This window comes from Rufibacter immobilis (genome assembly GCF_003721565.1).
Taxonomy (GTDB): Bacteria; Bacteroidota; Bacteroidia; order Cytophagales; family Hymenobacteraceae; genus Nibribacter; species Nibribacter immobilis.
On the sequence record NZ_RJJE01000017.1, the window covers coordinates 1,356,544 to 1,471,886 of the forward strand.

At 50.6% G+C, this 115,343-nt stretch carries 87 protein-coding genes and 2 tRNA genes (2 of these 89 only partly in view); 39 read left to right on the forward strand and 50 right to left on the reverse strand.

The features are described 5' to 3' along the window. The 4 genes from EFA69_RS18690 to EFA69_RS18705 form a co-directional block, all read left to right on the forward strand. Positions 1 to 283: the 3' portion of an ATP-dependent helicase gene (locus EFA69_RS18690; RefSeq protein ID WP_123134574.1), read on the forward strand. It extends 1,955 nt beyond the left edge of the window; only the last 283 of its 2,238 coding nucleotides appear in the window; its start codon lies off the left edge, out of view; its stop codon occupies positions 281 to 283. Positions 284 to 467: 184 nt separating this feature from the next. Further along, entirely contained in the window at positions 468 to 1,121 is a 654-nt protein-coding gene (locus EFA69_RS18695) for a DUF4290 domain-containing protein (RefSeq protein ID WP_123134575.1), read from the forward strand. A gap of 6 nt (positions 1,122 to 1,127) precedes the next feature. After that, positions 1,128 to 2,432 (forward strand): UDP-N-acetylglucosamine 1-carboxyvinyltransferase, encoded by a 1,305-nt coding sequence (gene murA, locus EFA69_RS18700; protein WP_123134576.1) that lies wholly within the window; start codon positions 1,128 to 1,130, stop codon positions 2,430 to 2,432. 207 nt (positions 2,433 to 2,639) lie between these two features. Next, a complete protein-coding gene (locus tag EFA69_RS18705) occupies positions 2,640 to 3,452 on the forward strand; it encodes a DUF4349 domain-containing protein (RefSeq protein WP_123134577.1) in 813 nt (270 codons plus the stop codon). A gap of 65 nt (positions 3,453 to 3,517) precedes the next feature. On the opposite strand, the gene EFA69_RS18710 is transcribed toward EFA69_RS18705, so the two are convergent. Continuing rightward, on the reverse strand, positions 3,518 to 4,690 hold the full coding sequence (locus EFA69_RS18710; RefSeq protein WP_123134578.1) for a THUMP domain-containing class I SAM-dependent RNA methyltransferase: 1,173 nt from the start codon (positions 4,688 to 4,690) through the stop codon (positions 3,518 to 3,520). Between the two features lie 239 nt (positions 4,691 to 4,929). On the opposite strand from EFA69_RS18710, the gene EFA69_RS18715 reads away from it, so the two are divergent. Both EFA69_RS18715 and murB read left to right on the forward strand, forming a co-directional pair. After that, complete coding sequence (locus tag EFA69_RS18715; RefSeq protein WP_123134579.1) at positions 4,930 to 6,222, forward strand: sugar MFS transporter; 1,293 nt, start codon at positions 4,930 to 4,932, stop codon at positions 6,220 to 6,222. 158 nt (positions 6,223 to 6,380) lie between these two features. After that, positions 6,381 to 7,400, forward strand: coding sequence for a UDP-N-acetylmuramate dehydrogenase (gene murB, locus EFA69_RS18720; protein WP_123134580.1), 1,020 nt, complete (start codon positions 6,381 to 6,383; stop codon positions 7,398 to 7,400). A gap of 105 nt (positions 7,401 to 7,505) precedes the next feature. On the opposite strand, the gene EFA69_RS18725 is transcribed toward murB, so the two are convergent. From EFA69_RS18725 to EFA69_RS18740, 4 genes are all read right to left on the reverse strand, one after another. Next, complete coding sequence (locus EFA69_RS18725; protein WP_123134581.1) at positions 7,506 to 9,914, reverse strand: endonuclease MutS2; 2,409 nt, start codon at positions 9,912 to 9,914, stop codon at positions 7,506 to 7,508. A 185-nt stretch (positions 9,915 to 10,099) separates the two neighbouring features. Further along, positions 10,100 to 10,879, reverse strand: coding sequence for a TIGR02757 family protein (locus EFA69_RS18730; protein ID WP_123134582.1), 780 nt, complete (start codon positions 10,877 to 10,879; stop codon positions 10,100 to 10,102). Between the two features lie 110 nt (positions 10,880 to 10,989). Continuing rightward, positions 10,990 to 11,982, reverse strand: coding sequence for a LysM peptidoglycan-binding domain-containing protein (locus tag EFA69_RS18735; RefSeq protein WP_123134583.1), 993 nt, complete (start codon positions 11,980 to 11,982; stop codon positions 10,990 to 10,992). A gap of 317 nt (positions 11,983 to 12,299) precedes the next feature. Then, positions 12,300 to 14,768: a type IA DNA topoisomerase gene (locus tag EFA69_RS18740; protein WP_123134916.1), complete on the reverse strand. Its 2,469-nt coding sequence runs from the start codon at positions 14,766 to 14,768 to the stop codon at positions 12,300 to 12,302. Positions 14,769 to 15,081: 313 nt separating this feature from the next. On the opposite strand from EFA69_RS18740, the gene EFA69_RS18745 reads away from it, so the two are divergent. Continuing rightward, positions 15,082 to 16,455, forward strand: coding sequence for a hypothetical protein (locus tag EFA69_RS18745; RefSeq protein WP_148041416.1), 1,374 nt, complete (start codon positions 15,082 to 15,084; stop codon positions 16,453 to 16,455). 81 nt (positions 16,456 to 16,536) lie between these two features. Here the strand turns inward: EFA69_RS18745 and EFA69_RS18750 are convergent, their stop codons facing one another. The 7 genes from EFA69_RS18750 to EFA69_RS18780 all read right to left on the reverse strand — a co-directional run bounded on the left by EFA69_RS18750 (position 16,537) and on the right by EFA69_RS18780 (position 25,559). Then, positions 16,537 to 17,199: a carbonic anhydrase gene (locus tag EFA69_RS18750; RefSeq protein ID WP_245964633.1), complete on the reverse strand. Its 663-nt coding sequence runs from the start codon at positions 17,197 to 17,199 to the stop codon at positions 16,537 to 16,539. A 19-nt stretch (positions 17,200 to 17,218) separates the two neighbouring features. Next, entirely contained in the window at positions 17,219 to 18,781 is a 1,563-nt protein-coding gene (locus tag EFA69_RS18755) for a SulP family inorganic anion transporter (RefSeq protein WP_123134586.1), read from the reverse strand. A gap of 375 nt (positions 18,782 to 19,156) precedes the next feature. Continuing rightward, positions 19,157 to 20,542 carry a sensor histidine kinase gene (locus EFA69_RS18760; protein ID WP_123134587.1) on the reverse strand — a complete coding sequence of 462 codons (1,386 nt, stop codon included), beginning with the start codon at positions 20,540 to 20,542 and terminating at the stop codon, positions 19,157 to 19,159. Further along, positions 20,539 to 21,222 (reverse strand): response regulator transcription factor, encoded by a 684-nt coding sequence (locus tag EFA69_RS18765; protein ID WP_123134588.1) that lies wholly within the window; start codon positions 21,220 to 21,222, stop codon positions 20,539 to 20,541. Before EFA69_RS18765 ends, EFA69_RS18760 begins: the two co-directional genes overlap by 4 nt. 183 nt (positions 21,223 to 21,405) lie before the next feature. Next, a complete protein-coding gene (locus tag EFA69_RS18770) occupies positions 21,406 to 22,626 on the reverse strand; it encodes a Bcr/CflA family multidrug efflux MFS transporter (protein ID WP_123134589.1) in 1,221 nt (406 codons plus the stop codon). A gap of 299 nt (positions 22,627 to 22,925) precedes the next feature. Further along, the gene (gene glgP / locus EFA69_RS18775) at positions 22,926 to 24,584 is read right to left on the reverse strand and encodes an alpha-glucan family phosphorylase (protein WP_123134590.1); all 1,659 of its coding nucleotides are present in this window, start codon (positions 24,582 to 24,584) and stop codon (positions 22,926 to 22,928) included. Between the two features lie 471 nt (positions 24,585 to 25,055). Beyond that, positions 25,056 to 25,559 (reverse strand): cupin domain-containing protein, encoded by a 504-nt coding sequence (locus tag EFA69_RS18780; RefSeq protein ID WP_123134591.1) that lies wholly within the window; start codon positions 25,557 to 25,559, stop codon positions 25,056 to 25,058. 533 nt (positions 25,560 to 26,092) lie between these two features. On the opposite strand from EFA69_RS18780, the gene EFA69_RS18785 reads away from it, so the two are divergent. From EFA69_RS18785 to EFA69_RS18810, 6 genes are all read left to right on the forward strand, one after another. Then, positions 26,093 to 26,443, forward strand: a complete 351-nt coding sequence (locus EFA69_RS18785) for a hypothetical protein (protein ID WP_148041417.1) — start codon at positions 26,093 to 26,095, stop codon at positions 26,441 to 26,443. Positions 26,444 to 26,724: 281 nt separating this feature from the next. Beyond that, positions 26,725 to 27,618: a cysteine synthase CysM gene (cysM, locus tag EFA69_RS18790; protein WP_123134593.1), complete on the forward strand. Its 894-nt coding sequence runs from the start codon at positions 26,725 to 26,727 to the stop codon at positions 27,616 to 27,618. An 88-nt stretch (positions 27,619 to 27,706) separates the two neighbouring features. Next, positions 27,707 to 28,354 (forward strand): Crp/Fnr family transcriptional regulator, encoded by a 648-nt coding sequence (locus EFA69_RS18795; protein ID WP_123134594.1) that lies wholly within the window; start codon positions 27,707 to 27,709, stop codon positions 28,352 to 28,354. Between the two features lie 249 nt (positions 28,355 to 28,603). Beyond that, positions 28,604 to 29,161 carry a YeeE/YedE family protein gene (locus tag EFA69_RS18800; RefSeq protein ID WP_123134595.1) on the forward strand — a complete coding sequence of 186 codons (558 nt, stop codon included), beginning with the start codon at positions 28,604 to 28,606 and terminating at the stop codon, positions 29,159 to 29,161. Positions 29,162 to 29,194: 33 nt separating this feature from the next. Further along, positions 29,195 to 29,608 (forward strand): YeeE/YedE family protein, encoded by a 414-nt coding sequence (locus EFA69_RS18805; RefSeq protein WP_123134596.1) that lies wholly within the window; start codon positions 29,195 to 29,197, stop codon positions 29,606 to 29,608. A 106-nt stretch (positions 29,609 to 29,714) separates the two neighbouring features. After that, positions 29,715 to 30,341, forward strand: coding sequence for a TlpA disulfide reductase family protein (locus EFA69_RS18810; protein WP_123134597.1), 627 nt, complete (start codon positions 29,715 to 29,717; stop codon positions 30,339 to 30,341). Positions 30,342 to 30,508: 167 nt separating this feature from the next. Here the strand turns inward: EFA69_RS18810 and EFA69_RS18815 are convergent, their stop codons facing one another. Continuing rightward, on the reverse strand, positions 30,509 to 32,467 hold the full coding sequence (locus tag EFA69_RS18815) for a sialate O-acetylesterase (protein ID WP_123134598.1): 1,959 nt from the start codon (positions 32,465 to 32,467) through the stop codon (positions 30,509 to 30,511). A gap of 353 nt (positions 32,468 to 32,820) precedes the next feature. Here EFA69_RS18815 and EFA69_RS18820 point away from each other — a divergent pair, with 353 nt between their 5' ends. After that, positions 32,821 to 35,577 (forward strand): glucuronyl esterase domain-containing protein, encoded by a 2,757-nt coding sequence (locus EFA69_RS18820; RefSeq protein WP_123134599.1) that lies wholly within the window; start codon positions 32,821 to 32,823, stop codon positions 35,575 to 35,577. A 520-nt stretch (positions 35,578 to 36,097) separates the two neighbouring features. Next, positions 36,098 to 38,392, forward strand: coding sequence for a GH92 family glycosyl hydrolase (locus EFA69_RS18825; protein ID WP_245964634.1), 2,295 nt, complete (start codon positions 36,098 to 36,100; stop codon positions 38,390 to 38,392). A 198-nt stretch (positions 38,393 to 38,590) separates the two neighbouring features. Here the strand turns inward: EFA69_RS18825 and EFA69_RS18830 are convergent, their stop codons facing one another. The 4 genes from EFA69_RS18830 to EFA69_RS18845 form a co-directional block, all read right to left on the reverse strand. After that, on the reverse strand, positions 38,591 to 39,376 hold the full coding sequence (locus EFA69_RS18830; protein WP_123134601.1) for a copper homeostasis protein CutC: 786 nt from the start codon (positions 39,374 to 39,376) through the stop codon (positions 38,591 to 38,593). Then, positions 39,357 to 40,334 (reverse strand): isoaspartyl peptidase/L-asparaginase family protein, encoded by a 978-nt coding sequence (locus tag EFA69_RS18835; RefSeq protein WP_123134602.1) that lies wholly within the window; start codon positions 40,332 to 40,334, stop codon positions 39,357 to 39,359. Before EFA69_RS18835 ends, EFA69_RS18830 begins: the two co-directional genes overlap by 20 nt. A 159-nt stretch (positions 40,335 to 40,493) precedes the next feature. Then, on the reverse strand, positions 40,494 to 41,924 hold the full coding sequence (locus EFA69_RS18840; protein ID WP_123134603.1) for a glycoside hydrolase family 125 protein: 1,431 nt from the start codon (positions 41,922 to 41,924) through the stop codon (positions 40,494 to 40,496). Positions 41,925 to 42,256: 332 nt separating this feature from the next. Next, a tRNA-Ile gene (locus EFA69_RS18845) sits at positions 42,257 to 42,330 on the reverse strand. Between the two features lie 81 nt (positions 42,331 to 42,411). On the opposite strand from EFA69_RS18845, the gene EFA69_RS18850 reads away from it, so the two are divergent. Together EFA69_RS18850 and EFA69_RS18855 are read left to right on the forward strand one after the other, a co-directional pair. After that, complete coding sequence (locus EFA69_RS18850) at positions 42,412 to 43,056, forward strand: HAD family hydrolase (protein WP_123134604.1); 645 nt, start codon at positions 42,412 to 42,414, stop codon at positions 43,054 to 43,056. Beyond that, entirely contained in the window at positions 43,046 to 44,170 is a 1,125-nt protein-coding gene (locus tag EFA69_RS18855) for a site-2 protease family protein (RefSeq protein ID WP_245964635.1), read from the forward strand. Before EFA69_RS18850 ends, EFA69_RS18855 begins: the two co-directional genes overlap by 11 nt. Positions 44,171 to 44,492: 322 nt before the next feature. Here EFA69_RS18855 and EFA69_RS18860 read toward each other — a convergent pair whose 3' ends face one another. Genes EFA69_RS18860 through EFA69_RS18875 form a run of 4 tightly spaced genes read right to left on the reverse strand, consistent with a single transcriptional unit; the run spans position 44,493 to position 50,126 of the window. Next, positions 44,493 to 44,798, reverse strand: a complete 306-nt coding sequence (locus tag EFA69_RS18860; protein ID WP_123134605.1) for a rhodanese-like domain-containing protein — start codon at positions 44,796 to 44,798, stop codon at positions 44,493 to 44,495. Then, complete coding sequence (locus EFA69_RS18865; RefSeq protein ID WP_123134606.1) at positions 44,795 to 46,627, reverse strand: T9SS type A sorting domain-containing protein; 1,833 nt, start codon at positions 46,625 to 46,627, stop codon at positions 44,795 to 44,797. The genes EFA69_RS18860 and EFA69_RS18865 overlap by 4 nt, the downstream gene beginning before the upstream one ends. Positions 46,628 to 46,633: 6 nt before the next feature. Then, positions 46,634 to 47,422, reverse strand: a complete 789-nt coding sequence (locus EFA69_RS18870; protein ID WP_123134607.1) for a PASTA domain-containing protein — start codon at positions 47,420 to 47,422, stop codon at positions 46,634 to 46,636. A gap of 4 nt (positions 47,423 to 47,426) precedes the next feature. Beyond that, positions 47,427 to 50,126 (reverse strand): D-alanine--D-alanine ligase family protein, encoded by a 2,700-nt coding sequence (locus EFA69_RS18875; RefSeq protein WP_123134608.1) that lies wholly within the window; start codon positions 50,124 to 50,126, stop codon positions 47,427 to 47,429. A 404-nt stretch (positions 50,127 to 50,530) separates the two neighbouring features. Here EFA69_RS18875 and EFA69_RS18880 point away from each other — a divergent pair, with 404 nt between their 5' ends. Next, positions 50,531 to 51,739, forward strand: a complete 1,209-nt coding sequence (locus EFA69_RS18880) for a phosphoglycerate kinase (RefSeq protein ID WP_123134609.1) — start codon at positions 50,531 to 50,533, stop codon at positions 51,737 to 51,739. Between the two features lie 145 nt (positions 51,740 to 51,884). Here the strand turns inward: EFA69_RS18880 and EFA69_RS18885 are convergent, their stop codons facing one another. Together EFA69_RS18885 and EFA69_RS18890 are read right to left on the reverse strand one after the other, a co-directional pair. Continuing rightward, positions 51,885 to 53,798, reverse strand: coding sequence for a RecQ family ATP-dependent DNA helicase (locus tag EFA69_RS18885; RefSeq protein ID WP_123134610.1), 1,914 nt, complete (start codon positions 53,796 to 53,798; stop codon positions 51,885 to 51,887). A gap of 196 nt (positions 53,799 to 53,994) precedes the next feature. Further along, entirely contained in the window at positions 53,995 to 54,804 is an 810-nt protein-coding gene (locus EFA69_RS18890) for a hypothetical protein (RefSeq protein ID WP_123134918.1), read from the reverse strand. Between the two features lie 516 nt (positions 54,805 to 55,320). On the opposite strand from EFA69_RS18890, the gene EFA69_RS18895 reads away from it, so the two are divergent. Continuing rightward, entirely contained in the window at positions 55,321 to 55,659 is a 339-nt protein-coding gene (locus EFA69_RS18895; protein WP_123134611.1) for a hypothetical protein, read from the forward strand. Positions 55,660 to 55,766: 107 nt separating this feature from the next. Next, positions 55,767 to 57,095, forward strand: coding sequence for a sigma-54-dependent transcriptional regulator (locus EFA69_RS18900; protein ID WP_123134612.1), 1,329 nt, complete (start codon positions 55,767 to 55,769; stop codon positions 57,093 to 57,095). 146 nt (positions 57,096 to 57,241) lie between these two features. On the opposite strand, the gene EFA69_RS18905 is transcribed toward EFA69_RS18900, so the two are convergent. From EFA69_RS18905 to EFA69_RS18920, 4 genes are all read right to left on the reverse strand, one after another. After that, on the reverse strand, positions 57,242 to 59,797 hold the full coding sequence (locus tag EFA69_RS18905) for a hybrid sensor histidine kinase/response regulator (protein WP_123134613.1): 2,556 nt from the start codon (positions 59,795 to 59,797) through the stop codon (positions 57,242 to 57,244). A gap of 86 nt (positions 59,798 to 59,883) precedes the next feature. Next, on the reverse strand, positions 59,884 to 62,010 hold the full coding sequence (locus EFA69_RS18910) for a ComEC/Rec2 family competence protein (RefSeq protein ID WP_123134614.1): 2,127 nt from the start codon (positions 62,008 to 62,010) through the stop codon (positions 59,884 to 59,886). Continuing rightward, the gene (locus EFA69_RS18915; RefSeq protein WP_123134615.1) at positions 62,003 to 62,437 is read right to left on the reverse strand and encodes a GNAT family N-acetyltransferase; all 435 of its coding nucleotides are present in this window, start codon (positions 62,435 to 62,437) and stop codon (positions 62,003 to 62,005) included. The genes EFA69_RS18910 and EFA69_RS18915 overlap by 8 nt, the downstream gene beginning before the upstream one ends. 227 nt (positions 62,438 to 62,664) lie before the next feature. Next, a complete protein-coding gene (locus EFA69_RS18920) occupies positions 62,665 to 63,708 on the reverse strand; it encodes a PhoH family protein (RefSeq protein ID WP_123134616.1) in 1,044 nt (347 codons plus the stop codon). Between the two features lie 110 nt (positions 63,709 to 63,818). Between EFA69_RS18920 and EFA69_RS18925 the strand changes: the two genes are divergently transcribed. The 5 genes from EFA69_RS18925 (at position 63,819) to EFA69_RS18945 (ending at position 70,967) form a co-directional block, all read left to right on the forward strand. Further along, positions 63,819 to 64,595, forward strand: a complete 777-nt coding sequence (locus EFA69_RS18925; protein ID WP_123134617.1) for an SAM hydrolase/SAM-dependent halogenase family protein — start codon at positions 63,819 to 63,821, stop codon at positions 64,593 to 64,595. A gap of 185 nt (positions 64,596 to 64,780) precedes the next feature. Then, on the forward strand, positions 64,781 to 65,071 hold the full coding sequence (locus EFA69_RS18930) for a putative quinol monooxygenase (RefSeq protein ID WP_123134618.1): 291 nt from the start codon (positions 64,781 to 64,783) through the stop codon (positions 65,069 to 65,071). 150 nt (positions 65,072 to 65,221) lie between these two features. After that, the gene (locus tag EFA69_RS18935; protein WP_123134619.1) at positions 65,222 to 66,532 is read left to right on the forward strand and encodes a TolC family protein; all 1,311 of its coding nucleotides are present in this window, start codon (positions 65,222 to 65,224) and stop codon (positions 66,530 to 66,532) included. A 21-nt stretch (positions 66,533 to 66,553) separates the two neighbouring features. After that, positions 66,554 to 67,663, forward strand: coding sequence for an efflux RND transporter periplasmic adaptor subunit (locus EFA69_RS18940; protein ID WP_245964636.1), 1,110 nt, complete (start codon positions 66,554 to 66,556; stop codon positions 67,661 to 67,663). 160 nt (positions 67,664 to 67,823) lie between these two features. Further along, positions 67,824 to 70,967: an efflux RND transporter permease subunit gene (locus EFA69_RS18945; protein ID WP_123134621.1), complete on the forward strand. Its 3,144-nt coding sequence runs from the start codon at positions 67,824 to 67,826 to the stop codon at positions 70,965 to 70,967. A 225-nt stretch (positions 70,968 to 71,192) separates the two neighbouring features. On the opposite strand, the gene EFA69_RS18950 is transcribed toward EFA69_RS18945, so the two are convergent. Continuing rightward, on the reverse strand, positions 71,193 to 72,563 hold the full coding sequence (locus tag EFA69_RS18950; protein WP_123134622.1) for a sensor histidine kinase: 1,371 nt from the start codon (positions 72,561 to 72,563) through the stop codon (positions 71,193 to 71,195). After that, entirely contained in the window at positions 72,560 to 73,243 is a 684-nt protein-coding gene (locus EFA69_RS18955; protein ID WP_123134623.1) for a response regulator transcription factor, read from the reverse strand. The genes EFA69_RS18950 and EFA69_RS18955 overlap by 4 nt, the downstream gene beginning before the upstream one ends. 672 nt (positions 73,244 to 73,915) lie before the next feature. On the opposite strand from EFA69_RS18955, the gene EFA69_RS18960 reads away from it, so the two are divergent. The 6 genes from EFA69_RS18960 to EFA69_RS18985 all read left to right on the forward strand — a co-directional run bounded on the left by EFA69_RS18960 (position 73,916) and on the right by EFA69_RS18985 (position 79,280). Continuing rightward, complete coding sequence (locus EFA69_RS18960) at positions 73,916 to 75,436, forward strand: catalase (RefSeq protein ID WP_123134919.1); 1,521 nt, start codon at positions 73,916 to 73,918, stop codon at positions 75,434 to 75,436. A 77-nt stretch (positions 75,437 to 75,513) separates the two neighbouring features. Beyond that, positions 75,514 to 76,752, forward strand: a complete 1,239-nt coding sequence (gene hemA / locus EFA69_RS18965; protein WP_123134624.1) for a glutamyl-tRNA reductase — start codon at positions 75,514 to 75,516, stop codon at positions 76,750 to 76,752. A 13-nt stretch (positions 76,753 to 76,765) separates the two neighbouring features. After that, positions 76,766 to 77,818: a ferrochelatase gene (hemH, locus tag EFA69_RS18970; protein ID WP_123134625.1), complete on the forward strand. Its 1,053-nt coding sequence runs from the start codon at positions 76,766 to 76,768 to the stop codon at positions 77,816 to 77,818. 57 nt (positions 77,819 to 77,875) lie between these two features. Continuing rightward, entirely contained in the window at positions 77,876 to 78,397 is a 522-nt protein-coding gene (locus tag EFA69_RS18975; protein WP_123134626.1) for an ankyrin repeat domain-containing protein, read from the forward strand. A gap of 213 nt (positions 78,398 to 78,610) precedes the next feature. Beyond that, positions 78,611 to 79,150 carry an iron-sulfur cluster co-chaperone HscB C-terminal domain-containing protein gene (locus EFA69_RS18980; protein ID WP_123134627.1) on the forward strand — a complete coding sequence of 180 codons (540 nt, stop codon included), beginning with the start codon at positions 78,611 to 78,613 and terminating at the stop codon, positions 79,148 to 79,150. Between the two features lie 46 nt (positions 79,151 to 79,196). After that, positions 79,197 to 79,280: transfer RNA gene (locus EFA69_RS18985), tRNA-Leu, on the forward strand. Positions 79,281 to 79,577: 297 nt separating this feature from the next. Here EFA69_RS18985 and EFA69_RS18990 read toward each other — a convergent pair. The 7 genes from EFA69_RS18990 to EFA69_RS19020 all read right to left on the reverse strand — a co-directional run bounded on the left by EFA69_RS18990 (position 79,578) and on the right by EFA69_RS19020 (position 89,709). Beyond that, positions 79,578 to 82,874, reverse strand: a complete 3,297-nt coding sequence (locus EFA69_RS18990) for a type ISP restriction/modification enzyme (RefSeq protein WP_123134628.1) — start codon at positions 82,872 to 82,874, stop codon at positions 79,578 to 79,580. Between the two features lie 606 nt (positions 82,875 to 83,480). Beyond that, the gene (locus EFA69_RS18995; protein ID WP_148041418.1) at positions 83,481 to 84,788 is read right to left on the reverse strand and encodes a primase-helicase family protein; all 1,308 of its coding nucleotides are present in this window, start codon (positions 84,786 to 84,788) and stop codon (positions 83,481 to 83,483) included. 59 nt (positions 84,789 to 84,847) lie between these two features. Then, a complete protein-coding gene (locus tag EFA69_RS19000) occupies positions 84,848 to 85,312 on the reverse strand; it encodes a PH domain-containing protein (protein WP_123134630.1) in 465 nt (154 codons plus the stop codon). A 73-nt stretch (positions 85,313 to 85,385) separates the two neighbouring features. Continuing rightward, the gene (locus EFA69_RS19005; protein ID WP_123134631.1) at positions 85,386 to 85,670 is read right to left on the reverse strand and encodes a helix-turn-helix domain-containing protein; all 285 of its coding nucleotides are present in this window, start codon (positions 85,668 to 85,670) and stop codon (positions 85,386 to 85,388) included. 57 nt (positions 85,671 to 85,727) lie between these two features. Then, entirely contained in the window at positions 85,728 to 86,501 is a 774-nt protein-coding gene (locus EFA69_RS19010; protein ID WP_123134632.1) for a hypothetical protein, read from the reverse strand. Next, on the reverse strand, positions 86,494 to 87,777 hold the full coding sequence (locus tag EFA69_RS19015) for a site-specific integrase (RefSeq protein ID WP_123134633.1): 1,284 nt from the start codon (positions 87,775 to 87,777) through the stop codon (positions 86,494 to 86,496). Before EFA69_RS19015 ends, EFA69_RS19010 begins: the two co-directional genes overlap by 8 nt. 1,446 nt (positions 87,778 to 89,223) lie before the next feature. Beyond that, the gene (locus EFA69_RS19020; RefSeq protein WP_123134634.1) at positions 89,224 to 89,709 is read right to left on the reverse strand and encodes a hypothetical protein; all 486 of its coding nucleotides are present in this window, start codon (positions 89,707 to 89,709) and stop codon (positions 89,224 to 89,226) included. Between the two features lie 236 nt (positions 89,710 to 89,945). Between EFA69_RS19020 and EFA69_RS19025 the strand changes: the two genes are divergently transcribed. Further along, complete coding sequence (locus EFA69_RS19025) at positions 89,946 to 90,185, forward strand: copper chaperone (RefSeq protein WP_123134635.1); 240 nt, start codon at positions 89,946 to 89,948, stop codon at positions 90,183 to 90,185. 323 nt (positions 90,186 to 90,508) lie between these two features. Here EFA69_RS19025 and EFA69_RS19030 read toward each other — a convergent pair whose 3' ends face one another. Continuing rightward, the gene (locus EFA69_RS19030) at positions 90,509 to 91,519 is read right to left on the reverse strand and encodes an SMP-30/gluconolactonase/LRE family protein (protein ID WP_123134636.1); all 1,011 of its coding nucleotides are present in this window, start codon (positions 91,517 to 91,519) and stop codon (positions 90,509 to 90,511) included. Between the two features lie 541 nt (positions 91,520 to 92,060). Between EFA69_RS19030 and EFA69_RS19035 the strand changes: the two genes are divergently transcribed. Continuing rightward, entirely contained in the window at positions 92,061 to 92,363 is a 303-nt protein-coding gene (locus tag EFA69_RS19035) for a hypothetical protein (RefSeq protein ID WP_123134637.1), read from the forward strand. Between the two features lie 153 nt (positions 92,364 to 92,516). Here EFA69_RS19035 and EFA69_RS19040 read toward each other — a convergent pair whose 3' ends face one another. Next, positions 92,517 to 93,380, reverse strand: a complete 864-nt coding sequence (locus tag EFA69_RS19040; RefSeq protein WP_123134638.1) for an SDR family NAD(P)-dependent oxidoreductase — start codon at positions 93,378 to 93,380, stop codon at positions 92,517 to 92,519. Positions 93,381 to 93,670: 290 nt separating this feature from the next. After that, complete coding sequence (locus tag EFA69_RS19045; protein WP_123134639.1) at positions 93,671 to 94,663, reverse strand: alpha/beta hydrolase; 993 nt, start codon at positions 94,661 to 94,663, stop codon at positions 93,671 to 93,673. Between the two features lie 526 nt (positions 94,664 to 95,189). On the opposite strand from EFA69_RS19045, the gene EFA69_RS19050 reads away from it, so the two are divergent. Continuing rightward, on the forward strand, positions 95,190 to 96,278 hold the full coding sequence (locus EFA69_RS19050) for a PAS domain-containing sensor histidine kinase (protein WP_183906868.1): 1,089 nt from the start codon (positions 95,190 to 95,192) through the stop codon (positions 96,276 to 96,278). 131 nt (positions 96,279 to 96,409) lie between these two features. On the opposite strand, the gene EFA69_RS19055 is transcribed toward EFA69_RS19050, so the two are convergent. After that, complete coding sequence (locus tag EFA69_RS19055) at positions 96,410 to 96,715, reverse strand: BLUF domain-containing protein (RefSeq protein ID WP_123134641.1); 306 nt, start codon at positions 96,713 to 96,715, stop codon at positions 96,410 to 96,412. Positions 96,716 to 97,150: 435 nt separating this feature from the next. Here EFA69_RS19055 and EFA69_RS19060 point away from each other — a divergent pair, with 435 nt between their 5' ends. After that, positions 97,151 to 98,371, forward strand: coding sequence for a PQQ-dependent sugar dehydrogenase (locus EFA69_RS19060; RefSeq protein WP_123134642.1), 1,221 nt, complete (start codon positions 97,151 to 97,153; stop codon positions 98,369 to 98,371). Between the two features lie 668 nt (positions 98,372 to 99,039). Further along, a complete protein-coding gene (locus EFA69_RS19065) occupies positions 99,040 to 100,134 on the forward strand; it encodes an AI-2E family transporter (RefSeq protein WP_123134643.1) in 1,095 nt (364 codons plus the stop codon). Between the two features lie 78 nt (positions 100,135 to 100,212). Here the strand turns inward: EFA69_RS19065 and EFA69_RS19070 are convergent, their stop codons facing one another. Then, on the reverse strand, positions 100,213 to 100,662 hold the full coding sequence (locus EFA69_RS19070; RefSeq protein ID WP_123134644.1) for a hypothetical protein: 450 nt from the start codon (positions 100,660 to 100,662) through the stop codon (positions 100,213 to 100,215). A 557-nt stretch (positions 100,663 to 101,219) separates the two neighbouring features. Here EFA69_RS19070 and EFA69_RS19080 point away from each other — a divergent pair. Both EFA69_RS19080 and EFA69_RS19085 read left to right on the forward strand, forming a co-directional pair. Then, entirely contained in the window at positions 101,220 to 101,855 is a 636-nt protein-coding gene (locus EFA69_RS19080) for a protein-L-isoaspartate(D-aspartate) O-methyltransferase (RefSeq protein ID WP_123134646.1), read from the forward strand. A 62-nt stretch (positions 101,856 to 101,917) separates the two neighbouring features. Further along, positions 101,918 to 102,811: a cyanophycinase gene (locus EFA69_RS19085; protein WP_123134647.1), complete on the forward strand. Its 894-nt coding sequence runs from the start codon at positions 101,918 to 101,920 to the stop codon at positions 102,809 to 102,811. A 99-nt stretch (positions 102,812 to 102,910) separates the two neighbouring features. Here the strand turns inward: EFA69_RS19085 and EFA69_RS19090 are convergent, their stop codons facing one another. Together EFA69_RS19090 and EFA69_RS19095 are read right to left on the reverse strand one after the other, a co-directional pair. Further along, the gene (locus EFA69_RS19090) at positions 102,911 to 103,918 is read right to left on the reverse strand and encodes an SDR family oxidoreductase (RefSeq protein ID WP_123134648.1); all 1,008 of its coding nucleotides are present in this window, start codon (positions 103,916 to 103,918) and stop codon (positions 102,911 to 102,913) included. Between the two features lie 538 nt (positions 103,919 to 104,456). After that, entirely contained in the window at positions 104,457 to 105,029 is a 573-nt protein-coding gene (locus EFA69_RS19095) for a transposase (RefSeq protein ID WP_123134649.1), read from the reverse strand. A 323-nt stretch (positions 105,030 to 105,352) separates the two neighbouring features. Here EFA69_RS19095 and EFA69_RS19100 point away from each other — a divergent pair, with 323 nt between their 5' ends. After that, positions 105,353 to 105,781, forward strand: coding sequence for a DUF1810 domain-containing protein (locus EFA69_RS19100; RefSeq protein ID WP_123134650.1), 429 nt, complete (start codon positions 105,353 to 105,355; stop codon positions 105,779 to 105,781). Between the two features lie 179 nt (positions 105,782 to 105,960). On the opposite strand, the gene EFA69_RS19105 is transcribed toward EFA69_RS19100, so the two are convergent. The 7 genes from EFA69_RS19105 to kdpA form a co-directional block, all read right to left on the reverse strand. Beyond that, a complete protein-coding gene (locus tag EFA69_RS19105; RefSeq protein WP_123134651.1) occupies positions 105,961 to 107,781 on the reverse strand; it encodes a sensor histidine kinase in 1,821 nt (606 codons plus the stop codon). A 318-nt stretch (positions 107,782 to 108,099) separates the two neighbouring features. Next, the gene (locus EFA69_RS19110; RefSeq protein WP_123134652.1) at positions 108,100 to 108,546 is read right to left on the reverse strand and encodes a hypothetical protein; all 447 of its coding nucleotides are present in this window, start codon (positions 108,544 to 108,546) and stop codon (positions 108,100 to 108,102) included. A gap of 144 nt (positions 108,547 to 108,690) precedes the next feature. Next, positions 108,691 to 109,827: a sensor protein KdpD gene (locus EFA69_RS19115; protein WP_123134653.1), complete on the reverse strand. Its 1,137-nt coding sequence runs from the start codon at positions 109,825 to 109,827 to the stop codon at positions 108,691 to 108,693. Positions 109,828 to 109,999: 172 nt separating this feature from the next. Beyond that, positions 110,000 to 111,148 (reverse strand): porin, encoded by a 1,149-nt coding sequence (locus EFA69_RS19120; RefSeq protein WP_245964637.1) that lies wholly within the window; start codon positions 111,146 to 111,148, stop codon positions 110,000 to 110,002. Positions 111,149 to 111,530: 382 nt separating this feature from the next. Further along, positions 111,531 to 112,094, reverse strand: a complete 564-nt coding sequence (locus EFA69_RS19125; RefSeq protein WP_123134654.1) for a K(+)-transporting ATPase subunit C — start codon at positions 112,092 to 112,094, stop codon at positions 111,531 to 111,533. 23 nt (positions 112,095 to 112,117) lie between these two features. After that, on the reverse strand, positions 112,118 to 114,175 hold the full coding sequence (kdpB, locus tag EFA69_RS19130) for a potassium-transporting ATPase subunit KdpB (protein ID WP_221175771.1): 2,058 nt from the start codon (positions 114,173 to 114,175) through the stop codon (positions 112,118 to 112,120). A gap of 112 nt (positions 114,176 to 114,287) precedes the next feature. After that, positions 114,288 to 115,343: the 3' portion of a potassium-transporting ATPase subunit KdpA gene (gene kdpA, locus EFA69_RS19135; protein ID WP_123134656.1), read on the reverse strand. 660 nt of this gene lie beyond the right edge of the window; 1,056 of the gene's 1,716 nt are visible here — the last part of the coding sequence; its start codon lies beyond the right edge, outside the window — the gene reads right to left on this strand; the stop codon is at positions 114,288 to 114,290.

The following is a 115,343-nucleotide window of genomic DNA, read 5'->3' on the forward strand; positions in this document are numbered from 1 at the left end:
GCCGTTAGAGAAAGTCCTACAGCGCAAAACCCCGGCCGCGCAGTTGATCACCCCCGCCCGCAAGCCTACTGCCGCACCGTCTTACACCCCGCCCGCTGACTTTACCCCCAGTGACACGTCTAACCTACAGGCAGGCATGCGCGTAGAGCACCCTAAGTTCGGGTTTGGCGTGGTGGCTAAAATGGACACCCAGGGCAACTCTACCAAAGCCATCATCAACTTTGAGGGTGTGGGAGAGAAAACCCTGCTCCTGAGCTTCGCCAAGCTACGTATACATGCGTAAAGCGTATCAGGTAGCACATATCAAGTAGCAAGACACAGGTTGCTTTAGAAGTCATTTCGCGTTTAGGGGCTGTTTTTCCAAAAAGAGCCCCTAAACGCGAAATCTTTTATCCTGATACTTGATACTTGCTACGTGATACCCCTAAAATTTTTCTAATTTTGACTCAGCAACACAATCCATCTATATGGTAGCCAGTTCCACTTTTAAACAAGAGCTTCTGCTGCGGGAGTACGGCCGCAACGTCCAGAACATAGTGCAGTACATCCTTACGGTGGAGGACAGAACCAAACGCACCCAATTGGCGCAATTGCTGGTGAACCTCATGGGCCGGCTTAACCCCAACGTGAAAGACATTCAGGATGCCCAACAGACGCTCTGGAACCACTTGTACGTGATGTCAGACGGGCAGCTGGACGTTGATGCGCCTTTCCAGCTCAGCGCAATGGAATACCTCAATGATAAACCGCAGCGCGTGGATTATCCAACCCAGAACCCCAAGTACAAGCACTACGGCACCAATCTGGAGCGTCTGCTGGACAAAGCCAAACAAATCAACGATCCGCAGGAGCGCGAGGGAGCTATCATCTCCATTGGCAAGCTCATGAAAGTGCTGTACCGCACCTACAACAAAGACAGCGTGACAGATGAGGTGATCCTGGAGAACCTGCGCGAGTTATCTGGCGGGGAATTAGACCTGGACCCCAAGCTTCTGGAAAAAGGCAACCTGTTTGAGAGCACCATCAAAGCGCCTCAGAACCAAGGCAACAACTATCAGAACAACAACCAGAAGTACAAGAACAACCAGAACAAGAATCAGAACCGAGGCAAGAATAAATAAGAACACATGGCTTCTTTTGAAGTAATAGGTGGCCGTCCTTTACACGGTGAAATTATCCCGCAGGGAGCAAAGAACGAGGCGCTGCAAATCCTTTGTGCCGTTCTCCTCACGCCAGAGCCAGTAACCATTTCCAATATCCCCAACATCCGGGACGTGAACAAACTCATTGAGCTGTTGCGTGACATGGGTGTGCAGGTAGAACAGACCGCGCCGGAAACTTACGTGTTCCAGGCCCAGGAGGTGAATTTGGACTATCTCACTACTGACAAATTTATTGAGCAGGCCCGTGCCATCAGAGGTTCTGTCATGATCTTAGGGCCAATGCTGGCCCGTTTTGGCGTGGCGAAACTGCCGAAACCCGGCGGAGACAAAATTGGCCGCAGACGGCTAGACACGCACTTCATCGGGTTTGAGAAACTAGGTGCCAAGTTCACCTATGATGCCAATGACAGCTTTTACCACCTGGAAGGCAAAAATCTGAAAGGCACGTACATGCTCCTGGACGAAGCGTCCGTGACCGGAACCGCCAACATTGTAATGGCTGCCGTTCTAGCCGAAGGCATTACCACCATCTACAACGCCGCCTGTGAGCCTTACCTACAACAGCTCTGCAAAATGCTGGTAAGAATGGGCGCCAAAATAACGGGCATAGGATCTAACCTGCTCATTATTGAAGGCGTGGAGAAACTGGGCGGAACTGAGCACCGCATGCTGCCAGACATGATTGAGATTGGCTCTTTCATTGGTTTGGCGGGGATGACCGGTTCTGAGATCACCATCAAAGATGCGCAGATACGGGAATTGGGTCTGATTCCAGACACGTTCCAGCGGTTAGGAATCAAAATGGAGTTCCGGGGCGATGACATCTTCATTCCAGCCCAGGACCAATACGAGATTGACACTTACATTGACGGCAGTATCTTAACTGTTTCTGACCATACCTGGCCAGGCTTTACCCCAGACTTGCTGAGCATCGCGCTGGTGGTGGCTACCCAGGCCAAAGGAACCGTACTCATTCACCAGAAGATGTTTGAGAGCCGCCTGTTCTTCGTGGACAAACTCATTGACATGGGTGCCCAGATCATCCTCTGCGATCCGCACCGCGCCACCGTGATCGGTCAGAACAAACAAGTACCACTGCGTGGTATTTCCATGACTTCGCCAGACATTAGAGCGGGGGTTGCCCTGTTGATTGCCGCGCTTTCGGCCGAGGGCCGCAGCGTGATCCACAACATTGAGCAGATTGACCGCGGTTACCAGAACATTGACGGCCGCCTCAATGCCTTAGGTGCGCAGATTACGCGTCTCTAAACCACATTTATTTTTGAGCAGAAAAGGAGCCCCAACAAGGCTCCTTTTCTCGTTTTAAACGCATAACAGACAGATTTCCTCCTGCCTCTGGTTTGGGTTAATTTCTGGAAAAACAGCCCCTAAACGTAATTCTCTAACTCAATATTGTTCTTTCTTTTTGGGTTACCAACCTGATGCTGAACGCATTAAAAGGAAAATAAGACGGCTATGAGAACAAACTATCAGACTTTCCTTTTCGGCGGCTTATTGCTGCTTGTGTTCTTTTTCGGGGGCTGCTCGGGCAAACAGGAAACGCCTTCTGCCAATGAGGTAGCAGCCGTTGCTCAAGCCAGCGATGCCGCCGCTCCAGACGGTGCCAACAATGAAGCTACTCCAGCAAAGCAGATGCTCATCAAAGACGCCCAAGTCAAGTTTCAGGTAAAAGATCTGGCAAACAGCACACAACGCATTGAGAACGCCGTGAAAAAGCATAATGCCATCCTGGCTAACACCTCGCAACAACAGGCGCAAGATGAGCAGGTCATGAACTTTGAGATACGGGTGAAGCCAGAGCAGTTTACGACTCTACTGGAGGAACTGGAAAAAGAAAGCGTAAAGCTGGAGTACCGGAATCTGGCATCTGAAGACGTAGCGGTGGAATACGTAGACGTGCAGGCACGCCTGAAAGCAAAGAGAGCAGTAGAACAGCGGTACCTGTCACTCCTGAACCAAGCCAAAAACATCAATGAAATACTAGAGGTAGAGCAGTACTTGCTGAAGGTGCGGGAAGAGATAGAAAGCGCCGATGCCCGTTTGCACTACCTGAAAAACCAAACCGCCTACAGCACCATTAAACTGGAGATATACCAGCTGGTACCCTTGAGTTTTACGGAGCGCATTGGCTTAGGCACCAGATTCTACAACGCCTTTGGCACCGGGTGGCAGATGTTCCTTTCTCTATTAGTGGGCTTGTGTTACCTCTGGCCCCTGCTTTTGCTGGGCGGCGGGTTGTACCTGCTGCGCCGCCGCAGATTAATCTGACTTTCTGTTTAGGGGCTGTTTTTCCAAAAACAGCCCCTAAACAGAAAGTCAGCTATAAACACTGGTTACTCCTTTTCTCTCCTGCTGCCCCGGTAGAGCTCATACTTAAACAGGCGGCACTCAATGGGTCCATTGTAAAGCGGAATCCGGCGCGAGGGCTTCAATCCAATGTGTTTGGCGGCTTCCAGGTTACCGGTGAAAATGAAAGCGTCCCACTCCTGGAAACCACTTTTCAGGGTATCCCCAATCATTTTGTAGAGGTCGTTGATTTCGTTCTCGTCACCAATGCGCTCTCCGTACGGCGGATTCATGACCAGAATACCTTTGTCTACGGGTTTGGTGGCTTCTTTGAAATTGAGCTCCTTCACCCGTACGTATTGGTCCAGTTCGGCAAATTCCAGGTTCTGGAAAGTGGCTTCCACAAAATCGGGATCAATGTCTGAACCGAAGATTTCCACCTCGGCGTCTGCATCTTCCTGGGCAAGCGCATCTTGGTACACCCGCTGGTAAAGGGCGGCATCATAATCTGGCCAACGCATAAACCCGAAGTCGCGGCGGTACACGCCCGGGGCAATGTTGTGCGCCAGCATGGCCGCCTCCGTCAGAAAGGTCCCTGATCCACACATGGGGTCATAGAGCGGCGATTTCCGGTCCCAACCGCTTAACAGCAAGATGCCGGCGGCCAGCACCTCGTTCAGCGGCGCCACGTTCGTCTGCTGGCGGTACCCCCGGCGGTGCAGAGAATCTCCTGATGAGTCCAAGGCCAACGTGACAATGTTCTCGTGCATGTGCAGGTTTATTCTTACGTCTGGCGTGGCGACATCTACGCTGGGGCGTTGCCCGGTTTTGTCTCTGAACTGGTCTACAATGGCATCTTTGGTCAACTGCGATACAAAAAGCGAATGTTCAAACGTAGAGCGGGACACCACCGCGTTGATCGCGAACGTATCATTCACACCCATGAACCGGCTCCAGTCCTGCTCCCGCACCTTTAGGTACAGCTCCTTCTCATCTCTGGCTTTGAACTGCGCAAACGGCTTCAGAATCCGGATGGCGGTACGGCACCAGAGATTGGCCTGGTACAACAGGTACTGGTTTCCGCTGAAGGTCACCGCCCGCACGCCCGGTTTCACATACTGGGCCCCTAAATCACGGAGTTCCTGAGCCAAGACTTCCTCCAGGCCTGCCAGGGTGGTTGCCGTCATGTTGAAATTAGCAGATGATTTAGATTTGGCCATAAATGCGTACGGTTGTGCGGGTGCGGGATGAATTGTGGCGCAATTTCGGAAAAAAAAGATGGAGAAATTGTAGTTTTTAATTCCTTTCGAATTCCCTTTCGAAATATTTAAACAATTTATTTTAATGTTTAAGCGGCAGATAGAATAAAAATTTAGAAAGTTTGGGGCTAAATAGTTAACAAAAAAAAAATGTTTCCTAATATTGGAAAACATGCCTAAACCTATCTGCATTACCTCTTATGTCTAAAACCGTTTCCTCCCCTTCGGCGGGTATTGCCCCCCCACCCCAGAATAACTATGCCCGCTCCATGGCCATCATTGGGGCTTTGTTCTTTGTGTTCGGGTTTGTGACCTGGCTTAACTCAGTTCTAATTCCCTATCTCAAAATTGCCTGTGAGTTAAATAACTTTGAGTCTTACCTGGTTGCGTTCGCTTTTTACATCGCGTATCTGGTGATGGGCATTCCGGCGGGTTGGCTGCTTAGAAAAACCGGCTACAAAAAAGGAATGTCGGCGGGTCTGCTCATTATTGCGGCTGGAGCCCTGCTCTTCGTTCCCGCGGCCATGTCGCGTACGTATGGGCTGTTTCTCTTGGGCCTTTTTGTGCAGGGAACCGGTTTAACGGTGCTTCAGGCAGCCGTGAACCCCTACGTTTCCATCATTGGTCCGGCCGAGAGTGCCGCCAAGCGCATCAGCATCATGGGTATCTGCAATAAGATTGCCGGTTCTGCCGCTCCTTATGTATTGGGTTCCATTCTTTTGGCTGGCGCCGATGACCTGGTGACCAATCTGGAGACCATGGATCTGGCCCAACGCACCCAGGGCTTGGATGAACTTGCTTCCCGTGTGATTACTCCTTATTTGGTGATTATGGCTTCCTTGGTGGCCTTAGCCGTGTTCACGTATTTCTCTGGTTTACCTGAGGTAGACACTGAGCAGGAAGACGAAACTGTGGCCGCCGCCAACACCGGTAAAACCAGTGTGTTCCAGTTCCCGCACCTGGTGCTGGGCGCGTTGAGCTTGTTCCTGTACGTGGGTGTGGAAGTAATGGCCGGCGATACGGTTATCAGCTATGCCTCCAGCCAGGGCATTCCATTGGACGAAGCCACCCGTTTCACCTCCTTCACCCTTTGGGCCATGATTGCCGGTTACATCATTGGTATCATCGCTATTCCTAAGTACCTGAGCCAGCAGAAAGCCCTGCAAATCTGCGCGATAGTAGGCGTAATTTTCACCTTGTCTGCCATTTTCACCGATGGGTACGTTTCGGTGCTGAGCATTTCGCTGCTTGGCCTGGCCAACTCCCTCATGTGGCCCGCTATCTTCCCGCTGGCCATCGCTGATCTGGGTCGCTTCACTAAAATGGGCTCTTCCCTGTTAATTATGGGTATTGCCGGTGGTGCCTTGCTGCCCCTGCTGTATGGTTTCCTGGCCGATATTGTGAACCCGCAGCAAGCCTACTGGATGATGGCTCCTTGCTACTTGTTCATCCTGTACTTTGCCACCAGCGGATATAAAATCAGAACTAGATAATATTCCAGTTTAGGCCTGTTTTTAGAAAAACGGCCGCTAAACAGAAAGCCGCCCCTGTTGCAGGGGCGGCTTTCTGTTTTAACTTCGTCCCGGAAAAACTGTTACGCTTTCAGCACCTGTTTGCGTACTTTTGCGCACCATTGTACCACGCACACATTATGGAAATTCAAAGAGAGGCATCGCTTCAGGCTTATAACACCTTCGGAATTGAAGCAAAGGCATCAGTACTGGCTACGTTCACGTCGGTGGAGGAACTGCGGGCACTGCTGCAGCACCCCGAGGTGCAACACCTTCCCCTGCTGGTGTTGGGCGGAGGCAGCAACGTGCTCTTCACGCAGGATATACAGGCAGCCGTTCTTCTTAACCGCATTAAAGGCATTCGCCAAACCCCAGCCCCGGACGGAGCCCATGTACTGGTGACCTCGGGGAGCGGTGAAACCTGGCATGAACTGGTGTTGTACTCGCTGGAGCATGATTTAGGGGGCATTGAAAACCTTTCCCTTATTCCGGGCACGGTGGGGGCCGCCCCTTTGCAGAACATAGGTGCCTACGGCGTGGAGTTAAAAGACACCTTCCACTCTCTGGAGGCGCTGGAGATTGCCACTGGCCAGTTGGTAACCTTTAACCGGGAACAGTGCGGTTTTGGCTACCGCGAGAGCGTGTTCAAAAAAGAAGCCAAGGGCCAGTTCATTGTCACTTCCGTCACTCTCCAACTCACCCGGGAGCACCAGTTCAATACGTCTTACGGAGCCATTCAGGACACGCTGGCGCAACAGCAGGTGAGTGAGTTGAGCATCAGAGCTATTAGTGATGCGGTGTGCCATATCAGGAGAAGCAAGTTGCCAGATCCGGCGCAGATTGGAAACGCGGGCTCTTTCTTCAAGAACCCAGAGATACCGGCGGCTCAGTTTGCCCAGCTGAAAGCAGAATACACTTCTATGCCCGGTTATGCCATTGATGAGGAAACGGTCAAAGTACCAGCGGGCTGGCTCATTGAGCAGTGCGGCTGGAAAGGCAAAGTACTAGGCAAACATGGCGTGCACAAAGACCAAGCCCTGGTTCTGGTGAATTACGGCGGTGCATCTGGTAATGAGGTAAAAGCTCTGGCCTACGAGATCATTGCCTCTGTGCAGGAGAAATTTGGGATTACGCTTACGCCTGAGGTAAACATCATCTAAAGTGAGTTAAACTCCATAGAAAAGGGGAACCGGCAATTACCGGTTCCCCTTTTCTATGGAGTTACGTTTAGGGGCTATTTTTGGAAAAAGAGCCTCTAAACAGGTTTATTTCAAAACGATGACAGAGACGCCGTCTCCGCCGCGCTCAATGTGCTCATCACTCACGCTGGCCACTTCTCTGAGCGTACGCACGTAATCCCGGATGATCTGCTTCAGGATGCCGTTGCCGCGCCCGTGGATGATCTTCACTTCGGGCATGCCCAACATGATGGCATCGTCCATAAAATTCATCACGGTGGTCAAGGCTTCTTCGGCGCGCTGGCCGCGCACATCCAGGGTGTACTGGAAATCGGCCATGCGCTGGGTCACATCCAGGCCTTTGGAAGGAACGGTAGCGGTGGCTGCCTCTTTCTCCTTTTTGGCTTTTTCACGCACCACGTTCGGGTCTGGGCGCTCCAGTTTCTCCAGCTTCACAATGGTCTTGAGGCCGCCAAAGCTGACTTCAGCGGTTTTGCCTTTGATGGCGAGCAGCTCACCTACGGAATCCTGTCCTATCAAAGCCACGCGCTCACCGGGCTGCAACGGGCCGATAGGCACCGAGCCGCTCCGCCGGAAGACCGGTTTGGGTTCTGGCGTAAGTTTCTCCTTGAACGCGTCTAATTGCTGCCGGGCCGCCTTGGTCTGCTCCTTATCTGCTTGGCTGCGCTTGATCTGCTCAATGGTGCTCTCAATCTGCTGGTTGGCATCTTTCAGGAGCAGTTTGGCCTGTCCTTTGGCCGTCCGGATGATGTCCTGCTTGCTTTCCTCCAGGTGCTGCTTCAGGGCCGAGTATTCCTCTACCGCTTTCTGCAGTTTGCGTTCCTGCTTGGCGATGGCTGCATTTTGGCGCTCAAAATCCGTTTTCTCCTGCTCCAGTTGCTCCAGCAGCTTGTCATACCTGATCTTCTCCTTCCCTACCAGCGTACCCGCCTTCTCAATGATGTTCTTCGGCAAGCCGATTTTACGGGCGATTTCCAGCGCGAAGGAAGAACCAGGTTTGCCAATCTCCAGCTGGTACAGCGGCTGCAGCTCCGCCGGATTGTACCGCATGGCGCCGTTCACGATGCCTTCGTTTTTCTCCGCGAAGTTCTTGAGGTTGGTGTAGTGGGTGGTGATCACGCCAAATACTTTTTGCTGGTGCAACTGCCCCAGCACCGCCTCGGCTATGGCTCCACCCAGCACAGGCTCCGTACCCGTCCCGAACTCGTCAATGAGCACCAATGATTTTTTATCGGCTAGCAGCACAAACTGCTTCATGTTCTGCAGGTGCGAGCTGTACGTACTCAGATCATTTTCAATGGATTGCTCATCGCCCATATCCAGGAAAATGTCATGGAATAAACCGGCCTCAGAACCTTCGGCCACCGGAATGAGCAAGCCGCACTGCAGCATATATTGCAAAAGCCCCGCCGTTTTCATGGCCACCGATTTACCCCCGGCGTTGGGTCCTGAGATTAACAGAATGCGTTGGTCCTGCTCCAGTTCCAAGGAAAGGGGCACTGCTTGCTTACCCTGGGCCTGCAAAGTTAGGTGCAGGATAGGGTGCCGGGCATTCTTCCACTTCATGAGAGGGCGCTTGTGCAGCTCCGGCATGATAGCTCCTAGTCTGTTGGCCACCACCGCCTTGGCTCTGATGAAATCCAGCAGGGACAAAAACTGATACGCTCTCTTTAAGGCCGGCAGATGGTGCCGGATCTGATTGGTAACCGCCGTAAGCAAACGGATAAGCTCCCGGTGATACGCGTTCTCCAGGTCTTTGATGTCATTGTTCAGCTCAAAAACGCTCTCAGGCTCCAGATAAACCGTTTGGCCGGTTGCCGATTCATCATGGATCAGGCCTTTGATGCGGCGCTTATATTCTGCAATTACTGGTATCACTAACCGACCGCCGCGTACGGTAGGCTCCGCATCGGCGGGAGTCCAGCCTTCGTTCTTGGCATGGCGCATGATGCTGCTGATCTGCTTGCGCAACTGCGTCTGCTGACCAATAAGGTCGCGCTTCACGCGCTGGAGCTCCGGCGAGGCATCATCTTTCACGTTGCCGCTGTCGTCTACCAGTTTCTCCAGGGCTGCCACCAGCTGACGGTCTACCTCCACGCCTTCGGTCAAAGCTTTCAGGGCCGAGTACTCACCTTCCTCAGCCTCCACAAAGAAGCCCAGCGCCTGCCGGATGGCTCGCAAAGACATTTTCACCTCATACACGCCCCGCACCTCCAGAAAAGCTCCTTCCAGAGCGGCCCGGTTCAGGTGCTCGGTTACGTCAAAATAGTATTGGGAAGGGAAGTCTTCGCCGGCGCGCAAAATGTTGGCAAACTCATGCGTTTGCTGCAACAGCCGCTGCACCAGATCAAACCGATCCAGAAACGACACGCGCTCCACGAATTTACGTCCCAACGGACTCAAACAGGCCTCAGCCAACATCTCTCTGATCTGACTGAACCCTATCTTCTGTTCAAAATTTGATGGATATATCAAGTCTATTGTTTTTTTCTTAGTTCTATTCCTCTGGTTTTAAGCCCGATTTCGCAAAAGTAGCTTAAATACGGCATTGACCAGCATTGTAGAACATGGTTCAGGTGCGGGATGTTCCTTATTCAGGGAAAAATTTACCGTCTTCTTTATGTTACTACTTAACATATATAAACCACTAAAGACACAAATCAGAACTTCTCCTCTATTCCTAAACCAAACAAGGCGTAGTCATACTTCACGGGATCTGTGGGATCAAACTGCCGGAGGTTCTGGGTAAGTTCCTCGGCCATGGCCCAATCTGATTGGGTTCGCTGGATCAAACCCAAACGCCGGGCCACCCGCTGCACGTGCACATCGCAGGGACAAACCAGATCAGCGGGCGACATCTGCTGCCAAATCCCGAAGTCTACTCCCCTACTATCTTGCCGCACCATCCAGCGCAGGTACATATTGATGCGCTTGCACGCCGACTTTTTGGCTGGGGTGGAGATATGCTTGCGGGTGCGGTGCGGTGCCTCAGGCAAAGAGAATATCAAGTTATAGAAGTATTCTAACCGCGCTTTCTGGTCTTTCAGTGGATGGGCAGGATCTCCCAGAAAAGCTTCTTCCAAACTTTGGTGCCGCTCATAGAACCACCGGAAGAAGTAGACCAGGTACAGTAGATCAGTGTCATTGAACGTGCGGTGCTTGAACCCTAGCAGTTGCTTCAGATCATCGTCCTGGTGCTGCGTGATGTATTGGAAAGGCGCGTTGTCCATGCGCTGGAGCAGTTCACGGCATTTATTGATGATGGTTTTGCGCTGCCCCCACGCCAGAATGGCCGCAAAGAATCCGGCAATCTCAATGTCCTGCTTCTGGCTGAACAGATGCGGAATGGAAACCGGATCTGGCGCAATGAAAGCGGTGGTGTTGTAGCGGAGGTAACGGTCGTCCAGCAGGGCTTTGACCTGGGCAGGCGTGTATGACATAAAAGAATAGGGTCTACTTTTAATAAAGGTGTAACGGAAAAAGAGGCAAAAAACGGGAGCCAGTTACGCTCCGTTTTTTGCCTCTTTTTGGAAAAACAGCCGCTAAACGCTTAGGGCATGTAAGATACCTCCACCCTGAATCGTTTGTCAACGGCGCCAATTTGCTGGCAGGCCTTTTTGGAGAGCTTCACTAATACTTTATCGTTTTCACCGGTGGCGGGCAGTTTCCCAATCACGCGCACGTAAACGGTCTGGTCATTCATAGGGTTCTTTACCGCCATAATGGTTCCTACGGGAGCCGTTTTGTGCAGGGCCAGGAACTTGTTGGCGTCTGAGCGCTGCTCAATCTGTTCGGCCATGCCGCTTTCATTTACTCTTGAAACATATTCAGAGGTTTTGGAAGCGGGTTTATCATCATCAGCTTCGGCTGTTTTGGCTGGCGCAGCCGGAGTAGCCGGTGCCGAAGCCACCGGAGCAGCGGCAGGGGCTGGTTTCTTAGCGGTGGTTACCACGTCATCAGATTCGGGCACATAGACCTTGGCGCTGGCCGCTGTCTGCGCCGGGGCTTTCGCGCCCACGCCTACAATGAGGTTCTGGCCCACTTTCACGGTATTGGTAGGCAGCTTGTTCCAGCCCTTGATGTCCTCTACGGTTACTTCATGTTGCTTGGCAATGGAAAACAGCGTCTGGCGGGCCTGCACCTTGTGCATCTTATTGCCTTTGGCATCTATCTCATAAGTGTGATTAGCCGCAGGACTGGCAGTTGCTGGAGCTGGGGTCGCGGCGGCCGGGGTAGCGGCTACGGTACTGCTGGAAGAGTTACCGGTGCTGGTACTGGCCGTTTTCATGGGAATCAGGACGGTTTGCCCTACCAACAGCGCTTTGTTCACGCTCTTGTTCGCCTCCACAATCTGGTTAACTGAAACGCCATACTTGCGCGACAAGGCATATAAAGTTTCGCCGGGGGTTACTTTGTGGGTGATAAAGGTTTTTCCGTTCTGCACTTTCACCCCGGTGGAGTCGCGGGGGAACAGGGTCTCAGCGGAGACGGTACCGTACGAAACCAAAAGGCAACCAAAAACAAATACAAACTTCTTCAACATGAACTCAACTACTTTAAATCAACTACAATAACGTAAGGCCTTTACAACTCTTATTCTAAAAGCTCCGTACTTCCTAAAAAAGTCTGCTTTTCAACAGGCCTGTCTTGTCATGCCCCATCTGGGAGGGGATGTCTCTTACTGAACAGCCGCGAGGGTGTAAGTTACAAAAATTTCAGAAACCCACGGTCTGCTCCTTTTCCGCCTTACCCCAAGCCCAACAAGATAAATTTCGCGTTTAGCGGCCGTTTTTCCAGAATCAGCGCCAAACCAGATTCCCCTACCCCCATTAGTGTCTGCACTTCCCGGTGGGCGATGTCTTAGTCAAATAGGTACACTACCTTATATTCTTCGTTCAGCTTAAGGGCCGCCTCAAAAGTATTGCCGGTTTTGGGCGAGGTAAACCCTTTGATCTTGCCGGTTTTCCCTTTGAGCACCAAGGCTTTGATGTGGGTGTCTGAGAGCGTTTTCCCATGGATCTCAAACGGTACCGTAAACTGACAACCTTCCCGGAAGCGGCTACAGCCATAGGCCGTTTTGCCTTTGAGCATTTGCCCCTGGCTGCACTTGGGGCAGATCATGACCATCGGCTTTTGCTCTTTGGGCTCCGCCTTTTCCAGTTGAAGCGCATGGGTGGAGGATAAAGTAAACGCCGCGTCATACTTCTCGCCGGTGGCCTCATCCACAAATCCTTTCACCACCGGGCTTTTGCCCTTCTTTAGGAGCGACTGCACCTGTTTCTCCGTCAGGGGTTTTCCGCTGAACGTCATGGGCAGCCGGAACTGGCACCCTTCCCTAAAACGGGCGCAACCGTAGGCCTGGCTCCCCTTCAGGATGTGACCAGTGCCGCAGGCGGGGCAGTTCCCCAGACCAGCCGGAGCCGCCGGGGCGTTTAGGGGCTCTTTTTTCTTTTTTTCGCCTTTTCTGGCGGGCTCTTTCTCCGGTGCCTTGGCCGAAGCTTCTGCGGCGGGCTGCAAAGTAACGGTATGGTGGTCTTGCTTTACCTCCTGCACCATCTCCCAGACCAGTTGTTTCAACTCATGCAGGAAATCATCGGCCTTGAACTCCCCTCCCTCAATCTGCCGCAGTTTTTTCTCCCACTGCCCGGTCATCTCGGCAGACTTGAGCGTAGGGTTCTTGATTACCTGGATCAGATCAATGCCCATTTGGGTGGGCAGGATTTTCTTCTTCTCCTTCCGGATGTAGTTGCGCTTGAACAAGGTTTCAATGATGGCCGCGCGGGTGGAAGGCCGGCCTATCCCGTTTTCCTTGAGCGCCTCCTTGAGTTCATCGTCCTCTACCTGCTTACCGGCAGTTTCCATGGAGCGCAGCAACGTTGCCTCGGTAAAATCTTTGGGCGGACTGGTGGATTTACGTTCCAGCAGCGGCTCATGCGGCCCCCGTTCCCCCGCCTCAAAGTGAGGCAGCACGGCCAGTTCTTCTTCCTTCTCCTCGCCCTCCGCGGTTGGTTTGGCCGCCGGTTTAGGGGTTGTGGTATTTTCTTCGGGTCCGTAGACCACGCGCCAGCCGGGCTCCAGAATTTGCTTCCCTTTCGCCCGGAACGCATGCTGTGCCGCCTCCCCGTTTACCACGGTGTTGCTCACAATACAATCTGGGTAGAAGGCCGCAATGAAACGTTTGGTCACAATGTCAAACACCTTGGCCTCCGTTCCGTAAAGGCTGCGGGCATCTGTGCCGGTGGGAATAATGGCGTGGTGGTCAGTTACTTTATTATTGTTGAACACCTTCGCCGATTTCCTGATTTTCTTGCCCAGCAGTTCCTGCGTGAGGTGCTGGTACTGGTGCAGGCCGCTTAAAATGCCGGGGATCTTGGGGTAAATATCATCGGGTAGGAAAGTGGTATCTACCCGGGGGTAACTGACTACCTTCTTCTCGTAGAGACTCTGCACGGTCTTCAACGTCTCATCTGCTGACAGACCGAACTTGTTGTTGCACTCCACCTGCAAAGAGGTAAGGTCAAAGAGACGCGGGGCACTCTCGGTGCCGCGTTTGGTTTCCACGTCCTTGATCTCAAACTCGGCGGGTTTGATCTGCTCCAGTACCGCCTGGGCTTTGGCTTCGTCTTTAAAGCGACCCGAGGTGCTGCTGAAGGTTACTTCCCGGTAAACCGTTTTCAGTTCCCAGAACGGTTCAGACTTAAAGTTGAGGATCTCCAGGTGCCGGTGCACAATCATGGCCAGGGTAGGCGTTTGCACCCGGCCCAAAGAGAGCAGTTGCCTTCCCTGGGCGTATTTCAAGGTAAACAGCCGGGTGGCATTAATTCCCAGCAACCAGTCCCCAATGGCACGGCTTTTACCGGCGTGGTAGAGCTGGTCAAACTCTTTTCCCTCCCGCAGTTGGGCAAATCCCTGCCGGATGGCTTCCTCCGTGAGCGAAGAAATCCAGAGGCGCTTAAAGGGTTTGCGGTACTTGGCCTGGTGCAAAACCCACCGCTGAATGACCTCGCCCTCCTGCCCCGCATCACCGCAGTTAATCACTTCCTCGGCGGTCTCCAGCAGCTTTTTAATCACGTTGAACTGCTGTTCTACCCCTTTGTTGCCAATGAGTTTAATGTCAAAGCGGTCTGGCACCAGCGGCAGGTCTGGCAGGTGCCACCGCTTCCAGTGGGGGTTATAGTCATCTGGTTCGCAGAGCTGGCAAAAGTGCCCGAAGGTCCAGGTAACCTGGTATCCGTTTCCCTCATAAAAGCCGTCGCGCTTGGTTTTGGCACCAAGGACTTGGGCAATTTCACGGGCTACACTTGGTTTTTCGGCGATGCAGAGTTTCAAGGCTATGTAAAGGAAAGCAGGTAAAAAACGAACCCCAAAGGTACGCAAAACCGAGGGCTTTGCCCAACGCAAACCTCGGCCGCCACATATATAACATTACCTATATTATAAAATTTCCTCACTGAAAAAGCGGTTTACTTTAGCAATTATTTATCAAACACTTATACTCCTTAATCGCTTTCTCAAGCCCAGAGGCGCTTCCACACATTTTAGTATTTCTACTTAACCATGCCAAAATGCCCCCGTATATAATAGCCGGTGCCTTTGGTGGCATCAGGAGAAACCATCATTCACCTTAAACTAAAAAACAACTATGAGAAATCACGGAAATTCAGGGTACGATACCTTTAACACGTATCGTTCTGGACATGAAAACACCAATCGTAGTGAATGGGGCAGCTTAGGTAACCGTACCGAAGGGCATGGCGATAAAGACTATCAATCGTATGGCGGTAGCATGAACCGCGGCAATACCGGAGACCGGGGCGAAAGCAATTTCAGCAGCCGTGGTTCTGTGTTCAGTGGCAACAACGGCGACAGATCAGAAAGCCACTACAGCAGCCAAGGTTCTAACTACGGCGGAAACCAATACCGTTCAGGAAACCAGAGCGGCAACCAAGACAGCCGCGGCATGAGCGGCGGACAATACGGAAACTCTAGCGGCTGGAGCGGCCATTCCATGCAAGGTAACTCTATGCAGGGCAACTCCATGCAAAACAGAGGCGGCTCCTTCAACCAGGGAAGCTCTAACTATGGCTCTTCTATGGGCAGCGGTTACGGTTCTTCTATGAGCGGTCAGAACAGCATGAACACCGGTGGTTATGGTGCTTATGGCTCCGGCTCTAACCAAGGTTCATCCAACTATGGCTCTTCTAACAACTATGGCTCACGCGGAGGTTCTTCGTACGGGCAGAGTGGTTCTTCCAACACAGGAGGCTCTTCTTCTAACATAGGTACATATGGCGGTGCCCGTTCTGGCTATGCCGGCTCTTCTTCCGGCAATACGTCTGGCGGCGCTATGGACAGAGGCAATGCTTACAGCAATTACGGCGATTCAAATGACTACAGAGGATCAAACTCAGGCTACGGCTCTTCCAACTACGGAAGCTCCCGCGGCGGACAATCTTCCGGCTCCTCCAATTACGGAGGATCTTATGGCCACAGCGGGTCTTCGTATGGGAACAATTCCGAGTCTTCTTATGGGCAGTCTTCCAGAGGCGGTTCTGGATACGGAATGAGTTCTGGAATGGGCGGCGGTTCCAACTCCTGGAACAATGACCGTAACTCCAGCGGCTCCGGTAACATGTACGGCACCAACAACCAAAGCAGCAACCGCGGCATGGGCGGCTGGATGAACAACGACAATGACCAAGACCATGCCCGCTACAGCCACGGCAACGCCATGGAGAACCGTTATTCAGATGACTACAGCCATCCTAACAACGGCAACAGCCGCCAGAGCGGAGTGGGCGGCCATTATGACCAAGACCGCTATTCGCAAAACAGAAGCCATGAGCACAATAATGATGAAGACCAGGGCTTCTTTGAGAGAATAGGAAACGGTATCAAAGATGCCTGGAACAGCATTGCCGGCGACGATGATTATGATACCAACAACAACCGCCGTAATTCTGCCGGCGGGCCTCCTTACAACTACGGTTCCGGCTCTAACAATGCCGGCTGGTAATTTTCCTCCTTTGGAACCAAAAAGCCCCACCAAACGGTGGGGCTTTTTGTAAACAACTAAACCTACAATGAGCTCTTTCGGCTATTGCATACCGTAGATGTGCTCGTATCTCTTCATCACATTGGTGGTCTGCACGTTCAGGTCACGCAGAATTCCTTCTCTGATGTCGTACACCAGGCCGTACAGTTGTGGCGGCTCCTCCTCTTTAAGGGCGTTCTGAATGATAGAAGTTTTTGACAGGTTAATCACCTGCTCTATCACGTTTAGTTCCACCAGTCTACGGAAACGCTGTTCCTCATCTGTAATGAAGTTGAACTCATCTTCATGTAAACGGATCACGTCTTTGATGTTGGTGAGCCAGTTGTCAATGAGGCCGAACTGTTTGTCGCTCATGGCGGCGGCAACGCCTCCGCAACCGTAGTGCCCTACTACCATGATGTGCTTCACTTTTAACACCTCCACGGCGTACTGCAACACAGAAAGCAGGTTGGCGTCTGTATGCACTACCATGTTGGCAATGTTCCGGTGCACAAACATCTCGCCGGGGGCAGTACCGGAGATTTGGCTGGCAGGCACACGGCTGTCTGAACAACCAATGAACAGGTATTTAGGAGCCTGGCCTTTGGCAGAACGCTCAAAGAACTCAGGGTCGTCTTCCCGCTTTTTCTCTACCCAGTTGCGGTTTCCTTCAAAAATACGCTGCATGTCTGGGTGCACAGGTCTATTATTATTCTGGTTTTCCATGTTAAGTTTTAATTAATGATTAGTGCATGTCAATGGTAGAGACAGAGGGGATATCGCGCAAAGTGAGCCGAATATCTTTCTCTTTGGCTACGGTTTTAAAATTCTCGATGGCTTCCAGCACATCGTAATCTATGTAAGTAGACTGAGAGCCGTCAATGACTACGTCACTGTTCTCTGGCAGATGTTCTAAGGTAAGCGCCACGCTGGCCTTGTTCAGGAACGTAACGTTCTCGCTCAGTTTAATGTGAATGGTTTCCTGCCCGTTGGAGCTGTCCCGCTTGAAGAAGTACGGCGACTTGTAGTTTGCTTTCAGGATGTAGAACACACCCACTACCAACCCGATGGAGATACCTTTAAGCAAGTCTGTGAAGAGAATGGCTACAATGGTGATGATGAAAGGCAGGAACTGGTCTAACCCTAATTTCCACTGGGTTTTGTAGAGGGCCGGCTTTGTCAATTTAAAACCTACCACCAATAATACGGCGGCCAAAGCGGCCAAAGGCACCAGACGCAGCACACTGGTCAGGAACAAAATACTCAGCAACAGAAACACACCGTGAAAGAAGCTGGACATTTTAGACTGCGCACCCGCATTAAGGTTGGCAGAGCTCCTTACAATTACAGCCGTGAGAGGAATACCCCCAATCAAACCACTAACCATGTTCCCTACCCCTTGCGCTTTTAATTCTCTGTTGTTAGGGGTGCGGCGTTTATGCGGATCAAGTTTGTCAACCGCTTCCACACTCAATAAACTCTCTAAGCTAGCCACAATGGCCAGGGTTGCTCCAATCACATACACATCTGGGTTAGTGAAGGCAGACCAGTCTGGGAAACGGAGCTCGTTAAACAAAGCGGCTGCGCTGGTAATGTCTGGCAACTGTACCAAGTGCGTGTCTGCAATAGTGAAGACAGGCATAGAGTTCTGGAACAGCAGGTTCAAGCCAATGGAAACTAGTACCGCAATCAAAGCCCCAGGAATCAGTTTAAATACCTTGATGCGCTGCATGAACGGACGGTCCCAGAGAACCAGGATGGCCAGCGAAACAATACCTACTATCAATGAACCTACCTGCAGCTTATTACTGAAGGCATAGGCAATTTCTGAGAAGGTATTGCGGCCGTCTGGCTGGAAGAAATCCATATCGCCCAGGAAGTCTTCGTCAGCGCCCAGGAAGTGAGGAATCTGTTTCAGGATAAGGATGAGACCAATGGCGGCCAGCATTCCTTTAATAACCGATGAGGGGAAATATAGGCCAATGATACCCGCCTTGAGGTAACCTAACGCTATCTGGAGAACACCGCAAATAACCACGGCCAGCAAGAAGACCTCATAGCTGCCCAGTTGGGTGATCCCGTTTAGAACAATAACTGTTAAACCCGCGGCCGGACCGCTCACGCTCAAATGGGAGCCGCTCAGCCAAGATACTACTAAACCACCCGTTACCCCCGCAATAAGCCCGGCGAAGAGCGGTGCCCCTGAGGCCAGTGAAATTCCCAGACACAAGGGCAAAGCCACCAGGAAGACCACTAAGCCGGCAGAAAGGTCTTTTCCGACGTTATCAAATAACCCTTTTTCTTTCATACGATTCACACTTTTTGATTTACCAACCTGGCAAACCTTATCTCAGTTTATTAGAATGTTACAGTGTAAAAGTCAAGAAAGAGTATTAAGACCGAATTAAAACGACATTAAAATTTGATTAAAAACAACTTAAGGTCGATTTTCCTCTCTGCCTACAATTATGTGGTTTAGGCTTAATTACGGAAAAAGAGCCGCTAAACAGGTTATTAAAGAAAGAATGGGGCCACTTTCCTGGCTTCCGCAATTGCGGCCCTGTTCTGTTCTAAAGTGGCCTTGCGTTCCACCTGTTCCTGTTGGGCCGAAGGGCGTTTAGGGGCTGTTTTTGGAAAAACAGCCCCTAAACGCCCTTCTATATTAAAAGCACGTGGAGCCAGTCTACAACAGATACGTCACCATCAATTTAGGCAGCGTGATGGTGACCTGAGTTCCCTTATGCAGGATGGAGTTCACTTCTATAGAACCTTTGTGCAACTGAACGATCTTCTCCGCCAGAGGTAAACCAATGCCGTGCCCCGAAATATCACGCACGCTCTCGGCCCGGAAGAACGGCACAAACACCTTGCGCACATCTTCCGGCGACATGCCTATGCCATGGTCCTGCACGCGCAGCACCAGTGACTTTGGCTGCACCTCAATACTCGCTGATACCATTGGGTTACCGGCCGAAAATTTATAGGCGTTCTCCAACACGTTCACCGTCGCAATCAGCAGCAGTGCCTCGTTCCCCCGCACCACTAGTTCTTTGTCATCTTCGGGGAGGTTCACGAAGTCTACCTCCAATAACATTTTAGGCTGACGTTTACGGGCTTCGGCGCAGGCCTGCCACACCAGCTCGTCCAGGCGCAGGTTGGTCATGGGCACTTTGGAGGAATCTGCGCTGGCTTGCACCATTTGCAGCAACCCATTGGAAAGTTGAGCCAGCAGAAGGGCATCTTCCAAAGTGGACTTGAGCACCCGCTCGTACTCCTCAGGCTGGCGCTTGTTCATGAGGGCCACCTGTAACTCACCTATCATGGCGGTGAGGGGTGTGCGCAGCTCATGCGAAGCATTGGACACAAAGGTTTTCTGGGCTTCAAAGGCTGTCTCCAACCGGTTTAACAGGTTGTTGAAGGTTTGGGCCAGCAGGGCTACCTCATCCTCGCCGTCGGCTTGGGTAAGGCGGGTGTGCAGGTCAGAGGCGTTGATTTTCTCCACTTCAGACACCACCCGAAGAAAAGGTTTGAGGGCGGCTCTGGAGAATGCCATTCCGCTCAGCACTACCGTTACCAGCGCCAGCACAAAGCCGGTAATGAGCAGGGTGCGCAGGTGCTGCAGTTTGTTGAGGTTGTACAAGTCAATGGAAGACGCAAACACAAAGTACACCTGGTTGCGGTGCAGGTACTGAATGCCTACTGTCTGCCGGTCTCCTTGCTCCGCGTGCACCGTTCCCTTTTCCTGCATCTGCTTGAGCAGAGAGGCCGGAATCTTCACTTCTTCTTCGCCGTCTGAGAAGACAAGTCGGTGCTGCCGGTCATACACCCGCACCGCCTCGCGGGGAAGCATCTGGAAATACAGCCGCTGGTCCAGGGCATGCTGCTGTTGGCTCACCGTGTCGGCGTCCAGCACGTAATGTGCCGTGGCGAAGGCCCGGTTCAGAATACGCCCATAGAAATCATTCTTGCGGTACAGCGAGCTGAAGTAATAGACCGAAATGGAGAAAAAAAGCAGTATACCGGTAAAAATACCGGTGAACTGCAGCGTGAGTCTGGTTTTTATTTTCATTTCTCCTCCATCTCCTTCAGTACATAGCCCATTCCCACCAAGGTATGGATCAGTTTGGGCGAGAAATCTTTATCAATTTTTTTCCGGAGGAAGTTGATGTAGACGTCAATGACGTTGCTGCCGGTGTCAAAAGAGGTTTCCCAAACCTGCTCTATGATGTCTACCCGCGAAACCACGCGTTCTTTGTTGCGCAAGAGGTATTGCAACAGGGCAAATTCGCGGGCGGTAAGGGAGATGGGCACGCCGTTGCGGTGCACGGTCTTCTTCTGCACGTCCAACTCCAGGTCGGCCACTTTGAGCACCTCAGTACCTACACTCTCCTGCGACCGCCGCGTAAGCGCCCTTATTCTGGCAAGCAACTCCTGAAACTCAAAGGGCTTGACCAGGTAGTCATCGGCCCCGGAGTCCAGCCCCAGAATTTTGTCTTCGGTGCTGCCCAGGGCGGTGAGCATGAGTATGGGCACTGCTATGTTTTGCTGCCGGATGAGTTTGCACACCTCCACCCCGTTCATGCGGGGCAGGATCACGTCCAAAATAACCAGATCATACTCATTATCTATCGCCAGTTTGGCACCGTAGAACCCGTCATAGGCCTGCTCCACGTCATACATCTGCTCTTCCAGCCCTTTCTTGATGAATGCGCTTACTTTGGGTTCGTCTTCAATGAGCAGTATTTTCATGGTCTACAGAGGGGAACGGTGCGGGAAGCAAAAATAGGGAGAAATGATATGTCTCCTAGAAATTTAGCGCCTACTGCTTCTTTGAAACCATGTATGTTACGGCAAAAGTGGCATTTCATGCGTTTAGGGGCTGTTTTTGGAAAAACAGCCCCTAAACGCGGTCTACATCAATCTTACTATTATCTACAGTTCCGGTGCGGTGCTGGCCAGGTTACGGTAGTTGGTGGCGCTACGCTGGCCCATGAAATAGATCAGGATCCCGATGATGGTGCAGGAAGTCATCACCCCTACCATGGGTAGCGCCGTGTTATTGTGCAGCACACTCACCGCCCCCGACACCAAAGCCCCTATTCCCATTCTGAAGCTTCCGCCCAACGCCGAGGCACTCCCAGCAAACTTGGAGAAAGGAGCCAATGACAAAGCCGAGGCGTTGGGCGCCGTGAGCCCCTGCCCCAGCAGAAACAGGAACAACACCACAATCAATCCGGTTTTGCCATACCAGCCCGCGTACACGCCTGTCACCATGAGCGCGCCCACCACCGTTTGGAACACCAGCCCCATTTTGATGATCTGGTCGCTTCTCAGCTTCTTGAGTAACAGGTGGTTGAACTGAGGTGAGCCGATCATGGCAATGGACAACACCGCGAAAATCCAGCCGTATTCCTGCTCGCTCACCTTATAGATGTTCATGAACACGTCTGGCGAGCCCGAGATGTATGCGAACGGGGCCGCCGAGGCAATACCGCCCACCAAGGTGTACACCAGAAACTGAGGATTGCGCAGCACCGTGAGGAAGTTACCCAGCACCGCCCTAGGCTTGAGCGACATGGTAGGATCTGGCCCTTTCCCCTGGGGCAGGGCGAACAGAATGCCCACCAAGATGAAAAGGGTGATTGCGGCCAGCACGTAGAAAACCGAGTGCCAGCCGAAAGCCGCCGTCATGTACCCGCCCACGGTGGGCGCAATCATGGGCGACACGGCAATTACCAGAATAAGCCAGGAGAACACCTTGGCCGTTTCAGTGACCGGGAAAAGGTCCCGCACCAGTGCCTGCCCCGCCACCATTCCGGCGCAGCCGCCTACGGCCTGCAGAAAGCGCATGGCAATGAGCATGTCTGAGGAGTGGGCTAGGGCACAGCCAATGGAAGCCACAATGTACACCCCCAGCCCCGCGTACAGCGGATATTTTCTCCCGAAGCGGTCCAGCAACGGCCCATACAGCAACTGTCCCGCCGAAATCCCAATCAGGTAGGCGGTGAGCGAAAGCTGCACTTTGGAGATGGTGGTGTTGAGGTCTTCGGCAATGGCCGGAAACCCGGGTAAATACATGTCAATGGAGAAAGGGCTAATGGTGGAAAGAGAGCCCAGAATAAGGATAATGATAAAATATTGTTTACGCGTCATCATAACTGTCAGCCAAATTCGGCAAAGGTACGCTTCTACGGGGGCCGAAGCCTGATAAACTGCACCCCAGCCTGGTACCCTTCATGAAACTAAGCTCTATAGTACGCGATTAAATCCCAGAAGGCCGGCTGTTTTGGCCCTGTTTCTGGAAAAACGGCCGCTAAACGCAAATCCCTAGAAGAAAGCGCCCCATTTCTGGCAAGGGCCCGGGCAGGCTTGGGCCGCTGTCATTAAAAGAAACGGCGGAGAGCGCTTTCCCAAGCACTTTCCGCCGCCAAAGATTCTCTCTTGTTGAGGCTTTATTTACCGTTCTGATACATGAGTTGGTAGTATTCATCTGCCATGCGCTCAGACCCAAAATACGCCACCACGTCTTGCATGCTCTGTTTCATAATGTTCACCCACTTCTTCCGGTCATGGTAGTAGGTAGGGATGATCTCCGTCTCCAGAATCTGCATCATGTTGGTGTAGTCCACCTTGTCCTGCTCATAGTCTGGGAGGGTAGTGTCTACAATGGGGAACAGGAAGCTGTTTTGCCCGTGCCGGCCAAACTCCGGAATCCAGCCGTCTTGTACCGAGAAGTTGATGGCCCCGTTCATGGCGGCGGTCATGCCACTGGTCCCTGAGGCTTCCCTGGGTCGGCGTGGGGTGTTGAGCCAGATATCGGCGCCCTGCTTCAGCTTGGCAGATAGATCCAGCTCATAGCCGGTGAGTACCGCCACGTTGTTCTTCTGGTGCGAAATCTCAATGAGTTTGTTGAAGATACTGATGGCGCCGTAGTCAAACGGATAGGGTTTACCCGCCCAAATCACCTGCACGGGCTGCTCAGAATGGTTGATGAGCTCAAAGAACCGGTGCAGGTCATAGAGCAACAGATCGGCGCGTTTGTAGGCGGCAAAGCGGCGGGCCCAAACAATGGTGAGCACATCGGTCCGGAAGAGCTTGCCGGTTTGGTCGGCCACTAGCTCAAACAGGGGCTTCTTCATCTCGGCCTTGTAACGCAGGAGACCTTCGTCGTCATTGGCCTCCAGCAGTTGCCGCAGCCTGGGGTTTTGCCAGTAAGAGATGTTCTGCGAGTTGGTGATGGATTTGATCTCACAGATGCCCTCGTTGCCGTGCCACATCTCCCTGGACACCTCGCCGTGCAGCTTAGAAACCCCGTTGGCGACTTTAGAGAGGCGCAGGGCCGTTAAGGTGTAGTTGAGCGACGGGCCGTATACCCCACTGATCTGGCGCGCCTCCTCCACGGGCAAAGTTCCGAAGAAGGACATTTTGGCCAGCAGATCTACGTCATGCTCTTCATTGCCGGCTTTCTCCGGGGTGTGGGTGGTAAACACCAGGCGTTTCTTCACCTCGTGCACATCACGGTATTTGTCAAAAAGATGGAAGACCATGGGCAGCGCGTGCGCTTCGTTCATGTGGTAAATAGCCGCGCCTCCCAAGGTTTCCACCACTTTAGTGCCCCCAATGCCCAAGACAATGCTCTGGGCGATGCGGGTGGGCAGTTCAGGGTCATATAGGCGGTGGGTGATGGTCCGGCTCAGGTAATCGTTCTCCGGAATATCTGTGGTGAGGAAGTACATGGGCACCGTCCCGAAGGTATCGGCGGGCAGCACCAGCGCCTTCACCCATACAGGGTTGTTATGGATGTTGACCTGCACCATAATGCCCGTGTCTTCCAGAAAAGAGTAGTATTTCTTCTGGAACTGCACCGCCATGAATTGGTCATCGTTGCGCACCTGGTCATAGTAGCCGTGCCGCCAAAGAATGCCAATGCCAATCATGTTCTGCCGCAGCTCGTAGGCGCTGCGCATGTGCGAACCCGCCAGATACCCTAGCCCGCCCGAGTAAATCTTAAGCGCCTGATGGATGCCAAACTCCATGCTGAAGTACGCCACGCGCTCACTGTATTTCTCATTGATGGTATACGGATGATACCATTTGCTGTAGTTCCCCATAGAAAAGTAACGCTGATCGTTTAAAAATTGATTACAAAACCCACCCGGTCACCCAGACTGGAGCAGGCTCCTAAAGCATCGTATTAATACTAGGCAATATTCGGTTCTGTTGCAAACCCGCGCGTATATAAACGCTTCACAAGATGCACTTTAGGCATCACAGCCTCTTTTCTGCCGCCGCCTCTCTCTCCATGACTTGTCCTTCACGTTTTCAATTGATTCCGTTTAGGGGCTCTTTTTGGAAAAACAGCCCCTAAACACATTTCCGCGCCTACGGTTGCAAACAGGTTAAGATTGGTTCAGTTACAGGATATGTAGGTTCAGCAGCAGAACTCCACAGCGCAGGTTCCTGGGCATGCACCTACATGGCATCGGCGTTTAGGGGCCGTTTTTGGAAAAACAGCCCCTAAACGCCGATGCACTCCAGCAAAAGCTTCCGCTAGATCAATAAAAATTAGGACAGATGGTCTGTTACCGCCCGAAGTCATCCTGCACACGCACGATGTCGTCCTCATTGGAAGGATTGGCTGCGTCTGTGTGCTGCCAGATTTCGGCCAGAACGCCCCACTCTTCCAGGCCCACCAGGCGGTGGCGCTCCGATTGCCGCAAGGTGATGAGGGCGCCTGGCTCCAGCCGCTGCAGTTCGCCTTCCTCATCGGTGGGGCTGGTTACTACGCCCACTTTGCCTTTCACCACTTTCCAAATCTCGGCGCGGCGGTGGTGGTATTGCCAAGACAGTCTTTTCTCTGGGGCCACCACCAGAATCTTGGGGCTCAACTTGCCGGAGATTTTCAACTCCTCCACGGAGATGCCGTCAAAATATGTATTGGCGAACTCTTGGGCCTGGGCCTCATCAATGACAAAGAAACCGCCCCAGGGCCGGGTCTGGTCCTGGCTGGCAATGGTAAAACCCTTCGCCGTCAGTTCCTGCTCTATCTCTTTGAAAAGTGTTTGTTTTTGATCTTGGGTAGACATAGAAAATTCAATGCGTTAGAAGTAATCCGGCAATTTAGCAGAGCTACCTGAATTTCCCAGCATTCCCGCTCCAGTTTGGTGAAGGAGCAAGGCTGAATTGCCTACACACCAATCCAACCTGCTCCTTTACACTAAGACCAACAAACAAAAATCCTATACCATATCCTTTCCCAACACAGGCAACTACTACAAATGATGCAAATTAAAATTTAACCATCTTTACTTTTAGAAAAATCTATTTGCTGCTACACCGCCACAGCATCTTCAAAACCACGCTATAGGCATTGATTTTTAGAAAAACACCAAAACAACAATACATAATCTCCTAAAGAACAGATGTTTAACAAATAAAACACACGATTAACTTACCAAAAAAGCAGCAAACAGATGTATCTCTTCCTTCCTTTCAAAAGTGTTCTGAGCAGAAATATAGGATAAAGTGATATTAAGTTGTTTGAAGAATGAAATTTATAACTTAATACAATAAGTTATATTTGCATTAAACATTACAGCACCAAACCAAAGAAGCTTACATGGGAAATATTTACATTTCAAGCTTTAACCCTGAAGACTCCCTTACAAGGGAAGATCTTTTAATTAATTTGTTGGAAGTGCTCCATTCTGACAGGTATGAGCGAGGCGAAGGCGTGGAAGAGGTTTTGTCTATCACGGACCAGTACCGGAAGCTGCTGACGGACCGGCTTTCCCCTGAGGACACCGAAGGATACCAGTGCATTCTCTGGAACCTTGATTCGCTCCACCAGGAGGCCAACAACATGCTGCACAATCCCAACCATGATTTGTTTCTTTACCTGAAGGCTTACCATACCCTGAGAGACAATTTGCAGAACATGTTCCCCTCGTGCCAAATGATAGCCATGTAGCAGCCACCCGGTTGTGCCTAATTTCTTGGCGCTGCTAACAGGTACAATTTCCCGCACACCCATTCGCTTTTTAAAGTCGCTCTAGGCTCCCCTTAGAAGCGGCTTTTTTATGTAGCCTTGTTTCCTCCTGGCTGGTGATCTGTACTCTTTGCCTGCCCACTCCTATCTTTGTTCTTTCATGGCTTTCCTAATGCAGCATCTCTCGTATAGGTATATAGAGCAAGACCCACTGTAGGCTTTTCGCCTCTATTAGGCAGCCCCTGACATAAGAAAAGAACAACATGACCATATTTGACCTCATTGGCAACACCCCGTTGGTGGAGCTCAGGAACATTCCCCCTACCCCCAAGGTGAAAATCTACGCCAAATTGGAGGGCCAGAACCCAGCCGGAAGCGTGAAAGACCGCCCTGCTTACCACATGATCAAGAGCGCCTTGGAACGGGGCGACATCAAAGTGGGCGACCGCTTGGTGGAGGCCACCAGCGGGAACACCGGCATTGCCCTGGCCATGGCGGCGCAGGCGCTGGGGCTGAAGATCACCCTCATTATGCCCGACAACTCTACCGCTGAGCGGGTCAAAGCCATGGAGGCCTACGGCGCTGACCTCATTCTTACCCCTGCGGCCAAAACCATAGAGTACTCCCGGGAACTGGCCGATGAGATGGCGGCCAACCAAGGCTACTACCTGCTTAACCAGTTTTCCAACCCTGACAACTATCTGGCGCACTACAACAGCACCGGTCCCGAGATCTGGAAAGACACCCAAGGTAAGATTACGCACTTTGTCTCAGCCATGGGCACAACGGGCACTATTATGGGCGTTTCCAGGTACCTGAAGGAACAAAACGCCAGGGTGCAGATTGTGGGCACCCAACCCACGCAAGGCTCCAATATACCGGGCATCCGGCGTTGGTCGCCGGAGTTCCTGCCGAAGATATACGAACCGGAGCGTGTAGACCGCATCATGGACGTGAGCGATCTGGAGGCCACCGCCATGACCCGCCGACTAGCCTTGGAGGAAGGAATTTTAGCTGGCATGAGCTCCGGGGGCGCCTTACACGCCAGCCTTCGGTTAGCCCAAGAGTTGGAGGAAGGAGTCATCGTGTTTATCGCCTGTGACCGCGGAGACCGTTATTTGAGCACCAATCTCTTCGGCAAGGACAATCAGGTTTAATGACCCATTTCTGTTTTAGCCCTTTTTTCAGAAAAAGAGCCCCTAAACACCCTGTCCACAAATCCTCACTCTTTTGATTAAGCGCTACATGCCAAACGAACTTCCTACACTTCTTCAGGCTACGTTTCCACAACTGGAGCCAACCTTGCTGCTGGAAATTGCGCGGGAGGGAAAGGTAAAACAGCTGGAACCCGGACAAGAAGTTCTCCGGACTGGCCAGTACTTGCCATCCAATATTTTGGTATTGAACGGGCTGGTGAAAGTGTACCGTCAGGATGAAGAGGGAAATGAATTTCTGCTGTACTACCTGGAGGGCGGCAACGCCTGCGCCCTTTCCCTCATGTGCACCGCCAGAAATGAACAAAGCCAGGTCATGGCCAAAGCCGTCACGGCGTCTGAGTTATTGCTGATTCCGGCGCAGGTTTCTGAGCAGTGGCTGGCCAGGTACCGTAGCTGGCACAACTTCGTGATTGCATCTTACCGGGAACGGTTCGATGAGCTGCTGCAAACTTTTGACAGCATTGTGTTCAAAGGCTTAGACGAGCGGCTGGTCTTCTACCTGAAACGCCACCTGAAAGCAGTGGGCCCGCAGGTGCGCCTCTCCCACCAACAGATCGCCGAAGAACTGAACAGCTCCCGCGAGGTCATCTCCAGGCTATTGAAAAAGCTGGAACAGAAGGGCGCCGTGCTCCTTCACCGCAACTCCATTGAGATCTTGGACCTGGAAGACCTTTAACTTCAGCATTTCTTTTAGTGCCTACGGGATTAAATTTTGCTCTAACCTTAATGTTTATTTACGTGACAAAAGTCACTGAACCCCCTCTGCCTTCTCCCTACTTTTGCTTTGCACTTAGCCCAAACGGTTAAAGGCTAACGCTGAATCTACGGTTCATCTATGTAAATCGTGAAGAAGCAATACTTTTTATGAATAATAAAAGCTGATCACCCTGTGGAGAAATATACTTCTTCATTTTAATCTGAGACTATGTTAGAAATACTTCGCCAGCCTTGGCCCTGGTATGTTTCTGGGGCTGTCATTGCCCTGGTCATGATTTTGCTCCTGTTCTTCGGGAAATCGTTTGGGTTTTCGTCTAATTTCAGGACCATCTGCGCCGCCTGTGGGGCCGGCAAACACGTTCCGCTTTTTGACTTTAACTGGAAAACTCAGATCTGGAACCTCTTGTTTCTGGTGGGCGCTGTTCTGGGCGGCGCTATATCCTCTACGGTTATCGCTTCTGACCAAGCGGTGCAAATCTCACAAGCCACTATTCAGGATTTACAGGCACTTGGCTTTGCTCCGCCGCAAGGGCTGCAGCCCGATGAGTTATTTGGTTTAGAAACGATCTTCCACCTCAAGAATATTTGGATCATGCTGGGCGGGGGCTTCCTCATCGGGTTCGGGACGAGATATGCCGGGGGCTGCACATCGGGGCACGCTATCAGCGGCTTGTCTGACCTGCAGTGGCCTTCGCTGGTGGCGGTCATTGGGTTCTTTGTAGGTGGTCTTATCATGACGCACCTGCTCTTCCCGCTTATTTTTTAAGGTATCAATTTTCAGCAGCTAAAACTGTAATCTATGCAAGGAATCAAATATATCTTAATCGGGATCCTCTTCGGGATAGTGATGAGCAAGTCTGAGGCGATCTCATGGTACCGCATCCAGGAGATGTTCCGGTTCCAGTCGTTCCACATGTATGGCATTATTGGCACCGCGGTGATGCTGGGCACTTTGGCGGTTTGGCTGATCAAGAAGTACAGGGTACGTGATTCTCAAGGCAATCTTATTAGCTTTCCTCCCAAAGAGAAGTCGGTGCCCCGCTATTTGCTGGGAGGAATCATTTTTGGTTTGGGCTGGGCTTTGGTGGGCGCGTGCCCCGGCCCTTTGTTTGTGAACCTGGGGGCTGGGTACTGGTCAATTTTGTTGGCTATTGCGGGGGCTTTGGCAGGCACTTATGTGTACGGTTTGCTGAGGAACAAGCTTCCCCATTAAGTATTCCGCGGCGTTTGCGTTTAGGGGCTGTTTTTGGAAAAACAGCCCCTAAACGCAAACGCCGCTAAACCAGCTCCTATATCTATTCAGCCTTTACTTAATCACCATGAACAAAAGCACTTTTTCCTTCCGGTCTATCCCGGGCTGGGCCTACACAGTAGCGTTGGTGGGAGTATTGTATTTAACCGGCCTTCATACTGAAGTTATTGGTCAGGTTCAGCGTCTTTTATTGGCAACAGGACTCAAAGAGGCGGAAGTGTCTGCCCCAGTCACTGCTGTTTCCTCAGACTCCGAGTCAGCGGCTTCCACTTCGTTTAAAAGAGCGGGCACTGGTTTTGAGATGGTGCGGCTAGACGGCACCCCGGTCAATTTTGAGAGCCTGCACGGGAAAGTGATATTCCTCAATGTATGGGCCACCTGGTGCCCGCCCTGCGTAGCGGAGATGCCCAATATTCAGAGCCTGTACGAAAAGGTAGGTTCAGAGAAGATTGCCTTTGTCATGCTCTCCGTAGATGAAGGCGGTCTGGCCAAGGTGCAGAAATATATTCAGAAGAAAGGCTATACCTTCCCGGTCTACTTACTTGCCAGCGCTATGCCGCAGGAGTTTGAAAGCGCTTCCATCCCCACCACCTTTATTATTTCCCCGGCCGGTAAAATTATGCACACGCAGGTTGGTTTAGCCCAATATGATACAGAGGAAGTGCGCAACTACCTTCTGAACTTAGCAAAATAGCCCTTTGTCCTTAAAGAGTGTAAATTTCCAATCGTATCCTTTAGCCTGTATCTTAAGCTATCAAACAACAAGCCCCGAGATTATTTGCTCTCGGGGCTTGTTGTTTGATAAGACTTATCCACCCTATCATTCCTGCCAATACCTGGAACTAAAGTGGGCTAGACAAATTAGTTATCGGTGCGGAAAGGGGAAGCCGGCAAGCCTTCTTTGTTGTATAAATTGGCCCCGTCTGGGTTATCGGCCCATGCGTAACGCACAAACTTGGGGGCAGTAACCTCATCGCTCCAGACCACCACTTTATCGCCCTCAATGCGGGCATTAGCCCAGACAAACTTCTTGTCGGCCCCGGCAATGGCAAACTGAGTGAGCTCCTCGCCATCTATGGAGACAAGCCCGCTCCCTACGTGGGCAAAGCTCAAGACGATCTTGTTTCCCTCAATCTTTGAGGATTGGTAAAGCGGACCAGAAGAAACAATTTTCTTATCGGCGTACACTAATTTCTGGGCAGCCAGCGCCAAGCGTTCCCCCACGTCTTTCTTGTTGTCTGGGTGAATGTCGTTCCACTCGCCTAGTTCTATGGTCACGGCCATGGCTGTGTTGGGCACCGCCAAAGTCTGCAGCGCCGCCTCCCGCATCAATGCCCAGTTGCTCTCAGACGGAAGGTAATTCACCTCCATAAAATTGGGAAGCTGTACATAGAGGAAAGGCAAATTGCCCTGCTGCCATTTGTTGCGCCAGTCAGCGATCAAGGCGGGCAACAGCTTTTTGTATTCAGTGGGGTTTCCGGCATTGCTTTCCCCTTGGTACCACAAAATTCCTTTAAGGGTGTAATCAGTAGCAGGAGCCACCATGGCGTTGTACAGGGCGGTAGGTTGGTTCTGGACATTGATTCCTCCTCCGGTTCCGGTACCTGGGCGGTAAACCTCCCCCACCTTATACTGCCACGTTCCTTTCAGGTCTAGGGTCTGCCCGTTCGCTTCCAGGTAATAAGGTTTGTCTGGGATAAAGCCCCCTTTGCCCCCATGGTTGATTACCCGCACCACAAAGAGGTTCTTACCAGGTTTGAGGGTGCCAGCCGGTAATGTGTATCTTCTCTGAGGGTATTGATACGTAGTGTTTCCCACCTGTTTTCCATTCACATATAAGGCATCTGCATCCACAATCCGGCCCAGAAAAGCCTTGGCCGGCATGCCCGCCATAGAGGCGGGTACCTCTATTTCTTTACGGTACCATACCACGCCGTTCAGGTCTTTTATGCCTTGGTCTTCCCAGTAGCCCGGAATATTGATGTTGCGCCATCCTTTGGGAGTGTAAGAAGGGGCAAACCATTTCACTGGTCCCGTAAGCCCTTTATCCTGCTCCACCTTTAGCCGGTTAGCGGCGGCAGCGGCCATCGCCTGGCGCTGGATAGGGTTTACATAACTGGTATCTCGGTTTTTATTGATGGTAGCCAGAATAGCCGGGAACTCCTTTAAGCCTTCCTCACTGGTCCAGGCTTCTATGGGCGTGCCTCCTACACTAGCGTTAATCAACCCAATGGGAATCTGATAACGCTCATAAAGTTTACGGGCGAAGAAATAGGCCACCGCCGAGAAATTATTGACATCCTGTGGATTGGCAGATTTCCAGGCGGATGGCGGCAGGTCCTGCGCAGGTCCTGCCAGATTGGTGGCAGTAGGTATCCAGAAATGACGAATCTGTGGGTAGTTCGCCGTGGCAATATCTTGGGCATACGTGATGTTGTGCAAAGACATCTGGTGCACCATATTGGATTGACCGGAGCACAAGAAAACATCACCTACTAAGACATCATTGACTTTGAGCTGATTGCTTGCCTTGATGTCTATGGTGTAGGGTCCTCCGGCCGGTAAGGGCGACAAGACCACTTTCCATTTCCCGTCGGCACCAGTAATGGCTTTGTAGCTTTTACCCTTGAAGCTTACAGTGACTTTCTCGCCGGGGGAAGCCCAACCCCAGATGTTAGTTTTGGCGTTGCGCTGCAATACCATTCCGTCACTGACGAGCTGGGGCAACCTCACCTGACTGAACGATTCCAGTTGGAACAAACACAGCAACACAAAGGCTAAACGCCTGATGCTTTCAGGTTGAATGATTCTCCTTGACATATTTTAGTTTATGGTGTACTTCAGAAACTCTACTCTAATATTACTATATTACTAACTCATGCTATCGGTTGCAAGCGCTATACTAGATACATCACCTACTTCTGTTTTAAAAAGTGTAATCAAAAATTATTTTTATTGAAACCGATTGCAATTATCACAAAAATATCATATTTTCAATTAATAAAACATAAAATATAGTTAATAAGCTTTCTTTCAGCGGCATTAAAAGGGTTGTAGGCAAGGAAGCTTCCATGAGCAAAACTGATAAAAGCATTGCCAATAGTTGCCGGTGAAAGGTGCTGAGTAGGCAGTGGTTAAGAGAACCAAGGAATACCCCCAATCACGAGTATTAGTTGATTATCCTTTTCAAATATTTTTTAACCATTAAAGCCAAAAAGATGAAAGCAAAAATTACGCTCTTAGCCCTTCTTCTTACCATCTTTTGCCAAGGACTACAAGCACAGATCCCCCTTGTGTATACCGTTGAGAATACCGGCGCCGGCTACACTCCACCTCCCCTGCCCTCCTTTGACCAACTACCTGCCATAGAACCCTTAACCGACCCTTTCATGTGGTCAGACGGGAGCGGACGCTCCACCAATTTCAAAGATTGGGCACGAAGGCGCAATGAAATAAGGGCAGAAATTGAACATTACGAAATAGGTAAAAAACCCACGCGACCTGAAACCATTACCGCTTCCTTCGCGCCCAGCACCAATGGCGGGGTTCTTACAGTGAACGTTACGGTAAATGGTCAGACCCTTACCTTAACATCACAGATTTCCCTGCCTGCGGGTAGTGGCCCTTTCCCCGCGGTTATTGGGATGAACAGCCCCACCGGCAGCCTCCCCTCTGATATCTTCACCAACCGGAACGTTGCCCGTATCACCTACAATCACAACCAGGTCACCACCTACTACGGGGCCTCCTTGTCAGATCCGTACTACCGCCTGTACCCCGATCAAAACCTTAGCAATGCCGGACAATACAGCGCCTGGGCCTGGGGCGTAAGCCGCCTCATAGATGGTTTGGAACTAGTTCAATCTACTTTGCCCATTGACTTGAAGCACCTGGCAGTAACCGGTTGCTCCTACGCAGGTAAAATGGCACTCTTCTCCGGAGCCCTAGATGAAAGGATTGCGCTTACCATTGCGCAGGAATCCGGTGGAGGTGGTGCTCCAGCCTGGAGAGTGTCAGAAACTTTAGGCAGCGTGGAAAAGTTAGGTGCCACTGACTACAACTGGTTTAAGGATGATATGCGCCAGTTTGCCGGCAGCAACGTTTCCAAACTGCCGCATGATCACCATGAATTAATGGCCATGATAGCTCCCAGAGCATTATTGGTGACGGGTAATACAGATTTTGAATGGTTAGCGAATCCCTCAGCGTATGTATCTGCCAGAGCCACCCACGAAGTGTATAAAACCTTAGGCATAGGAGACAGATTTGGTTTCTTTATAGATGGGGGGCACGGTCACTGTGCTATTCCTACGGGCCAACGCCCCGCTATTGAAGCCTTCGTTGAGAAGTTCCTCTTAGGTAATACCAGTGCCAATACCAATGTAATGGTACACCCTTACGCAGGAATTGATCACGAGCGCTGGTATAAGTGGTGGGGTACCGGAAAACCTGTTTTACCCGCAGAACCCCTTGGCAGGAGAATTTGGTTGGAAGCTGAATGCGCCACAGTAGGTTCAGACTGGAATACAGTAACGGACACAAATGCTGCCAATGGAAGCTACGTTACCGTTAAACCTGGTCTTAATAGTACCGCTGCGGCACCTTCCGGCGCAGGCGCTACCGTTGTATTCCCTTTTACAATTGACAGCGCAGCCACCTATAATTTTGTAGCCAGACTTAATGCACCCACCGCCAATGATGACAGTTACTGGATTAAAATAGACAATGGCCCTTTTGTAACCGTAAATGGACTTGCCACCTCTGGCTGGCAATGGGTAAGAGTATCTAGTGCCAATCTTAGTCCCGGGCAACACACCATTACCATTGCCTACCGCGAAGACGGAGCCCATTTAGATAAACTCTTGGTCACTACCTCCGGGGCTACAATCACAGGACTAGGATCACCGAGTATCAATTGCGGCCAAGCCCCTGCCATTACTCCTGGTCAGACATTTAAAGTTAGTGAATCAGCTGCCAACAATACGTCTATTGGCCATGTGCTGGCAACAGATCCTGATACGGCTACAGTGCTTCAACAATGGCAGATCACAGGTGGTACAGGGGCTTCCATATTTGCCATTGATGCCACTACCGGCCAATTAACTGTGGCAGACAATTCTTCGTTAGATTTTGAGTCCTCCACACGATCTTATACACTCAACGTAACCGTTACAGACGGATATTTCACAAGTGCCGCGAAAACTGTTACCATCAATCTGACCAACGCAAATGACAATGCTCCTGTTGTTTCCTCTGGCGTGAGCTTCTCGTTTAATGATGCCACCTGCAATGAATTGGGCGGCATCACTGCATCTGACGCCGACGACACCAATGAGCCAGGCTTCACCACTTTCCAGAACTGGCAAATTGTGGGAGGAACCGGAGCCGGTAAATTCACCATTGATTCTCAAACGGGCGTAGTTTCAATTGGTACATTGTCACATAGAGACCTAAACCAAAGTAGCTACACTTTATCTGTGGTAGTGAGTGACGGCCTTCATACAAGCAGCCCCCAAACAGTAATGGTCACACTTCCTGCCAAAGTCACGATCTGCCACAAAGGCCAGTTGATCACTATTTCTAAACTAGCCCTTGTTTCTCATTTACAACATGGTGATTGTGTTGGAGCCTGTGGAGATGGCTCAACAAATACACAGCGCCTTGCAGTTGCATCTGCACAAGCACTGCAGGATGATGCTGTACTAATATTCCCAAATCCTGCCATTGAAAACATCAATATTATGCTTGGGGCAAATAGCAGAAATATCCAAAAGATTCAGCTACTTGATCTTACCGGAAGGGTGGTTACAGAGACATTGGTGGGAGAGGCATCCATTGCCTCCATTCCTAGAAAAAATCTGCGCGCTGGTACTTACTTAATCCGTTTGCAAGGCGACACTGTTACTACTCAAAAAATAATAATTCAATAATTACCTCATTAGTCAAACAAAAAGGCGCGGATTAAGCGCCTTTTTGTTTGACTAATGAATTTAAATCTGAATAAATAAAAGTACAAAAAACAGCCCACTGCTTACCCAGAATACTAGAACGCTTAAGTCTGCATTGAGGCAAGAAGCCCTTTGGGTAATAGCTTTAGCCAAAGCGGAGGGCTATGCCATTATTCCTTCAACATCTTCAGGTCCAGCCCCAAATTTTTTGACTTCCAACTACGGCTGGAAGTCATTTGCTTTTAAGTCAATGATAAGTGACTGAAGAAAGTAGCGTTGGTTCTTGAGATGGAAGCTATTATTCTTGATACATTTACATTACGTGATGTCATACGGTGCTTTGTAATGTAATCAGGAAAACTGTTCCTTGCCATGAAGCTTACTCTCTACGCAATATTCTCTTTTTTCCTCTTGATTTCTATTCATGTCCAACACTGCCAACAACACCTTGATTGCTCCTGCCTAACCAGTTAGTCCATTGCAAAACAATAAACTCACCCACGTGAAAGTTTTTTTAAAATTCCGCTTTACACTTACTGCACTGTTAAGTATAGCAGTCATGGCCTGCTCTAAGATAAACCAGAACAAGAGTTCCTCCTCTTCTTCCCTTACGCAGTGGGTAGATCCTTATATAGGCACCAGCTTTCATGGGCATGTGTTCATGGGGGCCAATGTTCCCTTTGGAGCGGTGCAACTTGGGCCCACCAATATGTCACATGGTTGGGACTGGTGCTCTGGCTATCATTACTCAGATTCTACCATTGTGGGATTTGCCCACACCCATCTCAGCGGCACTGGCATTGGCGATTTAGGTGATATCCTGGTGATGCCTACCGTTGGAGAAGTGACCTTAGTACGTGGCAGTCTTAGCATCCCCAACAGCGGCTACTACTCTTTGTTCTCCCATGAAGAGGAACAAGCCAAACCAGGTTACTATGCTGTAAAGCTCAAGCGCTATAACATTAAGGCAGAACTGACAGCTACAGAACGGGTAGGTCTGCACCAATACACCTTTCCGCAGTCAGACCAGGCAAGTATTCTCTTTGACCTGAAAGAAGGAATTGGCTGGGATAACCCTACAGAAACCTATATAAAGCAAATCAATGACACTACGCTGGCGGGCTATCGTTTTTCAAATGGCTGGGCCAACGATCAGCGGGTATATTTCACCGCTGTCTTCTCTAAACCCATTGAAAAGTTTGAAAGCTTTCAGGTGTATGACACTGCCGCCACATCTCCAACGCCCGCCGGAAAAGGCACCCGCATTAAAGGCATCGCACGTTTTAAAACCAAGTCAGGCGAAAAAGTATTACTTAAAGTAGGGATCTCCCCGGTTAGTTCTGAAAATGCGCTGGCCAACATCCAGGCCGAAGTGCCGCACTGGAATTTTAACCAAATAGTACGCGAAGCAGACGACAACTGGAACAAGGAGTTGCAGAAGATCCGGATAGAAACTACTGACAAGGCCCAAGCCCGTACTTTTTATACCGCCTTATACCATACTATGATGGCTCCTTCTATCTTCAATGACCACAACGGAGACTACCGAGGAACAGATAAGAAAGTATATCCTAAAGCCAACTTCACCAACCTCACCACTTTTTCCCTCTGGGACACCTATCGGGCGGCGCACCCCTTGTATACAATCTTACAGGTAAACCGAGTGAATGACATGGTCAATTCTATGTTGGCCATTTACCAGCAACAGGGCAAACTGCCCGTCTGGCATTTGATGGGCAATGAAACGAACACGATGGTGGGTTACAGTGGCGTACCGGTAGTGGCAGATGCTATCATGAAAGGCTTTGACGGCTTTGACAAAAAACTAGCCTATGAAGCCATGAAAGCCACTGCCTTGGGCAATGAGTTTGGTCTAAGAAAAGTAAAGGAACTTGGTTTTATTCCCGCCGATGATGAAGTGGAGAGTGTAGCCAAAGGTTTAGAATATGCCATTAGTGATTGGTGCATTGCCTTGGTGGCAAAAAAACTGGGCAAGGAAGAAGACTACCAGTACTTCAGCACGCGTGGAAAGAACTATCAAAACTATTTTGATAAACAAACCCGCTTCATGCGCGGGAGAATTTCTCAGGACAGTTGGCGCACCCCCTTTGATCCCTTCAAATCTGAACACAGGAAAGACGACTATGCCGAAGGAAATTCTTGGCAGTACACCTGGCTGGTGCCCCAAGATGTGGAAGGCTTGGTAAATTTGATGGGTGGCCCTAAACCATTCGCCCTTAAGCTAGACTCACTGTTCAAGATCCAGGGAGATATGGGCGAAGGCGCTTCTAATGATATTACAGGCCTGATTGGTCAATATGCCCATGGAAATGAGCCCAGCCACCACATTACCTATCTGTACCTTTACGTTGGCCAACCTTGGAAGACTGCCGAGCATGTACGCTTCATTATGCAACATATGTACACAGACAAGCCAGATGGTATTATTGGCAACGAAGATGTGGGGCAAATGTCATCTTGGTACATTCTCTCAACGTTGGGATTTTATCCTGTTAATCCTGCCAATGGAGCCTATGTCTTTGGAAGTCCGGCGGTAAAACAAGCCGTCCTTCAATTACCCAACGGAAAAAAGCTGAAAATATCAGCCCCATTGAGTAGCCAGGAAAACATCTACATTCAAAGTGTCACCCTCAATGGCAAACCATATACTAAGACTTATATTCTGCACAAAGACTTGATGCAAGGCGGCACCTTATTTTTTGAAATGGGCAACAAACCCAGCGCTTCCTGGGGAGTTTCCAAGGAAGACTGGGCTACTTCAACGCCTGCTTATTAGCTTCTATCTACAAGAGAAGACCCACATTTAAATCGGGGTCTTTAACTTCAATTAAGCTGCTGTTTTTGAAGTATATCTTCTAGTTACTAGAGTTAAGCCCATTTCTTTTTGCCCCAATTTCCTATAGAAGAAAAACAATTTCCATTTTGCCACTTCAAACTGCTCTGAGATGTTGACAAAGTAATTGCTTTTCCTCATTCAAGTTGCCTCCTCACTAGATAGCTCATCTAGTAGCTGCCGAATTTTCCTAACTTGTTCTACATCTGCAATCATTTGTTCGAACTCAGACAAAGGACTATTGCCAGACATAGGCGGATAGTCTTTCTGGAAGACCATTTCTCCCTGCACCCGCCGGCGTACAGAGGCATGTACTTCATTCACTCCTGTACTCTGTATAATCTCCTTTACATTTTCAGGGGTAACCCCACCACCCGGCATAATTTTCATTTTTTCACCAGCCTGTACTTGTAGTTCTTTTAATAGAGACACTCCTTGCAGAGCGGTTTCCTGTTGACCCGAAGTGAGCAGCCGATCAATGTTGAGCTGTAGTAGTTGGTCCAGAGCTTCTAATGGGTTTCTAGCAAGATCGAATGCCCTATGAAAAGTCACACGTAAAGAGCCTGCCGCATTTATCAGCTCTTCTGTCTGGGCTATGTCTATATCCCCGTGTTTTGTTAGAAGGCCAATCACCACGCCATCGGCCCCTACCTTTTGGCAAACTTGAATATCACGCTTCATGATTTCCATTTCTTCTTTGGAGTAAAGAAAATCACCTCTGCGCGGTCTGATCAATACATGAATTGGAATAGAAATCTTTTCCCTTACTAAACTAATCATGCCGGCGCTGGGCGTGGTGCCGCCACATGCCAGATAATCACAGAGCTCTATTCGTTGAGCCCCGCCTTGTTCAGCAGCCACCGCAGAGGCCACTGAATCCACGCAAATTTCCAGAGAATATCTTGGTTTAGAACTTGCTTTTCCCATCTATCAACTTTTTGCCAGCAGCATCATGAATAGCATAATTAAAGCCTTTATGGATGCAATAACCTCCGTACTCGCCTCTCTTGTTGAGCGCAATAAACCCTACCTGCAGATCTTTCACATCTTTGTGCTTGGCAATGATGCGCTCCACCGCCAACCGGCAGGCATTTTCTGGCGAATTTCCCTGACGCATTAATTCTACCACTAAATGACTGCCCACCATCCTTACCACAGCTTCACCTAAGCCAGTAGCTGTGGCGGCACCTACTTCATTGTCCACGAACAAGCCAGCCCCTATGATTGGTGAATCTCCTACCCGACCGTGCATTTTGTAAGCCGCCCCACTGGTGGTACAGGCGCCCGCCAGGTCACCGTTGGCGTCTAAAGCCAACATGCCTATGGTATCATGGTTTTCAATATTGATAACCGGTTTATATTTAGATTCTTTCAGCCAGTTCTTCCAGTCTTTTTCAGACTCTGGGGTAAGCAAATGCTCTTTTTTGAATCCTTTTGAAATGGCAAAATCGTAGGCGCCCTGCCCCACCAGCATGACGTGCGGGGTTTCTTCCATTACTTTACGGGCCACCGAAATGGGGTGCTTAATGTGCTGCAGAAAAGCCACCGCTCCGCAGTTGCTGTCCTTGTCCATGATACACGCATCTAGGGTTACTTTTCCTTCACGGTCTGGGTAGCCACCGTAGCCAACGGTACGCACGTTAGGGTCAGCTTCTGGTACTCTCACTCCCGCTTCCACGGCATCTAAGGCATTGCCGTTTTTAGAAAGAATTTTCCAGGCGGCTTCATTGGCAGGAATACCATGGTCCCAGGTAGAGATCACAATTGGTTTAGTGGCCGCGGCAGTACTCAATGAACCACCAAAAACTCTCTCTAAATGAAATCCTCCGCCCAAAAAAGTAGCCCCTAGGGCTGATAACTTGATAAAGTTACGTCTGCTGCTCATGTGCTGTCTTGCAGTTAGTTTTTATTGTCTATTCTGTGAAAATGATTTATGCCCACCTCCTTACTATTTACATTGAATCTCCTCCTAAATAGAATCTTACTCATCCGTTTAGGGGCTGTTTTTAAAAAATAAACCCTAAAACAAGCGACCCAGCTTTGGCTATGAAGCCTTTAAGAGGTGGGGGCGTTCAGCGTGAAGCTTCAAGATAAGCTCGCCAAACAAGGTATTCGCCCAGGCAAACCACTTTCTGGTGAAATTTTCCGGATTATCTTTATGGAAGGTTTCATGCATGAATCCGGTACCTGCGTGTGTAGTTTTAAGGGTTTGCAGGCACTCTTTTATTTCAGCATCTGACTGGCTGGTCATGGCCTGCATAATGATACTCATAGGCCAGATCATCCCAGGGCCTACGTGCGGACCACCAATGCCTTTCCCGGCTTTGCCCTCGAAGAACCACGGGTTATCTTTACTCAAGACAAACGAACGAGTATTCTGATACACAGGGTCCTGCAGGGAACAAGCACCCAGGTACGGCATGGCCAGCAAGCTGGGAATGTTGGCATCATCCATAAAAAGTTTATTACCAAAGCCATCTACTTCAAAAGGGAAAACTTTTCCATACCTGAGGTGATCAGCTATGGCATATTGTTGTAAGGCTTTCTCTACTTCAGTAGCCAGCGCTGTACATTCTGCAGCAAAGGCGGCGTCTTTGGCAATATTCTGGCTCATCTCGGCCAATTGCCGCAAAGACACCACCGCGAAATAGTTGGAGGGCACCAGAAATAGGTAAATTGTAGAGTCGTCTGAAGGGCGAAACGTGGAGCAGATTAGGCCCACCGGGTTGATAGGATTGCCGTACCCAGCACCAGATACCGTGTCAGTTTGTCTGGGTGTAGTGCGCTGAAAGGTGTAAGGGCCCTTGCCCTCTTTGCGCTGCTGTTCTTTAAAAGTTCTTACCACCAATCCCATGGCTTTCTGCCAGTCTGCGTCAAAGCAGCTAATGTCACCGGTAGTTTTCCAGTAATGGTACGCCAAACGAATAGGATAACAAAGGGAATCTATTTCCCATTTACGCTCATGCAATTCAGGCCTCATGGTGGTTAGGTCTGAGGCCCACTCGCTCCCTTTAGGCCCATTGTTGAAGGCATTGGCATAGGGATCTATCAAGATGCATTGCACTTGCCGGTTGATGACACCCGCCACCAACTTCTGCAACTTCTTCTCTTCTTTAGTAAATGGCAGATACGGCCACACCTGCGCCGTAGAGTCTCGGAGCCACATGGCTTCAATGTCACCAGTAATGACAAACGTGTCCGGTTTGCCATTGACCTCACGGTAGGAGACAGTTGTATCTAAGGTATTGGGAAAACAGTTCTCAAAAAGCCAGGCAAGCTCTTGGTCACCAATGGCCTTCTTCACATCGGCCAGCTTTTTTTCAATGACTTTGCTGGAGAAATGCCGCTGGTTTATTGGAGGCCGTTTGCTGGTGAACGCCTCATAGTTAGCTAAGGCATTGAAAGGAAGCCCCATGGCGGCAACGCCCAAGGCAGCAAAACTGCTTTTTTTAACAAACTCTCTTCGCGTGGTCATACTTTATGAATATAAAGCATATTAAAAAGAAGTACCTGTTTTGAGAAAAAGTTTATCAAATATTTCCAATAAATGCTTTCTCTATGCTTGGCCTGTATCTTAGAGGAGTATCTATTACTCTCAATTTATTATAAAATTAATTGAGCATAACTCTATGAAGATCAGATTCTTCAAGCACATCATTTTTATCATACCGCATGGCATTAATTAATTACCCGCCTCTAGGCAGATGTCTCATTGTAAATTGAGTGCTGAAATTCAATTATGTGCTGATGATAGGCAAATAAAAAAGCCACCTACAAGTTTTACCTCGTAAGTGGCTGATTATGAAGTGGGCCCACTTGGAATCGAACCAAGCACCTACTGATTATGAGTCAGTTGCTCTAACCGAATGAGCTATAGGCCCGTCCAAACCTTTGTTCTTTGATTTGGTGGTGCAATTCTACAAATTTGTGTTTGAAATCGCAAAACAAAGCACTCATTTATCGTGGACTTTTCTTCTATCAAAAATATCATCTTCGATTTAGGCGGAGTGATCATCAACATTGACTACGCCAAAAGCACCGATGCACTTAGAGCCTTCACCGCTTCTGAAACGCAGGTAGACTTCAGCCAAAAGGCTCAGTCAGAACTGTTTGACCTCTATGAACGCGGCGATATCTCAGATGCGGAGTTCCGGGAAGGGCTAAGAAAAGAGTATGGCATCAATGCCACAGACGCCCAGATTGACCAAGCCTGGAACACCATGCTGCTGGACATCCCGGCCGAACGGATTGAGTTGCTGCGGGCTCTCAAAAAGCATTACCGCCTGTATTTACTGAGCAACACCAACGCCATTCATATGGTGGCTTTCAATAAGATTGTGTCAGACAGCTACGGGATCCCTAGTTTAGATGAGCTTTTTGACAAGCCGTATTACTCCCACCTGGTGAGAAAACGCAAGCCGGGCGCCGAAGTCTTTGAACACATTCTAGCCGAAAATAGACTGAAGGCCGAAGAAACCTTGTTTATTGATGACAGCATCCAACACATTGTAGGTGCCCAGCAAGTAGGTCTGCAAACCATCCACCTCGCTCCCCCCCTCACCATTAACCAAGTGCTGAAGGAGGCCTTGCCGGAGCATGGCGCGTAAAATTGCCCTACACCTCTTCCTATTTGTGCTCACGCTGGTTACCACCACCCTGGCAGGGGCCGAATGGCGCTACGGGAAAATGTATCTATATGGCCCCGAAGGCTTCACCTGGCAGCTCACCATCTCCTTACCTGAGGTAGTGGGTGGCCTGGCCTTTTCCCTGGCATTCCTGGGGTTCTTGAGTGTGCACGAATTTGGGCATTACCTTACGGCCCGTTTCTATAAAGTACGGGTGACCTTGCCCTATTACATCCCGGTTTGGCTGGGGGTCACATTTGGCATAGGTACCATGGGGGCCTTCATTAAAATCAAAGACCGCATTTTCTCCCGCAAAGAATTCTTTGACATAGGAATTGCCGGACCCTTGGCCGGATTTGTGGTGGCCGTGGGCTTGTTGGTGTATGGCTTCACGCACCTGCCCCCGCTGGAGTACTTGTACCAGATACATCGCCACTACCGCCTCTGGGGCGAAAGTTACGCGCTGTACGCCTACGGCAGGCCCGATGACCTGGCTTTGGGGCCCAACCTTCTGTTCTGGTTTTTCGAGCGTTGGCTCGCGGACCCGGCCCTGCTGCCCAGCCGATACGAGATGACGCATTACCCTTTTCTGTTTGCGGGCTTCCTGTCCTTGTTCTTCACGGCCCTTAACCTGCTGCCCATTGGCCAGTTAGACGGCGGGCACATTCTGTACGGCATGGTGGGCTACGAACGGTTCAACAAATGGTCACCGGTGCTGTTTACGGTCTTTATTTTTTATGCCGGTTTGGGCCTTCTCCCACTGGAGGTGAACTGGGAAGAGGACTGGTGGCTTTGGGCAGGATACGGGATGTATCTCTTCATTGTGTTCCGGCCGATGTTTCCAGAGATACGTAGAGGTATCCTAGTAGCGGCCGGAGTCCTGTGCGCGCAGATAACGTTACAACTCATTTGGCCCGAGGCACAGGGCTACAACGGCTGGCTTATCTTCGGGCTTGTTCTCTCCAGGGCTCTGGGTATTTTCCATCCGCCCAGCCCCAATGAAGCCCCTCTGGGCAGAGGGCGCAAAATATTGGGTTACGTGGCCCTGCTAGTGTTCCTCCTCAGCTTCAGCCCTGCCCCTTTCGTGATTGACTAAACCTTTGCGTTTAGGGGCTCTTTTTTCGAAAAACGGTCTAAACCACAAACAATAATATAGTCTTTGGTTCGATTTCAAGTGGGCCCAACAGAAAACCAGCCAATTAAAAGTATCAGATCACATTGATTAGCTAATGCTTGCTTATCAGTTCGAAGCAGTAGGTCTTTGGTTGGAATCCAGACGGGATCACTTAAAAAAGACTTTTTGCCTTTTCACCAACTGAGGCTGTAGAACTTATAGAAAACGAGGATTCCGTTTAGGGGCTGTTTTTGGAAAAACAGCCCCTAAACGGAATCCTCGTTTCAGGCGCAGTTGTTAAGAACTAAGCCTCGTTATAGGCCAACATTCCGCCTAAGACATTGCGCACGTTGGTAAAGCCTTGCTGCTGCATGATGGCCTGGGCCGTGGCCGACCGTTTTCCGGAGCGGCAGTGTACCAGAATCTCCTGGTCTTTGTATTCCTCCAGCTCATGCAGGCGCTCGGGCAAAGAACCCAGCGGAATCAGTTTACTACCGGCAATGCTCTGCTCCTCATGTTCCCAAGGCTCACGTACATCCAGCAGGATGGGCGTTTCATTATTGGCCAAACGTTGTTTCAATTCAGCGGCGGTGATATCAGAAGTAATCATTTTAGAAGGATTAATTTTGCGGTCCTAAGTTGGTCACCTTTTCGGGCTTTTACAAGATAAATTCCTGCGGGCAGCGAAGCCTGTACCTGTAGCGCCTGGGTAGGCGGCACTTTTCCCCACACCTGCAGCGACTGCCCCTGCGGCGAATACAGTTCTACCTGGTCATAGCCCTGCTGCAAGTAAAAAGAACCCGATGTAGTTGGATTAGGGTATAAAAGCGGCTTCGCCTGCGTCAGACTTTCCTCCTCAACGGCGGTCAGCGTACCGGCCATCACGGGTCTAATCAGGACTGCCCCTCCCAGATCCGGCACCGCCTGCCATGCCGCCGTACCATTCATGGCGAACAGCTTTCCATTGGCATTCTCATTCAAATCAAACCCTACGTTCACGAAGGTTCCGCCCGTAGGCTGCCTATATCCCACAAAAAACCTGCCCTGCACTTCCACCTGCCGCTCCAGAACGATGTCTAGCCAATTGTTCAGCCCAACTGTCTGCGGTACCGTGAACCGCTGCTCATGTAACGGCTGACGGGCCGGCTGACCGTTGTCATCTGCCCAAAGGCGAAGGAAAAGCTCTGTACCGGGGGTATTGGTGCCCGTAAAGTAAATCCGGACGGTCTTGATTCTATCTGGTTTACTTAACTCAAACTGGTAGGCTAACTGCACCGCGTTGCTGGAAGGGAAGCTAAAACCGGTCTCGGCGGAGCCATCGTCATAGGCATAGAAATCCTGCAATGAGGTCTCTCGGCGAAGGGTATCGTTGTAGCGGGTGTAGAAATTGGGCTCTCTTGTGTTCAGGAACAAAACTGTTTCTAAAACATGCGGCTGCGTATGGCGGCTCAGAAACGGAACTGATGGCGACCCCGCCACCGGCTGGCTGGCTCCGGCACTTACTGGTGCACTGCCCCGCAGAAAAGTATCAACGGCGGCGGTGGTTAGGTTCCTACTGTAGGCCCTCCAACTAATGGCCGCCGGTAAATTGCTCAGGTTATTGAAAGACGCACCCACTTCTGATCTCACCTCATTGCCAGGGTTCTCCAGGAACTGCCAAATGGGCATGGCCGTGTACCGGCGCAGCAAAGAGGGCAAACGTTGGGTAAAAGCGGCATCTGTGGTCTGCAGTTGCCCCAAACGGCGATTCCGGTCCAGGTACACGTAATCCAGGTGCCACACGTCCCGCAGACCGTTTCTGGAGCCGCTACTCACCCACCTGAACTGAAAACCGTCATAGAAATAGCGGCTTTCCTTCAGGGCCACCATCACCGGCGCGAAATTGGTACTGCGTCCGGCTCCTTTCTGCGACCACACCGGCGACCAGGTTCCGCTGGCATCTCTGAACTCCAGCTGCAAGTAATAGAGCATGCTCCCAGAGAAATCAGGCGCGTCTACCAAACCACCGGCTTGCCAGTAAAAACTTAAGTACAGGGAGTCTTCAGGCTGAAAGGAACTTAAGGCGATGGCCTTTGAGGTGAGCGTATCTGTGGGACCAGTGGTATTGGCGCTGCCGTAGGGCTGACCGTTAGCCTGAAGGCCATCAAAAGTAGCCGCAAAGATGGTGGGCGGGTTTGCCGCCAACCGATTGGTGACGTTGACGTTTCCGCCGGGAAGCCATCGGCGGGAATCTGGCCCGCCTTCGCCACTGGCAAAATCATCAAAAAAAGGAAGGACTAAGGTTTCGCCGTCTAAGGGCTGTGGGGTAAGATCAGACCGGCCCGGCCCCTTTCCTCCAGCTACATGGGGCGGGGCACTGTTCAGGGGTGTCAATAGCTGCCCCTGGGCCGACCATCCCCCCAAGAAAATCAACAGAAAGATGGTCAGCCACTGGTGCATAAGGTATTATTGTACGGGAGCTACCGGCTGAGGCCCGGCCACCCAAAGGTCAATCAATTCTCCGGTTCTGATCATGGCCCCCTCACCGGCTATGGGGCGCTGCTTTAATACGGTTCCGTCTGCTTCCCCGTTGGGGGCTGCCATGTAAATAACGCTGCCAACCTGCAAACCTTGCCCGGTGACTACCATGGTGGCCTCATCAATGGGCATTCCCACCAGCTCCGGCACCTCTAACTCAGTATTACCCAAACCGTTTCCTACCTCCAGATCAATGCGGGAACCTTTGGCTACCGGGTCACCGGGTTTAATGTCTTTGCCGTTGTGCAGCTGCCGTAGTACCGCGTTGAGCGCCAGGTCTGGCACGTATTTGATCTCCCCCAGGTTCAAGTCATAGCTTTTCAAAATCATCTCGGCGTTTTTCACTGAACCGTCAATGAGTTTGGGCATTTTAATGAGCGGCGGGTTCTTCATGTTGATGCTCACGTAAATCTTGCGGCCCTGCTTTACTTTCTCACCCGCTTTAGGCTCTTGCGTGATCACGGAGAAAGGAGCTTTGCCCTGCTCATAGGTTGAATCACTCACGTAGTAGCGCAAGTCTTTATCTGCCAGAAAATCTTCCAGCTCCTCTACGCTCATTCCCGCCAGGTTAGGCACCGAGATAGTTTCGCCGTGGTTGGTGGTGCTGGGCAGGTACACAAAGAAAAACAGGAACATCAGCAGCAGCACAATGGCCACCATAATGGCCAGGTGCTTGAACACGTCCCCCAGGGACTGGGCTTTCAGGAAAGAGCTCATTTAACTAAGAGATAACTTTTTTGGTGCGCTCCATGCCAAACTGCAGGATGCGGTCAATGAAATCATAGGGTTTGTAGCCGTTGATGGCGGTCTGGTGGAAGATACACGTGGCCGGCGTCATGCCCGGCAGCGAGTTCACTTCTATGATGATGGTCTCCACCTTTCCGTCCTGGTGCACGCGCACGAAGGCATCTATGCGGGCATATCCTTCAATGCGCAGAATCTCGGCTACCCGCTTTAAGTCCTGTTTCACCTGGTCTGAGATGCGCTGGCGCTCAGCTGGGTCTTTGGCGTAGCGGGCGGGCGTAATGTTCTGCCCTTCACCTGCCAAAAACTTTTCCTCCAGACTCAGCACTTCTCCTTCGGCCAACGCTTCTGAGGCTTCAAATATTTCATACTGGGTGCGGCCGTCAGGGCCGTAGCCCGTGAGCAACCCTCCGGTAATCTCCAGGAAATGCTTCGCGCCTTCGGCTGAGATCAGGTTTTCTATCAGGAAATATCCCTTCAGCGGCACTTCTTCCTTGAAACTCAGCTTAAGCACGCGCGCCGGGGTTTCCGGTATCTCTATGGAATTCCGGAAAATCAGCTCCGCGAAAGCCTCCAGTTCCTCCCGGGTCTTAATCTTCTTCACCGCCGAAGAACAGCCGTCATCGGCAGGTTTGGCAATGAACGGATACCCGAAACGCTCTTCAATCTGCGCAAAGAATGCCGCTTGGTTCTCCTGCCAGTCTTTCTTGAAGGCCAGCATGTGGTCGGCCACCGGAATCCCGTTCTGGCGCAGGATCTTGTTGGTCTCAAACTTGTTGATGGTCACCTGCGAGCTCTGAATACCAGACCCGTTGTACGGAATCTGGAATTTCTCCAGCTCGGTCTGCAGCACGCCATCTTCGCCGGGTCTGCCATGCAGGGCAATGAACACCGCATCCACTAAACTGCGCAGCTGCTCATACGTCAGGCACTGTGGCTTCTGCAAGGAATTACCGGCGTACAGGCTGGTAATGCCCTTGGCTTCTTCCTTAATCTGCGCCAGCACGGGGTGCGTAGGCACGCCCGCTTCCGAGGCCTCAATCTTCTCCTTGATGTCATCGGCATTGTCCTTCAACATGATGTTGATAGGAATCTGGTAGAGCTGGTGCGTCTCGTCGTTGCCGGTCAGGAAGATGGGAATGGGTTCGTATTTGGTAGACGAGGAAAGTTTCTCGTAGATGTTGCGGCCGCTTTCCACGGAGATATGGCGCTCAGACGAGTAACCGCCCATGATCACGCCCACCCGCAGTTTATCGTGGCGGTGCGCGCGCTCATCGGCCATGGCCGTTTCCAGTTTTCTCAGCAACCCTATTAAATAGGATGTGTTCTTTCCAGATTTCACCCGCTCGGCCAGAGACGTTCTAATGATATAGGTCAGGAACTGCGACGGATTCAAGCCAATTTCGGCGGCCTGGTGGAAGAAGAACGACGAAGGCAGCATGCCGCTGGTGGTGTTGGGGTCGTTCAGGAAAATCTGTCCGTCCTGAGTAATGAAACCGTCCAGACGGGCGTACACGTTGAAGCCCAGACTGGTGTAGAGACGTTCGCACTCCTGCCGGATCTGCTGAATCTGCTCCGTAGGCAGGTCAATGGGCGTAATTTTGCGGCTCAGGCCGGGCAGGTATTTAGAACGGTAGTCAAAAACCTCTCCCCCTTTTCTGATTTCTGTGGGCGGCAGCGCAATGGGTTGCCCCTGCTGGTCCTGCACCACAATGCAGGAGAACTCGCGCCCGTTGATGAAGGCCTCAATGAGCACCTGCGTCTCGCTCTCCACGTTGGTGAGGGTGAGCGTTTCGGGGCCGTTTTCCGTAAAAGTGGCCGAAAGTAGCGCCAGCAGTTCCTCGGGCGCATAAATCAGTTTCCCGTCCTGGGTTTGTACCGGCAAGCCGATGCCCTCCCTAATGTCGGTGAGGGTTTTGATGAAGTTCAGTTGCTGCGCCGCGCTTTTCCCGTTCCACTCGCTTTTCTGGATGGTGAGCGAGAACAGGCTGCGCGCCACGGCTTCCTCAAACAGCTGTACATTCTTCTCTTTGATGATAGACACGCCAATGGAAGAGCCCTGGTGCGGCGCCTTGAGCACGAGCGGCAAGCCCAAATCAGCCACCAAACCCTCTAACAAAGCGGCCTTGTCCTTGGTAGCGTGCCAGTCCTGTAAGTTCAGGATGCGGTAATCTGGCGTGGCGAAACCGTGCTGCTGCAATAACGCTTTCTGCGCGATCTTGTCAATCCCGATGGCCGAAGGCAAAATACCCGAGCCGGAATACGGAATGCCGTACCACTCCAGCAAGCCCTGGATGCTGCCGTCTTCGCCGTACGGCCCGTGCAGGGTCAGGAACGCGAAATCAAACAGCTGCTTGAACTGGTGCGGGTAAATGCGTTTGCCCACTTTGGCGGCAATCTGGTCCAGTTCCTCCTCGGTCAGTTTGCCAAGGGACTCCAGGTACATCTGCAGGCCGTGCTCCGTGGTGGGCAGCACGTCTACCGGCGGATAAAAATCGCGGATGGTTCCTTTGTAGATGTAGTGCCAGTCTAGCAGGATAAAATTCCCCAGGCTGTCGGCAAAAACAGGTACGGCCTCAAACAGAGACTTATCTAAATTATCGAAGACGGTGCGGCCGCCGGCGAAAGAGATTTCGCGCTCCCGGGACGGCCCCCCAAAGATGATTCCAATTTTCATTAGGGCAAAGATACAGATTTTGGTCTTTCGTTTCTATGGGTTGGGTTTTAGTTCTTGCGCCGACCTACAGGTTGATCTAAGGCGCCTGATACTCTGCCGCTTGCACGCGGGCGTTTAGCGGCTCTTTTTCCAAAAAAAGGCCCAAACTAGCCCCGCCCCGTTAAAACCTGGAAAGCAATGCGGCAAATTTGGCCTAAGCCTTTCCTCCCTGCTGCTGAACCAGTTCCAGAGTAAAACCCTGATGGATATCTTGGTGGGTACGCTGGCGTTTAGGGGCTCTTTTTCTAAAAACAGCCCCTAAACGCCAGCTTGCGTATAATGCGGGAAGCAACTTCAGAACAATCCTTATATTTGTCGGGCCTGATAGGTCAGGAAACCGTAGCTAGAAACCAAATTACCAGACTATGATAACCATTGAGCAATACAACTTCCGGGGCAAGCGCGCCTTGGTTCGGGTTGATTTCAACGTTCCCCTCAACAGCAATTTTGAGATTACTGATGACACCCGCATCAGAGCGGCCGTGCCCACCATCAAGAAGATCCTGAACGACGGCGGTTCCGTGGTGCTCATGTCGCACCTGGGCAGACCCAAAGGCGGTCCGGAAGAAAAATATTCGCTCAAGCACTTACTTAAACCACTGGAGAACGTGTTCCAGACCCAGGTGAAATTCTCCCCGGACTGTATTGGCGCCGAGGCCGTTGAAATGGCCGCCAATCTGCAACCCGGTGAGATTCTGCTGCTGGAGAACCTGCGTTTCCACAAAGAGGAAGAGCAAGGCAACCAGGCTTTCGCCGAAAAACTGAGCCTGCTGGGCGAGGTGTACGTGAACGATGCCTTCGGGACAGCCCACCGCGCCCACGCCTCCACCGCCATCGTGGCAGATTATTTCCCCCATGACAAAGTGTGCGGTTCTGTGATGCAGGCCGAGTTAGACAATGCCCAACGCGTACTGAGCTACGCAGACCGCCCATACACCGCTATTATGGGAGGCGCCAAAATCTCTGACAAAATCCTGGTGATTGAGCAGCTCCTGGACCGCGTGGACAACCTCATCATTGGCGGCGGCATGAGCTACACGTTTGCCAAAGCCCAGGGCGGCACCATCGGGAATTCGCTGCTGGAGGAAGACAAGCAGCAACTCACCCTTGACCTGCTCAAGAAAGCCGAAGAGAAAGGCGTGAAAATCTACCTGCCCACGGACACCGTCATTGCCGATGCCTTTGACAACAACGCCAGCACCCAGGTAGTATCTAGCGGCACCATTCCAGACGGCTGGATGGGCTTAGACATAGGACCCGATACCCGCGCCCAATTCGCGGAAGTGGTTCGTAACTCCAAAACCATCCTCTGGAACGGTCCTATGGGCGTGTTTGAGTTCGAGAACTTCGCAATAGGCACCAAAACCATTGCCGAGGCAGTGGTAGACGCCACCAAAAACGGAGCCTATTCCCTCATTGGCGGCGGTGACTCTGCGGCAGCGGTAACCCAAATGGGCCACGCCAATGATGTGTCCTATGTGTCTACCGGTGGCGGTGCTTTGCTGGAATACATGGAAGGCAAGCAACTGCCTGGCGTGATTGCGCTGCAAGTGGAAGAAACTCCATTAACTTAATCTCGCTTTCACTCTCCAAAAGCAGAAGGGGCAGCCAATTGATTTGGCCGCCCCTTCTGCTTTTGGAACCATTCAAACCTAAGATATCCTCACCATTTGAGCATAATCTTTGTCTTTATTTAACATATTATAACAACCAAAGATACTACTTCCCTTTCCGCTCCAGATTGCCGTTGGCGGCATACTGTACCAGACCGCTTTCCAACATTTCCTGTAGCAGGTCTCCCAGCAGTTCCTGCTCTGAGGAACTGAAGTGCATGGCAATGGATTTGGGGTGCAGCGGGGTTTCTTTCAGGTGGCTCAGCACCCGGGCTTCCATGTGCAGCTTGTTCTCAGCCAGCTTCTTCTTTTTCTTCTGGGCCAGGCAATAGTCGCAGATGCGGCAGGGTTCAGTGGACTGCTCCCCAAAGTAGGCCAGAATTTGCAGCGTGCGGCACTGCTTTCTGTTCTGCATGAACGCAACCACCGCCTGGGCCTTGCCCACGGCCCGCTCCCGGAACAGCTGGAGGCGCTTGTGGTCTATGGGTAAAGCATCGGCACTGAAGCGGGGGGCGGTGAACTGTACCTGCGGACCGTCATGCTGCGGTTCATACACCAGTACCTTACGCTGGTGCAGGTGCTGTAACTGTTGCCGAATGCTGGCCTCCGGCAAAGCAAGGTGCTTGGCCAGCCCGGCTTCAGAGATCTTCACGAAGTCGCGGAACATTTCCCCGCCGTACAACCGCAGCAAACCTTTGATGATGGGCTCCAGCGTTTCGTTCAGGATCTGAAATTCGTACAGCTGGGTGTTGCTGAGCAGAAAACTCACTTTAGACGGACTATAGAAACCCTCGTTCAGTTGCAGCAGCCCTTCGCTCTCCAGTTGTTTCAGGGAATAATGCGCCTCAACCGGCGATAATTGGTACGTGCGGCAGAAATGGGCCAAATCAAAGTCAAAGGATTGGAAAGCGCCGCTGCCGGTGGCCAATTGGTAGAAGTTCGCCAGCGCCTGGTACACGCGTTTCACGGTTTCCACGGGCGGGTAGGCTTCCTCGGTTTTCTTGAGCAGCAAAGGTGCGTCTTCAGGGCCTAACAATACGGTGGCATAGCTGTATTTCCCGTCGCGTCCGGCGCGTCCCACCTCCTGGTAGTACGCTTCTAAAGAATCAGGAAGGTCCAGGTGCACCACCAGCCGTACATCGGGTTTGTCAATCCCCATCCCGAAGGCATTCGTAGCCACTATCACCCGCACGCGGTCCTGTATCCAGTCGGTTTGGGCGGTGGCGCGGGTCTGGTGGGGCAATCCGGCGTGGTAGGCGGCGGCTTTCACGCCCTGCTTCTGGAGCCACTGGGCCAGCTCCAGGGTACGGCGGCGGTTGCGCACGTACACAATGGCCGTACCCGGCATCTTCTGCAAAATCTCGCGCAGGCGGCCTTCTTTGTCCTCCGTGGGCAGTACGCTGTACGAAAGATTCTTGCGGGCGAAACTCTGCTGGAACACCTGCTGCTTCCTGAACTGAAGTTTCTCCTGAATGTCGGTTTTCACGGCTTCGGTGGCCGAGGCCGTCAGGGCCAGCACCGGAATGGCAGGCAACACTTCGCGCAGCTTCGCAATCTCTAAATAAGGAGGCCGAAAATCGTAGCCCCACTGCGAGATACAGTGGGCCTCATCTACGGCAATGAGGTTCACGTTCATGCGCTTGACGCGGGCCAGAAACAGCTCAGTCTGCAAACGTTCCGGCGAGAGGTACAGGAACTTGGTGACACCAAACACGCAGTTGTCCAGAATGAGGTCACGTTCGCGCTCCGGCTGCCCCGCGTGCAACGCCGCCGCCGAAATACCCCGTTTCTTCAGGTTCTCCACCTGGTCTTTCATGAGTGCGATAAGCGGCGACACCACCAGGCAAACCCCTTCCATGGCCATGGCCGGCACCTGAAAACAAACCGACTTGCCGCCGCCCGTAGGCAGAATGGCCAGTGTGTCGTTACCCGCCAGCACTGAGTTGATGATGTCTTCCTGCCCCGGCCTGAACGCCTCGTGCCCCCAATACTGCTTTAAAATTGCCTGAATGTCTGCCATAGATCACCCAAAAATACGAAATAGTTGCCAGCCATGGGCACCACCGGAGCCTCGCCAACCTTTGAGAAGAAGCAGGGCAAGGGCAATCCACCAGAGCAGCTTTTCTGTTTAGGGGCCGTTTTTCCAAAATTGGCCCTAAAACAGAAAACCCGGCCAAGGGCCGGGCTTCTGTACATTCAATCTATTTTGATACGTATTACGCAGCGGCAGATTGCTCGTGCTCGCGGTCTTCAATCACTTTCTTCAGCTTCTGGATAGACTGCTTGGCGCGTTCTTCGTCCAGTTTGTTGATGTTGAGGAGCATCTTGGTTTTCTCCTGCCGGGTAATCACCGGGTTGTTCAGCAGACGGATGATTTCCTCTTTCTGCTTGGCTGTGGCATACTTCACCACAGTTTCCTCGGCCACCGGGGCAACAGGAGTAGCTACAGCCGGAGCTGCTTCGGCGGCAGGTTCTGCCGGAACGGCTTTCATGGTTTTAGCGGCGGCTGGCTTAGCGGCTTGTTCCACCTTCGGCTCCGTCACGTTGCCTTGGTAATCCATTTCCTCAGCGGGAGTTGGCTCATATCCGGCCGCCCTGATGATCCAGGCCAAGGCGTTGCGGTACGCTTTCCCGATGGCTCTGGTCTGGGCCATAGAGGCAATGGCGTATTCCTGGTAATATTTCCGGCCCTGCTCCTTGTTAGAACAGATGGCAAAACCAGCGCCCACAATTTGCTCAGAACGCAGGTTCAACAGATTTACCTTCGCCAGATATTTGATCTCTGTGGAGTCGCTCATGTTGGTGAGTTCGTCTACCACCGGCAGAATACCCAAACGCGAACCAGCGTACTGCCAGCCTTCTACGTTCACATATTCTTTGCCCTGTATATTCTGGAAAAGTCTGTTCTCTTTGATGAACTTGGCTAAGTCAACGGCCAAGTGCATCGTCTCATCTGAACGAGAGATATCAAAGCTCTCGATTTTATGCTTCTTCAGCACTTTCTCCTCGTTGTTTGCTTGATTCATTTTCGTCTGCATTTCCTTTAGTTTCAGTTCAGATTCATAACAGGCCAAGTAGCGTAAAAGTGCCACCAACGCAGATTTTATACTAATATTATACTCCTGTAAATCAGTAAGTTACATACTATTGCTAAAATATTTTTAGCAAACACATAAACCCTTGATTAGTAAACGAATAACCTGACTATTCCCACCAAAGAAATCGTTCCTAAACAAACCAAACCGAAAGTGGCTGCTCAATAACAGTATTGCGTTTTGAGGCTGTTTTTCTAAAAACAGCCTCAAAACGCAAGCCTAGCTTTTAAGCCTTCCGCTTGCAGTACTGCTTCAGTTTTGCCCAATCTGCCCCAGTTCTCCCCCACTCCCCCTCCACAAGTTGGGGAAAAATTCCACAGTTTTCCGGCGGCGTGGCTTAGAGCGAAAGCTCATAAATCACTATATACCAATACATTAAACAAAGCATGCATTTTCTGGCACGGCGCTGGCTAATAGGAAGACAGTCAACCAATAAAACATACTACTATGAAGAAAGTTATCTTATCAGCCTTCGGATTTATTTTATTTGCCGCCGTTTCTACCAACGCTCAGACGCAGACCACACAAGGACAGACCCAAGCTGCCCCGGCAACCCAAACTCCGGCCACGGCTGCACAAGAAACCAAGACTTCAGTGAAAGTTGAAGAACTTCCTGCCGCAGTAAAAACTGCCCTTACCGCAGATTCTGGCCTCAAAGAGTGGACTCCAGTAGCCGCCACTTTGGTGAAAGATGCTGCTGGCAAGGAATACTATAGCATTGAAATGAAAAAAGGCGAAGAGAAAGGCGCCATCAAATTAGACAAAGACGGCAACCAGGTGAAATAACCTTTCCCCTTTGGCTAACCAAGCCCGTACACAATGAAACTATGAAATAAAGAAAGCCGGGTTTTCCCGGCTTTCTTTATTTTTGCCTTCTCAGGACAAACAGCAGCATGGCGCGGATACTACTGGTAGAAGATGATCTCACTTTTTCCTTGATACTGGAAAACTTCCTCAAGAAGCAGGGCTATCTGGTAGAAGTGGCGCATCGGGTAAAAGACGGCCTCAAGTTGGTCAAGTCGAATTCCTTCCAACTGCTGCTGCTGGATTACCGCCTGCCAGACGGCACCGGTCTTGAGCTTCTCCAGGCCTGCCAAGCCGAAGATACCCCGCCCCCCGTGATCATGATGACCAGTTTTCAGGATGTGGGCACTGCCGTACGGGCCATGCGCCTGGGCGCCTTTGACTACATCACCAAACCCGTGAACCCAGACGAACTGCTCATGGTGGTACAGGAAGCGCTGCAGGAGAAGGTAAAGCCAGAGGCAACTACTTCCCCCAAAGCCGCCGCCTTTATTACCGGCAACAGCCCCATTGCCCAGCAACTGCACGACATGATCACCTTAGTGGCCCCCACCGACATGTCTGTTTTGGTGCAGGGCGAAAGCGGAACCGGGAAAGAATACGTGGCTCGCACCATCCATGAACACAGCAAACGTGCCCAGGCGCCTTTCATCGCCATTGACTGCGGCGCTATTTCGGGGGAGATTGCCAACAGCGAGTTGTTTGGCCACCTGAAAGGCGCTTTCACCGGGGCCATGCAAGACAAGAAAGGATTGTTTGAGGCGGCGCAGGGCGGAACGCTTTTCCTGGACGAAGTGGGTAACCTGAGCTACGAAATCCAGATGAAGCTGCTGCGGGCCTTGCAGGAACGGGTAGTGCAGCCGCTGGGCTCCACCGCCTCCATTCCGGTGGACGTGCGCGTGATCGCCGCCACCAACGATGACCTGATTAACAGCGTGAAAAACGGCGACTTCCGGGAAGACCTCTACCACCGCCTCAACGAGTTCAAACTACAGGCGCCCGCCCTGCGAACCCGCGGCCAGGACCTTTTCCTATTCGTGGACCATTTTATCAGTCAAGCCAACGCCGAGCTGGACCGCCACGTGCAAAGCCTCTCGCCAGAGGTACGGGAAATCTTCCGGAACTACGGTTGGCCGGGCAATCTGCGGGAATTGAAGAACGTGGTGAAACGGGCCGTGCTGCTCACCCCCACCGAGGAAATCCAGAAACAGGCACTGCCCGAGGAAATGTACCAATTGGCCACCACCCCGCGCCCAGAAGGCCCCGACCTGAAAGCGATGCAGGAAGCCAACGAGCGCGAACTCATCCTGAAAACCCTGCAAGAGGTCCGCTACAACAAATCAAAAGCGGCCCGCCTGCTCAACATTGACCGCAAAACCCTCTACCTCAAGCTACAGAAATACAACCTGTTGGAGTAACAGAAGCCAGGTTTGCGTTTAGAGCCTGTTTTTTGAAAAACAGGCCCTAAACGAATAATCTGCCCATGCCCTACTCAAGGGGAACCGCTTAGACCAAGTTGCCGGATTTGCCCTGATTCCGGAAAAATGGCCGCTAAACGCACCAGCTACACTACCATCTCCGCCAGGGCATCGGCTTGCTCCTGCACCTGTACTTTCATGTTGGAGACCATTTCACGCAGAGCCAGAATCTCCGGCTGTAAAGCCGCCAGCGGGGTCTGCTGGCGCAGTGCAATCTCCATTTTTCTAAGGTTGGCCGCCAGCTCTTCTGCCCCCAGTTGCGCGGTACGGCCCGCCAGTTTGTGCAGTGTTTCCCGCACCTGTTCGGCTTGGTGGTGAGTGAGAGAAGCAGAAAGACCATCAAGATCCTGTTCGGTTTCAGAGACAAACTGTTGCAGCACCGCCTTCAGGATTTCGTCATCGTGGCCTATCATCTGGCGGAGCGGGCTAAGGTTAAAAGCAACTTCCCCGGGTAGGGCAACAGTTTCAGGCTGCGGCATCGGGGTCGATATTTTACCGTTGACCAAGGCCATCAGTTCCACCTCCCGGAAGGGTTTCATGAGCAGTCCGTCAAAGCCGTGGTCCAGTATATGCTGGCGTTCTTCGGGCAGGGCCTCGGCGGTGAGCGCGAAAATCTGGAGGTTCCGTTTTCCGGTTTTCCGCAGCGCCTGGCACAACTCCAAACCGTTGATCTCCGGCATCCGGATGTCCAGGAGCACCAATTGCACCGCCTCGTCCCACTCCTGCCGCAAGAGCAACGCCGCCTCCGAGGTGCAGGTAAAGTCAATGCCGTTTTTCTGAAAGATGGAGCCGCACAATTGCAGGATAAAAGCATCATCGTCTACCACCAGCACTTTTCCGGTCTTGAGCCCCGGCACGTTGTGAGCCAAAGGCAAGGCCGAGTGCACGCGTTCTTCCTGCCTTACTTGCCCATACGGGAGACTGATTCTGAAGACCGATCCCCGGCCTTCGGAGCTTTGCACCGTCACCGTTCCTCCCTGCCCTTCCGCCAGGGCTTTGACAATGCTCAGGCCCAGTCCCGTGCCGCCGCGGGTGCGCACCACGGTGGCATCGGCTTGCTCAAAGGACTGGAAGATGGTGTCCAACTTATGCGCCGGAATGCCCACGCCGGTATCACTTACCTCAAACACCAAGCCCGCCGCCTCGGCATCTGCTTCAGGGAAAACCCTGAGGGTGACACCTCCGGCATCTGTGAACTTGATGGCGTTGCCAAGCAGGTTGTAGAGCATCTGGCGCAGCCGAAACGGATCGCCCAGGTACTGCGGGTTTCCTTCCAGGGCACACGCCAGTTTCAGGGACAGAAGCTTCTGATCAGCAGACAGCTGCATGGCCTCCAGTACCTCCGTCACCAGAGACTTCACCGCAAACGGACGCTGCTCAAAGGAGAATTTACCGGAGACAATGCGGCTGTAGTCCAGCACCTCGTTCACAATGTGCAGCAGGTGCTCAGAGGATTGGTAGATGGCGTCAATGGCCTTGCGCGAGGGCCGCTGCTGGCTTCTGATCTGCTCAGAAAAGCCCAGAATGGTTTGCAGCGGCGTTCTGATATCGTGGCTCATGTTGGCCAGAAAGCGCTGTTTCACCTGCCCCAGCTGTTCAGCTTCCTCTTTGGCGGCAATGAGCTGTTTGCGGTATTTGTTGCTGCGCGAGATGTCCAGAAATATCAGGAACACCAGGAGCACCGTGCCCAGCGAGAACAGCACCATGATGTGGTCTATGCGCCCAATGCTGCCGTTCACCACGCCTTTGGCGGCCTGTTGGTTTTGGTGCATGGCGGCCAGTTCCTCTTCCTCAAACGTGCGCAGAATCAGGAGCAGTTGGTTGTGCAGCTGGCTGTTGGCGGTAATCCACTGCATTTCTCGGTTCAGGAGCTGGGTGGAGCGCTGGTGGTGCTCCTGCTCCACGCGCCGCATCATTTTCTCCACTTTCCAGAGGGCGCTGTCTTGTCGGGCCACCGAAAGCGTGTCTATCTGCACCTGCAGTTCCTCCTCCACTTGCTTGAGGGCCGGGGGCAGGTTTTCCTCCTTGCGTCCACCAAAGATTCGGCTGAAAAAAGAGGGCTTCTGTTTTCCGGCCGGGGCCGATGCGCTCTCCTCCGAGGGCAGAATGGTAGTGGTGGTGATTTTCTTGCTGGCTGTGACCACCGTACTGTCTACGTGGGGTTTGCTGCTAGCCAATACTCGGGAGATGGAGGCAATGCGGCGCGAAAGGGCCTCGTTGTGGATCATGGCACCGCGCAGGCTCAGGTATTCGGCGAAAAGTTTCTCGCGTTTCAGCAGTTTAGTTTCCATGGAGTCCAGCAGCTGCAATTGCTGGGTATTGCCGGCGCTGTAGTGCCTGAGGGTGTCCAAAGTACTCTGGAGCGAGTCTATTTCCTTTTTGAAGAGGTGCCGCTGCTGCGAACCACGGTTGGCGTGCGCCCGCTGCAATTGGTCTAACTGGGTAAGCCGCTGGAAAAGAACGTTCACCGTACGCAGTTTCTCATTGGGCGCCGACACCTGGTCTACCGTCTGTAAGATGTCTTTGAACCCCTTCTGGGTGATGGACCAGGACATGGCCACCGCCAGCGCACCTAACAGAACCGCGGCAATGATCTTGCCCCTGATGGAATGCAGGGAGAATGTATTTTTGACTTGGGGCATGCTTTTGTCTGTTTAGTGAAACCAGCCTCAGCTGCGAGCCTTACGTAAAGATAGGCATAATCTATGAACTGGCGCGGAACTCCGATTCAGCGCACTTTGGGAACGTTGCCGCTGAGTTGCCAGGCTCCGTTTTCTTCCAGCACGTGCACCTGGTACCCCGCCGCCGCCAACTCCCGCGCCTTGCGTTGGGTGTACCCTCTGGAATTGGTTTGGTCCAGGATAACGTACCCGCACCTGAAAGAGTGCCGCAAACGGTCTGGAGTAGCCCATACGTTCCCCTGCAACACCAAAACATCTACCTCCACGGGCTGCGCCAAAGGCCTGGGCAAACGTTTGAGCCAGAGAAAGCTACGCCCCTTCCAAACCAGCAGACGGTTTCCTTCCGGCGTCACGTAATACGGCACTTCCTGGTTTGACCCTGTTTCCGGAAAAAGAGCCCCTAAACGCACTTGCGTCCGCACGCCCTTGGCCCTCCAATACGGCTGCACCTGGTAAGAAAAAAGCTGGGGTTGGGCGTAAAAAGAAGAGTCGGCGAGGAGGGTTACTTTGCGGCCATTCAGCAGGCTAACAGCACTGCTGCGGCGTACGCTGTGCATGACCAGCTCCTGGTTTCGGCGCTGCCGATGGGCCTCCGCCAGCTCAGTGCCAGAGAGGAAGGCCACGCAGAGCAACGCCGCCGCCAGCCAGGGCAGTTGCTTCCGGAGCAGAAACAAGCTGACCGCCAGGATGAACAGGTACAGCGCCAGCACCTGCCCGGGCGTGACCACAAACCCTTCCAGCACGGCGTACGGCCAATGCTCCAGCCACAACAGCACCTCATTGAGAAGCCAGAGCGTCCACTCCAGAAGTTTGCCAATCCACCCGTTCAGGACGGGCACCCAGAACAACAGCATGAACGCCACCCCTATGTACAACCCGAGGGACGTAAACGGCACCGCCACCAGATTGGCCAGCCAGAAATACACCGGAAACTGATGGAAATAGTACAGGCTCAGTGGAAACGTGGCCAACTGCGCCGCCACGGAAATAGCCAACAGTTCCCAGAAGAACCGCACCACCCGGTTGCCAGGGTGCCAGAGCCGAAGGAACACCGGTTGCAGCAGCACAATACCCGCCACCGCCAGAAACGACAGCTGAAACCCCACATCCAGCAGAAAATTGGGTTCATAAATCAGCAACCCTACCGCCACCACGGCCAGCGTGTTAAGAATGGAGGATTTCCGGCTCATCAACCGCCCCAGTTCCATTAAGGAAAACATGCACACAGACCGCAGAATAGAAGCCGACAAACCCGTCACGAAGGCGTAGAACCAGACCACCCCCAGAATGATCAGAAACACCAGCAAGCGGCTGGTGTTATCGCGCCGAAGGGGCTTTAGGAAAAACAGCAACACGCCGTACAGCAACCCCACGTGCAGCCCGCTTACCGCCAGCACGTGCATGGTGCCGGTGCGGGCATAGGCATTGCGGAGCGCGGCATCCAGCTCATCCTGCACGCCCAGCACCAAGGCGTTGGCAATGGTTTGCTCCCGTTTGGCTTGCAGGTGCTGCTTAAAAGCGGTTTCCAGCTTCTTCCGGACGAACAAACTCAGGGCCATCACGGTACTTGGCGGGTCATACCCAACCCTGATCCAAGAACTTTCTGGCAGATACGCCTGCCACTGAATATGCTTCAGGGAAAGATAGCGCCGGTAGTCGAACTGGAACGGGTTGGCGGGTTTGGCGGGGGCGGCCAGAGTTCCCTTCACCACCAGTTGGTGCCCATAGCGCAGCGAATCGGCTGGCGCCGAACGCGGGAAGAAGACGGCCACCTGCCCCTGCGCCGGGTGCCATTTCCCGTTGGCGCGCACCGCCTCCACCCTACCCACCGTACTGGCCGAAGTTGGTTTCAACGCCACCGCTTTGCTTAAAGTAATGCGGTAGTGGGTAATCTGCTGGCTGGACACGGGCAGCGTTTTAGGACTGTTTTTCAAAAAAGCGCCCCAAAACGCCAAAGCCGTCACGGCCGCCATTCCGGCCAGGCCGGCCCATCGCCGCCGGCGGGCCAACGGACGCTTTAGCGCCAGCACCCCCAGTACCAGAAAAAGCACCACAAAAAAAGCCGCCACCTCTCCCGCTAAAGAGAAGTGGCGGCCCATGCCATGGTACAGAATAATTCCTGCCAAAAAACTGCCCACCAGGCGCCAGGTGCCGGTGAGGGCCGCTTTAGCCATTCAGGACCATTTGGTAATGTTCAATGTCACACTCGGTGAAAAGGTCGCCCACGGTGCTGAAGTTGTGGCGGGCATAAAACGGAACGGCGTGCAACTGGGCGTGCATGTAGACCTGCTGCCCCGGCGCCAGCGCCTCCTGTATATCTTCCATGATCTTCTTCAGGAGCACGCTGCCAATCTGCTGGTTCCGGTAAGAAGCCAGCACCGCGAAACGCTCCAGTTTGATGCCTTTCTCGGTTTGGCGCCAGCGGGCGGTGCCGCAGGGAATGCCATCTTTGGTGACCAGATAATGGGTGGCGGTGTCTTCGTACTGGTCATATTCGGCGTCGGCGGGTACGTTCTGCTCCTGCACAAACACGTTCTCCCTGATGCGCAACGCCGCCTCCATCTCCTGCTGATTCTCTATTTTTTTAACGGTAACAGACATAGTTCTGGTAAAATGAAACGCTGCAAAAGTACGGCTCCTTCGGCAATTTTCGGTCTAGAGAAGATACGGCAACGGCAGATTTGGGATGTGGCCCGGCCCAAGGGAGCCGTATCCTATTCTATCTGAATCACATAAACCCAACAAAAGCCGAAGGGCGTTTAGGGGCCGTTTTTCCAAAAACAGCTCCTAAACGCCCTCAAGTAAATAGCAGGAAATCCGGCTACAGATTAATCTTCATAGCGGCGGAAATTCTGGCGACGGCGCGGTGCATCCTGGTTATCATACTCACCGTTCTTTTCGCGTTCCTCGCGTTCCTTCTGGCGCTTGTCGTCAAACTTGGTGTAGGCTTCCACAATGCTCTTTACCAGGCGGTGACGCACCACGTCCTCGGCCTGCATTTCCACAAAGCCAATGCCTTTGATGTCTTTGAGCACGGTCATGGCTTCAATAAGGCCAGAACGCTGGTTGCGCGGCAAGTCAATCTGGGTGCGGTCGCCGTTGATCATCACTTTAGACGTTGGTCCCATACGCGTCATGAACATCTTGATCTGCATGGGCGTGGTGTTCTGCGCCTCATCCAGCAGCACGAAGGCGTTGTTCAAGGTACGGCCGCGCATATAGGCCAGGGGAGCAATCTCTATGATTTTGTTCTCATAGTAGTACTTGAGTTTCTCCACCGGAATCATCTCCTCCAGCGCATCATAGATAGGCCGCAGGTACGGATCTACCTTGTCTTTCATGTCGCCGGGCAGGAAACCGAGGCTTTCGCCGGCTTCCACCACGGGGCGCGAGATGATGATCTTCTTCACCTCTTTGTTCTTGAGCGCCCGCACGGCCATGGCCACGGAGATAAAGGTTTTACCGGTACCGGCTGGCCCCAGGGCAAACACCAGATCATTCTTGGCCACGGCCTCCACCAGTTTATGCTGGCTGGGGGTTTTGGCTTTGATCACGCCGCCCTTGCTGCCGTACACAATCACGTCTGGGCTGGTGATGACCACATCTTCCTCAAAGTCGTTGTCGGCGGTGAGGAATTTGTGCACGCTCTTGTCCGTGATTTTCCCGTACTGGTGGTAATGCTCAATAAGGGAAGAAAGGATGTCGTGAATTCTGGTGATCTCGGGGGTTTGCCCCTGTATCTTTATCTCGTTGCCGCGGGAGATGATCTTGCTGCTTGGGAAAGCGGCGGCCAGTTGTTTAATGTTTTGATTCTCGAGGCCCAGGAAATCTAACAAAGAGATATTCTCTAGGGTTATTGTTTTTTCTACCAAAGGCTAACTTTATTTATAAATGAGGTTATAAAACCAATCTACTGAAAATATAGTAGATTTGTTATAAGACAAACATAGAAATATTTAAGTTCTTCTGACTAACCGTTCCCATGGGAATTCTGACCTTTCTGTCTGACTTTGGCACCATTGACCATTACGTGGCCTCCGTCAAAGCTAAGATTCTGACGCTCAACCCGGCGCAAGTGATTGTAGACATCTCTCACCACGTAGATCCGTTCAACATTGCCCACGGCTACCACGTGATTAACTCCGTGTATCAGGACTTCCCCAGGGGTACGGTTCACCTTATTGCCGTAGACACCCACGGCTCCCGCAGCGGCCGCTACCAAGTGGCCCGGCATAACGGCCATTATTTTGTCTGCGCCGATAACGGCCTGCTGTCGCTGCTCACCGAGGGCGACCCCGAGCAGTTAGTAGACCTGCCGCTGCAACCAGATTCCTCCTCGCCCGCCCGCGACATTATGGCCCCCGCCGCCGTGACTTTGGTGCAGGGCGGTTCCATGGCTGAAGTAGGCGAACTCGCCGATGGCATGGTGCAGCTCATCAACCGCCAGCTCAGGCTCAACGACCATTCCATCATGGGCCACGTGGTGCACGTAGACCACTACGGTAACCTCATCACCGACATCAGCAAAGACAGCGTAGACGCCATCGGCCACGGCCGCCGGTTCTCCATTCACCTGAACCGCGAGGTGATTGACCGCCTGAGCACCCGCTACAACCAGGTAAACGAAGGCGACAGCGTGGCCTTGTTTAACCGCCAGGGCCACCTTACCATTGGCATCAACAAAGGGCACGCCTCAGAACTGCTCGGCATGTACTTTGACTCTCCGGTAGAAATCCGTTTCACCCCAGACCCCGCTTAAGTAATTGTGAAATGGGAATTAGGAATGGGGAATTCCTTTGCGTTTAGGGGCCGTTTTTGGAAAAACGGCCCCTAAACGCAAAGAAGCTCTACGTCTAGCGGCTTCCTAATTCCTAATTCCTAATTCCTAATTCCTAATTCCTAATTCCTAATTCCTAATTCCTAATTCCTAATTAAAAAAAGCTGATGTTGATACGAGTAGTGCGGATGACCTTTAAGGAAGAGCACGTGGCGGCGTTTTTGGAAATATTTAAGGCGTCTAGGGAACAGATTGCGTTGTTCCCCGGGTGCCGAAGCGTAGAATTGTTACAAGACTACCACCTCCCCCACGTGTACAGCACCTACAGCCTCTGGGACTCTGACGAGGCCCTGGACAACTACCGCAAATCAGAATTCTTCGGCACCGTCTGGAAACCTACCAAGGCTTTGTTCTCAGAACCGGCCCAGGCTTTTTCCTTTAAACCGGCTGAGCTTTAGTTAATTCTTTTGAAATAAAATTTTCTAATAATGTTGCTTTCCGGCTTGTAAAGCCCAATTTTCCTCTCTCTAATCATTCTCTAATCTCGCTCTAATGAGCCTATAATACGGGTACTCTAGTTTTGGGCATTCTTCCAAAAAGAATTACCCATGAGAGTATCTTTTTACCTTTTTGCGCTTGTTTTGCTCAAGTGCCTGCTCCAGCCTCTCCCGGCGCGGCCTTCTGCACTGCCTGCCGTTCCCGTCACCACCGCTGCTGATTCTTTGCATCTTACCCTGGCGCAGGCAGAACAGCTGTTTCTGGAGAAAAACCTGCCGCTGTTGGCGCAGAAGTCTGCCATTGAGGCTTCCAAGGCGGCTATTCTGCAGGCTAAGCTGTTTGAGAACCCCGTCCTTTCCCTTGACCAGAGTCTGTACAACCCGGAGAACGGCCGCTACTTTGACGTAAGCCGCAACGGACAAACCTTCGTGCAACTGGAGCAACTGGTGTTTCTGGCGGGCAAACGCAACAAGCGCGTGCAGGTGGAAACCCTTAACAGCCAACTGACGGAGCAGGCGTTTTTTGACTTGTTGCGCACGCTGCGTTTCGCGCTGCGCAGCAACATGGTGGAGCTGTACTACAAACAGCAGGGCTACGCGGTGCTGCGGGAGAAAACCCAGTCGGTGCAGCAGCTGGTGACGGCGCTGGAGGGGCAGTACCGCAAAGGAAACATCGCGTTGAAGGAAATCACCCGACTCAAAGCCCTGCTTTTTCAACTGGGCAACCAACAGCTGAGCCTGCTGAACGAAATCCAGGAAAGGCAGTCGGAACTGAGACTGCTCACGCATACTCCGGCCTCCACCGTTCTGGTGCCGGCATTAGATGAAACTGCCTTGAACGACGTGACCGGCGACCAATTCACGTTCGGGCAATTGCTGGAGACCGCCCAGGAGAACCGCTATGACCTGAAATCGGCCCAAACCCAGGTTCAAGTACAGGAAGCCAACCTGAAACTGCAGAAAGCCCTGGCGGTGCCAGACCTTACCCTCAGCGCCAACTATGACCGCCAGAGCAACTTCATCCGGAACTACACCGGCTTGGGCGTTTCCCTGCCCCTGCCCCTCTGGAACCGCAACCAGGGCAACATCAATATGGCGCGGCACCAGGTGCAGCAAAGCCAGCACCTGCTGGAGCAACAGCAGTTGGAGGTAGAGACCCAGGTGATGCAGGCGTACCGCAAAGCGCAGGAAGCCCAGCAGTTCTACAACTCCTTTGACCCAAATTTCCGGAAGGATTTTGACCGCCTGCTGGAGGGCATCACCTCCAGTTTCATGCGCCGCAACATCAGCCTCATTGAGTTCCTAGACTACTATGAGACCTACACCGACAGCATGACCCAACTGCTGGAATTGAGCACCACCCGCCTGCGCGCCCTGGAAGAAATCAATTTTGTGGTAGGCAAACCTGTCATCAGCTATTAACCTCACTCCTTTTGTATGAAGATGAAAAAGAACTTCCTCCTTCCGTTTTTCTCTCTGGTAGCGGCCAGCTCGCTTGTGGCAGCCTGTTCAGAAGATAAAAAAACCGCAGCACAAACGCCTCTGGCGGCGCAGGAACTGTGCCTCACCGATACCCTTTCCCAACTCATCACCTTAGACACCGCCCGGCTACAAACCGTGACCCACCAACTGCAACTGGTGGGCAAAGTGGCCTTAGACGAGAAGAAGGTGTTCAAAATTTTCCCGCTGGTGGGCGGCCACGTGCAAACCGTGAAAGTGGAGCTGGGCGACTATGTGCAGAAAGGCCAGGTTCTGGCGGTGATCAGGAGCAGTGAAGTGGCTGAATTTGAGCAGCAGCGCATTGCCGCCACCTCGGCGTTGCAGATGGCCCAGAAAAACCTGCAAGTGGCCCAGGACATGCTGCAGGCGGGGCTTCTCTCTGAACAGGATTTCCTGGCCGCGCAACGGGAGAAGAACATCGCGCAGGCCGAGGTGCAGCGCATGAAGCAGATTTTCAGCATTTACAGCGTGGGCAAAGGCTCTGAATATGTAGTGAAAGCGCCCGCCGCGGGCTTTGTGGTAGAGAAGAACGTGAACGCCGACATGCAGATACGCTCAGACAATGACGCCACGCTGTTCACCATCTCCAGCCTCAACGAGATCTGGGTCATGGCCAACGTCTTTGAGTCTGACATTGCCAAAGTGAAGGAAGGCTACACCGCCCAGGTAACCACCCTCAGCTACCCAGACAAAGTCCTTTACGGCAAGATTGACAAAATCTTTAACGTGTTGGACCCCGAAACCCGCACCATGAAAGTAAGGGTTCGGCTAGACAACCCCGATTTCTCGCTCAAGCCCGAGATGTTCGCCAACATAAAGATTGAGTACCCCGAGGACCGCAAGCTTCTGGCCATACCCGCCCACGCCCTGGTGTTTGACCAGACCAAAAACTACGTGATGGTCTATCGCAAACGCTGTGACGTGGAGCAGCGCGAGGTGACCCTGTACCAGACGGTGGGCAAGACGGCTTACCTGCAAAGCGGCCTCAAGGCCGGCGAAACGGTGGTGAGCAAATATCCGCTGCTGGTGTACAACGCCTCCAAATCAAGATAAAGGGCTCGAGAGTTGGCCGAGAGCGGGTGAAGTCATTTTTCCGTTTTGGGGTTGTTTTCAGAAAAAGAGCCTCTAAACGGAAATCAGGCAAAACATACCAGATACTACTCCTTCGCCGCCGGCGAATGCCCTTTTCATTCTATAAAAGCAAGATTCCTTTATGAGTTCTTTTATCAAAAGTATCATCGCCTTTTCGCTTAAGAACCGGTTTCTGGTGTTTTTCATCACGGCCGGTATTGTAGTGGCGGGGGTATTCAGCTTTCTGCATACGCCCATTGAGGCCTTCCCAGACGTAACCAACACGCGGGTGCAGATCATCACGCAGTGGCCGGGCCGCAGCGCCGAGGAGGTGGAAAAGTTTGTGACCATTCCCATTGAGGTGGAGATGAACGTGGTGCCGCGCAAAACCAGCCTCCGGTCCATCTCGCTCTTCGGGTTGTCTGTGGTGACCATGATTTTTGAGGACGAGGTAGATGATTTCCATGCCCGCCAGCTGGTGGCCAACCAATTGGCCACCGTGAACCTGCCCGACGGCGTGGATGCCGAGATGCAGCCTTCGGCGGGGCCAACCGGCGAAATCTTCCGCTACACCTTGCAGAGCAAAACCAAGGACGTGCGCGAACTGAAAACCATTCAGGACTGGGTAATCGACCGTAAACTGAAAGGCGTGCCTGGCATTGCCGACGTAGTAAGTTTTGGGGGTGAGGTCAAAACCTACGAGGTGAGCGTAGATCCTAGCCTGATTGGCAAATACAACATCACCGCCCCAGACGTGTACGAGGCCATTGCCAAGAGCAACCTCAACGTGGGCGGCGATGTGATTGAGAAAAACGGCCAGGCCTACGTGGTGCGCGGCATTGGGCAACTCAACAACATTAATGAGATTGAGAACGTGATGGTGACCGAGCGCCAGGGCGTACCCGTACTCATCAGAAACGTGGCCACCGTCACAGAATCCCATTTGCCCAACTTGGGCTACGTGGGCCGCGACGAGCAGACTAATCTGGTGGAAGGCATTGTGGTGATGCGCAAAAACGAAAATCCCAGCGAAGTCCTGGATGCCCTGAAAAGCAAAATCATCGAACTGAACGAGCAGGTCTTACCCGATGATGTGAAGATTGTGCCGTTCTATGACCGCTCAGACCTCATCGGATTCACCACCAAGACCGTGACCCACAACCTGCTGGAAGGCATTGTGCTGGTAACCCTCATCGTGTTCCTCTTCATGGCCGATTGGCGCACCACCCTTACCGTGGCCATCATCATTCCGCTGGCCTTGCTCTTCGCGTTTGTGTGCATGCGGCTCAAAGGCATGTCGGCTAACCTGCTTTCCATGGGTGCCATTGACTTCGGGATTATCATTGACGGGGCCGTGGTGATGGTGGAAGGGCTGTTTGTGGTGCTGGACAAGAAAGCGCATGAACTGGGAATGCCGCGCTTCAACGCCCTCTCCAAACGGGGCATCATCAAGAAAACCGCCGTTGATTTGGGCAAATCCATCTTCTTCTCCAAGCTGATCATCATCACGGCCCTGCTGCCCATCTTCGCGTTCCAGAAGGTAGAGGGTAAAATGTTCTCGCCGCTGGCCTATACATTGGGTTTCGCTTTACTGGGGGCGCTTTTCTTCACGCTTACGCTGGTGCCGGTGCTGAGCAGCATGCTCCTGAACAAGAACGTGCGGGAGAAACACAATCCCTTTGTGAACTTCATCAACAAACACGTGTACCGGGGCTTTTCTTTCACCTATAGGCACAAGAAAGCGAGTATGGCGGTGGCCTTGATGGTACTGGTAGCAGGACTGTACCTGTTCAGGTTCCTGGGTTCCGAGTTTCTGCCGCAGCTGAACGAGGGGGCGGTGTACGTTAGGGCCAACATGCCCATGAGCACCTCGCTGCAACAGTCGGTGGAGATGACGGAGAAGATACGTAAAACCATTGGTGCTTTTGACGAAGTAAAACAGGTCATGTCCCAGACCGGCAGACCCAACGACGGCACCGATCCTACCGGCTTCTTCAACATTGAACTGCACGTGGATCTCAAACCCAAAGATGACTGGGAACGCAAGATCAGCAAGGAGGAGCTTATTCAGGAGATGCAGAACAAACTGGCCGCTTACCAAGGCATCAGTTTCAACTTCTCCCAACCCATCATGGACAACGTGGAGGAAGCCGTTTCTGGGGTCAAAGGCTCTATGGCGGTCAAGGTGTTCGGCGATGACCTGCAACGGCTGGAAGTGCTGGGCGACAGTGTGCACAGCGTTCTAAGGAAAATCGAAGGCATTGATGATCTGGGTGTGATCCGGCTCATTGGGCAGCCCGAAATGCGGGTAGAGCTGGACCAGCAGCGTATGGCCTCGTACGGTGTCTCCCCGGCAGATGCCCAGGCGGTGATTGAGATGGCCATTGGCGGCAAAGGCGTGAGCAGCCTGTATGAAGGCGAACGGAAGTTTGACATCCGGCTCCGGTACCAGCAGGAGTTCCGGAACAATGAGGAACAGTTGGCCAATCTGCGGGTGCCCACCAGCCACGGCGGCAACATCTCCTTACAGGAAATCGCCAAAATCAGTGCCGTCACGGGACCCGCTTTTGTGTACCGCGAAGACAACGCCCGCTTCATTGCCGTGAAATTCTCGGTGCGGGGCCGTGACCTGGGCAGCACCATTCAGGAAGCGCAGGAAAAAGTGAACCAGGCCGTGAAACTAGACAAAGGCATGCATTTGGAGTGGAAAGGCGAATTTGAGAATCAAATACGCGCCACCGACCGCCTCATGCAAGTAGTACCAGTAAGTTTGGTGCTGGTATTTCTGATTTTGTTTGCCCTCTTCGGCAATGGCCGTGATGCCGCCCTGGTGATTCTGAATGTGCCGTTTGCGTTGATAGGCGGTATTCTGGCGCTCTTGCTCACCCACACCAATTTCAGTATCTCGGCGGGAGTTGGGTTCATTGCCCTGTTGGGGATCTGCGTGCAGAACGGGGTGATCCTGATCTCGGTGTTCAAGAAGAACCTGGAGGAGAACCTGCCGTTGGCTCAGGCCATTAAAGAAGGCGTGGCCGAACGCACCCGCCCCGTGGTCATGACCGCCCTCATGGCCGCCATTGGGTTATTGCCCGCCGCCCTCTCTACCGGCATTGGCTCTGAGACGCAGAAACCCCTGGCCATTGTGGTCATTGGCGGGCTCATTAGTGCCACTATTCTCACGCTGCTTATTTTCCCGCTGCTCTTTGACAGCGTGTACAAGAGAACACTCAAGAAGAAACGGAACCGTTCTACCGTGGCCCGGACTGCCCACGCAGTGCCCGCCTAGCGAAGTTTAGATAGGTTAAGTTCTTTGTGTTGGTTCCGTTCTTACTTGAGCCAAAAGAGGTGGTCACTGGCCACCTCTTTTTTTTAGGCAAACCTAGTTTGGGCCTGTTTTAGGAAAAAGAGCCCCTAAACGGAAAAACGATTGATTTTTAACCGGCTGTTAAGTAGAGAAGACTTTAGCAGATCGTACGTAGTAAAACCTACCCTTTGAAACTAAAGGGGGGCATTAACTTGTCACCAAAGGCAGTACCATTGTGACCGTGGTGCCCTGGGTTTGGGAGGAAGTGAGTTCTATGCGGCCGCCGTGCAACCGGAGAATCTTTTCGGCCATGGTGAGGCCAATACCGGTTCCTTTTCTGGAACGGGCATTATGGGCGCGGTAGAAGGGCTCCATCACCCTGCCAATTTCCTCCTCGGGTATCCCAATTCCCTGATCTTGCACCCGTACCTGCACCTGCTGCTCCTGCCAATAAAGCGACACCTGCACCGGCTGATGGTCAGAGAACTTGGAGGCATTCTCCAGCACGTTCTTGAACGCCACCTGTAAAAAGCTTCTATTGCCCAGCACGGTCAGTTGCTCCGGGTTGGGTGGCAGAGAGGAAAGGTCCAGCAGAATCTGGTTTTGCGGCAAGGCATGGTTCAGTTCGGCTTTCACCTCCAGCAGCACTTCGTCTATGCGCACGCGTTCCTGCCGCACTTCCTGCTCGTCAAAACCCGTCTGGGCCAACATAATCAGATCAGTAGTCAGTTTTTCCAGCCGGTTGGTTTCTTTCTGGAGGGCTTGCAGCGAGGCTTTGTAGTCGGCAGGGCTGCGGTCTTGCATAAGGGTTACCTCCAATTCACCGCTCAGGGCCGTGATGGGGTTTCTGAGTTCATGCGAGGCATTGGCAATAAAGCTTTTCTGCATGTAGAAGGAAGTCTCCAGGCGTTCCAGCATTTGGTTAAACGTGTTCACCAGTTCGGCTATTTCGTCTTGGGTGTCACGCTCCTGCACGCGCAAATGCAGGTTGGCCGCCCGTATTTTATTTACTTCCTGCACAATGGCCACAATGGGCTGCAACACTTTACGGGCGAAGAAACGCCCCGCCAGCGCCATGACCACACAACCCAGCACCACACTAATAATGATGATCTGTTTGAGGTTGAGCAGCTTCTCACTGCCCGTCAGGTCTTTGGCCATGACAATGACGTAAAAATCGCCCTCATTGTCTTCGTACCAGATGCCTATGCCCTGCTTGCCATGCAGCCAGAACTCCACTTCGCCGTGTTTGTCTATGAGGTGGAAAATCTTGTCTGGGATGGTGTAGCCCAGTGAATCTGACACCACATGGGGTTGGCGCTCCTGGTCAAAGATAGCCAGGGTTTCTTCAGAGAGGCTTTGGAAGAATTTGCGTTGCGTCTTCTGCATGCGCTGCGAGGTGAACTCATCCTGCTCCAGGTACATCTGCGCCGAGACTACTCCCCGGTCAATCAGGCGTTGAAAATACTGGCGCCTGGTAAACTGCTCAGACACCAGATAGATAATGAGCCCCGTGATGACGAGTACCGCCGTAGTTAACCCAGTGAACGTAAGGGTGAGCTGTTTCCTGAAATTCATGCCGATTCTGGTTCTCTAAGCATGTACCCCATTCCTACCACCGTATGCAGCAGCTTCACCGGGAAGTCTTTATCTATCTTGTTCCGAAGGTAATTGACATACACGTCCACCACGTTGGAACCCAGGTCAAAGTTGAGGTCCCAGACATTTTCCAGCAGGTCAACGCGGGAGAGCACCTTGCCCTGCTTTTTCAGGAAGTACTCTAACAAGGCGAATTCGCGGGCGGTGAGGTTGATATCTTTGCTGGCTCTGGTTACTTCTTTGGTGTCTAGGTTCATGGTGAGGTCGCTCAGGCGCAATAGGTTGCCCGCTGGCTGGGGTTCTGCCCGCCGCGCCAGTGCCCGCACCCGCGCCACCAGCTCCCTGAACTTAAAGGGCTTAGGTAAATAATCATCGGCCCCGGCTTCCAGACCGTCCACTACGTCATCTGTGGTGCCCAACGCCGTGAGCAGCAAAATGGGCGTGCGTAACTGTTCCTGGCGCAGCTGCCGGCACAGGTCCAGCCCGCTGAGGTGGGGCAAGATCACGTCCATGACAATGACCTGGTATTCGTTCTGTAGCGCTAATTTCTTACCCATATTGCCGTCATAGGCCACCTCTACCTCATACGTCTGCTCCTGTAAGCCTCGCTTGATAAATGCGGCCACGTTAGGCTCATCTTCAATGACCAGTATCTTCATTCTTTCTGATACGCTTGTTGTTTCTCCCTTACCTCACTCCCATGCAAACCTGTAGCAAGCCCAAGGTAAAATTACGCAAATTAAGAGAGCAAACTGCTGCCAGTGATGGTTCTGCACTCCTTCTTCCAAATAAACGGCTCTCTTAATATATCTCAACCGCAGGGCACTTGAAGGGCAATTCTAACTTTCTGCCACAGCAGATGTAGGAGCAACGCGTTCTCACCTACACTCTGGTTTTTGCCTAATTTCAGAAAAACGGCCCCTAAACGGCACCACAAGTGAACACTTGCATCATAGAAGTCTTTTAAGGTTGATAGGGCGAGGACTTATAACTGCGCGTTATTAAAGCAGTTGCCACATTACCTACCCCTCCAAGGAGGGGAATCATCTGCAAAGTTGGCAGGAGAAAGTCCCCTCCTTGGAGGGGTAGTGGTGGGTATCACAGTAGGGCCGTAAACACTGCAACTTGACCAGTTGTATAATCTTTTAAAAACACTACCCCCCTTCTCCTCTACAAGTTTTTTAGCCCAACAGAGGTTCTGCATCTATAAAGTAAAGAACTAATTAAAGCACCTCATCACTTTAATCTATCATATCATCTTTATTATCGATTTGAACAATAAAGCCCAACCTAGCAACTTTGGTGCATTGATCTATTTTACTAAACCCAAAATGCTAAAAAAATCCTTACTCTTATTAACCTTCCTGGCTGGTAGCCAGCTGGTTTTTGCGCAGAAACCCCTTACTACCAATACCGGCGCTCCGGTGGGGAACAACCAGAACTCCAGAACGGCCGGTGAGAACGGTCCGGTGCTGTTGGACGATGTGCACCTGATTGAAAAACTGGCTTCTTTTGACCGCGAGCGAATTCCCGAGCGCGTAGTACATGCCCGCGGGGCCGGGGCCTTCGGGGAATTTGAGAATTACGCCGATAACTCTGCGTTCACCAAAGCTTCTTTGTTCAATTCGCCGGGGAAGAAAACACCAGTGTTTGTACGCTTCTCCACAGTAGTACACGAGGCCGGTTCACCAGAGACTCTGCGCGACCCACGGGGTTTCGCCGTTAAGTTCTACACCGACCAAGGCAACTATGACCTGGTGGGCAACAACCTGCCAGTGTTCTTCATCCGGGACGCCATCAAGTTCCCAGACATGGTGCACTCGTTCAAGCCGTCGCCTATCTACAACCGCCAGGACAACCACCGCGTGTTCGACTTCCTGTCTAACCAGCCCGAAAGCACCAACATGCTCACCTACCTGTACCAGGATTTGGGTATTCCGGCCAACTTCCGGCAGATGGATGGTTTTGGGGTACACGCCTTCAAATGGGTGAACGCCAAAGGCGAAGTGACCTACGTGAAATACAAGTGGACCTCTCAGCAAGGCGTAAAAACCCTGACTTCGGCGCAAGCCGCCCAGGTGCAAGCCACTAACCACAGCCATGCCACCCAAGACCTGTACGCTGAGATCAACAAAGGCAATTTCCCAGCCTGGGAGCTGTCGGTGCAGATGATCAAGCCTGAGGACCTGGACAAGTTTGACTTCAACCCGCTGGACCCTACCAAAATCTGGCCAGAGATCATTGCGCCGAGCAAAAAGATTGGCAAGATGACCCTGAACAAAGTGCCCGACAATTTCTTTGAATCGGTGGAGCAGGCCGCGTTTGCGCCCGGTACCCTGGTACCCGGCATTGAGCCCTCAGAAGACCGTCTGTTGCAGGGCCGCGTGTTCTCGTATTTTGACACCCAGCGTTATCGTTTGGGCGGCAACTTCCAGCGCATTCCGGTAAACGCCCCTAAAGTAGAGGTGAACAGCTACAACCAGAACGGCGTGTTGAGCAACCGCACCACGGCATCAGACGTGAACTACCAGCCCAGCACGGCCAATCCGTCTTTCACAGACAATGCCCAGTTCCACTACTCTACCCAGAAGATAGACGCCGAGACCATGCAGCGCGCCATCAGCAAGCAGAATAACTTCCAGCAAGCTGGTGACCTGTACCGTTCCCTGTCTAAAACAGAGAAAGAGCACCTCATCAGCAACCTGGCTGGCGACATGAGCCAGATCAGAAGCAAAGAAGTGCTGAACAAAATGGTGAGCTATTTCTACCAAGCCGATGCCGATTACGGCACGCGCCTCATCAAGGCCCTGAAACTGGACAAAACCCAGGTACAGGCGCTTACTTCCAAATAATCTACTTTACCATACAGAACAAGCCGGGTGGTCTCTGCCCGGCCTGTTCCACCCTTTTCACCTAAGATGCAACACACGTGAACACACTGCAGGCCCTTTCCCTTTCGCACCAGACCGCCGCTGTCCAGTACAGAGAGGCGCTCCAGTTTACTGACGCAGAAGCGGCTGCCTTTCTGCAAAGCCTACAGGAAAAATCGTTGGTGGCGGGAGCTGTCCTGGTAACTACCTGCAACCGCACCGAGGTTTATTTTGAGGCGGAAGGCCCCTCTACCGCACAGGTGTTGGAGGAACTGCTCGCGTTTAAAAACATTGGCAAGCCAGAAGTTTATCTATCCCTGTTCCAGCACTTCACCCAAAGCCAGGAGGCGTTCCGGTACCTGCTGGAAGTGGGCATAGGTTTGCGCTCGCAGGTACTAGGCGACCGCCAGATCATTGGCCAGCTCAAAGAAAGCTACGGGCGAGCCAATGAACTGAAGGCCACTAGTCCCTTGCTGCACCATGCTTTCCAGTCGCTGTTCAAAACGCACAAGCGCGTGCATAATGAAACGTCTTTCAGAGCGGGTGCTTCCTCGGTGGGCTACGCGGCCCTGGAACGGGTCACCGATTTCTTCCCGCGGCAGAGCCTTGCCCAGAAGAACCTGCTTATCATAGGCACCGGCCAGTTGGGCACCGATGTAGCCAAATATGCCGCCTCCTTCGGGTTTACCCACATCACACTCACCAACCGCAGTATAGAGAAAGCCGAGGCTCTGGCCTCAACCGTAAATGGACAGGTGCTCCCTTTTACCGACATGGAGGGACAGCTAGAACGGTTCGATGTGATGATCTCCTGCGTGAGCGGCGGCCAGGTGATTTCCCTGCCTACGCTGCAAAACCTTCCGCAGAAAAAACGCGTGCTGCTGGATTTGGCCGTGCCGCTCAGCATTCCCGCCGAAGCGGAACTGATCTCCGGCATCTCCCTGGTGAACATGGACGACATCACCAGCCGAACCCAAGCCGTGCAGAAACTGCGCGAAACCTCCATTGCCGATGTGCAGCGCATCATAGAAGAAGAGGCGCAGGAATTTGAAGCCTGGCTGCAGGATTTACCCGTGGCCCATACCCTGCAGGAGCTGAAACGCCTGTTGGCCCACGTGGTGGAAACCGAAGTGCAGCACCGAATCAACAGCTCAGGCGACAAAACTCCTTCCCCTGCGCTGGCGAACACCACTTTGAACCAGTTGCTCCGCAGACCTGCCGGAATCCTGAAGAACACCCAAGGCTCTGACAGAAAATTGCTGCTGGAATCTTTGCAAACCTTGTTTCAACTCTCTTAACGCTGCACCTTCCATGAATGTGTCCAATAAAATTGGGGTCCTGCTCGTAAACCAGGGCACCCCAGACAGCCCGTCTGTGCCCCATGTGCGCAAATACCTGCGTGAGTTTCTGATGGACGAGCGGGTGATAGACCTTCCGTTTCTGAAGCGCTGGCCGCTGGTAAACCTGCTCATCGCTCCGTTTCGGGCTCCTAAATCAGCGAAGTTGTACCAGCAGGTCTGGACTAACGAAGGCTCACCGTTGAAAGTGTACGGCTACCGCTCCGCCCAACTGCTGCAGGATTCTTTAGGAAAGGATTACGTGGTGAAGCTAGCCATGCGCTACCAGAACCCATCTGTGGCGCAGGCCTTGGCAGAGCTGAAAAAGGCGGGCGTGACGGAACTGGTCATTGTGCCGCTGTACCCACAGTACGCCTCGGCCACTACCGGTTCTGTGTACCAGAAGTTCATGGAACTGCTGCAAGACTGGCCCGTGGTCCCGCCTCTTCGGCTGGTGCCGCAGTTCTGGGAGCACCCGCAGTTTGTGCAGGCTTTTGCGAAAATTGGGCGAAAGCACCTTCAGCAACAGAACTATGACCACGTAGTCTTCACCTACCACGGTCTGCCGGAGCGCCAGTTGCATAAAGACGAGCCTTTCAAAAGCTGTACCGAAGCCAATTGCCAGCACACGCTCCACGCCGGAAACCAGAACTGTTACCGCGCCCAATGCTACGCCACCAGCCGGGCCATAGCCCTCCAATTAGGCATAGCTGAGGAAAATTACACTGTCTGCTTCCAGTCCAGATTAGGGAAAGAGCCCTGGCTCCAACCATACACCGAGGACGTGGTGCAGCAACTTGCGGCCCGGGGCATCAAAAACGTATTGGCCTTCGCCCCATCCTTCGTGGCCGACTGCTTGGAAACCACCATAGAGGTGGGCGTGGAATACAAAGAGTTGTTTGAGGAACACGGCGGCGAGCACTGGCAACTGGCGGAAAGCCTGAACGATGATGCTACCTGGATTTCCTGCCTGCACGCGCTGGTACAACCCCATCCCTCAACCGCTGACGCCCTGAAGGCTGCCTGAATTTAACCCGATCAGAATACATAAACCCTGTTTTTAACCCGATTTTCGAAAAACACCATGAAAACGCTCTTACTAAAACTTTGCTTCTTCTTATTACCCGCGGCCGTCTTCGCCCAGGGCACTGATCTGATTTCCGTAGCCAGAACCGGCGACGTAGCAGCTATTCAGAAACTGCTCCAGAGCAAAGCCGATGTGAACGCCACCGACCAGAAAGGTTTTTCGCCTTTGATTATTGCCGTCTATAACGGCCATGCCGAGGCCGCCGCTGCGCTGCTCAAAGCCGGGGCTAACGTCAACCACCAGGATCTGACCGGCAACACCGCCTTGATGGGGGCCGCTTTCAAAGGTGAACTGGCCATTGCCCAACTCTTACTGGAGCACAAGGCTAACCTGAACCTGCAGAACGGCAACGGCGGCACGGCCCTTATGTTTGCCACCATGTTCGGGCGCAATGAGTTGGTAAAGCTGTTCCTACAAAATGGTGCCGATGCTTCGCTTAAAGATCAGCGCGGCTTGACAGCACTGGCCCTGGCCGAACAGCAAGGTAACGTTGAGGCCGTAGCTTTACTGAAAAAGTAAATTCCAGAGTTTATTCCTTCAACCTCACTAAATGCCGTGGCCTTGCCCGGCATTTTTTTGTCACGCATCACTGGTTAACTCAAAAAGCCGTTTAGCGGCCGTTTTTCCGGAATCAGGCCAAAACTGGAACAAATTAGCGGGAATGGAGTAATTTTACCCGGTGCTGCCTTGGTAGCGCGTCTCTTCCCAACCTGTACTATAACCAAGTAGCCCATGAACTACTTCCAATTCTATGACCTCCCGGAGAGCTTTCTGCCCGATGAGAAAGCCATCCAGACCAAATACTACGCCCTAAGCCGCGAATATCACCCCGACTTCTATACCCTGGAACCGCAGGAAAAGCAGCAGGAGACTCTGGAGAAGTCCACGCTCAACACCAATGCCTATAAGACGCTGTCCAACTTTGACCGCCGCATGCAGTACATTCTGGAGCAACATGGCCTGCTGGAAGAAGGCGGGCAGAATGACTTGCCACAGGATTTCCTGATGGAGGTAATGGAGCTGAACGAGCAGTTGATGGAACTGGAAATGGACTACGATAGCGTGCAGTTCAAGATTGTCTCAGACCAAACCGCCGAAATAGAGGGTTTCCTGAAGGCTTCTATCTGGCCGGTGCTGGAATCCTATGAAAAATTACCGCCTGACACTCAGGAAGAAGCCCTGAAACAGGTAAAAAATTACTACCTAAAGCAGCGCTACCTCTTGCGTATAAAGGAATCATTGAATAAGTTTGCATCCTCTTCTGACAGATAAAGCGTTTAGCGCCTCATTTTTCAGAATCTACCGAAAAGGAGCAAATGCCCAGGTGGCGGAATCGGTAGACGCGTTGGTCTCAAACACCAATATCTTCACGGATGTGCCGGTTCGACTCCGGCCCTGGGTACTTTTAACAACTAAAACCCGCTGATTATCAGCGGGTTTTTTGTTTTAAAGGTGGCAGAATTGGTGGCAAAACATGAGCAGAAGTAAATAAGACTGTTTTTGTTTAACTTGTGGTTCTTGGCCAAAGCATTTGGGCAGACGTAGCATTACCTGGCAATGCAAAAGGCCTGAACAGCCAAGATGTGGTTCGAGTCCACCCTGCCCACAAAAAAGCGCGGCCTCCGTTTAGGGGCTGTTTTTTTAAAATTAACCCAAAAACGGAGACCGCGCCTACAATTGCCGCGTTGCCAGACAATGACTAGACGTGAACGCCTTTTTTCTCGGGCTCTAACACCTCATCTATCTGTTCCATGACTTCTGCGGTTTTGTGCAGGGCCACAATCATGCGCTGGTAATGCAAAATATCATCAAACTCTAGCGTACGGCCTTTGCGGTCTTTGAGCCATTTCTGGGCGGGTTGGTAGCCGCCAATGTAAAACTCCCAGGCCGTGAGCGGCACCTGTTGGAAGAACTGGGTCTCATTGATATACACGCGGCCCATGGGGTACACGGGGGTGACCATGCTCACCGCGCCGCCTTTGCCCAGCACCTCATAATTCTCTTCAAACCTGATTTTGGTCACCACGTTGTCGCCGCCAATGGGGTATTGGGTGATGGGTTTCTGGACGGCGGGGTGCTCCAGCAGGTGCAGTTGGCGCAGTTCCTGGCCCAGGGCCACCAGTTGCCAGAATTGGTCTGTGTCTTGCGGGTAGGGCACGCGGGGGAAGTCTATTTTCAGGAATTCTTTGTAGCGGGCGCGGTAGCCGGGGCTGTGCAGCACGGCGTAGATGTAATCCAGCAGGTCTAGGGGCGCGAAGGTTTGCCGGAACTCAGCGCGTACTTCGGGGCTTTGCGCGAAGCAGGTTTCGCCTTCACCTTCTTTCTCGGGCACGAAGGTGAGGCCCAGCCCCTCGGCAATTTTCTGCACGGTTTTGGGGTCCAGGTTGGGTGTTCGCGCCGACTGCAACCCGTCTAGTTGCTGTTGGTTCGTTTCGGGGTAGAGGTAGAGGGGGAGAACTGTTCCACCTCCTCTGTAATAAATATTTTGGTCAGAAATGCTGTTAGTTATAAAAACGAGATTCCATTCCATAAGGCCAACTGCTTGACCTTGCCTTCCTGTAATGATTGCATAATTATCTCCTTGACGGAGATTTTTCATAATTCTGTTTTGGCTATAAGCGAAGAACCCTTTTGGAGAACCGGTGAAATATGTCCATCTATTATCGAAGGGCCTATAAACGATAGATTTGAAGTTTTTCTCTGAATTGTTTGTTTGTAAATCCTTGATTGCCTTATCTAATACCCAATCGCGGCTATCAGATTTTAAGCCGTATTTGTTTTTTAATTCGGAAACAGGAAGATTTCTAAAATCATTTATTCTGTCTTCTAAGTCTTTTTTATGAAAATCGATAGTAATGGAATCATTCTTAGAAAGTACACCTAATGAATTCTCTTTAAAAAGGTCGGTTAGACCGAATGAACCTTCAAGATTCTTATCTGCAATATTAAGCGGCGTAAAAAGATATTCAGGAGAGGATGATTCTATTTCAGAAAAATTCAATGATTTAAGACTGTTATCATTTAAGAAGTCATATTTCATTTCTCGTTTACCGAACAAACTGAAATGAAAAACTCTGCCTAATTCGCCTTGTTTCTTCTTCCCTGTTTTCACAAACAAATTGATAGAAACGCCTTGTTGAATATCAAACACATTCACATCGGCGGAGCCGTCTGGGGCGGTTTCTTTTTTCTTGCTGTTGCCGTGTAAGTCAAGCGTGTAAATCTTGTCGTAGGTCTTGAGCAAGTTCCAGCGCATTCCTCTGAACGTGGGGTTATCCAGAAAGCCGTGCGGGTTGATGAAGGCCAGAATCCCCTCGCCATTTTGTTCAATGAAATGTTGCCCGAAGCGCAGGAACTTCACGTAATCATCGTTTATGAATTTGGAGTTTTTCTCTTTCAGTTTCTCCTTTCCGCCGGGCTCCTTTTTATAGTCCTCCATCAAGTCCATAATCCACTTGCCCTTGTTCTGGCTCTCACCAGAGTACGGCGGGTTCCCCAGCACCACCATTACGGGCGTTTCGCGTTTGACAGCGTTGGCTTGCATGGTCTCGTCTGAGAGCCACGAGGCGAAGAGACTGAGCTGGCTGGGCACGGCCTCTTCCAGGCTGTTGGTGAGGTACACCTTAAAGCGGCGCGGGTTCTGAGGCACGTAGCCGGTCTCCTGCAAGAGCAAATCCAGCTTGAGGTGGCACATGGCGTAGCTGGCCATGAGTATCTCAAACCCGTTGAGGCGCGGCAGCAGGTGCTTTTCTACGTACTGGCTCCAGATGCCTTCCTGCCCCTCAAAGCGCTGGTACACGTGCTTCACCACCTCAGCCAGGAACGTGCCCGTGCCCGTGGCGGGGTCCAGCACCTGCACCTTGTGCACGGTCTGCTTGCCTTTCTTTACATTGTCTTTCGTGCGTTTGTCAATGAGCTGGGTGGCAACTTCAATCTCGGTGGTTTCTGTAGAGGCCAGTCCGTCTTTGAGGTGGAACTCGGTTTTAAGAATGTCATCTACGGCGCACACAATAAAATTCACCACCGGTTCTGGCGTGTACCAAACGCCGCGGCTCTTGCGCAGGGCGGGGTCATACTCGGCTAAGAACGTCTCATAGAAATGGATGATTGGGTCATGCGTTTGGGTGCTCTTCCCGAAGTTCTTGAGAATCGCCTTGATATCTGTGGCTCTAAAAACATCTGCCAGCGCGTCTACAATCCATTTGATGCGGTCGTCAATGTCCGGACCCGCAATATACCCGAACAGCTTGCGCAGGAACGGATTGGTTTTGGGAATGAGCTCGGCGGCCTCTTGCCGTGAGAACGTGGGCAGCGTGGGGTCATGCAGCCGCGCCGCGAACATGCCGTAAGCCACGGTCTGGGCATAAATGTCTGAGAACTCCTTGGCCGTGATGTCATGCAGCAGAATCTCTTTGAACGCCTGCAACTGCTCCTGCAAGGTCTGGTTTTCATACGTATCGCCTTCCGCGCTGAGCGCCCGCTCAATAATTTGGGCCAGGAACTTGGCCTTGTCGGCCATCATGGTGGCCAGCTTGCTAGGCGATTTCAAGGTAACGCCCGTGAACTGGCAGAAGTCAATGATGAAGGCCTCAAACAGCTTGAAGTTCTCCGGCAGCGGCGTTACCTGCCCATCCTTGATTTCGGCAATCTTGAGCGTGGTCACCAGTTCGCCTTCCTTGAACAGCCAGAAATCCAGATAATCAGTGATGATGAGGTTGCTCAAACTGGCTTTGTAGCGGTCAAACTGCTCTTTGTAGTCCTTGCTGTTCAGCGGCCTGCCCAAATCCTTCGCCTCAATGTAGCCCACCGGAATATCTTTGCGCGTGATGATGTAGTCTGGCGCGCCGCAGGCCACCCGGGCCGGCTCATTGGTCACCAACACGTCATCAACAATACTTTCCAACAGCGTCTGCAAGTCGCCCCTATAGCTGTGCTCTCTGGAAATGCCGGTCTGATAGCGGGTATTGATGCGGTCTAGGTATTCTGCGATGGTCATGTTGCAACAGATTGTTGAGCGGTAGGTAAAGATAGAATATTATGCCAGTACAGTCCTAAGCACCAACTCTATATTCTGACAATGTTATTATTCATACCAATCCTAGGAAAAGAGTATGATATTAGACCTTGAGGAGAAACTAATTGCAAACTAAAAACAATAACTTATTCTGCATCTACAATAAAACATTAAGCAACAGTAACGTTGCAACATGTTGCAACGTTACTGTTGCTTAATGTTTTCAATATGTTGCAACAAAAGAAGCAAAGTGTAAAAACTACATTAAACCATTAAAACACTAAACCATATAGCCAGAAGAATTAGAACGAGAAACTGTGTATGTAGCTAAGCTCCTCAAATATTAAAATATCAGGACAAGAGAAGTATGCAGTTTCAAATAGAATCTAAAATTTCTGTTGAAGTGTTGACATCGACTCAATTCACTAAATATAAGGCTATTACTTATTATACTTCTATAATTAAGATTGTTGATCTATGTTGAAGTGTTGACTGAGAGTTGATTAATAGTTGACAAGCGCCAATTTCACAACCTTCTATGGACCAAGCAATTAAAAATTATATCAGGAGTTATTCAACTAATAGTTACTAAGGCTCTAGCTTTTCAAGAGGAATCAAATAGAACCTTCCTTTCTTAGCGTTTACAGACAAGGTCATTTTAGTATTAGCGTTTCCATCTGGAACCTCAACCCACTTGTACACTTTATAAGAACTATTCACAGGTTGCAAACCCCACTTTTCACAGATGACCTTCCTGATCTCGCTTATCCCATAAATCGCTTTTCTACCATTTGCCAAGGTTACCAGTTCAGCAATCTCGTTTAGTGTCAGCTTTAACCATGGGTCTGTATCTCCTCTGCTTATGATCTCGTCATTGAATTCATAGTAGTAGTCTTTGATAGTATCAACAAGCAATTTCTCCATATTGCTTTTACAGCCCCGAATGGTCACCTCCAAGTCAGGAGTCCATATATCTTCTACTCTATGCCACATCCTAGTCATAGGTGTAGGAGTATGCATTTTTCTGTCTATCAAAAACCTTAAGAATGCAGGAATTTCCTTTTCAAGTTCCTCTATGAAGTTAACATTGTCATGCTTTAACGGCTTGATATACCTTACCCAATACCTGATTTCCTCCTCTTCAATTGGCAAGAAGTCCTTTACATTATTTGACGCAAAAACGAACTTGCCAAAGAATTCTGTTTCTATCTTATCCTTTTGCTTTGCCTCTGTTTTAAATACTGTAGTAGTTGATAGGTTCTTAATCCGTTCTGCGGCTTTCTTGCTATCTATGAATGTCTCATCAATTCCAATTATCAACTTTGATGTCCAGTCACTGTTAAACTTACCCTCTATATCCTCACTATTTATTCGAGTGAGATTTTTCCCGAATATCAGATTTAACCAATTCAGGAATGTGGTTTTCCCAGTATTCCTTAAATCAGATACAAGGCATAGTATATACAGTTTTTGTAATGGCTTAGTATAGAGGAGTTTCAGGTAATCTAATCCTATCTCTAGCTGTTCCCCGAAAATATGGCCTAGAAAGTTTAAAGTATTGGGTATTGGAGATGACACTAACGAAGGACAAAACTTTAGCGGTTCGTATAGGTTATAACAGCCCTCTATATCTCTCTCATACTTTAAATGCTCAGGCCTGATTACAAACGCTTTATACTTTTCCATCTTGTGGAGAATAATTTTGGATTCCTTACTATCATAATCTTCCATGATAGTAATCCTTTTCCATGGATCAAGTCTTTCTCCGAGATACTTTCCTGGTGTCGCCGCTGGAACAATAATTTTTCTGAAATAATTAGTACCAACCTTAATGTACTCTTCATGAGGCTCCATAAAAGCTCTCCCCTCCACTGGTGGTTTTCTTTCAATTTTCATTAATCTATTGCTGTGATTATTATGGGCCGTTTCCTTAATAATTTGATTACCTATTTCCATCAGGCGACTTCCTTTCCATTAATACTTAAAACTGCATCATCTGTATACCCCAGCTTACTTAAATCATTCATTAATTCAGCCTGAGCCATATTGCAGAGTCTATCCACCTCCTGCTTCGTTCTGATTTTAACAAGCTCATCAATTTCAATTCTCTTACATATCGTCATTATCTTTAAATAAGAGTTCAAAGTTCTTACTTCTCTTTTTAGGTCTTCAATTTTACGTAAACAGATTACTCTCTCATGATCTATCATGATCGCCCTAGCAATAAGAAAATGTAGATTTTCATAAGCTTTTAGGTAAGCATTTATCTTATCAGCCCACTTTAGCTCTATATTTTCTTTTTTGTAAATAGAGGACTTGTATCTGTCTAAGTCTTGCTTATCTGCCTTGATTACTTTATTAAACTGGAATAAAGATTTCCTAAGGGCTTCTTCTATTTCAAAAATGTATGCGTTATCCATTTTTAAATTCGGTTTTTTAAATCGCCATTGATACACATTGTTCTATATGTATAAGACTAATCTATCACTAGAACTATTTGAGCAATTCTGGTGTCACCTGAGCTATTTTTAGAAGTTCAGATTTATAATAGAAAACAGTTCTGCCTACTTTGTTAAAAGGTATAATTCCTTTCTTCTGCCACCTAATGATTGTAACTGTTGTTACACCAAATAGTGCTGCAGCTTGTTTCTGGCTTAGTTTTTCACCTTTCTCTTCTTTTGAATACAAAGGTTTAGCTCTAAGATATTTATCAATGTAATCGTCTAAATCCCGCTTGGTCATTGAAATGACTAAAATTTGGTCGTTCTCAGTTTTCATATTTTGTTAACTTTTTTATTTTTATGTAAACATTTTATTTAAAAAAAAAGCAGCTAACTATCCGCTAAGCTCTTCTATTTCAGTTATAACTGAATGATACATTGCTTCAAATATTTCCTCCATCGCAGGAAGTTGTTCCATTGTCATAACATTCTTCTTCTTAAGAAATGAAATAAATTCCTGAGTATGATTATCCCTAAACCAGTAAAAAGTTAAATTCCCTCTATAGGCTTTAAACCTATCATCATAGTCAAAATTGAGATGTAAAAACTCAACAATATTTTCATGTGCGATCGTAAAGCATTGTATATATTTATTTTCAAGCACAGATGCTACAAATAATTGGTTTTGTTCCCCAAGCTCTGTCAAACCGCCTATCAATTCATAATAAGGCTTTTCCCAATCAATTATGTAAAAAGGCTGGGGATAGAATTCTCTCATCATTTCTCTAAGCAAGTCCCTACCCTTCTGAGCAATAAACTCAAGCATATCTTCAGTACATACTTCATAAATAGGGGTAAAAGCCTTAAGTGTAAAGTCATTTCTCTCAAAAGGTCTTAAGAAAGTTATGATATCGTGGATGATATTATGTTCCAGGGCTAGTGCTTTACCAAGCCCAAGGTCGTCCCCTCCTGTCAATGAGTTATCAAGATCTTGCTGTGATACCTGTAACTCAATGTCAGTTACCCATGCTATCTTATTAGCCCGACTTCGCATTCTGTTCACCTGCCTCTTAACAGTCACTTGAACATAAATATAGTGGCGGTCACTCCTGTTTTCCTTATTTGATAAACTTTTATTCAAATAATGCTTAACGGTTATCTTACCCATTCATTTTCTGCTTTTGTTCGCGCGCTTTCTTATTCCAAGTCCGGTTCAATTCACTTACCTGGAACGAATCAGTAATATTGATGTACTTATTGAAATTAGCATCTTTCTTGTGTCCAGTCATACTCTTCAACGCCTTTAAGTTTACATTATCCTCTATGGAAAGGGTTGTAAAGGTTTTTCTTGCAGTATGTGAGGTTATAAGTTCATATTTGGGCAAAGTTATTTCAATTGCCTTGCCCCCGGAGTACTTTGTTATTGTTTGAAGTTCCTTTATACCAACTTCTTTACAGCAGTCTTTAATCATTTTATTAAATTTAGGCTCAGGCACCTTAGGCAAAGGATAGTAAGGAGAACCCTCGTACTTTTTTAGAATGTCTAAAGCAAAGTCATTTAGATAAATCTTCATCTTCTCCTTAGTTTTTACAATAGTCTTCACAATTGCATTATCCTTAATATGACCTATACTTAGTGTCTTTAAGTCAGAGTATCTTAATCCAGTAAAGCACCCGAAACAATAGATATCCCTCACACGGCTCGATCTTTCATCTTCAAACTCATAATTATTGAGAATCATCAGCTCCTCAAACGTTAAATATATAATATCTATGTCCCTTTCAGAGGCCTTGAACTTCTTATAGACATCGAACCTGTTCAGCCCCCTTTCTTGCGCCCAAGAAAGAAAAGTCTTCAAAGATGCAACAAGTGCAGCAAAGTAATTATCAGAACAAGCCTTTTTCCCGTTTTCTACCCTACCTATGAATGCATACTTCTGCAGTTTATCATAGAATTCTAAATTTATACTGTCAAACCTCAATTCATATTTTTTAAAACTCTCAAACTCTTTGTAGAAGTTAAGGGCTGTGTAATGCTTTTTATAAGTCCTTTCTGCTTTTGAGGACTTATACATTTCTGTGAACTCAGCAAAAACCTCGAAGAAGGATCTATTTCTTACAAGCGACAAAAATTTTTCGTTTAACTGATTGTCAACATACTCCTTAGTCAACCTGATATCATTCAAAAGAGCATCGTTGAAGATATCCTGCACCTTCTTTCTGTACTTGTCAAGCGTTGCATTATACACTTCATGGTTGTTCTCAGGTTCTCCTTTCAGCGGAGGCTTCACCTTGCTTTTCACAGTGCTCCAGTGATTTGGCTTTGTTTTGATCTTTAGTTGCCTCCTGATTCTTACCCCATCAAAGGTTAATATCATCATAACAGGACATTCTCCTCTCTTGTCTTTTTTACTCTTGAGGAGGTTGAAGCTGAGATTTGCCATAAAAACTTTTTACCTAAGAGTTTGTGTTTGTTAATAATGTTTACAAATATAAAAGAATGTAAACACCATTAGCAAGTCTTGTTACATTAATATTTTCTAAGCTTATCAGATGTTGATTGCTAAGCCTTGCAACTTTGGGCATTCACAACTGGTAACCTTAAATAGTAATGGCTGCTCCTTACTCAATCCTGATTTTAGTATAATGACTGTTTCATCGAAAGCATTGCTCCCTGTTGCTGTTCACATTGCTATCTGCTGCCAGTCCTCGTTTCTAGAACGGTACAGGCTTAAACCCAATTCAAATTGATCCAGCAGACCATTTTGATGACAATCGAAAAAGTATACCTAAGAAAGAGTGGCAGGTTTCTGAGACTGAATGTTAAAGTTTACCGATAAGGCTATCTTTAGCTAATGCCTCACATTGCATAAACTGGTGAAATACCTGAACTAACGTTGAAGCTCGTATAATAGATGTATAACTCGATTCACAAATCAGCTGGTTGAAATTGGATGTAAGAAAATCCTATAAAGTTCAGAGAACAACTAGATGCAATCCTCAGCAACGTTGAAGGCAATGTTATAATTTCGTTGCCTTCAACGTTGCTGAGGATTGCATCTAGTTGGGAAATGATAAAATACAAACTTTTCTACTTCACTAATTGCAGGTCTGTTTCTACTAAGTTGAAAGAATCTTGTAAACAGGAACTGACTAATGTTCAACTATAAAAGCAAAAGACAATTTTTATATTCCTTCAACCGAAGATTTCTCCAAAGTTATACACTGATCTGCTTTCAGTACGTTGCCAAACGTTGCAACAATGTTGTTGCAACGTTTGGCAACGTACTGAAAGCAGACAATGCGTTAACTCTATCAGCAGGCTCAACTGCTTTAAATCCAAACTTAGTCATACTAGGCTGTGTCTGAAAAATGGCGAGGCAGTGCCGTTTTGGAGCTACTTTTGGAAAAGTAGCTCCAAAACGGCGGCCTAAAATAAGCGGTAGCGGCAGAAACTAGCCCAGGGGAACCGGATAGAAAAACTCCAAAAGCATTTTTCAGACACAGCCTAGTTCTATAATCATGTCTTAATGAAAAACATTACATTGGCACTTTCACCCACAAAAAAGAATACATATTTGTATAATTTATCTAACCCAGCTCCAGCCATTCGTATTCATAACCTTGATGAGTCTTTCTTCATCCTATTGTTTCATTAAATTATTTAAATAATAAAGATTGGTTTTTATTAATCATACAGTTAATTGAGACAAAACCTGTGACAGTTAGTTATTATAACATATTATCTAGGCTTGTCTCATAATATGACCATTTTTGAGACATAAAAAGAATAATATTCTAATAGCTAAAATTAAGTTTGCTAATTCCTTAACAAACTTATTGATAATTGTTTCAATGAGGTAACATATGCAAACAATCAGACAAAAGATTCAAATTACTTTAACCCAATTATTTAACAAGGAGAGAAAATACTTAAACTGTGGTAAGGTTATATAGTGGGATGAAACTAATGGTGGCGGCAGATTATGATGAACTGCCGTGGATTCAAATTCCTCATATAAGATGTTAAAGAAGGTAAGGAGATTCTTATCCTCCTCCGATACGGGAGTAAACGTAAATGGGGAAAGACTCCGAACTACACTTTTAACTGTGGGGTTGGAGATACTGCAAACCAATAAATCTCTCTCAACCGTTAAGCACTCTGTATTAACTGAAAGCCTTATACCAGGTTGTGCCCTTGTGATCTGCAGGTATTTTTCAAAAGCCTCCGGGGGGAGTATCCTCCTTTCCTCATCAAACAAACCTTGGGCCATCTTCAGTATATCCTCGCTCAAATCATCATAACGCTCAGCCTCTACCTCAATCTCTGATGCCAGATTCCACAAGGCCTCATTCAATTTCTTGAGCTTTTTCATAGTTAATGCGCATGTATAGCCTGTATTACCAATAAAAACTTGGAGGGGTTTTCCGGAAATACAAGTTATTGAAAATACAGTAGAACTACGTACGCTGCCAGTTCTCGCCAGCTAGTTTAACGCTAATGCTTTAGCAAAGCACGTTTTGGCTCGGCCCATTTCATTTGGTTAGACATGAAAGACAGAACTTACAACGCTTAATTCCAGTACTTAATTAAGTAAACAATTATCTGACAATGGAGATTCTAAAGTTCAAAACGAATGTGGCAACCCAAGCAGATGTAACCAGTGTTACCCCAGCATTGGACCAATTGGAGAAAGTTGAGAATTGGAGGTTTGACACAGAAACAGAAAATAATATCCTAAGTGTTTCCGGCTCAGGGGTTGACCCACAGAAGGTGGAAAATGCTTTAAGCGAAGTAGGGTTCAATGCGGAACTAATCAGAGTGTTAGGCATAGGAGGAGAAGCACTTTAACGATTGAACAAAACACTTATCTTAGAAAGCCACAATTTCTATCAGTTGGTGAACCAGATGATTTAAGATTGACCATTTAATTTCGAAATTAGAGTTGCTAAAAAAGCAGAAGGGACAACAGTTAAATCCTGTGGCCCTTCTGTCTCCTTTCCGCTGATGTTAATAAAAAGCGTGGACACTGAAGAGGTTACGCGTTGAATTAATAGCAGGGTGTAATCTGTAGTTCTGATTAGTATTACAAAAAATGAAAATGCGTTTATACCTAATTGCTGATAAGTTGGGGTAAGGAATTGTAAATGGTTTGGCATCCATCAGAATAAAAATCAACTACCCCTCACACCAATAATTGGCACTTTAAAGATGTGGAACTCCAGTTCAGAGATGTCTCCCACAGCCTCATGAATACGCGAGGTGGTGAAGTAGAAATTATCCTGCTGATCAATGGTGAATGTGTCTGGCCATTTGATTTCAGCGCCCTGCACGAAAGTTATAAATTCACCTTCTGGTGTTCTCACCATGATGCTATTGCTCTCCAGGTCACCCAGATAAAGGTTACCGTGTCGGTCAAAGATCATCCCATCTGGGGCAGTGGTCATGCCCAAGTTTTCCACTTTCTCCGCCAGGGCAGATGCCTCCAGACCCTCATCGGTTAACGCCTGCGTGGGCACACGGTACAACGTGTAGCCGGTCAAGGCGTGGTAGTACAGGTATTTTCTGTCGTTGGATAGAGCAATTCCATCGGCGTGCATCTGGGGTTTTTCGCCGTCTTTTACCCATTTATCCCCTTCCACGGTGAGCCACACGTCTTCTGATTTGGTGGAAGGATGGTCATCTAATAATCGTCTGGGAACACCCGTTTTCAGGTCCAGCACAATGATGGCCCCCACGCCTGATTCAGTGATGTAAATTTTCCCGGCATCACGGTCAATGCGCAGGTCGTTAAGGTAAGATTTCTCTGGGGCAATAGACTTGTCAAACGCCCATTGGTGCTTGAGCTCGTTGGTGAACAGGTCAAACTCATACAGCATGGCATTACCCACCACGCCTTTCATCATAGGGCTGGCGGGATCTAGCACAAACAGCGAATCTCCGTGAGCCACTACACTCTGTACGCAGGTAAAGGTGTTTTCCTTCGGCTCTCCGTGCCAGGTGTTCCATGCCTCATTGGGATAGGGCCGGTACGCTCCGTCTGCCAAGACTTCTACCACTGAGAACGGCAAGTTCTCATGCCACCGCGGAAAATTGGCGAACAGCCTGCCCTGCTGGCTGACGGTTACACCAGTGATTTGCACCCCTTGAAACGTGGCTACTTTGGTTATTGGGTTACCTTCCATTTTCAATGTAAAATGATTTATTTCATTTACTTACTAGGAGAACAGAAAGTTGTTTTGCTTATTATTTTAGTTTATAATCAATATTTAGGTTTTAACGGAGTAATAGCAACCTATCCAAAACTTTCTCTTTAGTCAACTGGAACTCTATACTCAACCAATAGGATAGTATAGGCCGCCGTCAGCAGGCCTAATAAAATGAATCCGAGGAACAGTTTCTTATTTCAATATTTTAAGCTTAATGATACTCTACAAAACTTCACGGGGAGTCTATTTAATTTCATTAAATCCTATAGACCGATACCGTGTAAGGTTTGGACCATGCTTATTTGGAAGAAATCAACCAAATACCCAACTAAGAATTGTACGCCAGGGTATTCTAGGTTTCACATAAGGTATGGGACTTCAATTAGAACTGTGTTTAAAGGCAGCCTACAGAGTCCGCCTTTAAACAATTCCAGAGCTATTAGGTATTAAAAGTTAGTACCTGGATTACAAAGCGCCCTTTCGGCGTTAATACAGAAAAGTATTTTTTGTTTCTCCCATGGATTCAAACGACAAACGTATAATTAGGCTCATCAGGGTAAGTGATGAATTGGGGATTTTGGCGCAAAACCAAGAATTTGTTTCAGAATACGCAGGTCTATCCATCGGGAATACCAAGAGGGCATTGCAGCAGTGTGAGGAACTAGCGCAAGAAAGAAACCTTACGAAGGAATTTGAATTCTGCCTGGATGAACTTGACCATTCTTCATATAAAGTCGGGAAGGGACTTTTTATAGAAGGCGCGGTGTACGCAAAGACAGTTATTTTCTATTTCATGACTCTGCTCTTCCGAAATGAATAAAAGGGGAATAAATTTTCCATCCGTATCATGATAAGCTGCCGCAACACCATTTGCTGTATGTCAGTTGTGCCCTCCTGAGAAGCAACAGGCTAAAACAAAAGGAGAAAATGCCATTTTGTTTTAGCCTATTCTAGTTACATCTGGATAAAACTACTATTTACGGATAGCTGTATGCCCCTCCATTGAATGCTGCAGGTTTAATTCCCCTTCAGGTTCCTGTTTGAATGATTTATCAGCCTCCTCGCCTGCTGGGCCTTTGGCGATAGTGATTCCACCGTCAACCATGTAAATGGCCCCTGTCACAAAAGAGGCTTCATCTGAGGCCAGGAATAGGTACACGTTGGCAACTTCCTCGGGGGTGCCCCTCCTGCCAATTAAGTTAGCCTGCTTGTTCAGCTTTTCCATCTTAGCGTCCATAGGGCCCAGCTCTTTGTGGGTCCAGGCGGTATCAATGGGACCAGGGCCCACTACGTTGCAGCGCACGCCGTACGCCGCCTGTTCGGCTGCCAGGCCTTTGGTGAAAGCAATGACAAACCCCTTGGTGCCGCCGTAGGGAGCATTCTGCGGAATACCCAAAACTCCCGCCTCAGAACCCGCCGAGACAATATTCCCTTTGGTTTTCTGTAGTTCCGGCAGGGCCGCCTTTGACATCATGAACGTGGTCTTGAGGTTGTTCTTTATCATGTAATCAAACGCTTCCTCTGAGTAATCAGTGAGGTAATTGGTCTCCACAAAGACTCCTGCGTTGTTGATGAGGATATCCAGTTTACCATATTGCTTCACCGCCAGTTGCACGCAATTCTGAGCCACCGCCCCCACAGATAGGTCGCCGGTGAAGTGAATAGCTGTTCCGCCGTCTTCTATAATCTCACGAGCCACTTGCTCTACCGGGTCTTCGGGCAGGCCGGCTACTACCACACTGGCACCTTCCTTGGCGAACTTCTTACAGATTGCCTCGCCAATCCCGGCCCCGCCGCCTGTCACAATGGCTACTTTTCCTTCTAGTCTATTTCCCATAATGAATTCAGTTTGTTGATTTGAGTTTGTTAATTCAAAAAATCCAGTTAAGCTTTCAATAAATGCTCTTTTAACTACCAAATGCTAGGAAATAGGACTTCCGTATTGGGCATACCTTACTGAAACCATGGCATAAACAGCAAGTAAACCTCATCCAAGGATGCTACTTCTAGCAACATTGAATTGCTGTGGATACACCTCCTTGGAGTAATTCCCTGATTTTCATTTACTAAAGGACTTATAGAGAAAAGGAAGTCATTTATTGAAAATATTCCAGTAGGTGAATCCGGCTATTGTTTCCTCACAGACTGGAAGGCGGCTTTTAATCCTGCAGCCGCTTCCTCTAGGGCTTCTTTGGCGGTAGGCACCACCCCCGAGAGGCTGAAGAACTCGTGCACCATGCCCGGGTAGCGAACCTGCTTGGTGATGACCCCGCTCTGCTGCAGTTTACGGGCGTACTCTTCTCCTTCATCGCGCAGCACATCCAGCTCAGCGGTGATGACCAGAGCTGGCGGCAAACCACTAACGTCAGCAGCCCGAAGCGGCGATACGTACGGCTCGCTCCCATCTTGCTCGTTCTCCAGATAATGTTTGAAGAACCATTTCATCATGTCAGCGTTGAGGGGTTTACTATTGGCATTCTCTAGGTAAGAAGGGGTGTCAAAGGCATAGTTGGTGATGGGGTACACCAGCAGCTGGAACACCGGAAGCGGCAGCCCCTTTTCCTTGCTCATGAGACAGGAGACCGTTGCCAAGTTACCACCTGCGCTTTCACCGCCCACAGCCACGCAACCGTCTATTCCGTTCAAGCCGGCTGTATTGTACATGACCCATTGGAGCGCCGCGAAGGCATCTTCAGCGGCGGCAGGGTACTTGTTCTCAGGGGCCTGCCGGTACGCCACTGATACCACTACGCACTCAGCGGCATTACAAAGTGCGCGGCAAGAAGGCTCATATACATCCAGGTTGGCAATGACCCAGCCTCCGCCATGGAAGTACACCAGCACCGGGAATGGCCCGTCCCCGTCAGGGGTGTACACTCTGGCCAAAAGGTCGCCGTCAGGGCCAGGTATCAATGTGTGCGTCACTTTCCCTACCGGCTCCGGCATTGGTTTAGCCAAGTTCATTACCCGATTTGCTACGTGCTCGGCATTCATCTCCTCCACAGCATTTTTTAGGGTAGGCGCGTTACGGGCGTTGGCTGGCGACATATTCTCAATAGGCGGCACCTTGAAAGTGGCGTACTGGTCCAGAATTTTCTGCAAGGTTTCTTCTACCTTCATAAAAGTTGAATTTGTTTCAACCTTTCTTACGGAGGCATAAAAAGATAGATGCCACTCTTATCATTATCAACCTTATGTAGATTATTTATAGGCTCTAGCACACAATTAATTCAATGACCTACCTTATTAGAATTTATTTTATAACTAACATGTAAAGATTAATCTCCTTGGGCATTTATAAATAATCTTCAATAATTAGCTAAGTAGTTTTACTCTCAAAAATGGAGTAATCGTATTCCATTTCTAAGAATTAGTATCAGAGCTTGAAAGTGGATGCTCTAGTAACCTGACATGGACTGTCCTTATTTGAATAAAAACGCCTAATTAAATGATTCCTTCATTTAATATTTTGCCACCTACTTCTCTGATTTAGGACTCATTCATCACCATAATCTCTTAACAACCAATTCTTTTCTAAATAAAATAGCATTATATTTTACACATAGACATTATAAAAACATTTCAGGAAGAAAAAATGTATCTTTAACCGAAGCGGCCCTCGGGATAAAAGCGTTTCTTAATGCCCATGGACCCATTGCCCTCCTCGCTCCCTCTCTGCCACGCTCTGATTGAGCAAACCGGTCAGCCTTTCTTCATCTATGATATGGATACAGGCCAATTCCAGTACCTGAGCCCCAAGTTAAAGTCCTCTTTTGGACTGGAAGCTGGCCAGCTTTTGCCTGGTGACCTGCTAAGTTTTGTTCATCCGGAGGACCAGGAATTTGTAGCAAACAAATTTACTGAGTTACTCACCAGAGGCTTAGATAAACCAATTGAGTTCAGGGTGCAGTTCCCTGAAAAACAAGAGCAATGGGTGTGCCTCTCGCCTTCCTTGCAGGAGGAAATCAGCAGACAGCGGCTCCTCATTGGTCATGCCGCAGACATCACGGCTGAACGGCAAAACAATGACGTGCTCAAGAAATACTCTAACAAGAAGAATTCCATCCTTAACATCCTGGCGCATGACCTAGCCGGTCCTTTGGGCATGATCAAAAGCTTGGCCAACTTGTTGACCGAGAAGATGCGGGAAACCGCCGAAGAGGAAAACTTGCATATTCTTAATCTCATAGAGCGCAACAGCAGCCATGGAGCAAATATTATCAGGCAATTTACTGACCAAGAGTTTTTGGAGTCCTCACAAGTGGAGCTTGTGACTCGGCGCGTAAACTTGGTGCAAAAACTGCGGGAAGGCTTGGAGGTATATCTTGGCCCTGAAGGTGAGCTCATCTCCAAACGGGTAGCTTTCAATCCCCAACGGGAAGTTATTTTCGTTGAAATAGATGACAATAAGTTTCTGCAGGCCATCAACAACCTCATTTCCAACGCCCTTAAGTTTACCCCCGACGGCAGTGACATCACAGTAAGTGTGGCTGAAGAGGCAGGGCATGTGTTGGTGACGGTGGCTGACACGGGCATCGGCATTCCCCAGAAATATCATGCTACTTTGTTTGAGAAATTCACCGACGCCCGCAGGCCGGGCCTGCAGGGTGAGCAGTCTGTGGGCTTGGGCATGTCCATTATCAAGAACATTGTGGAATGGCACTGTGGCGAAATCTGGTTTGAGAGTGAGGAAGACAAAGGCACTACGTTTTTCATTAGGCTTCCGCAGGAGTAGCCAGTGCTGACCTTAATGATAGTCTGCCCAGATATTGCAGCTACTACTATGCAAGGGTTCGGCTGACATATCCTGATTTTGCAAAGCCCCAAGTCATAATATGCCGATGAACTATGAGTAGCTTATGTCAGCTAAGTTGTGCTGGACAAACTGCCGCAGTACCGCCACTGCAGACTCTTCGTCCCGTTTGGGAAGGGACTCCAGGATTCAGGTTGGGTGGGGTCAACATATCCTCTGAAGGACAACAGCGCCTCAGCAGCCACGGTCTTGAACCCCATGGTCCAGTCGCAGAACAGCCGTTGGCTGATGGGGCCATCGGCTAGCTTGATGATGTTGGTATGGTGGCGGTCAATCAGGATTTTTGCGAAGAGTTGCTGCACGTTTTTTTCATTTCCCTCAATCTCCTGCACAAAATGCTCGCCGCTGTACAGCAGCACCCTAAATGCCGTAAAATAGGTTGTTTTGGCGGTATTGTGCCAGCATCTGTTTCAACTCCTCTTCTGTCACTGGAACCGTGGCCGTACTGATGTACATAATATGATGCATAAATCAATGAAAATGGTGGCAGTAAGCACTGTAATGGTTTTCTACTCAGTACGTTTTCCATTGATTTAAAGCTATTTAAGAAGATGGCACTTCTTTCCTCAAAGCTCCAGCAAATTCCATAACTATAAGAAAATGAAAGGTATACTCCTTTTCCATGGGGCAAGGCAACCGCACATATTAAGTAGTTATAAGCTACAAGAATCAGGGTAAAGACTTACCAAACTGTGTATTTCCACATTAACCAATGTATGTTATTCCCGTTAGAAAATTTAGCTGATTCAATCTTGCTAACCATATCTAATGTTTAAAATCATACCCCTGCTTTTATGAATTTATGGCGAAAATCTACTTTGGCACTGGCCTTATGCTCGGCATTTTTGATGGGCTGCAGCGATGACGATGACGAATGGCAAAACAGCATTCCTGAAACCGACAAAGACCCTACCACCACCCACATCGATGGCTATATCTTCCGTCCGGGTTTGGCTCCCGCCACGGAGCAGAACATGCGCAACCTAAGAGTACCAGCGGGTTTTGCCGTGAACAAGTTCGCCGAGAACCTGGGCATGCCCCGCATTCTGGCGGTAACCCCTGAAGGCTACGTGTATTACTCAGACCGGCAGGCGGGCACGGTGACTCTGCTGCAAGACACTAACGGAGACGGCATGTCTGACCGCAAGCAGGTGGTGGCCAACATCAAGCAGGCGCACGGGCTGGCGGTAAGGCAAGGCAAGCTCTACATTGTGGCCGTGAAGGAGCTGTACGTAACCAACATTGACATGGCCACGGGCTCCCTAAGCACGCCCCAGATGCTCATCAACGACCTGCCGGACGGCGGACAGCACCCCAACCGGACCATGGCCTTCGGGCCGGACGGCATGCTGTACCTTTCGGTAGGCAGCACCTGTAACTCCTGCCCGGAGCCTAACCCGGAGAACGCCACCATGCTGAAGGTAGATTTGTCTTCCATGTCCCGGCAGGTGTTCGCCAAAGGGCTGCGCAACACCATCGGGTTTGGCTGGCACCCGCAGACCAATGTGTTCTGGGGCATGGACCACGGCATAGACTGGCTGGGCGACGACGAGCAGAAGGAGGAATTGAACAGAATTGAGCAGGGCAAACACTACGGCTGGCCGTACATTTTCGGGGAAGGCAAGTACAACCCCGGTGACCGCCCCGAGGGTGATACCACCTACGCCCAATATCTGGCTAAGACCACGCTCCCCACGCTCACCTACCAAGCCCACGCCGCCCCCATGGCCATAGTCTTCTACACGGGCTCTATGTTCCCCGCAGAGTACCAGAATAATGCCTTCGTGGCAATGCGCGGTTCCTGGAACCGCCGGGAACCCGTGGGCTACAAAGTAGTGCGGCTCCGGTTCCAAGATGGCCAACCCACCCAATTCGAGGATTTTCTCACCGGTTTCCTCATCAATAGCAACAGCTCCCACTTCGGGCGGCTGGTGGGGCTGGCGGTGAACCGTGACGGTTCCCTGCTGGTCTCTGATGATACCAACGGTGTAATTTACCGAGTGGCCAGGCAATAACTATTAATTCGGCAGCTCCCCCCTGTTTTTGGCCTGATTTCTGAAAAACAGACCAAAAACAGGGGAAAGCTTTCCATACCCTGCCACAGAACAAAAGATTAATAATAGCCAATCTCAGCAGGATAAAAAACAAGAAGGCCAAAGGGTATAATTAATACTTGGGCCTATCTCATATGGTACGCTGTTGCAGAAGGAGCCGTATTGAGCGGGCTTTACCAGTTGGGGTGATATACAGCTGCGGCTCATGCAGGAAACTCATTTTCAGGAAACCGTTCCTCTTGAGGTCCTCTGAGAATGCCTCTATAGTTTGGCGTCAAAGGCAATTTATCCAAGGCAGACAGGAGTATCCTCAGGCTCGGGCAGTCCTTCCACCTGCGCGTACAGGCAGAGCAAAAATAAGTCAATGGCAGTCATTCTATTCCTTGTCTATTTCCAACAACACGGCATATAAATAAGAATGTTATTTCAAATCCATTTTTTAAGTATTTACTCCAAAATCAAGTAGTAATTGCTAGACAAGTAGTGACCTTTGGATAAAAAAGAGAGTAGGTTGTAAATCGAAAATGAGCAATTGGGGTTGCAACTTATTCCATAAACCACGTCATGGTAGTCTTTTTCAACCCACCATGCGGTCATTTACGTTAAGGATATTAAGAAGCAAAGACCAGATGACAGGAAAAAACTATCTCTCACATGCCACTTATATAGCCATTTTCACAGTGCTGGCCGTGGTAATTCTCTATTATGCCCGCCTGTTCCTAATTCCCATCGGGTTTGCCATCCTACTGTCCATGCTCCTGCTGCCGGTAAGCAATTGGTTGGAGAATAAAGGGGTGGGTAGGATAGCGGCCACTTTGCTTTGCATTTTGTTAGTGATAGTTACCATTGCTCTCATTCTCTTGATCATTGCCGCACAGGCGGCTAACCTCTCTGAACAGTGGCCCCAGATACAGGGCAAACTACAGGAAATGGTCACACAAGTGCAGCAGTGGGTGCAGCAACAGTTTGGGGTAGCCCCGCAGGAGCAGATCAAATTTGTGCAGGAGCAGATACAGAAGTTTTCCCAGTCGGCTAACCAATTTGGCACTTCCCTGCTCAAAGGCTCCCTGGGTCTAATAACCTCTTTTGCCCTGGTGCTGCTCTACATGTTCTTCCTGCTCTGGAAGCGGGAGAAATACCATCAATTTTTCTTGAAACTATTCTCTGCGGAACATCAGGACAACGTTAGGGTCGCCCTGCGGGAAATTACAGAAGTAGCAGGGCAATACCTGGCAGGGCGTTTGTTCTCCATCCTATTCATCACAGCTTTCTATGCCATTGGTTTCTCCATCATCGGGCTGGAAAATGCTTTGCTGGTAGCCCCTATCGCGGCGCTACCCATTTTGGTGCCGTACATTGGTGCGTTTGTGGGGAGTATATTCCCATTGGTGATGGCTTTGGTGAGCGGTTCCACTGGAATGGTTGTTCCTACTGTCGCCGTCATGTTGGTAGCCCAAGCCATTGACAACAACATCATAGAACCGCTGGTCATGGGTGCCAAATTAAATCTCAGCCCATTCTTTACCATTGTGGCGGTGGTGTCGGGGGAGCTGGTCTGGGGCGTGGCAGGCATGATACTGTTTGAACCACTCTTCGCGGTCATCAGAATTGTGTGCGGTCACGTGCGTGGCCTGCATCCCTATGCTTATTTACTAGAAAATGAGGTAGCAGAGCCTAATTGGGTAAAGAAACTGAAAAACCTTTTCAGTAAAGGCACCAGTTAGGACTTCTTTAGTATTAAAACTCGAAGAAAGTCTCTATAGAATTAGCATAAAGAAGCTTCCTTTCACAGTAAGTTCACTTTAGATTGATTTTTTTAAAAAGATCAGAAAATTTTTAAATTCCTCAAGTCCTAAAATCCCCCTCTCAAATGACAATGTGCTGCTTGCACCTTGCACCTCATTGTATTCCCTGTAAATATCCGAAAGGGACGCAACTACCTCTGCGTCTCTGGGACCATCCAATATAAATTGGATACAGGGAAACACCTTCACACTTAGATTCTTCTTACTTAGTGGATCATTGGCGACAAATTCGCATTCCACTACAACAGAATTCTCACAAATTTCAAGCAGTATGCGGGGGGTAATCTGAATTTTCTCAGGCAGGGCGCTCTCCGCACATTCCATCATCAGCAAGCTTTTTGCTTTCACCACTAACAGCTCGCTGGAAGACTCTAAATTGACCCGCTCCATCTGCAGCTCTTCCGACAGGTTTACTAAAGCTCTATGGATTGCCCGTAATTTCCGCATAGGTGGTTTGTGAACAGGTTCAGGAAAACAGGATGAACCAAGTGACCCACCCGAGGCTAATTGCCCGTGTTAATCTCTCGACCGGGGAGAGCCGAAGCTTGTTGGGAAGAAAGTAAAAAAACAGGCCTAACGTGGTCCCTTTCAGGAAAAGCTCCAACAATAGATCAATACCTTGGCTCTTTCCAAGTGCGAACAGGGATAAGCCTGGGTACTTTGTCTCAAGGAACCTGTTGAAAATCAGCACTGGGTACATCAAGAAAACGCTGTACCACTTTAACCCATAATACTGGATGATTTCTTTCATTGTAGGCTGTAAATGAAATGACAATTGCCACCCGGAAACAGTGGAGGCGATCAGTTGGATAGAATAATCTTTTTACTTGATCGCTTCGCCTAAAGTTTTCAGCTGAGTATAAACCCTTTTAAATCAGTATATATACCCATTTTAGGTGATGGCCCGTCTTGAAATAACCTTAAAAAGCGGTTCAGCCCCTTAAAGCCTCTGTCAGCAACAACCAATTCATGGTAAGAGGGTATATGTGGTAAAATTCTGGTCCATGGCAGCAACTAAAGAAGAAATGATGGCGAGGCACCTGAAAGGGCGTGCAATTTCAGACCCGCAGGTGCTCCTAGCCATGTGGGAGGTGGATCGGGCGCTTTTTGTGCCGGTAGATATCCGAGAACAAGCCTATGAAGACACCGCCCTGCCCATCGGTATGGGCCAGACCATCAGCCAGCCTTATATCGTTTCCTACATGGCGCAGGCGCTCCGCCTGAGGCCTGATGATGTGGTGCTGGAGGTGGGGACCGGCTGTGGATATAACGCGGCGGTTTTGTCCCGCCTTGTCGCCCGAGTCTATAGTGTAGAGGTGGTGGAGTGGCTAGCTCAGGTGGCAAACATGAACTTAGGGAAAGCCGGGGTACGTAACGTCACCTCCCGCCATGGGGACGGGTACAGGGGCTGGCCAGAGGCCGCCCCTTTTGACGCCATCATACTCACCGCCGCCCCGCCGTCCATCCCGGAGCCGCTGAAACAACAGTTGAAAATTGGCGGAAGGCTACTTGCCCCGGTAGGGACAAACCTCCAGAAACTAATTATGCTGGTCAGGGCTGGAGAAAACAATTTTATTGAGCGGGAACTTATACCCGTTCGGTTTGTGCCCATGACCGGCGAAGTGCAGAAAAGCCATTAAATTTTCCTGGCTAGCCAATATAGGAGCTGAAAGAGTTTATCCATACTAGAAATCTACCTGCTATGACAAAAGAAAAAAGAGAAAGAATTCCCAACTCAGAGGCAACAAGGGTCATTCCAAAGGGAAGATTGTTGATTATTGGGGGTAAGGAGGACAAAGGCGATAAGCCCTCGCGGCAACAGGAGCACAACATCAACTTCATCAGCGAGGAGATACTGAAACGTTTTGTAGATGAACTGAAGGGAGAGAACCCCTTGGTTGTGGTCATCCCCACCGCCTCACGGCAGCCGGAGAAAACCGCCCGTGACTACGTGGAGATTTTCCACGGATTGGGTGCAAAGAATGTGCAGGTGGCAGATGTGCGCACCCGACCAGAAGCCAATAACCCGGAGTTGGTGGAATTGGTCAGAAATGCGGCAGGCATCATGTTCACAGGAGGGGACCAGCTGCGCCTGACCTCTATTTTCGGGGGCTCTGAAATGCTGGTAGCCATGAAGGAAACCTATGCCTTCAAAGATATCATCATTGCCGGTACTAGCGCCGGGGCTACCGCTATGTCAACCCCTATGATTTACGAAGGCAAGTCTGAGGGTGGCTATATCAAAGGCGACGTGCGCGTCACCACCGGTTTGGAGTTCCTGAAGAATGTGGCCGTTGACACCCATTTCCTGACCCGGGGGAGAATTGTACGTTTGACCCAGGCCATCTGTACCAACCCGGAGTGCATTGGCATTGGGCTGGAGGAGGACACTGCCATCCTGGTGACCCAGGGAGGGAATGTAGAGGTAGTAGGCAGCGGCTTGGTAACGGTGGTAGATGGGATGGGTATCACAGAGACCAACATCTCCGAGATTGACAACGGGGAACCCTTCACCGCCAAAGGCCTACGCATGCACATGCTAGGAAGTGCCGAAAAATATGTAGTACCTTCCTACCTGAGATTTCAGTTGCAATAAGCCATTTCTGTTTTCGGTCTCATTTCTAAAAATGAGGCCGAAAACAGAAACCAACAAGACAGTAAATAATTCTCTCTTTTACAGAAGGAGGAAATTACATCAAGGATTTCCGCTTCCGCCAGATGCGCCGTAAATCTGACCAGTTGCGTAGCTGGCATCACTGGCGGCGAGCTGCACATAAATGGAAGCCAGCTCAACTGGCTGACCCGGCCTACCTAAAGGCGTATCACCACCGAACTGCTTCAGCTTCTCCTGGGTCGCGCCTCCGCTCACCTGAAGCGGTGTCCAGATGGGGCCTGGTGCCACCCCGTTTACCCTGATGCCTTTCGGCCCGAGCTGCTTGGCCAGGGATTTCACATAGCTCATGTTGGCCGCTTTGGTCTGCGCGTAATCATGCAGCTCCGCAGAGGGGTCATAGGCCTGTTCTGAGGTGGTACAAATAATAGTGGAGCCTGCCTTCATATGCGGCAAGGCGGCCTTGGTTATCCAGAAAGGCGCGTACACATTGGTCTTCATAGTGCGGTCAAAATCCTCGGAGGAAATCTCCAGAATTGTAGGCCTTGTTTGCTGCCGGGCCGCGTTGTTGACCAGGATATCCAAGCCGCCCAGTCCTTTCACTGCCTCTTCTACCAGTCGTTTGCAAAAAGCTTCGGTCTGGATGTCACCGGGAATAGCGATGGCTTTTCTACCCTCGGCTTTGATGAGTGCAATAACTTCCTTGGCGTCCTCCTCCTCAGCGGGCAGGTAGTTGATGGCCACGTCTGCGCCTTCCCTGGCGTAGGCGATGGCGGCGGCCCGTCCCATTCCCGAGTCACCTCCGGTTATTAATGCTTTTCTGCCTCTCAGACGACCTGAACCTTTGTAGCTCTTCTCCCCGTGGTCCGGCCTCGGGTCCATTTTGCTGGCCAAGCCGGGCCATGGCTGCGATTGCCCTTTGAAGGGCGGCTTGGGGTATTTGCCCGTGGGGTCCTGCAATTCTAGTGGAGCGGAATTGGTTGGTTCTGCGGCTGCCTGTCCTGAGAAAATAGGACCAACGGCTGCCACCGCTAAGCCTGCGCCAATGCCGCCTAAGACTTTGCGCCTGTTCAATAGGTTTTTATCTTCCATGCTATTCCAATCTTTTTACTTTATGGAACGAATGAAGAATGATTTGGTTAACAGGGCTAACTTTACTTATGGTATTGCTACTGCTTAAGAGGTAGGGAGTAAATAAATATTCTTTGTAAAATCACCCATGCCTCTTTTCGACATAAGTTATCAGAATATTAATAATAAATCCTTGGTGGCAGATTAGGTGGCAAAATAAAGGCTAAAAAATGTTTACATTTATTAATTTAAATAAACATAGCTCCTTGTGATCAGCCAACAATAAATAAATTTTGATTATATCCATCAAAAAGCCTCAGAAGAACGGCCCTGGGTACTCAGAAGCCTTGTAAACGAAAGTTTGCAAGGCTTTTTTGTTTTCAGATGATTTGATTGTAGCGTCGTTACCCTGTAACGACGTGGTTCTGGCAGCAGTAACCGGATCTGCCTCCTTAAACCGTGCCATACATTTTGCGCCTTTTTTGCTTTGGATTCCTGGATAACCGTTTTTGTTTCATGGAGACACGTCGTTACAGGGTAACGACGCTACATTTCAGTTCTATTCAATTTTAGTTTTATAGAACTGGTCTTCCTGCCATTTAGCAGGGTTATTCAAAATATAATTTTCAATGAGAAGTAGCTCTCGTTGATTTCTAATGATGCGGTCATGAAAACGAGGCTGCCACCCGAACGGCTCGGTACTCACACTCCTGATCATTTTAGTGCAGGTGGATTTGTAAAAGCCTATAACATGGGATATAGAACCTGCTTTAGGTGCTAAGTTGGCCATAAACTCGTTTTTACCGGTAATACCATTATAAGGCAAGGCCTTGTTGTCCTCTAAGGTGGAACCATCACATAGAATTCCCTCTAGTCCCACTATTCCATGCACATGGTTTGGCATCACTACAAAATCGCCCAGAAATAGATGAGGCATATGCTTTTGCAGATCAAGCCAATAATCATGGGCAATCTGTCCCTCATCAGACAAAACCATTTCCCCGTTTACTACTTCACCAAAATATGGATAACGGTCTTGCGTGCAAATCGTGATGAAATATAGTCCTTCCAACCGATAGTCATAGCCCTTTAAACGGCGGGCGCTTTTGCTGAACATATCATATTTGGCCATAAATGCATAAACGAAAAGACTAAATAACCGTTTTCAGGCTCTTTTTCTAAAAGGAGCTCAAAAACAAAAATGTAGCGTCGTTACCCTGTAACGACGTGGTTCTACGCAGCGCTGACTGTTCTATCCTTCATTAACCATTCCATGCAAATGAATCCGCATTTTTGCCATAAAAAGCAATAGTCAAAGAGAGATGAGGTTGTTGTATGGAACCACGTCGTTACAGGGTAACGACGCTACATTTCTGGGAAGGGTACTTGTAGTATTATCATCCACATAGAATTTTGCCGTATATAGTTGAAAACATCAAAAGTATCCCACTTCCCATGAAAGAGAACGGCTTGCAAAGATTCCTGAGCGCGCAGGACAGAGACTATGAGGTGGCGCTTTCTGAGATAAGGAAAGGAAGAAAACAAAGCCACTGGATGTGGTATATCTTTCCGCAGATACAGGGGCTGGGCTTTAGCGAGACGTCCAGGTTCTACGCCATCAAAGACCTACCCGAAGCCGATGCATTTTTGCAGCACCCGGTTTTAGGCCGTCGGCTGGTGGAGATCTGCGAGGCCCTTCTAAAACTGGAAAGCAAAGACGCCCACCGCATCTTCGGGAGCCCAGATGACCTGAAACTCAAATCTTCCATGACCTTGTTCGCCTCTTTGCCTGCGACTCCTCCTGTCTTTCAAGAAGTGTTGGAGAAGTTCTTCCACGGGACAAAAGACGAGAAAACGGTACAGATCCTTCGCTTGCAAGCGTAACCCATTACAAGAAATCCGCGACCACTACTTCTTAGCACAAGCCATTTCAGTGAAGCCGACAGTTACTACTATCGGGCTGACTGCGTATTTCACTAGCAAACAGTAAGGCCCATCTTTCTAGAGAATTAGTGAGAACACCAGCAAAAGCGGCGGGCTTTATTCTTTCTGGTTGCAGCAGGTTACACCAGCACCGTGAACCCAAACGTACTCCCCTGCCCCACGGCACTCTCCACCCAAATGCGGCCGCCCTGCGTCTGGATGAACTCCCGTGAAATGGAGAGTCCCAAACCAGAACCACCTTTATAAGCCTCTTTTCCCGGAACCTGCACGAAGCGCTGGAAGATGCGCTCATGGTTCTGCGGCTCAATGCCGGGACCGTGATCTTTCACCCGCACCACCACCTCTCCTTTGCCTTCTCTGGCCGATAAAACAATGGTCTCATTCTGGGCCGAGTAGCGGATGGCGTTGCTCAGGAGGTTCAGTAGCACCCAGGAGGTTTTCTCCACATCGGCTTTCACCGGCGGTAACTGCGGCGGCAAGGAGATATCCAGGCGGATGTTCTTTTCGCGGAGCTGGAGCTGGATGGTGTTGGCCGCGAACTGCACAATATCGGCTACGTTGGCGGTGGCGATGTTGAGTTGGATGTTGCCGTTCTCCAGACGGGCTACGTCCAGCAGCTCGGTGACCATTTTCTGGAGGCGCTGGTTTTCGGTTTTGATGGTGGAGACCAAGTGCTGCTGCTCGTCATTCATTTCGCCAATGCGCTGGTTCTGCAACAGTTTGAGGGAATAGTTAATGGAGGCCAGCGGGGTTTTGAGCTCATGCGAGACGGTAGCCAAGAAGTTAGATTTCACTTGGTCCAGCTTCTTGAAATCGCTCACGTTGCGAAGCGAGAGAATGTAGCCCGCAAACTCCTGTTTGCCTACGACCTCATTGTAGGCCAGCACCTGAAATACCGATTTCCGGTAGTACGCCTCTTCGCCCAGGTCGGTGATGGACAGAACCGCCTCCGGCGAGGCACTGCTTCCGGCTTCCATTCCTTTCAGCAGTTCCTTAAATAAATCGTTCTGTGCGGCCACGTCTTGGTTTTTTGCGCCAATCAGTTTTTCGGGGGGCAGGCCCAGCAGACGGCAGGCGACGGGGTTGGCGAGAATGATTTTCCCTTCGGCATCTAGTAAAATGATGGCCTCGTCCAGGTTAGTGATGATGGACTGGATGCGGTTCTTTTCGGTGATGAGCTCAGACAGGGTTGATTTTTCGTATTCGCGCAGGCGGACCAGCATCTGGTTAAAGACCTTAGACACCGCTCCGAACTCGTCATTGCCTTTGATGGGCAGAGTTTGGGAGAAGTTCCGCTGGGCCACATATTCCAGCGAGGTGATGAGTTGCTGAATGGGCTGGGTCAGGGCCTCGGGCACGCTGAAACAGAACACCAGCGCAAACAAAACGCTACAGGCCAACAGGGCCAGCGTGTACTGCCACACCCGTTGCGAGGTTTCCTGCGCCTGCTGGTTTTTGAGTTGGAGGGCATCGGTGTTCAGGCTCACCATCTGGTGGATTTTGTCCTGCAGCAACTGGTACTTGGGCATCACGGTCACAAAGTAGGCCTCAGATGGCACTCCGGCCGAGGTGTGCAGCAAGCGCTTCAGCTCGGTGAAGGTCTGGCGCATAGACTCCACGGTTTCCCGTTCGCCCAGCTCCGTGATGTTTTCGCTCTCTTTTTGTAAACTGGCCTCAAAACGCCGAAGGTCGGCGCGGGTGCTTTCGGCAATCTCTGCGGAGTCGGCTTTCAGGAAAACCAGTTGCTGCTGCGTGACCAGCAGATGGCTCAGGGCGTTGTTCATCTCCTGCCCCAGCTGCACCGAGTACAGGTTGTCCTTGAGGATGTTCTGCGCGGCGCGGTCCAGGCGGTTCAGGTTGTAGAGGTTGTAACTGCCCAGGCCCAGCAGCAGGGCCAGCACCACCAGATACCCCAGCAGGATTTTGGTTTTAAGTTTCATGTAGATTGTAAGGGGGTAATGTTATGTACCATGGAAGCTGTTCGGCGTTTTCTTTTCCGTCTTTGACACAAGACTCCGCTTGTGCCTTAAGACTTTAACTTTTGTTTAGGGGCTATTTTTGAAAAAATAGCCCCTAAACGCGAGCACGCAAGGCACGCATGCACCAGCCAGAATCTGCTAAATGCAATACCCAAAACTTCGTCTCAAAAAGATATTAGGGCAAGCGAAGGAAGGGTTCATTAGCTGTCACTACGTTTGCCGGTCTCTTGTAAACATAATGCAAAGACGTCGGTCATGTCATGATGATTACACGTTGTTCTATGTAGTCTTGATTTCTTTTACCAATCCAACTAACTCTTCTGCTTCTAATTTATTTGTTTGGGGCCAGTTATATGGGTTATGTGGTTGGGCGATAAATTTTACAATAGCACGATAAATAGGCAATATCACCGATTTAAAGTCTCCATCTAATTCAAAGAATTCTTTTCTTTGGGTATTGTCTGAATCCTCAAAACTAATTTTGAATCTATATTTGTCACTGATTCTTTCAAATTCAAAATAGTAGCCTTCAGGCTCTAGATGCCACCAAACTTCTGTATTTATTCCTTTAATCACATTTCTTAAAGAAGTAATCAATTGGTCAATTGGATTTGCTGGAACATCCGAAGCCTTAAATTGTAAATCAAAGTCTCCAAAAGTCAACTTCACAGGAAGCCACCCATATTCAGGTGCTCCTAATTCCATTTTCAGCTTCTCTATTTTCATAGTTTAAATTACAAAGAACTCCATGATAGCACACAAGCTGGCAGGCCATGTTCTACCAAAACCGAATTTCATTTAGCGGCTCTTTTCCTGAAAACAGGCCAAAAACGGAAAGGTAGCCTTTTTCCGCTTGCTGAAAGTTTCCTTCTAATAATTCACCAAGTAAATATCCGTCTCGGTATTGGCCGCAGTAATGCGGGAAATAATTTCGCCGGTGATGCTTTTGCGCCACCAGCGTTGCCAGAAAGAACCAGTGGTGATGCCCAGCGTCACCAGCGTGATTTGCCGCTCGTTCACCTCGCGCAGCACCTCCTCGGCCACGTCTTCGGCTTTCACTTTAAGCACCTGCGCCCCCAGTTCGGTGGCCAGTTGCAGATTGTTGAGGAGGTGCCGCTGGGTGGCCAAGTTGATGTTGAGGCTCGTCTCGCGGGAGGTCTGCACGTAGAGCAGATACCACTCGGCGTGGTACCTATCGGCCAGACGGGCCGATTTACGGATGATTTCCCGCGCGCCCTTGGCGTTGGTGCCTATGCAGGTGAGCAGCTTCTCCGTATGCCGTCGGTCTGGGGTGATGTGGGCGGTGTCAATCTGGCGTTCCAGCTGGTTGGCTACCTCTCGCAGCGCCAGTTCCCTCAGTTGCAGCAGGTGGTCTTGCTGGAAGAAATTCCTGAGCGCCGCCTCCACCTTGGCGGGGTCGTAGATTTTGCCCGCCTGCAACCGCTCCAGCAGCTCGGGAATAGTCAGGTCGATGTTCACCACTTCATCGGCGAGGCGCAGCACGCTGTCGGGCACGCGCTCGGTCACCTCCACGCCGGTGATTTTCTCCACCTGCTGGTTCAGGCTTTCCAGGTGCTGAATGTTCACGGCACTGATCACATGGATGCCCGCCTCCAGCAGCTGCACCACGTCTTGCCAGCGCTTCTCGTGCGCCGAGCCGGGCACGTTGGTGTGCGCCAGCTCATCTACCACCACCATCTCGGGGCGGCGTTGCAGAATGGCGGGCACGTCCATCTCCTCCAGCGAACGGCCTTTGTAGAAAACGGCCTTGCGCGGAATGACCGGCAGCCCTTCCAGCTGCTGCACCGTCTCCTTGCGGTTGTGTGTCTCCACGTAGCCCACCACCACATCCACGCCCTGCGCCAGCAGCGCGTGCGCCTCCTGCAACATGCGGTACGTCTTGCCCACGCCCGCCGCCAGCCCGATGTAGATTTTGAACTTCCCCCGCCGCGCGTGCCTGATTAACTCCAGAAACTTCCCGTCCGCCGATTTTCCCCCTGAAACCATTGATTTGAAGCCTTACTTTTGATGAAGTAGAACCCACCCCTGCCCCTCCGAGGAGGGAAATTTTCTCCTTGCGTTCTTTAGGAGGTATCGCTTTAGAAAATCTCTTTTCACAAACTCCCCTCCTGTGAGGGGCAGGGGTGGGTAAACACGGTTGCAATTCCCCTCGCCCCAGCTAGAAAGCAAAAGACAAAGACGTAGTCAGAGCGGTATTTTTATCTGTAGGGTTGCCATTTTCTTTCGTGAAGATGTTATCCTTGGAATCCAGCACCCGCGCCTCTACCCGCCAGAGCACCTGCGAAGTGGGCGCGAAATCCAGGTTCAGGGAATAGCCTGCCGTCTGAAAGCCGTTGGCCGTTTCAGTGCCGATGATTACGCCGTTCTTGTCATGGTAGTATTCGCCGCGGGCCGCGATGCCTAACTGGGGCAAAACCTGATATTTCACCGCCAAAGTAGGGTTCCACCAGCGGTTGTAGCCGTCTTCATCGCCCGCTTTTTCCTCCAGCCCGTAATCAAAGGCGGCAATCAGGCTCCACTTATCGGCGGGCGAAACCGAGGCGTAGAAATTGTGGAAGTACCGCCGCTGTTTGGCATTGTCTGGCTTCTCATTCCCGAAGAACGTGCTGGAGTTGAGCACCACTTTGCTGGACGGTTTAAACGTAATCTGCGTGCCCAGCGCCTTGTTCTGGTTCCCGTCCGTTTCGCGGATGTTCTGCCAGCCATTGAGCACCAAGCCCGTGAGCGTCCATTTTTCCGAGACCTCAAACGTGATTTTCGCGCCTGCTTCATAATACGGCGTGTTCTCCGCGCTCAGTGAGCGGGTGAGTGTCAGGTTGTCCCTAGAAATAGCCGACTCCGCGCCAATGTGCGAAGGGAAAATACCCGCATCCAGCCAAACCTTGGGCAGTAGTTGTACGCCCACGTTGGCCTCGTACACGTGCCGCAGCAACTCCTGCTCGGCGGCTAGGTTGTATTGGGCGTAGGTACCCGCCATCAGCCCCAGGTTCCCGCGCACCTTGTCCTGCGCGTAGTTTACCCGCAGCAAAGCCAGGTTCACATTAAATTCATTGTGCCGGTTGTGGTTGTACAGAAAGCCCGGCCGCAGATGGTTCTCCGGTTGATTGAAGTCATAGGCATAATACACATCCACAAAACCGCTCAGTTGCCAGGGTTTGGCCGACCCGTCCTCTGAAGTGGTCGAAGTTGAGGCAGCCACAGAGGTTGAATCTGAAACGGTTTGCGCCTGCGTAAGCACCGTCAGGCATAAATAAAGGGCAATGGAAAGGGAGAACTTGGTTCTCATGGTGGTAGTTTTAGATTTCATGATGATTGGAAGAGGCTACATTAAGCCTCAATTAGTACGTGTTTAGATTGTCCCCCTTTGAAGGGGGTAGGGGGATGACAAAGGCGCATCAAATTAGAACTGCTTTTCTTTTACTGCCTCTGCTGTTCGTGATTTTCAATCTGCCGCATTGCTGCTGCGTTGGCACTCTGGGATTACAAATCCCCTTTTTCCTTGCTTTCGGATTGCAAATCCGGAAGAGCGGCTTGGTAAAAGCTTTCTGATTTCTACGCTATTAAATATTTCTCAGCAAAAGTCATCATCCCCCTACCCCCTTCAAAGGGGGACGAAATGGGTGAATCTGTACTTTCCGTTTTTGGCCTATTTTCTGAAAAACAGGCCAAAAACGGAAAGCGGCTTTCAATTACTTCACAGCATCCAACGCCAGATTCAGTTGCAGCACGTTCACTTTCTCAGGGCCTAAAATACCTAAGAAGGGCGCTTCTACGTGTTGTTGCACCAGCGCCTGCACTTTCTGCTCGGGCAGATTTCTGGCTTGGGCTACGCGGGCTACTTGGAGGTAGGCGGCCTGGGGCGAAAGGTGCGGGTCCAGGCCGGAGCCGGAGGCGGTCACCAGTTCCGCAGGAATCTGGTCGCGGGTCACGCCGGGGTTGTGGGCCAGAAAGGTGTCAATGGGGGCTTGCACGGTGGCCAGGTAATCTGGGTTAGAGGGACCTTTGTTGGAGCCCGCGGAACCGGCCGCGTTGTAGTCCACCGCCGAGGGCCTTCCCTGGAAATACCCGTCTTGGGTAAAGGCTTGGCCCACGTTGGCAAAGCCTACCACCTTGCCGTTGCGGGAAACGGTTTCCCCACCTCCGCCACCCGGCGAAAGTTTACCGATGCCCGCCACCAGCGCGGGGTACACGCCCGACAGCAACACCAACAGCACTAAAGTCATTTTAATAGAGGCGATTAAATACGTTTTCATGTGATTACGTTTTTGAGCTGATTTTAGAAAAAGAGGCCTAAAACGGCGTCTATGAGTTTAATACCAATGAACGGGGCCACCACGCCACCCACGCCGTAGAGCAGCAGGTTCCGGCGCAACAGCGCGCTGGCCCCGATGGGTTTGTAAGCCACGCCGCGCAAGGCCAGCGGAATGAGCAGCGGAATGATAATGGCGTTAAAAATCACTGCACTCAGAATGGCGCTCTCGGGGCTGTTGAGGCCCATAATGTTCAGTCCCTGCAAGGCAGGAATAGCCACGATGAAAAGCGCGGGCACAATGGCGAAGTACTTGGCCACATCATTGGCGATGGAGAACGTGGTGAGCGTGCCGCGCGTGATAAGCAGCTGCTTGCCAATCTCCACAATCTCAATGAGCTTGGTGGGGTCGTTGTCCAGGTCCACCATGTTGCCCGCTTCTTTGGCCGCCTGCGTGCCCGAGTTCATGGCCACCCCCACATCGGCCTGGGCCAGGGCGGGCGCGTCATTGGTGCCGTCGCCCATCATGGCCACCAGCTTGCCCGCGGCCTGTTCTTTCTTGATGTAGTTGAGCTTGTCCTCGGGCGTGGCCTCGGCGATGAAATCATCTACGCCGGCTTTCTCGGCGATGAATTTGGCGGTCAACAGATTGTCGCCGGTCACCATTACGGTTTTCACGCCCATCTTCCTGAGGCGCTCAAAACGTTCCTGAATGCCAGGTTTGATGATGTCTTCCAGCTGAATCACGCCTTGCACCTTCTCGTTCTCGGTGACCACTAGTGGCGTGCCTCCGTTGGCCGCAATCTCGTTCACTTTCTCGGCCACGGCTTTGGGATAGGTGTTGCCCGCATTCTCAGTGAGGCGGCGCATGGAGTCAGAAGCGCCTTTCCGGATGCGCAAACCGTTGGGTAAGTCCAAACCGCTGGAACGGGTCTCGGCGGAGAACTTGATGAACTGCACCTGGCTCAAATCAGGCATGGGCACTTCCACGCGCTGCTGCTGGGCCAGCTCCAGAATGGATTTCCCCTCGGGCGTATCATCAGAAATAGAACTGAGCACGGCTTTGGAAATGAACTCCCGCTCCTCCACGCCGGGCGCGGGCCAGAATTTGGTGGCCTTGCGGTTCCCGATGGTGATGGTGCCCGTTTTGTCCAGCAAGAGCGTGTCAATGTCGCCCGCAGTCTCTACGGCCTTGCCCGATTTGGTAATCACGTTCGCCCGCAGGGCCCGGTCCATACCCGCAATGCCGATGGCTGAAAGCAAGCCCCCGATGGTGGTGGGAATCAGGCACACGAACAGGGCAATCAGCGAGGCGATAGTAATGGGTGTGTTAGCGTACTCCGCGAAGGGCTGCAGGGTCACGCACACAATGATGAACACCAGCGTGAAGCCCGCCAGCAGAATGGTAAGCGCAATCTCGTTGGGTGTTTTCTGGCGGCTCGCGCCTTCCACCAAGGCAATCATCTTGTCCAGGAACGATTCGCCGGGGGCAGTGGTCACGCGCACCACAATGCGGTCTGAGAGCACCTTGGTGCCGCCCGTCACCGACGATTTATCGCCGCCCGCTTCTCTAATCACCGGCGCAGATTCACCCGTAATCGCCGACTCGTCAATGGAAGCCAGGCCTTCAATGATTTCACCGTCGGTGGGAATGATGTCGCCGGGTTCGGCCAGGAAAACGTCACCTTTCTGAAGCGCGGCGGAGCTGACGGTTTCGATGACTTCTGACTGATTTCCGCCTCTTGTTGTGAGCTTTTTGGCGGGCGTGTCCTGACGCGTTTTCCGCAGCGATTCGGCTTGGGCCTTGCCCCGCGCCTCGGCAATGGCCTCAGCGAAATTGGCGAACAGCAGTGTGAGCAGCAGAATGAGGAACACCAGGAAGTTGTAGCCCAGGCTGCCCTGGTTCTGGCTGCCCAAGGCCACGCCTACCGTCACCAGCAGCATGATGACGGTGCCAATCTCCACAGTGAACATCACCGGGTTCTTGATGAGGTAGCGGGGATTGAGTTTAATCACCGACTGCTTGAGCGCCTCGCGTACCAGCGGACCTTCCAGCAGCCCCATTTGTCTTTTTTGCACAGACATGTTTTCTAGGATTGAATAAGTGAAGAGGATGCCCGCCCGGGCGTTTGCGTTTTTGGCCTGTTTTGGGAAAAAGAGCCGCTAAACGCAAACCTCCGCCGGGGCACCGAAGGATTTAGTAAATAGTGAAATATTCGGCCAGCGGCCCCAGCACCAGGGCGGGGAAGAACGCCAGCGCGGCGATGATGAGAATGACGGCCAAGGTCATGAACCCGAAGGTGGCGGTATCGGTGCGCAGCGTGCCCGCCGATTCCGGCACGTAGCGTTTGCGCGCCAGCAGACCCGCAATGGCCACCGGCCCGATGATGGGCAGAAAGCGCCCCAGCAGCAGCACAAAGCCCGTGCTCACGTTCCAGAACACGTTATTGTCGCCCAGGCCCTCAAAGCCGGAGCCGTTGTTGGCCGCCGAGGACGTGAATTCATACAGCATCTCAGAGAAGCCGTGGAAACCCGGGTTGTTGAGCCAGGCCGATGGTTTGACGGCCCAATCGGCCTCGGGGTAATTGGTGAGCGTGAAGCAGGCTAGCGCGGTGCCCGCCAGAATGAGCAGCGGGTGTAGCAGCGCAATAATGGTCGCGATTTTCATTTCGCGGGCCTCTACTTTCTTGCCCAGGAATTCGGGCGTACGTCCCACCATCAGCCCCGAGATGAATACGGCAATGATGAGGAAGATGAAGTAGTTGAGAATGCCCACGCCGCAGCCGCCGTAGAAACAGTTGATGAACATGCCCAGCAGTTGCATGGCCCCGCTCAGTGGCATGGTGCTGTCATGCATGGCGTTTACCGAGCCCGTGGAGATGATGGTAGTGACCGTACTCCAGTACGCCGAGATGGCCGGCCCGAAACGCACTTCCTTGCCTTCCATGGCACCCGTGGGTTGCAACAGGTTCAGTTGGGCCAAGGTAGGACTTCCGCCGGTCTCGCTCAAGAGCATGGGCACCAGCAAAAGCAACATGCCCACTGTCATGACCCCGAAGATAGTCCAGGCCAGTTTCTTGCGGCGGATGTACACGCCAAAGGCGATGACCATGGCGATGGGAATGAGCACCTGCGCCACCAGTTCGGTCATGTTGGTGAGGTAGTTGGGGTTTTCCAGCGGGTGCGCCGAGTTCACTCCCAACCAACCGCCGCCGTTGGTGCCCAAATGCTTGATGGCAATCATGCCCGCCGC

Bases quoted from the DNA above. Each gene is read 5' to 3' on its own strand.
- EFA69_RS19125 (WP_123134654.1), bottom strand. From the start codon at position 112,094: ATGAAAACGTATTTAATCGCCTCTATTAAAATGACTTTAGTGCTGTTG.
- EFA69_RS18830 (WP_123134601.1), bottom strand. From the start codon at position 39,376: ATGGGAAAAGCAAGTTCTAAACCAAGATATTCTCTGGAAATTTGCGTG.
- EFA69_RS18980 (WP_123134627.1), top strand. From the start codon at position 78,611: ATGAACTACTTCCAATTCTATGACCTCCCGGAGAGCTTTCTGCCCGAT.
- EFA69_RS18715 (WP_123134579.1), top strand. From the start codon at position 4,930: ATGTCTAAAACCGTTTCCTCCCCTTCGGCGGGTATTGCCCCCCCACCC.
- EFA69_RS18755 (WP_123134586.1), bottom strand. From the start codon at position 18,781: ATGAAAGAAAAAGGGTTATTTGATAACGTCGGAAAAGACCTTTCTGCC.
- EFA69_RS18910 (WP_123134614.1), bottom strand. From the start codon at position 62,010: ATGGCTAAAGCGGCCCTCACCGGCACCTGGCGCCTGGTGGGCAGTTTT.
- EFA69_RS18750 (WP_245964633.1), bottom strand. From the start codon at position 17,199: ATGGAAAACCAGAATAATAATAGACCTGTGCACCCAGACATGCAGCGT.
- EFA69_RS19020 (WP_123134634.1), bottom strand. From the start codon at position 89,709: ATGAAAAAGCTCAAGAAATTGAATGAGGCCTTGTGGAATCTGGCATCA.
- EFA69_RS19105 (WP_123134651.1), bottom strand. From the start codon at position 107,781: ATGAAACTTAAAACCAAAATCCTGCTGGGGTATCTGGTGGTGCTGGCC.
- EFA69_RS18710 (WP_123134578.1), bottom strand. From the start codon at position 4,690: ATGGCCAAATCTAAATCATCTGCTAATTTCAACATGACGGCAACCACC.
- EFA69_RS18895 (WP_123134611.1), top strand. From the start codon at position 55,321: ATGAAGAAAGTTATCTTATCAGCCTTCGGATTTATTTTATTTGCCGCC.
- EFA69_RS18815 (WP_123134598.1), bottom strand. From the start codon at position 32,467: ATGTCAAGGAGAATCATTCAACCTGAAAGCATCAGGCGTTTAGCCTTT.
- EFA69_RS18860 (WP_123134605.1), bottom strand. From the start codon at position 44,798: ATGATTACTTCTGATATCACCGCCGCTGAATTGAAACAACGTTTGGCC.
- EFA69_RS18695 (WP_123134575.1), top strand. From the start codon at position 468: ATGGTAGCCAGTTCCACTTTTAAACAAGAGCTTCTGCTGCGGGAGTAC.
- EFA69_RS19015 (WP_123134633.1), bottom strand. From the start codon at position 87,777: ATGGCAAATCTCAGCTTCAACCTCCTCAAGAGTAAAAAAGACAAGAGA.
- EFA69_RS18960 (WP_123134919.1), top strand. From the start codon at position 73,916: ATGCTAAAAAAATCCTTACTCTTATTAACCTTCCTGGCTGGTAGCCAG.
- EFA69_RS19040 (WP_123134638.1), bottom strand. From the start codon at position 93,380: ATGGGAAATAGACTAGAAGGAAAAGTAGCCATTGTGACAGGCGGCGGG.
- EFA69_RS19120 (WP_245964637.1), bottom strand. From the start codon at position 111,148: ATGAAATCTAAAACTACCACCATGAGAACCAAGTTCTCCCTTTCCATT.
- EFA69_RS18990 (WP_123134628.1), bottom strand. From the start codon at position 82,874: ATGACCATCGCAGAATACCTAGACCGCATCAATACCCGCTATCAGACC.
- EFA69_RS19035 (WP_123134637.1), top strand. From the start codon at position 92,061: ATGGATTCAAACGACAAACGTATAATTAGGCTCATCAGGGTAAGTGAT.
- EFA69_RS18925 (WP_123134617.1), top strand. From the start codon at position 63,819: ATGGGAATTCTGACCTTTCTGTCTGACTTTGGCACCATTGACCATTAC.
- EFA69_RS19100 (WP_123134650.1), top strand. From the start codon at position 105,353: ATGAAAGAGAACGGCTTGCAAAGATTCCTGAGCGCGCAGGACAGAGAC.
- cysM (WP_123134593.1), top strand. From the start codon at position 26,725: ATGACCATATTTGACCTCATTGGCAACACCCCGTTGGTGGAGCTCAGG.
- EFA69_RS19065 (WP_123134643.1), top strand. From the start codon at position 99,040: ATGACAGGAAAAAACTATCTCTCACATGCCACTTATATAGCCATTTTC.
- EFA69_RS19005 (WP_123134631.1), bottom strand. From the start codon at position 85,670: ATGAAAACTGAGAACGACCAAATTTTAGTCATTTCAATGACCAAGCGG.
- EFA69_RS19060 (WP_123134642.1), top strand. From the start codon at position 97,151: ATGAATTTATGGCGAAAATCTACTTTGGCACTGGCCTTATGCTCGGCA.
- EFA69_RS19095 (WP_123134649.1), bottom strand. From the start codon at position 105,029: ATGGCCAAATATGATATGTTCAGCAAAAGCGCCCGCCGTTTAAAGGGC.
- EFA69_RS18870 (WP_123134607.1), bottom strand. From the start codon at position 47,422: ATGAGCTCTTTCCTGAAAGCCCAGTCCCTGGGGGACGTGTTCAAGCAC.
- EFA69_RS18780 (WP_123134591.1), bottom strand. From the start codon at position 25,559: ATGTCTACCCAAGATCAAAAACAAACACTTTTCAAAGAGATAGAGCAG.
- EFA69_RS18795 (WP_123134594.1), top strand. From the start codon at position 27,707: ATGCCAAACGAACTTCCTACACTTCTTCAGGCTACGTTTCCACAACTG.
- EFA69_RS19030 (WP_123134636.1), bottom strand. From the start codon at position 91,519: ATGGAAGGTAACCCAATAACCAAAGTAGCCACGTTTCAAGGGGTGCAA.
- EFA69_RS18805 (WP_123134596.1), top strand. From the start codon at position 29,195: ATGCAAGGAATCAAATATATCTTAATCGGGATCCTCTTCGGGATAGTG.
- EFA69_RS18810 (WP_123134597.1), top strand. From the start codon at position 29,715: ATGAACAAAAGCACTTTTTCCTTCCGGTCTATCCCGGGCTGGGCCTAC.
- EFA69_RS18880 (WP_123134609.1), top strand. From the start codon at position 50,531: ATGATAACCATTGAGCAATACAACTTCCGGGGCAAGCGCGCCTTGGTT.
- EFA69_RS18875 (WP_123134608.1), bottom strand. From the start codon at position 50,126: ATGAAAATTGGAATCATCTTTGGGGGGCCGTCCCGGGAGCGCGAAATC.
- EFA69_RS18935 (WP_123134619.1), top strand. From the start codon at position 65,222: ATGAGAGTATCTTTTTACCTTTTTGCGCTTGTTTTGCTCAAGTGCCTG.
- EFA69_RS18770 (WP_123134589.1), bottom strand. From the start codon at position 22,626: ATGACGCGTAAACAATATTTTATCATTATCCTTATTCTGGGCTCTCTT.
- murB (WP_123134580.1), top strand. From the start codon at position 6,381: ATGGAAATTCAAAGAGAGGCATCGCTTCAGGCTTATAACACCTTCGGA.
- EFA69_RS18765 (WP_123134588.1), bottom strand. From the start codon at position 21,222: ATGAAAATACTGCTCATTGAAGACGAACCCAAAGTAAGCGCATTCATC.
- EFA69_RS18930 (WP_123134618.1), top strand. From the start codon at position 64,781: ATGTTGATACGAGTAGTGCGGATGACCTTTAAGGAAGAGCACGTGGCG.
- EFA69_RS18940 (WP_245964636.1), top strand. From the start codon at position 66,554: ATGAAAAAGAACTTCCTCCTTCCGTTTTTCTCTCTGGTAGCGGCCAGC.
- EFA69_RS18735 (WP_123134583.1), bottom strand. From the start codon at position 11,982: ATGTTGAAGAAGTTTGTATTTGTTTTTGGTTGCCTTTTGGTTTCGTAC.
- EFA69_RS18745 (WP_148041416.1), top strand. From the start codon at position 15,082: ATGAGAAATCACGGAAATTCAGGGTACGATACCTTTAACACGTATCGT.
- EFA69_RS19045 (WP_123134639.1), bottom strand. From the start codon at position 94,663: ATGAAGGTAGAAGAAACCTTGCAGAAAATTCTGGACCAGTACGCCACT.
- EFA69_RS18785 (WP_148041417.1), top strand. From the start codon at position 26,093: ATGGGAAATATTTACATTTCAAGCTTTAACCCTGAAGACTCCCTTACA.
- EFA69_RS18865 (WP_123134606.1), bottom strand. From the start codon at position 46,627: ATGCACCAGTGGCTGACCATCTTTCTGTTGATTTTCTTGGGGGGATGG.
- EFA69_RS18885 (WP_123134610.1), bottom strand. From the start codon at position 53,798: ATGGCAGACATTCAGGCAATTTTAAAGCAGTATTGGGGGCACGAGGCG.
- EFA69_RS18840 (WP_123134603.1), bottom strand. From the start codon at position 41,924: ATGACCACGCGAAGAGAGTTTGTTAAAAAAAGCAGTTTTGCTGCCTTG.
- EFA69_RS18705 (WP_123134577.1), top strand. From the start codon at position 2,640: ATGAGAACAAACTATCAGACTTTCCTTTTCGGCGGCTTATTGCTGCTT.
- EFA69_RS18900 (WP_123134612.1), top strand. From the start codon at position 55,767: ATGGCGCGGATACTACTGGTAGAAGATGATCTCACTTTTTCCTTGATA.
- EFA69_RS19010 (WP_123134632.1), bottom strand. From the start codon at position 86,501: ATGGGTAAGATAACCGTTAAGCATTATTTGAATAAAAGTTTATCAAAT.
- EFA69_RS18945 (WP_123134621.1), top strand. From the start codon at position 67,824: ATGAGTTCTTTTATCAAAAGTATCATCGCCTTTTCGCTTAAGAACCGG.
- murA (WP_123134576.1), top strand. From the start codon at position 1,128: ATGGCTTCTTTTGAAGTAATAGGTGGCCGTCCTTTACACGGTGAAATT.
- EFA69_RS19050 (WP_183906868.1), top strand. From the start codon at position 95,190: ATGGACCCATTGCCCTCCTCGCTCCCTCTCTGCCACGCTCTGATTGAG.
- EFA69_RS19110 (WP_123134652.1), bottom strand. From the start codon at position 108,546: ATGAAAATAGAGAAGCTGAAAATGGAATTAGGAGCACCTGAATATGGG.
- kdpB (WP_221175771.1), bottom strand. From the start codon at position 114,175: ATGTCTGTGCAAAAAAGACAAATGGGGCTGCTGGAAGGTCCGCTGGTA.
- EFA69_RS18975 (WP_123134626.1), top strand. From the start codon at position 77,876: ATGAAAACGCTCTTACTAAAACTTTGCTTCTTCTTATTACCCGCGGCC.
- EFA69_RS18800 (WP_123134595.1), top strand. From the start codon at position 28,604: ATGTTAGAAATACTTCGCCAGCCTTGGCCCTGGTATGTTTCTGGGGCT.
- EFA69_RS19085 (WP_123134647.1), top strand. From the start codon at position 101,918: ATGACAAAAGAAAAAAGAGAAAGAATTCCCAACTCAGAGGCAACAAGG.
- EFA69_RS18950 (WP_123134622.1), bottom strand. From the start codon at position 72,563: ATGAATTTCAGGAAACAGCTCACCCTTACGTTCACTGGGTTAACTACG.
- EFA69_RS19025 (WP_123134635.1), top strand. From the start codon at position 89,946: ATGGAGATTCTAAAGTTCAAAACGAATGTGGCAACCCAAGCAGATGTA.
- hemH (WP_123134625.1), top strand. From the start codon at position 76,766: ATGAATGTGTCCAATAAAATTGGGGTCCTGCTCGTAAACCAGGGCACC.
- EFA69_RS18835 (WP_123134602.1), bottom strand. From the start codon at position 40,334: ATGAGCAGCAGACGTAACTTTATCAAGTTATCAGCCCTAGGGGCTACT.
- EFA69_RS18955 (WP_123134623.1), bottom strand. From the start codon at position 73,243: ATGAAGATACTGGTCATTGAAGATGAGCCTAACGTGGCCGCATTTATC.
- EFA69_RS19090 (WP_123134648.1), bottom strand. From the start codon at position 103,918: ATGGAAGATAAAAACCTATTGAACAGGCGCAAAGTCTTAGGCGGCATT.
- EFA69_RS18730 (WP_123134582.1), bottom strand. From the start codon at position 10,879: ATGTCATACACGCCTGCCCAGGTCAAAGCCCTGCTGGACGACCGTTAC.
- EFA69_RS18995 (WP_148041418.1), bottom strand. From the start codon at position 84,788: ATGAAAATTGAAAGAAAACCACCAGTGGAGGGGAGAGCTTTTATGGAG.
- EFA69_RS18915 (WP_123134615.1), bottom strand. From the start codon at position 62,437: ATGTCTGTTACCGTTAAAAAAATAGAGAATCAGCAGGAGATGGAGGCG.
- EFA69_RS19000 (WP_123134630.1), bottom strand. From the start codon at position 85,312: ATGGATAACGCATACATTTTTGAAATAGAAGAAGCCCTTAGGAAATCT.
- EFA69_RS18760 (WP_123134587.1), bottom strand. From the start codon at position 20,542: ATGAAAATAAAAACCAGACTCACGCTGCAGTTCACCGGTATTTTTACC.
- EFA69_RS18905 (WP_123134613.1), bottom strand. From the start codon at position 59,797: ATGCCCCAAGTCAAAAATACATTCTCCCTGCATTCCATCAGGGGCAAG.
- glgP (WP_123134590.1), bottom strand. From the start codon at position 24,584: ATGGGGAACTACAGCAAATGGTATCATCCGTATACCATCAATGAGAAA.
- EFA69_RS18890 (WP_123134918.1), bottom strand. From the start codon at position 54,804: ATGAATCAAGCAAACAACGAGGAGAAAGTGCTGAAGAAGCATAAAATC.
- EFA69_RS19080 (WP_123134646.1), top strand. From the start codon at position 101,220: ATGGCAGCAACTAAAGAAGAAATGATGGCGAGGCACCTGAAAGGGCGT.
- EFA69_RS19115 (WP_123134653.1), bottom strand. From the start codon at position 109,827: ATGGTTTCAGGGGGAAAATCGGCGGACGGGAAGTTTCTGGAGTTAATC.
- EFA69_RS18855 (WP_245964635.1), top strand. From the start codon at position 43,046: ATGGCGCGTAAAATTGCCCTACACCTCTTCCTATTTGTGCTCACGCTG.
- EFA69_RS19070 (WP_123134644.1), bottom strand. From the start codon at position 100,662: ATGCGGAAATTACGGGCAATCCATAGAGCTTTAGTAAACCTGTCGGAA.